General features: G+C 32.2%; 106 protein-coding genes and 1 pseudogene (2 of these 107 cut by a window edge). 32 read left to right on the top strand and 75 right to left on the bottom strand.

Translation table 11 applies throughout. The annotated features are described in order from the left end of the window. Positions 1–212, bottom strand: partial view of an ornithine--oxo-acid transaminase gene (gene rocD / locus ACVC5O_RS09880; protein WP_452221316.1) — the start only. 1,069 nt of this gene lie to the left of the window's left edge; only the first 212 of its 1,281 coding nucleotides appear in the window; the start codon lies at positions 210–212; its stop codon lies off the left edge, out of view. A gap of 230 nt (positions 213–442) precedes the next feature. On the opposite strand from rocD, the gene rlmD reads away from it, so the two are divergent. Genes rlmD through ACVC5O_RS09860 form a run of 4 tightly spaced genes read left to right on the top strand, consistent with a single transcriptional unit; the run spans position 443 to position 3,626 of the window. After that, a complete protein-coding gene (rlmD, locus tag ACVC5O_RS09875) occupies positions 443–1,855 on the top strand; it encodes a 23S rRNA (uracil(1939)-C(5))-methyltransferase RlmD (protein ID WP_452221315.1) in 1,413 nt (470 codons plus the stop codon). A 4-nt stretch (positions 1,856–1,859) separates the two neighbouring features. Continuing rightward, entirely contained in the window at positions 1,860–2,411 is a 552-nt protein-coding gene (locus tag ACVC5O_RS09870; RefSeq protein WP_452221314.1) for a DUF6452 family protein, read from the top strand. Then, entirely contained in the window at positions 2,377–3,099 is a 723-nt protein-coding gene (locus ACVC5O_RS09865) for a DUF6048 family protein (RefSeq protein WP_452221313.1), read from the top strand. The genes ACVC5O_RS09870 and ACVC5O_RS09865 overlap by 35 nt, the downstream gene beginning before the upstream one ends. Further along, on the top strand, positions 3,099–3,626 hold the full coding sequence (locus ACVC5O_RS09860; RefSeq protein WP_452221312.1) for a DinB family protein: 528 nt from the start codon (positions 3,099–3,101) through the stop codon (positions 3,624–3,626). The genes ACVC5O_RS09865 and ACVC5O_RS09860 overlap by 1 nt, the downstream gene beginning before the upstream one ends. Here ACVC5O_RS09860 and ACVC5O_RS09855 read toward each other — a convergent pair. Genes ACVC5O_RS09855 through ACVC5O_RS09845 form a run of 3 tightly spaced genes read right to left on the bottom strand, consistent with a single transcriptional unit; the run spans position 3,623 to position 7,147 of the window. Then, complete coding sequence (locus ACVC5O_RS09855; protein WP_452221311.1) at positions 3,623–4,363, bottom strand: hypothetical protein; 741 nt, start codon at positions 4,361–4,363, stop codon at positions 3,623–3,625. The genes ACVC5O_RS09860 and ACVC5O_RS09855 overlap by 4 nt on opposite strands. Beyond that, entirely contained in the window at positions 4,350–5,969 is a 1,620-nt protein-coding gene (locus tag ACVC5O_RS09850) for a sulfatase-like hydrolase/transferase (RefSeq protein ID WP_452221310.1), read from the bottom strand. Before ACVC5O_RS09850 ends, ACVC5O_RS09855 begins: the two co-directional genes overlap by 14 nt. Before the next feature lie 14 nt (positions 5,970–5,983). Beyond that, positions 5,984–7,147, bottom strand: coding sequence for a THUMP domain-containing class I SAM-dependent RNA methyltransferase (locus tag ACVC5O_RS09845; protein WP_452221309.1), 1,164 nt, complete (start codon positions 7,145–7,147; stop codon positions 5,984–5,986). Positions 7,148–7,348: 201 nt separating this feature from the next. On the opposite strand from ACVC5O_RS09845, the gene ACVC5O_RS09840 reads away from it, so the two are divergent. The 4 genes from ACVC5O_RS09840 to ACVC5O_RS09825 are packed head-to-tail and all read left to right on the top strand — an operon-like array spanning position 7,349 to position 9,753. After that, on the top strand, positions 7,349–8,080 hold the full coding sequence (locus tag ACVC5O_RS09840) for a methyltransferase domain-containing protein (protein WP_452221308.1): 732 nt from the start codon (positions 7,349–7,351) through the stop codon (positions 8,078–8,080). Beyond that, positions 8,080–8,757 (top strand): ZIP family metal transporter, encoded by a 678-nt coding sequence (locus tag ACVC5O_RS09835; protein WP_452221307.1) that lies wholly within the window; start codon positions 8,080–8,082, stop codon positions 8,755–8,757. Before ACVC5O_RS09840 ends, ACVC5O_RS09835 begins: the two co-directional genes overlap by 1 nt. Positions 8,758–8,760: 3 nt before the next feature. Beyond that, positions 8,761–9,189, top strand: coding sequence for a DUF4268 domain-containing protein (locus tag ACVC5O_RS09830; RefSeq protein WP_452221306.1), 429 nt, complete (start codon positions 8,761–8,763; stop codon positions 9,187–9,189). Positions 9,190–9,201: 12 nt separating this feature from the next. Further along, the gene (locus ACVC5O_RS09825) at positions 9,202–9,753 is read left to right on the top strand and encodes a DUF1697 domain-containing protein (protein ID WP_452221305.1); all 552 of its coding nucleotides are present in this window, start codon (positions 9,202–9,204) and stop codon (positions 9,751–9,753) included. 57 nt (positions 9,754–9,810) lie between these two features. Here the strand turns inward: ACVC5O_RS09825 and ACVC5O_RS09820 are convergent, their stop codons facing one another. The 3 genes from ACVC5O_RS09820 to ACVC5O_RS09810 all read right to left on the bottom strand — a co-directional run bounded on the left by ACVC5O_RS09820 (position 9,811) and on the right by ACVC5O_RS09810 (position 11,968). After that, entirely contained in the window at positions 9,811–10,470 is a 660-nt protein-coding gene (locus ACVC5O_RS09820; RefSeq protein WP_452221304.1) for a hypothetical protein, read from the bottom strand. Between the two features lie 188 nt (positions 10,471–10,658). Then, the gene (trhA, locus tag ACVC5O_RS09815) at positions 10,659–11,285 is read right to left on the bottom strand and encodes a PAQR family membrane homeostasis protein TrhA (RefSeq protein WP_452221303.1); all 627 of its coding nucleotides are present in this window, start codon (positions 11,283–11,285) and stop codon (positions 10,659–10,661) included. Beyond that, positions 11,285–11,968 carry a DUF4294 domain-containing protein gene (locus ACVC5O_RS09810; RefSeq protein WP_452221302.1) on the bottom strand — a complete coding sequence of 228 codons (684 nt, stop codon included), beginning with the start codon at positions 11,966–11,968 and terminating at the stop codon, positions 11,285–11,287. Before ACVC5O_RS09810 ends, trhA begins: the two co-directional genes overlap by 1 nt. Positions 11,969–12,119: 151 nt before the next feature. Here ACVC5O_RS09810 and ACVC5O_RS09805 point away from each other — a divergent pair, with 151 nt between their 5' ends. From ACVC5O_RS09805 to ACVC5O_RS09795, 3 genes are all read left to right on the top strand, one after another. Then, positions 12,120–13,208, top strand: coding sequence for a M42 family metallopeptidase (locus tag ACVC5O_RS09805; RefSeq protein WP_452221301.1), 1,089 nt, complete (start codon positions 12,120–12,122; stop codon positions 13,206–13,208). 50 nt (positions 13,209–13,258) lie between these two features. Further along, positions 13,259–13,816, top strand: coding sequence for an NUDIX hydrolase (locus ACVC5O_RS09800; protein ID WP_452221300.1), 558 nt, complete (start codon positions 13,259–13,261; stop codon positions 13,814–13,816). A 223-nt stretch (positions 13,817–14,039) separates the two neighbouring features. Then, positions 14,040–14,723 carry a PrsW family intramembrane metalloprotease gene (locus ACVC5O_RS09795; RefSeq protein WP_452221299.1) on the top strand — a complete coding sequence of 228 codons (684 nt, stop codon included), beginning with the start codon at positions 14,040–14,042 and terminating at the stop codon, positions 14,721–14,723. Here ACVC5O_RS09795 and ACVC5O_RS09790 read toward each other — a convergent pair. After that, entirely contained in the window at positions 14,716–16,194 is a 1,479-nt protein-coding gene (locus tag ACVC5O_RS09790) for a T9SS type A sorting domain-containing protein (RefSeq protein ID WP_452221298.1), read from the bottom strand. The genes ACVC5O_RS09795 and ACVC5O_RS09790 overlap by 8 nt on opposite strands. 205 nt (positions 16,195–16,399) lie before the next feature. Here ACVC5O_RS09790 and ACVC5O_RS09785 point away from each other — a divergent pair, with 205 nt between their 5' ends. The 3 genes from ACVC5O_RS09785 (at position 16,400) to ACVC5O_RS09775 (ending at position 20,074) form a co-directional block, all read left to right on the top strand. After that, entirely contained in the window at positions 16,400–16,885 is a 486-nt protein-coding gene (locus ACVC5O_RS09785; protein ID WP_452221297.1) for an acetyl-CoA carboxylase biotin carboxyl carrier protein subunit, read from the top strand. A gap of 97 nt (positions 16,886–16,982) precedes the next feature. Beyond that, positions 16,983–18,422, top strand: a complete 1,440-nt coding sequence (gene accC / locus ACVC5O_RS09780; RefSeq protein WP_452221296.1) for an acetyl-CoA carboxylase biotin carboxylase subunit — start codon at positions 16,983–16,985, stop codon at positions 18,420–18,422. Positions 18,423–18,532: 110 nt separating this feature from the next. Next, positions 18,533–20,074: an acyl-CoA carboxylase subunit beta gene (locus ACVC5O_RS09775; protein ID WP_452221295.1), complete on the top strand. Its 1,542-nt coding sequence runs from the start codon at positions 18,533–18,535 to the stop codon at positions 20,072–20,074. 26 nt (positions 20,075–20,100) lie between these two features. Here ACVC5O_RS09775 and ACVC5O_RS09770 read toward each other — a convergent pair whose 3' ends face one another. Further along, a complete protein-coding gene (locus ACVC5O_RS09770) occupies positions 20,101–21,867 on the bottom strand; it encodes an ABC transporter ATP-binding protein (protein WP_452221294.1) in 1,767 nt (588 codons plus the stop codon). 21 nt (positions 21,868–21,888) lie between these two features. Continuing rightward, a complete protein-coding gene (locus ACVC5O_RS09765; protein WP_452221293.1) occupies positions 21,889–22,332 on the bottom strand; it encodes a DinB family protein in 444 nt (147 codons plus the stop codon). Positions 22,333–22,398: 66 nt separating this feature from the next. Between ACVC5O_RS09765 and ACVC5O_RS09760 the strand changes: the two genes are divergently transcribed. Continuing rightward, positions 22,399–23,604, top strand: a complete 1,206-nt coding sequence (locus tag ACVC5O_RS09760; RefSeq protein ID WP_452221332.1) for a multidrug effflux MFS transporter — start codon at positions 22,399–22,401, stop codon at positions 23,602–23,604. Between the two features lie 1,512 nt (positions 23,605–25,116). Here ACVC5O_RS09760 and ACVC5O_RS09755 read toward each other — a convergent pair. Further along, positions 25,117–25,524, bottom strand: coding sequence for a DUF2452 domain-containing protein (locus tag ACVC5O_RS09755; protein ID WP_452221292.1), 408 nt, complete (start codon positions 25,522–25,524; stop codon positions 25,117–25,119). A gap of 105 nt (positions 25,525–25,629) precedes the next feature. Here ACVC5O_RS09755 and ACVC5O_RS09750 point away from each other — a divergent pair, with 105 nt between their 5' ends. Then, complete coding sequence (locus ACVC5O_RS09750) at positions 25,630–25,809, top strand: hypothetical protein (protein WP_452221291.1); 180 nt, start codon at positions 25,630–25,632, stop codon at positions 25,807–25,809. Positions 25,810–26,110: 301 nt separating this feature from the next. On the opposite strand, the gene ACVC5O_RS09745 is transcribed toward ACVC5O_RS09750, so the two are convergent. From ACVC5O_RS09745 to ACVC5O_RS09735, 3 genes are all read right to left on the bottom strand, one after another. After that, positions 26,111–26,980: a viperin family antiviral radical SAM protein gene (locus tag ACVC5O_RS09745; protein ID WP_452221290.1), complete on the bottom strand. Its 870-nt coding sequence runs from the start codon at positions 26,978–26,980 to the stop codon at positions 26,111–26,113. A 10-nt stretch (positions 26,981–26,990) separates the two neighbouring features. Further along, the gene (locus ACVC5O_RS09740; RefSeq protein ID WP_452221289.1) at positions 26,991–27,278 is read right to left on the bottom strand and encodes a hypothetical protein; all 288 of its coding nucleotides are present in this window, start codon (positions 27,276–27,278) and stop codon (positions 26,991–26,993) included. 62 nt (positions 27,279–27,340) lie between these two features. After that, complete coding sequence (locus ACVC5O_RS09735; RefSeq protein ID WP_452221288.1) at positions 27,341–27,481, bottom strand: hypothetical protein; 141 nt, start codon at positions 27,479–27,481, stop codon at positions 27,341–27,343. A 218-nt stretch (positions 27,482–27,699) separates the two neighbouring features. Here ACVC5O_RS09735 and ACVC5O_RS09730 point away from each other — a divergent pair, with 218 nt between their 5' ends. Beyond that, a complete protein-coding gene (locus tag ACVC5O_RS09730; protein WP_452221287.1) occupies positions 27,700–28,740 on the top strand; it encodes a hypothetical protein in 1,041 nt (346 codons plus the stop codon). Next, a complete protein-coding gene (locus ACVC5O_RS09725) occupies positions 28,741–29,511 on the top strand; it encodes a LytR/AlgR family response regulator transcription factor (protein ID WP_452221286.1) in 771 nt (256 codons plus the stop codon). A gap of 8 nt (positions 29,512–29,519) precedes the next feature. On the opposite strand, the gene ACVC5O_RS09720 is transcribed toward ACVC5O_RS09725, so the two are convergent. The 12 genes from ACVC5O_RS09720 to ACVC5O_RS09665 all read right to left on the bottom strand — a co-directional run bounded on the left by ACVC5O_RS09720 (position 29,520) and on the right by ACVC5O_RS09665 (position 48,205). Continuing rightward, the gene (locus ACVC5O_RS09720) at positions 29,520–32,645 is read right to left on the bottom strand and encodes a type I restriction endonuclease subunit R (protein ID WP_452221285.1); all 3,126 of its coding nucleotides are present in this window, start codon (positions 32,643–32,645) and stop codon (positions 29,520–29,522) included. A 20-nt stretch (positions 32,646–32,665) separates the two neighbouring features. After that, on the bottom strand, positions 32,666–33,976 hold the full coding sequence (locus ACVC5O_RS09715; RefSeq protein ID WP_452221284.1) for a 5-methylcytosine restriction system specificity protein McrC: 1,311 nt from the start codon (positions 33,974–33,976) through the stop codon (positions 32,666–32,668). Next, positions 33,966–35,774, bottom strand: coding sequence for an McrB family protein (locus ACVC5O_RS09710; RefSeq protein WP_452221283.1), 1,809 nt, complete (start codon positions 35,772–35,774; stop codon positions 33,966–33,968). The genes ACVC5O_RS09715 and ACVC5O_RS09710 overlap by 11 nt, the downstream gene beginning before the upstream one ends. A gap of 17 nt (positions 35,775–35,791) precedes the next feature. After that, a complete protein-coding gene (locus ACVC5O_RS09705; protein WP_452221282.1) occupies positions 35,792–36,985 on the bottom strand; it encodes a restriction endonuclease subunit S in 1,194 nt (397 codons plus the stop codon). Next, complete coding sequence (locus ACVC5O_RS09700; RefSeq protein ID WP_452221281.1) at positions 36,982–38,658, bottom strand: N-6 DNA methylase; 1,677 nt, start codon at positions 38,656–38,658, stop codon at positions 36,982–36,984. Before ACVC5O_RS09700 ends, ACVC5O_RS09705 begins: the two co-directional genes overlap by 4 nt. Positions 38,659–38,831: 173 nt before the next feature. Beyond that, complete coding sequence (locus tag ACVC5O_RS09695) at positions 38,832–40,058, bottom strand: class I SAM-dependent rRNA methyltransferase (RefSeq protein ID WP_452221280.1); 1,227 nt, start codon at positions 40,056–40,058, stop codon at positions 38,832–38,834. 914 nt (positions 40,059–40,972) lie between these two features. Then, positions 40,973–41,977 carry an NADPH-dependent aldehyde reductase Ahr gene (ahr, locus tag ACVC5O_RS09690; protein WP_452221279.1) on the bottom strand — a complete coding sequence of 335 codons (1,005 nt, stop codon included), beginning with the start codon at positions 41,975–41,977 and terminating at the stop codon, positions 40,973–40,975. Positions 41,978–42,227: 250 nt separating this feature from the next. Next, positions 42,228–42,962: an acyl-CoA desaturase gene (locus ACVC5O_RS09685; RefSeq protein ID WP_452221278.1), complete on the bottom strand. Its 735-nt coding sequence runs from the start codon at positions 42,960–42,962 to the stop codon at positions 42,228–42,230. A gap of 58 nt (positions 42,963–43,020) precedes the next feature. Then, on the bottom strand, positions 43,021–43,593 hold the full coding sequence (locus ACVC5O_RS09680; RefSeq protein WP_452221277.1) for a Crp/Fnr family transcriptional regulator: 573 nt from the start codon (positions 43,591–43,593) through the stop codon (positions 43,021–43,023). Positions 43,594–43,633: 40 nt separating this feature from the next. Next, the gene (locus ACVC5O_RS09675; RefSeq protein WP_452221276.1) at positions 43,634–44,398 is read right to left on the bottom strand and encodes an NYN domain-containing protein; all 765 of its coding nucleotides are present in this window, start codon (positions 44,396–44,398) and stop codon (positions 43,634–43,636) included. 286 nt (positions 44,399–44,684) lie between these two features. After that, positions 44,685–46,634, bottom strand: coding sequence for an acetate--CoA ligase (acs, locus tag ACVC5O_RS09670; RefSeq protein ID WP_452221331.1), 1,950 nt, complete (start codon positions 46,632–46,634; stop codon positions 44,685–44,687). Between the two features lie 197 nt (positions 46,635–46,831). Next, a complete protein-coding gene (locus ACVC5O_RS09665) occupies positions 46,832–48,205 on the bottom strand; it encodes an alanine/glycine:cation symporter family protein (RefSeq protein ID WP_452221275.1) in 1,374 nt (457 codons plus the stop codon). Positions 48,206–48,285: 80 nt separating this feature from the next. On the opposite strand from ACVC5O_RS09665, the gene ACVC5O_RS09660 reads away from it, so the two are divergent. Both ACVC5O_RS09660 and ACVC5O_RS09655 read left to right on the top strand, forming a co-directional pair. Continuing rightward, positions 48,286–49,212, top strand: a complete 927-nt coding sequence (locus ACVC5O_RS09660) for a DUF4421 family protein (RefSeq protein WP_452221274.1) — start codon at positions 48,286–48,288, stop codon at positions 49,210–49,212. 63 nt (positions 49,213–49,275) lie between these two features. Beyond that, positions 49,276–50,520, top strand: a complete 1,245-nt coding sequence (locus tag ACVC5O_RS09655; RefSeq protein WP_452221273.1) for a hypothetical protein — start codon at positions 49,276–49,278, stop codon at positions 50,518–50,520. A gap of 2 nt (positions 50,521–50,522) precedes the next feature. Here the strand turns inward: ACVC5O_RS09655 and ACVC5O_RS09650 are convergent, their stop codons facing one another. After that, positions 50,523–51,473, bottom strand: coding sequence for a phosphoribosylaminoimidazolesuccinocarboxamide synthase (locus tag ACVC5O_RS09650; protein WP_452221272.1), 951 nt, complete (start codon positions 51,471–51,473; stop codon positions 50,523–50,525). Between the two features lie 95 nt (positions 51,474–51,568). Further along, a complete protein-coding gene (locus tag ACVC5O_RS09645; RefSeq protein ID WP_452221271.1) occupies positions 51,569–52,522 on the bottom strand; it encodes a PhoH family protein in 954 nt (317 codons plus the stop codon). 123 nt (positions 52,523–52,645) lie between these two features. Here ACVC5O_RS09645 and ACVC5O_RS09640 point away from each other — a divergent pair, with 123 nt between their 5' ends. The 5 genes from ACVC5O_RS09640 (at position 52,646) to ACVC5O_RS09620 (ending at position 58,164) form a co-directional block, all read left to right on the top strand. Continuing rightward, on the top strand, positions 52,646–53,476 hold the full coding sequence (locus tag ACVC5O_RS09640) for an SAM hydrolase/SAM-dependent halogenase family protein (protein WP_452221270.1): 831 nt from the start codon (positions 52,646–52,648) through the stop codon (positions 53,474–53,476). A gap of 109 nt (positions 53,477–53,585) precedes the next feature. Beyond that, positions 53,586–53,882, top strand: coding sequence for a putative quinol monooxygenase (locus ACVC5O_RS09635; RefSeq protein WP_452221269.1), 297 nt, complete (start codon positions 53,586–53,588; stop codon positions 53,880–53,882). A gap of 72 nt (positions 53,883–53,954) precedes the next feature. Beyond that, positions 53,955–56,333: a gliding motility-associated ABC transporter substrate-binding protein GldG gene (gldG, locus tag ACVC5O_RS09630; protein WP_452221268.1), complete on the top strand. Its 2,379-nt coding sequence runs from the start codon at positions 53,955–53,957 to the stop codon at positions 56,331–56,333. Between the two features lie 98 nt (positions 56,334–56,431). Next, the gene (gene dnaN, locus ACVC5O_RS09625) at positions 56,432–57,550 is read left to right on the top strand and encodes a DNA polymerase III subunit beta (RefSeq protein ID WP_452221267.1); all 1,119 of its coding nucleotides are present in this window, start codon (positions 56,432–56,434) and stop codon (positions 57,548–57,550) included. 233 nt (positions 57,551–57,783) lie between these two features. Then, positions 57,784–58,164: a hypothetical protein gene (locus ACVC5O_RS09620; RefSeq protein WP_452221266.1), complete on the top strand. Its 381-nt coding sequence runs from the start codon at positions 57,784–57,786 to the stop codon at positions 58,162–58,164. A gap of 110 nt (positions 58,165–58,274) precedes the next feature. On the opposite strand, the gene ACVC5O_RS09615 is transcribed toward ACVC5O_RS09620, so the two are convergent. From ACVC5O_RS09615 to ACVC5O_RS09600, 4 genes are all read right to left on the bottom strand, one after another. Beyond that, a complete protein-coding gene (locus ACVC5O_RS09615; RefSeq protein ID WP_452221265.1) occupies positions 58,275–58,613 on the bottom strand; it encodes a DUF4870 domain-containing protein in 339 nt (112 codons plus the stop codon). A gap of 80 nt (positions 58,614–58,693) precedes the next feature. Then, the gene (locus ACVC5O_RS09610; RefSeq protein WP_452221264.1) at positions 58,694–59,110 is read right to left on the bottom strand and encodes a DUF6691 family protein; all 417 of its coding nucleotides are present in this window, start codon (positions 59,108–59,110) and stop codon (positions 58,694–58,696) included. A gap of 87 nt (positions 59,111–59,197) precedes the next feature. Next, positions 59,198–59,752, bottom strand: a complete 555-nt coding sequence (locus ACVC5O_RS09605; RefSeq protein WP_452221263.1) for a YeeE/YedE family protein — start codon at positions 59,750–59,752, stop codon at positions 59,198–59,200. Between the two features lie 70 nt (positions 59,753–59,822). Then, positions 59,823–59,969 carry a hypothetical protein gene (locus ACVC5O_RS09600; protein ID WP_452221262.1) on the bottom strand — a complete coding sequence of 49 codons (147 nt, stop codon included), beginning with the start codon at positions 59,967–59,969 and terminating at the stop codon, positions 59,823–59,825. A gap of 115 nt (positions 59,970–60,084) precedes the next feature. Between ACVC5O_RS09600 and ACVC5O_RS09595 the strand changes: the two genes are divergently transcribed. Next, complete coding sequence (locus ACVC5O_RS09595) at positions 60,085–61,083, top strand: metal-dependent hydrolase (protein ID WP_452221261.1); 999 nt, start codon at positions 60,085–60,087, stop codon at positions 61,081–61,083. A gap of 2 nt (positions 61,084–61,085) precedes the next feature. Here ACVC5O_RS09595 and ACVC5O_RS09590 read toward each other — a convergent pair whose 3' ends face one another. The 7 genes from ACVC5O_RS09590 to ACVC5O_RS09560 all read right to left on the bottom strand — a co-directional run bounded on the left by ACVC5O_RS09590 (position 61,086) and on the right by ACVC5O_RS09560 (position 66,065). Then, the gene (locus ACVC5O_RS09590) at positions 61,086–61,667 is read right to left on the bottom strand and encodes a methyltransferase domain-containing protein (protein ID WP_452221330.1); all 582 of its coding nucleotides are present in this window, start codon (positions 61,665–61,667) and stop codon (positions 61,086–61,088) included. A gap of 4 nt (positions 61,668–61,671) precedes the next feature. Further along, complete coding sequence (trxA, locus tag ACVC5O_RS09585) at positions 61,672–61,965, bottom strand: thioredoxin (RefSeq protein WP_452221260.1); 294 nt, start codon at positions 61,963–61,965, stop codon at positions 61,672–61,674. Between the two features lie 15 nt (positions 61,966–61,980). Next, the gene (locus ACVC5O_RS09580; protein WP_452221259.1) at positions 61,981–62,583 is read right to left on the bottom strand and encodes a Tll0287-like domain-containing protein; all 603 of its coding nucleotides are present in this window, start codon (positions 62,581–62,583) and stop codon (positions 61,981–61,983) included. Positions 62,584–62,585: 2 nt separating this feature from the next. Next, a complete protein-coding gene (locus ACVC5O_RS09575) occupies positions 62,586–62,855 on the bottom strand; it encodes a heavy-metal-associated domain-containing protein (RefSeq protein WP_452221258.1) in 270 nt (89 codons plus the stop codon). A gap of 119 nt (positions 62,856–62,974) precedes the next feature. Continuing rightward, complete coding sequence (locus ACVC5O_RS09570) at positions 62,975–64,390, bottom strand: MBL fold metallo-hydrolase (protein ID WP_452221257.1); 1,416 nt, start codon at positions 64,388–64,390, stop codon at positions 62,975–62,977. Positions 64,391–64,566: 176 nt separating this feature from the next. After that, positions 64,567–65,364, bottom strand: a complete 798-nt coding sequence (locus ACVC5O_RS09565) for a sulfite exporter TauE/SafE family protein (protein WP_452221256.1) — start codon at positions 65,362–65,364, stop codon at positions 64,567–64,569. A gap of 68 nt (positions 65,365–65,432) precedes the next feature. Further along, positions 65,433–66,065, bottom strand: a complete 633-nt coding sequence (locus ACVC5O_RS09560; protein ID WP_452221255.1) for a Crp/Fnr family transcriptional regulator — start codon at positions 66,063–66,065, stop codon at positions 65,433–65,435. 158 nt (positions 66,066–66,223) lie between these two features. Between ACVC5O_RS09560 and ACVC5O_RS09555 the strand changes: the two genes are divergently transcribed. The 6 genes from ACVC5O_RS09555 (at position 66,224) to ACVC5O_RS09530 (ending at position 72,721) form a co-directional block, all read left to right on the top strand. Further along, positions 66,224–66,655, top strand: a complete 432-nt coding sequence (locus tag ACVC5O_RS09555) for a response regulator (protein ID WP_452221254.1) — start codon at positions 66,224–66,226, stop codon at positions 66,653–66,655. Positions 66,656–66,669: 14 nt separating this feature from the next. Next, the gene (locus ACVC5O_RS09550; RefSeq protein ID WP_452221253.1) at positions 66,670–67,077 is read left to right on the top strand and encodes a response regulator; all 408 of its coding nucleotides are present in this window, start codon (positions 66,670–66,672) and stop codon (positions 67,075–67,077) included. A gap of 22 nt (positions 67,078–67,099) precedes the next feature. Continuing rightward, positions 67,100–69,823, top strand: a complete 2,724-nt coding sequence (locus tag ACVC5O_RS09545; protein WP_452221252.1) for a TonB-dependent receptor — start codon at positions 67,100–67,102, stop codon at positions 69,821–69,823. Further along, positions 69,820–71,649, top strand: coding sequence for a YfiR/HmsC family protein (locus ACVC5O_RS09540; protein WP_452221251.1), 1,830 nt, complete (start codon positions 69,820–69,822; stop codon positions 71,647–71,649). The genes ACVC5O_RS09545 and ACVC5O_RS09540 overlap by 4 nt, the downstream gene beginning before the upstream one ends. After that, complete coding sequence (locus ACVC5O_RS09535) at positions 71,649–72,320, top strand: HAD family hydrolase (RefSeq protein ID WP_452221250.1); 672 nt, start codon at positions 71,649–71,651, stop codon at positions 72,318–72,320. The genes ACVC5O_RS09540 and ACVC5O_RS09535 overlap by 1 nt, the downstream gene beginning before the upstream one ends. A 77-nt stretch (positions 72,321–72,397) precedes the next feature. Beyond that, positions 72,398–72,721, top strand: coding sequence for a hypothetical protein (locus ACVC5O_RS09530; RefSeq protein ID WP_452221249.1), 324 nt, complete (start codon positions 72,398–72,400; stop codon positions 72,719–72,721). Between the two features lie 58 nt (positions 72,722–72,779). Here the strand turns inward: ACVC5O_RS09530 and ACVC5O_RS09525 are convergent, their stop codons facing one another. The 36 genes and pseudogenes from ACVC5O_RS09525 to nhaA form a co-directional block, all read right to left on the bottom strand. After that, complete coding sequence (locus tag ACVC5O_RS09525; protein WP_452221248.1) at positions 72,780–74,624, bottom strand: T9SS type A sorting domain-containing protein; 1,845 nt, start codon at positions 74,622–74,624, stop codon at positions 72,780–72,782. 297 nt (positions 74,625–74,921) lie between these two features. Then, positions 74,922–75,806: a glycoside hydrolase family 17 protein gene (locus ACVC5O_RS09520; RefSeq protein WP_452221247.1), complete on the bottom strand. Its 885-nt coding sequence runs from the start codon at positions 75,804–75,806 to the stop codon at positions 74,922–74,924. 4 nt (positions 75,807–75,810) lie between these two features. Then, positions 75,811–77,160 (bottom strand): annotated as a pseudogene (locus ACVC5O_RS09515) (MFS transporter). Between the two features lie 88 nt (positions 77,161–77,248). Beyond that, a complete protein-coding gene (locus ACVC5O_RS09510; RefSeq protein ID WP_452221246.1) occupies positions 77,249–78,751 on the bottom strand; it encodes a glycoside hydrolase family 30 protein in 1,503 nt (500 codons plus the stop codon). Further along, positions 78,748–79,770, bottom strand: a complete 1,023-nt coding sequence (locus ACVC5O_RS09505) for a glycoside hydrolase family 2 TIM barrel-domain containing protein (RefSeq protein ID WP_452221245.1) — start codon at positions 79,768–79,770, stop codon at positions 78,748–78,750. Before ACVC5O_RS09505 ends, ACVC5O_RS09510 begins: the two co-directional genes overlap by 4 nt. Positions 79,771–79,775: 5 nt before the next feature. Beyond that, on the bottom strand, positions 79,776–81,071 hold the full coding sequence (locus ACVC5O_RS09500) for a glycosyl hydrolase family 17 (protein ID WP_452221244.1): 1,296 nt from the start codon (positions 81,069–81,071) through the stop codon (positions 79,776–79,778). Position 81,072: 1 nt separating this feature from the next. Beyond that, on the bottom strand, positions 81,073–84,537 hold the full coding sequence (locus ACVC5O_RS09495) for a hypothetical protein (protein ID WP_452221329.1): 3,465 nt from the start codon (positions 84,535–84,537) through the stop codon (positions 81,073–81,075). Positions 84,538–84,723: 186 nt separating this feature from the next. Continuing rightward, positions 84,724–85,320, bottom strand: coding sequence for a glycoside hydrolase family 16 protein (locus ACVC5O_RS09490; RefSeq protein ID WP_452221243.1), 597 nt, complete (start codon positions 85,318–85,320; stop codon positions 84,724–84,726). Next, positions 85,256–86,461 carry a PKD domain-containing protein gene (locus ACVC5O_RS09485; RefSeq protein WP_452221242.1) on the bottom strand — a complete coding sequence of 402 codons (1,206 nt, stop codon included), beginning with the start codon at positions 86,459–86,461 and terminating at the stop codon, positions 85,256–85,258. Before ACVC5O_RS09485 ends, ACVC5O_RS09490 begins: the two co-directional genes overlap by 65 nt. Positions 86,462–86,510: 49 nt before the next feature. Then, positions 86,511–88,502: a carbohydrate binding domain-containing protein gene (locus ACVC5O_RS09480; protein WP_452221241.1), complete on the bottom strand. Its 1,992-nt coding sequence runs from the start codon at positions 88,500–88,502 to the stop codon at positions 86,511–86,513. Between the two features lie 17 nt (positions 88,503–88,519). Beyond that, on the bottom strand, positions 88,520–89,986 hold the full coding sequence (locus ACVC5O_RS09475; RefSeq protein ID WP_452221240.1) for a RagB/SusD family nutrient uptake outer membrane protein: 1,467 nt from the start codon (positions 89,984–89,986) through the stop codon (positions 88,520–88,522). A gap of 10 nt (positions 89,987–89,996) precedes the next feature. After that, entirely contained in the window at positions 89,997–93,041 is a 3,045-nt protein-coding gene (locus ACVC5O_RS09470; RefSeq protein ID WP_452221239.1) for a SusC/RagA family TonB-linked outer membrane protein, read from the bottom strand. 238 nt (positions 93,042–93,279) lie between these two features. After that, on the bottom strand, positions 93,280–95,040 hold the full coding sequence (locus ACVC5O_RS09465) for a triple tyrosine motif-containing protein (protein WP_452221238.1): 1,761 nt from the start codon (positions 95,038–95,040) through the stop codon (positions 93,280–93,282). 18 nt (positions 95,041–95,058) lie between these two features. Then, entirely contained in the window at positions 95,059–96,087 is a 1,029-nt protein-coding gene (locus tag ACVC5O_RS09460; RefSeq protein WP_452221237.1) for a hypothetical protein, read from the bottom strand. Positions 96,088–96,484: 397 nt separating this feature from the next. Beyond that, positions 96,485–96,886 carry a hypothetical protein gene (locus ACVC5O_RS09455; protein WP_452221236.1) on the bottom strand — a complete coding sequence of 134 codons (402 nt, stop codon included), beginning with the start codon at positions 96,884–96,886 and terminating at the stop codon, positions 96,485–96,487. A gap of 11 nt (positions 96,887–96,897) precedes the next feature. Beyond that, positions 96,898–97,317 carry a GreA/GreB family elongation factor gene (locus ACVC5O_RS09450; protein WP_452221235.1) on the bottom strand — a complete coding sequence of 140 codons (420 nt, stop codon included), beginning with the start codon at positions 97,315–97,317 and terminating at the stop codon, positions 96,898–96,900. An 18-nt stretch (positions 97,318–97,335) separates the two neighbouring features. Continuing rightward, positions 97,336–98,640, bottom strand: a complete 1,305-nt coding sequence (locus tag ACVC5O_RS09445; RefSeq protein ID WP_452221234.1) for a Glu/Leu/Phe/Val family dehydrogenase — start codon at positions 98,638–98,640, stop codon at positions 97,336–97,338. Between the two features lie 375 nt (positions 98,641–99,015). Next, positions 99,016–99,180 carry a hypothetical protein gene (locus tag ACVC5O_RS09440; RefSeq protein ID WP_452221233.1) on the bottom strand — a complete coding sequence of 55 codons (165 nt, stop codon included), beginning with the start codon at positions 99,178–99,180 and terminating at the stop codon, positions 99,016–99,018. A 185-nt stretch (positions 99,181–99,365) separates the two neighbouring features. Then, positions 99,366–100,694 carry a sigma-54-dependent transcriptional regulator gene (locus ACVC5O_RS09435; protein ID WP_452221232.1) on the bottom strand — a complete coding sequence of 443 codons (1,329 nt, stop codon included), beginning with the start codon at positions 100,692–100,694 and terminating at the stop codon, positions 99,366–99,368. A 2-nt stretch (positions 100,695–100,696) separates the two neighbouring features. Then, positions 100,697–101,776, bottom strand: coding sequence for a sensor histidine kinase (locus tag ACVC5O_RS09430; RefSeq protein ID WP_452221231.1), 1,080 nt, complete (start codon positions 101,774–101,776; stop codon positions 100,697–100,699). A gap of 80 nt (positions 101,777–101,856) precedes the next feature. Next, positions 101,857–102,681 carry a universal stress protein gene (locus ACVC5O_RS09425; RefSeq protein ID WP_452221230.1) on the bottom strand — a complete coding sequence of 275 codons (825 nt, stop codon included), beginning with the start codon at positions 102,679–102,681 and terminating at the stop codon, positions 101,857–101,859. A 95-nt stretch (positions 102,682–102,776) separates the two neighbouring features. Beyond that, positions 102,777–103,880: a mechanosensitive ion channel family protein gene (locus ACVC5O_RS09420; RefSeq protein WP_452221229.1), complete on the bottom strand. Its 1,104-nt coding sequence runs from the start codon at positions 103,878–103,880 to the stop codon at positions 102,777–102,779. 84 nt (positions 103,881–103,964) lie between these two features. Next, complete coding sequence (locus ACVC5O_RS09415; RefSeq protein ID WP_452221228.1) at positions 103,965–105,047, bottom strand: transporter substrate-binding domain-containing protein; 1,083 nt, start codon at positions 105,045–105,047, stop codon at positions 103,965–103,967. Positions 105,048–105,165: 118 nt separating this feature from the next. After that, the gene (locus ACVC5O_RS09410) at positions 105,166–105,744 is read right to left on the bottom strand and encodes an MliC family protein (RefSeq protein ID WP_452221227.1); all 579 of its coding nucleotides are present in this window, start codon (positions 105,742–105,744) and stop codon (positions 105,166–105,168) included. Between the two features lie 136 nt (positions 105,745–105,880). Further along, positions 105,881–106,783: a DUF5996 family protein gene (locus ACVC5O_RS09405; RefSeq protein ID WP_452221226.1), complete on the bottom strand. Its 903-nt coding sequence runs from the start codon at positions 106,781–106,783 to the stop codon at positions 105,881–105,883. Between the two features lie 49 nt (positions 106,784–106,832). Further along, positions 106,833–107,150 carry a GNAT family N-acetyltransferase gene (locus ACVC5O_RS09400; protein ID WP_452221225.1) on the bottom strand — a complete coding sequence of 106 codons (318 nt, stop codon included), beginning with the start codon at positions 107,148–107,150 and terminating at the stop codon, positions 106,833–106,835. Positions 107,151–107,249: 99 nt separating this feature from the next. Then, positions 107,250–107,768 carry a YceI family protein gene (locus ACVC5O_RS09395; protein ID WP_452221224.1) on the bottom strand — a complete coding sequence of 173 codons (519 nt, stop codon included), beginning with the start codon at positions 107,766–107,768 and terminating at the stop codon, positions 107,250–107,252. A gap of 32 nt (positions 107,769–107,800) precedes the next feature. Beyond that, a complete protein-coding gene (locus ACVC5O_RS09390) occupies positions 107,801–108,235 on the bottom strand; it encodes a DoxX family protein (protein WP_452221223.1) in 435 nt (144 codons plus the stop codon). A gap of 42 nt (positions 108,236–108,277) precedes the next feature. After that, complete coding sequence (locus ACVC5O_RS09385) at positions 108,278–108,991, bottom strand: pirin family protein (RefSeq protein ID WP_452221328.1); 714 nt, start codon at positions 108,989–108,991, stop codon at positions 108,278–108,280. Positions 108,992–109,259: 268 nt separating this feature from the next. Beyond that, positions 109,260–110,135 (bottom strand): AraC family transcriptional regulator, encoded by an 876-nt coding sequence (locus ACVC5O_RS09380; protein ID WP_452221222.1) that lies wholly within the window; start codon positions 110,133–110,135, stop codon positions 109,260–109,262. Between the two features lie 39 nt (positions 110,136–110,174). Continuing rightward, on the bottom strand, positions 110,175–110,786 hold the full coding sequence (locus ACVC5O_RS09375; protein ID WP_452221221.1) for a MarC family protein: 612 nt from the start codon (positions 110,784–110,786) through the stop codon (positions 110,175–110,177). A 167-nt stretch (positions 110,787–110,953) separates the two neighbouring features. Next, positions 110,954–111,421 (bottom strand): Dps family protein, encoded by a 468-nt coding sequence (locus ACVC5O_RS09370; RefSeq protein WP_452221220.1) that lies wholly within the window; start codon positions 111,419–111,421, stop codon positions 110,954–110,956. A 221-nt stretch (positions 111,422–111,642) separates the two neighbouring features. Then, positions 111,643–112,146: a GreA/GreB family elongation factor gene (locus tag ACVC5O_RS09365; RefSeq protein WP_452221219.1), complete on the bottom strand. Its 504-nt coding sequence runs from the start codon at positions 112,144–112,146 to the stop codon at positions 111,643–111,645. A 684-nt stretch (positions 112,147–112,830) separates the two neighbouring features. Then, entirely contained in the window at positions 112,831–113,229 is a 399-nt protein-coding gene (locus ACVC5O_RS09360; protein ID WP_452221218.1) for a GlcG/HbpS family heme-binding protein, read from the bottom strand. A gap of 212 nt (positions 113,230–113,441) precedes the next feature. Beyond that, positions 113,442–114,278 carry a helix-turn-helix domain-containing protein gene (locus tag ACVC5O_RS09355; RefSeq protein ID WP_452221217.1) on the bottom strand — a complete coding sequence of 279 codons (837 nt, stop codon included), beginning with the start codon at positions 114,276–114,278 and terminating at the stop codon, positions 113,442–113,444. Continuing rightward, a protein-coding gene (nhaA, locus tag ACVC5O_RS09350) for a Na+/H+ antiporter NhaA (RefSeq protein ID WP_452221216.1) crosses the window boundary here: on the bottom strand, positions 114,279–115,343 show its 3' portion. 234 nt of this gene lie beyond the right edge of the window; 1,065 of the gene's 1,299 nt are visible here — the last part of the coding sequence; its start codon lies beyond the right edge, outside the window; it ends in the stop codon at positions 114,279–114,281.

The raw sequence follows: 115,343 nt of genomic DNA, 5'->3' as shown, positions 1-115,343 counted from the left end.
ACCATAGCTCCAACTATTTTTGGGTGGCAATGTCCTTGGTTTACTGCAGAATAGGCAGATAAAAAGTCGTAATACTTTTTGCCTTCTACATCCCAAACATAAACACCATCACCTTTACTTAATACTACTGGAAGCGGATGGTAATTGTGCGCTCCATACTTGTTTTCTAAATCCATCGCTTGTTGCGATGTTAATTGGTCTAAAACAGCCATTTTTTAATGTGTTAATTAATGAATAAAATATCCATTCCTACTCTACCTTTTTCCTTTCGAAGTGTCGAAAATTCAGCGTGGGAAAGAAATCATCCCTAAGACTTGCAAATTAATAAATAAAACTGGTATTAAAAATTTTTTAATTTCATTTTAAACGAAATATATAATGAAGTAAAAAAATCGTAATTCTAAACTCGTAAATAGTAAATCCTTTGCTTACTTTTGCACCTATGTCAAGAAGAAAATCTAAAAAACAAGTATTTACAAACGTCGAGGTTATCGATGCTGGAGCAAAAGGAAAAACCATTGCAAAAGCACCAGACGGAAGAGTTATATTCTTACCAAATGCAGTACCTGGAGATATTGTAGATGTGCAAACATTTAAAAAACGAAAGGCCTATTTTGAAGGTAAAGCTACTGTATTCCATAAACTATCAGACAAGCGCACAACACCAGCTTGTGAGCATTTTGGAACTTGTGGTGGTTGTAAATGGCAAGACATGGCTTACGAGCATCAATTGCACTACAAACAAAAGGAAGTTACCAATAATTTAACCAGAATTGGACATATAAACTTACCAGAAGTCACTCCTATTTTAGGTGCTGCAGAGCAGTATTTTTATAGAAATAAAATGGAATTCTCTTTTAGCGATAGTCGTTGGCTTACTTTAGAAGAGGTGCAAAGTGATAAGGATTTAGGAGATAGAAACGCATTGGGTTTTCATATTCCTGGAATGTGGGACAAAATTTTAGACATAAATAAATGCCACTTACAACGTGATCCTTCTAACGCTATTAGAAATGCAATTAAAACCTTTGCAGTGACCAACAACTTGGAATTTTTTAACACACGTAATCAAACAGGTTTGCTGCGTACGCTAATGATTCGTACGTCTTCCACAGGTGATGTAATGGTTGTTGTTCAGTTTTTTAAAGAGGATAAAGAAAAACGCGAATTATTACTTAATTATATTGCTGAAAACTTCCCAGAAATAACTTCATTACAATATATAATTAACCAAAAAGCAAACGATACTATTTACGATCAAGACGTTATTTGTTTTAAAGGAAACGATCATATATTTGAAGAAATGGAAGGTCTTAAATTTAAAATTAATGCCAAATCGTTTTACCAAACAAACTCAGCTCAGGCTTACGAATTGTATAAGCTTACCAGAAATTTTGCAGATTTAAAAGGAGACGAATTGGTTTACGATTTATACACAGGTACAGGAACAATTGCTCAATTTGTTGCCAAACAAGCAAAAAAAGTCGTTGGAGTTGAAGCTGTACCAGATGCTATATCTGCTGCTAAAGAAAACGCACAATTTAACGGCATTAAAAACGTTGAGTTTTATGTTGGAGACATGAAAACTGTTTTTAACCAAGAGTTTATTAATACGCATGGCCAACCAGATGTGATTATTACAGATCCACCACGCGATGGTATGCATAAAGATGTTGTTAATCAAATATTAAACATTGCGCCAAACAAAATAGTTTATGTAAGTTGCAATAGCGCAACACAAGCTAGAGATTTGGCTTTACTAGATGCTACTTATAGAGTGACTAAAACGCAGGCTGTAGATATGTTTCCGCAAACACATCATGTCGAAAATATTGTGCTTTTAGAAAAAAGATAATACCATGAAAAAAATACTATTACTCCTCCTACTTTCTCTCTCTTTCATTACTTGCGAAAGGGATGATATTTGTTCGGATAATGAAGCCACTACTCCTAGACTTGTGGTCGATTTTTTAGATGTATTAAGTCCAGAAGATTTTAAAAACGTTGTGGGTTTAAGAGTACAAGGCATAGGAAATGATAACGTTTTAGAAGGTTTTAATGTCGTAAACAAAAACCAAGTACTATTGCCTTTAAAAACAACTGGCGATGTTAATGCTAATAACGAGTTAACGACCTCTTATAGTATGTATAGAGGGTTTGCCATTGACGATAATGACACTCCAGATGACACATCAGACGATTTTAATACTGGTAATGAAGACCTTATAAATATTACTTACACAACCCAAGAAATTTATGTCTCTAGAGCTTGTGGATTTAAAACCGTATTTAATATTATCTCTTTTGAAGTTGTACCAGACGCAGACAATTGGATAACTATAGTTGAAAATGCTAACAATAACCAAACAATTACTAATGAAGCAATTACACATTATAACATACAGCACTAGTTTATTATTTGCATTGTGTTTTTGTTTTGGATTACAAGCTCAAGACACTAACGAAGTTGTTAAAGACTCTATAAATATTGAACAAAAATATGGTTTACGACTTGGTCTAGATTTAAGTAAATTAGTACGATCGTTTATAGAAGAAGACTATAAAGCATTTGAAATAAATGGTGATTATAGAGTAACCGAAAACTGGTATATCGCTGGTGAATTAGGTACAGAAGAAAAAATTGTAGATAATGAGTATATTAAAACGACTACTAAAGGAAGCTATTTAAAAGCAGGTTTAGACTACAACATGTACACCAATTGGCTAGACATGGAAAACATGATTTACAGTGGCTTTAGAGTAGGCACTTCCTCATTTAGCCAAACCTTAAACAACTACTCAGTGTACTCGCAAAATCAATATTGGCAACCACAATTTACTGCTAATAATAATGAAGAGTTTAAAGGTTTAACAGCTATTTGGATAGAATTACAATTAGGCATAAAAGCCGAAGTATTAAACAATCTATTTATTGGAGCCAATGTGCAATTAAAAGGTATGATTTCGCAAGATCAACCAGCAGGTTTCGAAAATCTATATGTTCCAGGCTTTAATAGAACTTACGATAGTGGCCGATTTGGTGTTGGTTATGCCTATAATATTTCGTATCTTATTCCTATATTTAAAAAGAAAAAATAATGCACAAAGATGATATTGCAGTAAAGTTAGAAAAAGCACATAACAATTTACTACAATTTCTCTCTAACCAAGACGAAGAGCTTTGGGAAACTGGTCCTGAAGGAAAATGGACAACAGGACAGCAAGCACTACACATTTTGCAAAGCTTAAAGCCAATGAATACTGCGTTAAGCATGCCTAAATTCTTGTTACGTTACAAATTTGGTAAAACAAACAGAAGCGTCAGGAATTTTACTACTGTTGTAAAACGTTATAACGAAAAGTTAGATGAAACAAAAGACACTACTTTTGGACCTTCTAAAAATATGAAAGTCCCTAAGTTAAAAGACAAAAAATATCTTATGGATAGATTGCAAACAGAAAACAAAAAGTTGCAATATAAAACCCTAAAAAAGTGGAGCGATAAAGATTTAGATACTTACGTGCTTCCGCATCCATTAATGGGAAAAATGCCTGTAAGAGAATTATTAATGTGGACGATTTACCATATAGAGCATCACACAAAGAGTTTAGAAACAAATTACTAACGATTTCCTTTAATAGCATTAAATTGAGATAATACAATTTTTACAGAGCTATCATTTAATACTGTTCTTACTTCTTTATATTGAGAATTATAAGCGTTAGAGATTGCCCAAATATATTTTGTTTTGTCAGGAAAATGTTGAGCGATTATATCGTAATCCTTTATACTTGTTGATATTCCAAGATTTGAATGAAGCTTTATTATAGACTCTATTTCATTAATAATACTAGTTAATTCCTTTTCTGTTTTAAGATATAGCTTTGGAGGCAAATAATAACTTGTTTTATAACCAAATTCTCTAAATTTTAAGAGCGCGTTTGGGTTTCTAGACTCAATTAACACCTTGTTTTTAGAGTAGTTTCTGCTTTCTAACAACACATTTAGTTTTTCTAAAATAGCATCTTGTGTTGTTTCATTTAAGTTTTTAATGTCTAACCATAAAAAGGGATATTTACCAACTTCAATACATTCTAAATACGTTTTAAAATTTAAATTAATAGAGGTTGCTGGTGGATGGTTAACCTCAAAAGTATGTGTTGTAATATCAAAAACTAAATCTAATTCCACACCATTAAAATAGTTGAGTGCAGACTTAAGTTTTTCGGTACTATTTACTCTATGTGCAAATATTTTATCGTAATGACCTAAAAATTCAATGCGTCTTGGACTGTAGTTATACAAATAGCCTATTAATAGAATTAGTCCAACACTAAAAAATATTTTTTTACCTCTTGTCATAATCCTCTCCTTGTTTAATTAGTCTTGGTTTTTCAACAAACTGCGCATTAAAAATACTTTTTGAGGCCTCAAAACCTTCAAATTTAATTGTACTTAACTCACTAAAACTATATGGGAAATCTTCTAATATGTACTTTCTATTGGTATAATTTTGCATACTATCTGTATCGTTTTCCTTTTTATAAGTTTTAGATAACCAAACAACAAATGGCACGTCGTACATTGGAGCAGTAGCGTGATATTCGCTGTGACCTGCAAAATCAATAGTATCGTAAACTTCGTCTCCATGATCCGAAAAATAAACCACATAACTATTAGTGTCCAACGCTTTTATTTTTTTAATGATTTCGCTAACTATAAAATCGTTATAACGTATGGCATTATCATACGTATTGATAATATTTGATTGATGAGTTGTTTTAGAAGTAATTTTTCCTTTAAAATGAGCATAATTTTCTGGATAATGATTGTCGTAAACACTATGAGTTCCTGCCAAATGAATAAAAATAATTCTTTTAGATTCAGCATCTTTTAAAATACTATCTAGTTGTGGCAAAAGCTTCTCATCTAAAGTAGCGTCATTAGTGTTTTCTGTAGTCATAAAATACTCGTAATCTGCAGCAGTTCCTATTTGCGTAGAAACCGCTTCGTGCATTCCAATTGGCCGTTGATTAGATAGCCAATAGGTTGTAAATTCTGCTTGGTTTGCTAATTGTATAATCGAAGTATTGTCCTTTTTATTAGGTTCTGAAAACTCCGAGAACGTCAATATTTTATCCAATGCCAATATAGTATGTGTATTTGTTGTTATCACATCTTTAAAAATTAGCAATTCGTCTTTTAATTTACTCAATTCCGGATTTGTTTCGCGCTCATAACCATACAATTGCATGTGCCATTTAGAGGTTGATTCTCCAATAATTACAACATGTGTTTGAGGTGCTTCTGCTTGGTTTTCAACTTGTACATATTTACTTTCAGGCTTCGATAAACTCTCCTTTAAAAGTGTTTTTGTCACTCTATAATCCTTATAAGAATTATAAGTCGTTGTTAATAAATTATAAGCTTGAAATCGCAATTCTATTTGATAAATTGAAAATGCAATTACCACCAGAGGAATAGCATTGAGTACTACTGGTTTTAATAAAAAATCGTTCGCTATAACAGCGTTTACCCAATTTTTAAAATTCGTGTTTAATATATAAAATACATAAGGTAAAGCGACTAAACCTACTAATAATAGCACTTTAGAATCTAAAAATTGAGATAAAAAATCGCGAGCCTCTACGCCATTAGTTTCAAAAATCACATACAAAGCTGAAGCACTTAATTTAACATTGTAGTGGTAATAAAAACTGAGCTTTATTACAATCAAAACAGATAACAAAAAGTAAAAACAATAAAAAACAACTGCTCTAACTTTTTTAGAATGAAATAAAAATAAAAAGAAATAGCCAATACTGGTTAAGAGTCCAAAAGCTATAACTTCCCTAAGATAATCACTATTGTGAGGTATTAAAATCCAGCCAATACTTAATAAAATAAGCAACGGAAACGCTAAAAGCAAACCTAAATTTACTAAGGATTTTAAGCGTTTGGTTTTCATTTTAAATGTAACTCCTAATTAGTGTAATTATTTTTCTTTGCTTTTTTGCTGCCTTCGTACATTTCGTATTTTACTAAGCGCGATTCTAATTTAGCATTAAATAATTTAATTTTACGCGACGGTCTTAAACCAACGTGTTTTAAAGCATCTAAATTTGAAGTAATTAGCCAAGCATGAGTTCCTGGATAGCCATGTTTTAACGTGCTTCCAATATCTGCATAAAATTGCTCCATATCTATATCTAATCGCTCTCCATAAGGTGGATTAAACACCATGTGCAAAAAGTTTTCTCCTGCTTTTTGGGTTTTAAAAAAATCTTCGTGCCTAATATTTACAAATTCATCTAAATGCGCATTTTTTAAATTTTCTTTTGCTTTTGTAACTGCGCTTGGCGACTTGTCAAACCCTAAAATTTTATGATGGAAATCTCTGGTTTTGGTTAATAGAGACTCTTCAATTTTTTCAAATAGCTCTACGTCCCAATCACTCCAACGCTCAAAAGCAAATTCTTTACGCATTAAATTTGGTGGTATGTTGCAGGCTATCATTGCAGCTTCTGCTAAAATAGTTCCACTTCCACACATTGGATCCATAAAATCGGACTGTCCATCCCAACCAGAAAGCATTATTAATCCTGCTGCTAAAACTTCGTTTATTGGCGCAATATTAGTAGCTGTTTTGTAACCACGCTTGTGTAGCGAATCTCCAGAACTGTCTAACGATACATTACAGGTATTTCGGTCTATATGAATATTAATTTTTAAGTCTGGGAATTTTAAATCTACATCTGGTCGTACTTGCTCTGTGTCTCTAAATTTATCGACTATGGCATCTTTAGTTTTTTGTGCTATATATAAGGAATGTGTAAATACTTCGGAATTTACTGTGGCATCTATAGCTAGCGATCCAGAGGCTTTCATGTACTGAGACCAGTCCATTTTATAAATATTTTTGTATAAATCCTCTTCGGTTTTTATTCTAAAACTATGTATTGGTTTTAGGATTTTTACAGCTGTTCGCAACGCTAAATTTGCTTTGTACATAAACCCTTTATCGCCTTCAAAGCTCACATTACGCACACCTACTTTTACGTGCATTGCGCCTAGCTGTGTTAATTCTTTTGCTAGTAACTCTTCAAAACCAAAAATGGTTTTGGCTATCATTTTGTAATTATTCATACTATTTTTCAACTAATACATTACAAAAATAATCTATTTTTGCGGTAAACACGACCTTAATCGATAATTGAGTTAAGGATTGTAGCATTGTTGGAGCTCCTTGCAAAGAGCGACTGCGAAAAGCCTGACCTTTTGTTGCCTAAACAACAAAAGGGAACTCTATAAAAACTAACAAAGTGCCTGCTTTATCAGGACTAAATTATGAATAACAATACAGAAAAATGGTACACATCGTGGTTTGATACGCCATTTTATCACATTTTATACAAGGATAGAGATTATGAGGAGGCGGAAACGTTTATGCATAATTTAACGCAGTATTTAAATTTGCCAGATAATGGTAAAATTTTAGATTTGGCTTGTGGTAAAGGCAGACATTCTATTTACTTAAATAGTATTGGTTACAATGTAACTGGTGTGGATTTATCTGAAAACAGTATTGCACATGCCAAGCAATTTGAGAACGAAAATTTGCGTTTTAAAGTCCACGATATGTGCACACCTTTTGGTGAAGAATTTGATGCTGTTTTTAACTTATTTACCAGTTTTGGATATTTTGAAAATGAAGCCGATAACTTAAAAACAATTAAAGCGATAAAGGCTAATTTAAATGAATATGGCTTTGGTGTTATTGACTTTATGAATGCAGATTATGTGATAGATAATTTAGTTGAAGAAGACTCTAAAACGGTTGAAGGCATTACCTTTAGGCAAAAAAGAAAAGTTGAAAACGGTTATATTATTAAAGATATTAGTTTTACTATTAATGGCGAAGACTTTGCGTTTCAGGAACGTGTAAGAGCCTTAACTTTAAGTGATTTTGAAAGCCTTTTTGAACAGGCTGGCGTGTATTTATTGGATGCTTTTGGTGACTATAAATTAAATAAATTTCACAAAAAAACATCGCAACGATTAATTATGATTTTTAAATAATGCAAAACTTTATTTTACCTATACTTTCTGTAGTTATCGGCTTTTTAATCGTTTTGATTTTAAAACCTAAACAGAATAAAAACTTAAAATTACTATTAGCATTTAGTGGTGCTTTTTTGCTCTCTATTACTGTGTTTAGTTTTTTACCAGAAGTGTTTACAAGCAACACCAACCCTAAAACTATTGGATTGTTTATTATGGTTGGTATTTTGTTGCAAATACTGTTGGAGTTTTTCTCAAAAGGAGCAGAACATGGTCACGTACATTTAGACAAAAGCAACACTAATTTTCCTTGGTTATTGTTTATTAGTTTAAGTATTCATAGCGTTTTAGAGGGTATTCCTATTGATGCGCACGATCATTTAATTTATGGCATAATTATCCATAAACTACCAGTTGCTATAATTTTGGCTACTTTTTTCTTGGCTTCTAAACTGAGTAAAACTAAGGTAATGCTGTTTTTAATTCTATTTGCTTTAATGACGCCTTTAGGTGTGTTGCTCTCTAAAGAAGTCCCCTTTTTACAAGAGTATTACAACGAAATTTCTGCGATTGTAATTGGTATATTTTTACATATATCTACTACTATTTTATTTGAAAGTAATGAAGGCCATAAGTTTAATTTAACCAAATTATTAACCATTATCGCAGCAATTGCAATTGCTTATTTTATATAAAACATGTTTAGCAAAGAGGAATCTAAACAAATACGAGAATTATTTTGGACTAGCTTTGGAAAATCTTTTCCTAATAATTGGATATTGTATAATACTAAGATTAAAGGGTTTAGTTTTAAATTTTATTTTGATACTAAACGCGCTTTTGTCACTTTAGATTTGGAAGACGATTTAGAGAATCGCATAAAATACTGGGATAAATTACAAAGCTTAAAACAAATTTTACTTACTGAGTATTTACCTGAAGCTATTTTTGAAGAAGAGTACGTTTTAGATAATGGTAAAGAACTCTCTCGTATTTATGTCCCTTTTACACAAAAAGCCTCTATACACAATAAAAACTCTTGGCAAGACGTGATGTTGTTTTTTAATGAAACTATGCCAAAATTTGAAGCGTTTTTTAAGGATTATGAAGATTTTTTGATAGATTAAACTTTTGCATTTATGAATACTACCTACGTACTATTTTTAAGAGGAATAAATGTTGGAGCTCACCACAAAGTACCAATGGCTATTTTAAAAAAAGAATTAGAAAGTCTAGAATTAAAAGATGTAATCACAATTTTAAACTCAGGAAATGTAATATTTAAAACTTCAGAAACTAACACTACAGAACTTGAATCATTAATAGCTAATCACTTAGAGACTGTTTTTGGGTTTGCAATTCCTGTGCTTGTTAGAACTGCTAAAGCTATTGTAAATCTCCTTCAAAATTCACCTTTTAAAGATTATGAAATTACTAAAGATACTAGGTTTTATGTGTCGTTTTTAGCAGGCCCTACAAACACTCAAGTTAAAACAACTCTACAACTACCTTGGAAAAGTAAAGATTCTTCTTTTAAACTAGTGGAAAACAGAATTAATACTATAGCCTGGATTTTAGACGTTTCTAAATACAAAACACCAAAAGCAATGCAATTTTTAGAACAGCATTTTGGCAAAAACATAACAACAAGAAACTGGAATACGCTTCTTAAAATAGAAAAAAAACTATAAATATATAAATGCGATACACCCTTAAGTCTATCGCATTTTTATTGCATTTATAACTAATTAAGCAGGTTTATTGTAGTTGTAATTTACTACAGTAAACTTATAATCGTAGTCATAATGATCGGTTTCTACGCATAGCACTTTTGTAAACCATTCGCTAGTTTCTTGCGAGGAATAAGCATATTGAAAAGTCACTACTGGTACGTCTAAAACTGGCATTATAGATATTAAACCTACAGTAATCCCAAAAGCATTAGTTATATGGGTTTTTCGGGTTTGCGCTTGTACTTCTCCCATTTGTGTGGTTAAGTAACTTAACATAGGCTCAAGGTCTCCACCAAGTCCGCCTAAAATAACTTTAAAAAACTCTTTAGTAATGCTTACAGCAGTTCCGGAACCATTTTTTTCGTGTTCGTCCACAGATGTTTCTCCCATACCATCAACATGGTTCATAGCTTTAGTCATTGCAGTTCGGTCTAACAAATACAGACCATTTACAACTGTTTGTCCACTAGTATCTAAAACGGCCTTTTTAATTTTAGAAGACATTAAAAGTGCATCTTCATACGCTTTTTTAACAGCTGCAACTGTATTAGCATCCCAAGTTTTATCAATGTAAGCAAATAAGAAATTTGATCCAGCAGGATGTAGCCAAGAGCCTTTTTCTGTAACTAGAACTTTATACGATAATGGCTCGACTTGTTGTGTTTGATTGTTCATAATTTTTGATTTTTTAGATTAATTAATTGCGATTATAAAATCAAAAAAAAAATAAATAGTAGCTACTCAATCGAAATATTATGTTTTTTGATTCTGTTACAAATTTAAAATGAATGCACCATGTATATATAGGTAGAAATACGGAAATAAAAAATCACGTATATAATTGTAATTCAGTAAATTAAATACTAAATTACATAAAATAAAACCATAAAAAAGTGGAAAATGGCACCTGCTAAAACAAATAAATGCCAAATAACATGGTTGTAAGGTATTTTCTCAACTACGTAAAAAACAATACCTAAAGTATAAGCCAAACCTCCTGCAAACAGTAATAAAATACCATTAGAGTCCATACGCTCGGATAGAGTAGAAAAATCAAAAACAATTAGCCAACCCATTACTAAGTATAATAATGTGGAAAATGTTTCGAACTTACCTGTAAAGAAAAGCTTTAGGAATACGCCAAAGGCTGCAATGCTCCACACCACATAAAATAAAGTCCAGCCTAAACTATCTGGTAATAGGATTAACAGTACTGGTGTGTAGGTACCTGCAATGAGCAAGTAAATACTTATATGATCTAAGATTCTAAAATAATGTTTCTTTTTTTCGTTAGAAACCGAATGGTAAATTGTAGAGGCTATGAAGAGAACTACAATTGAAAGTCCGTAAACAATTACACTAAACAGACTAAATTCAGTTTTATTTGTTTCAAAAACAATTAATAAAACTAAGCCTACCACTCCAAAAAGCGCTCCTAAACCATGCGACCAAGCGTTTAGTTTTTCTTCAAAAGGAGACTGTATTCGCATTAATTTGCATTTACTGTTTTACTCGTTTTCCATTTTTTAGTCAACTCGTAAAAATCAAAAGGAATTGCAGCTGGCTGTTTCACTAATCTTCCACTTTGAAAATTACGTTGTAAAATGTCTTCAATTAAATAATCTTCTTCTACAGCTTCAGGATTAAATTTGCGCTTTAACGAAATATCGAATAAACTTGCGGTATTATTAAACCAAAAAGCTCGCCAACCATTACGCAACTCTTTAATTAAATCAAAGGTAGTTTTGCCTGTTTGCCTATGGATAAGTTTTATAAGTATTTGACCTTCGGTACGTGTTAGTTTTTTTAATTCTGCCGAGAATTCTTCTTCTATATATTTATGTACTTTTTTTGCGTACTGTTTCTTTTTTCTTCTACTTTCTAATGTGTTTAAACGCGCTGTTAAAGCTTCTAATCTTTCCGAAGCTAACTTAGCATAAGGGTACACTTTTAAAGTTTTTCGTCTTAATATTAAATAGCGTCTGCGGTCTTCTTTATTAGCAAAAGTTAGCTTTTTAAGTAACATCACTTCATCTAAATCTATAGCTAGTTTTGGTATGGAATCACCTTCAATAATCATATACTCTATTAATGTAGAGTCTTGCTCAATCTCATCTTCTTGAGCGAGTATAAAACAAGGGATTAGTAATAGTATGTAGGTTAAAATTTTCATTAATAAAGTTTATGCTAAAACCGTACCAAACAAGATTATAATCAATTTTAAAATCTTCAGTTTAATAAGATGAAGTAAAATTAATAATTTACGCACTGTAAACTCTTAATTTACTATTAATATTATTATTTTAGACAAAAAAATAATTCAAATGGCAAAAAAGAGCATACTTAACAAAAAATCTTTAGATTTTTTAGAAAAATATTTAAATAACGCCTCTCCTACTGGCTACGAATGGGAAGGCCAAAAAATTTGGATGGACTATCTAAAACCTTATGTAGATGAGTTTATTACAGATACTTATGGTACTGCAGTTGGTGTTATAAATCCAAAAGCAAAATACAAAGTGGTTATTGAAGGTCATGCCGATGAAATTTCGTGGTACGTAAACTATATTAGCGATAATGGGTTAATTTACGTGATTAGAAATGGAGGAAGTGATCACCAAATTGCACCAAGTAAAATTGTAAATATCCACACTAAAAATGGCATTGTAAAAGGTGTTTTTGGATGGCCAGCAATACATACCAGAAATAAAGCTAACGAAAAAGCGCCTAAACCAGATAATATTTTTATTGATACAGGTTGTGCTACTAAAGAAGAAGTAGAAAAACTAGGAGTGCATGTTGGTTGCGTCATTACTTATCCAGACGAGTTTCATATTTTAAACAAAGACAAGTTTGTGTGTCGTGCTTTAGATAACAGAATGGGAGGATTTATGATAGCAGAAGTGGCACGTTTACTTAAAGAAAATAAAAAAACTTTACCTTTTGGATTGTATATCACTAACTCTGTTCAAGAGGAAATTGGTTTGCGTGGCGCAGAAATGATTACACAAACCATTAAGCCAAACGTTGCCATTGTTACTGATGTTACGCATGATACCACTACTCCAATGATTGAGCAGAAAAAAGCTGGTGCTTTAGAAATTGGCAAAGGTCCTGTAGTTGCTTATGCGCCTGCAGTACAGCAAAAACTAAGAGATTTAATTACAGATACTGCTGAAGCTAAAAAGATCCCTTTCCAACGTTCTGCATTATCTAGAGCAACAGGAACAGATACTGATGCCTTTGCGTATAGTAATGGTGGAGTTGCTTCTGCACTAATCTCATTGCCTTTACGTTACATGCATACAACTGTAGAAATGGTACATAGAGATGATGTTGAAAATGTAATTAAAATGATTTATGAAACGCTTCTTAAAATTGAAGATGGTGATACGTTTAGTTATTTTGAATAAGTTTTTAAACATAATTTAATAAAATACAAGCCTCTTTTGAGGCTTTTTTAATGATGACTGAAGAACGAATAGATATTGTAACAAAAACAGGAGAACCAACAGGAACATCTGCTTTAAAAAGTGAAATCCACACCAAAGGCTATTACCACAACACAGCGCATGTTTGGTTTTACACAAACAAAGGTGAAGTACTTTTACAACAACGTGCAGCTTCTAAAGTAATTTGTCCATTACTTTGGGACGTTAGTGTAGCAGGACATATTGATGCTGGCGAAACTTTAAAATCTGGTGCAGTAAGGGAAATCAAAGAAGAGATTGGTTTAACTATTTCTGAAGATAATCTTATAAAAATTGGTATTTTCGAGTGCTTTCAGTCGTATCCTAACGGCATTATAGACAATGAATTTCACCACACTTTTATAGCTGAATTGAAAGTTGACATCAATCAACTCATACCTCAAAAAGAAGAAGTTGAAGCTTTAAAATTAGTTTCAACTGAAGCATTTATAAAGCTTTTAGAATCCTCAGAAACAAATGGTCATTTTGTAGCAAGCAATAGGAAGTATTATGAGTTTGTGATTAATAGTATTCAAAAACAATTGAAATAATAACCATAGTGGTTCTCAATACAAAATTGTAAAAACAATTTCACTCAAACTGACAAGCTTTATAAAATTTAAGTAGCAGCTGTCATTCTGAGCTTTTTCAATAAAAAAAGCGTGAGAATCTAATTTTTAAATTAAAAACTGGAGTAATGAGATTCCTACGTCATTCGTTCCTCATTTCTCTGGATGACAACATTGTTTAAATTTATTTTTCTAAATTCGTGGCATGGAATTATTAATCTATGCGCTTGCTCCTATCGCTGTTATTATCCTTTACATTTATATAAAAGATAAATACGAAAAGGAACCCAAAAAACTACTACTAATCGCTTTTATTTTAGGTGCTGTAGTTAGTATTTTAATCACCACTTTACTATACGTGTTTTTTGAATATACTGTGCCACTAACCAACGGAAAAAGTGTTTATCAGCAATTTATACAAGCCTTTTTTGTTGTTGGGTTTTCCGAGGAGTTAAGTAAGTACTTAATTGTTTTACTATTTGCTCAAAGACATAAAGAATTTAACGAGCCTTTTGATGGCATTGTTTACGCAGTGCTAGTTTCTATGGGTTTTGCAGCAACAGAGAATATAATGTATGTGCTAGAAAGTGGCGCAGCTACAGCCTTATTAAGAGCTTTTACAGCTGTTCCTGCGCATGCTACTTTTGGTATTTTAATGGGTTATTTTATGGGAAAAGCAAAGTTTTCAAACAATAGAATAGTAGTAAACCTAACAGGTTTACTACTCGCTATTATTTTTCATGGTGCTTACGATTTCTTTTTATTTATACAGTTCGTTCCTGGTATTTGGGTTGGAGCCTTTGTCTCCTTATTTATAGGTATAATCCTCTCCAGAAAAGCTATAAAAAGACATCAAAACAATTCTTATTTTAAAGATGTGATTACTTGATAAAACGTAACGTTTGAGTGCCATTAGCACTCAAAAATTTCACAAAATATAAGCCACTAGATAACGTAGAAACGTCTATACGATTATCCACATTTAGCTTAGATTGTGCAATAGATTGTCCATTAGTATTAAATATTTCATATACTATTTCGCTTTCAATATTAGAAAACACTTCTACAATTTGCGCTTCTAAATTAGTAATTAATTTAATTTCAGAATTAGAAATAGTGCTTGTGTTTGTGGTAGATAATGTAAAACTATTTAATTCAGCCACATAACTATCTATAGATATACCATCTTCTGTTCCACTCCAATCACTACCAAAAAGCAATCTTGTACCTGTTGGACTAATAGTAACATGTGGTTCGCCCCAATAATCAATATCGTCTTCGTCACTTCTATGGTGAGCCACTCTATACACATCTGCATCAGTCTCATTCACTTTAGCAATAAACAATTCCTGATCTAAAATTTGTACGCCATCTCTTTGATAACCTAAACTAGACACTGCAACCCAACCACCTTCATTATTTTTATGTGCTAAGGCAGACATGTGTGTTCCTGATTTTGGGTATCCATAATCAGAGGTTGGCGTTACAGAAAAACAATTCCCATTTGTTGCATTATGCGCAACTAATGTGCCTTGGCAATCTCCATTTGGTCCTTGCTCAAAAGCAATTGCAAAAATGGCATCATCTCCATTACTTAATTTACCAATACACTTATGTTCTGCAACATTATCCATATTTAAAGCACGTACAAAATCTCCATTAGCATCATACACATTACCACGATGATGAAATAGATTACCACTAGGAAAAGGCATTGGAGCAGTATAGTTAATGTTTGCAATATTAAATTGCGTTAACGTACTTGTAGATATTCTATAATAATAAGCAGCAGTATTACCACACCTAAATGTAAACACATCATTATCCCAAGACATCATTTGGATATCGTTTCCACCAGTAAGTCCATCAGACGTAGGACAACTACTAACAGTTCTAATATTAACAATTACAGTTTTAACCTGTGTTTGCACATTATAACTGTACAAATTATCGTTGTTGTTATCCAAATAAAACAACACATTTGGATCTGTAAACGACCAAAACACTCCTTCTAAGTCGTCTGGATTAATATCAGTTAAATTTCTAATAAAAGTGTAATTCTGTCCATTTAGTAGTTGGTGTACTCCACCTCCATAAACAATTAAAAGACTTTCGTCTGCATTCCAAGATTGTATAGTATTATACATTGGTACAATAAAATTTCCTGGTGTCGCTTCAGTGATACGTCGTATTTGTGTACTCGGAAAAGAAGGGTCTGTTACCGATTGTAAATAACTTGGTTTTGCCAAAGGCTGCATTGGATGTTGAACCAAGTCGTTAGCAATATATCCTTGCGATAAATCTTGTGAAAAACTTTGTTGTATAATTAAGTAGGCAAAAATTAAGATACTCTTTTTCATCGTCTTTGTTTTATTGATTTGGAGGGAAATGCAAATATACTATTTTCACTCACACATTATATACGCTTTAAAACTTTATTTAGATTACAAATAATAGGTAAAAGAAAAAAAACGTAGTTACTATAAACTTAGATTAAAATAATTTAATAGGTTAAATGGTTTTCTATTTTATACATATATTTACTCGTATTTTAAAACAATAAAAATGAATAAAATATTTAAGGTGAAAGTCAATAATTCTAACGAGTTTGACTTAACTACAAAAGAAGTTTTAGATCTAGATGCTATTTCAGTTTCTGATTCTAAATTTCATGTTTTACAGAATAACTCTTCTTTTAAAGCAGAGATAACGGAAGTAAATCTCAATAAAAAAACATATCAAGTAAAAGTTAACAATAACAAATACAACATTCTCATTAATAACGAATTAGATATTCTAATTAAAAATATGGGATTTGAAATTGGCGCTGCTAAAATTGTAAATAGTATTAACGCGCCAATGCCTGGATTAATATTAGAAATCAATGTTAAAATTGGACAAGAAGTCAAAGAAAATGATGCGCTTTTAATTCTTGAAGCCATGAAAATGGAAAACGTACTAAGCTCGCCAAGAGCTGGAGTTATTAAATCTATTGGTGTATCAAAAGGTGACGCAGTAGATAAAAATGATTTACTAATTGAATTTGAATAAAAATACAACGATGCTTAAAGACTTTATAAGTTTTGTAGCTGTAAAAAAACTATAAAAAAGATTCTCTTTTTTAAGGGAACGATAAACACATTTATCGATGAAAAAAATACTAGTAGCAAATAGAGGAGAAATCGCCATACGTGTTATGCGATCTGCAAAAAAAATGGGAATAAAAACTGTGGCTGTGTACTCTACAATAGATAGGCAATCACCACATGTTAAATTTGCAGACGAAGCCGTTTTAATTGGCGAAGCACCTTCTAACCAATCTTATTTATTAGGAGATAAAATTATAGAAGTCGCAAAACAACTTCATGTAGATGCTATACATCCTGGTTATGGGTTTTTAAGCGAAAACGCAGCGTTTGCAGAGCTTTGCGAAGCCAATAATATCATTTTTATTGGTCCAAAATCTAAGGCCATAAAAATAATGGGAAGTAAATTAGCAGCAAAAGACGCCGTTAAAAATTACGATATTCCAATGGTACCAGGAACAGAAGAAGCCATTACAGATATAGCTGAAGCAAAAAAAATCGCCAAAACTATTGGGTTTCCAATACTAGTAAAAGCTTCTGCTGGAGGAGGCGGAAAAGGAATGCGAATTGTAGAAAAAGAATCGGAATTTGAGTCACAAATGGATCGTGCCATTAGCGAAGCCATAAATGCTTTTGGAGATGGTTCTGTATTTATCGAAAAATATGTGACCTCGCCAAGACATATTGAAATTCAAGTTATGGCAGATACGCATGGCAATGTAATTCATTTATTTGAACGCGAATGTAGCATCCAACGTCGTCACCAAAAAGTTGTGGAAGAAGCACCTTCAACTGTATTAACACCCAAATTAAGAGCAGAAATGGGAGAAGCCGCTGTTAGAGTTGCTAAAGCTTGCGATTATGTTGGAGCTGGTACTGTTGAATTTTTATTAGACGATGAGCATAATTTCTATTTTCTAGAAATGAATACGCGTTTACAAGTAGAACATCCTGTTTCAGAAATTATAACACAAACCGATTTAGTTGAGTTACAAATACGAGTGGCTAGAGGCGAAAAACTCCCTTTAAAACAAGACGATTTAAAAATTTCTGGTCATGCACTTGAGTTACGAGTGTATGCAGAAGATCCGCTAAACGATTTTTTACCTAGTGTTGGCACACTAGAAACTTACAAATTACCAGAAGGGAAAGGCATTCGTGTAGATAATGGGTTTGAAGAAGGTATGGAAATCCCAATCTATTACGATCCAATGATTTCTAAATTAATTACTTATGGAGACACACGAGAGGAAGCTATTTCATTACTGCTAAAAGCGATAAGCGATTATCAAATTGAAGGCATCCAAACCACGCTTCCTTTTGGAGCTTTTGTTTGTGAGCATGATGCGTTTAAAAGCGGTCATTACGATACGCACTTTGTAAAACGCTACTTCTCGCCAGAACACTTATTAGAACAACAAAAAACCGAAGCTAAAATCGCAGCATTAGTGGCTGTAAAACACTATTTAGAAGAGCAAAAACTTCTTAAAACACCAAATTAAGTAAGCAATACTCAGCCTTCAGAAAAGTGAAATTTCAATTTAAAACAAACAAAAGAATAACAATTTACAGCTTTGCACCTTTTGTGCCATAGCGAAAAAAAGCAACTAAAATGGAATCCAAAATAAAAACTCTTAACGAAAAGCTAGCACAATCCCATTTAGGAGGAGGACAAGCAAGGATAGACAAACAACACGAAAAGAAAAAACTAACAGCAAGAGAACGTGTATTATACTTGCTAGACGAAGGTTCTTTTGAAGAAATTGGTGCTTTAGTTACGCACAGAACTAAAGATTTTGGTATGGAGAAGCAAGTGTATTATGGCGATGGAGTGGTAACAGGTTATGGCACAGTAAACGGAAAACTGGTTTATGTGTTTGCACAAGATTTTACTGTATTTGGAGGTTCATTATCAGAAACTCATGCCGAAAAAATATGTAAAGTCATGGACTTAGCACTTAAAGTTGGAGCTCCTATTATTGGGCTAAATGATTCTGGAGGTGCACGTATTCAAGAAGGTGTACGTTCGCTTGGTGGCTATGCAGATATATTTTATAAAAACGTGCAGTCTTCAGGAGTAATTCCACAAATTTCAGCAATTATGGGACCTTGTGCTGGAGGTGCAGTATATTCGCCAGCAATGACCGATTTTACACTTATGGTAGAACAAACCAGTTATATGTTTGTTACTGGACCAAACGTAGTAAAAACAGTGACTAACGAAGAGGTAACAAGCGAAGAACTAGGTGGTGCAAGTACACATGCTACCAAATCTGGAGTAGCACATAAAACATCCTCTAACGATGTAGAATGCTTAGAAGATATAAAAACGTTATTAAGTTACCTACCACAAAATAATACCGAAACTCCTCCTCTACTGCCTTTTAATTTACAGGATGAAATACGAGATAATTTAACTAATATTATTCCAAATAATGCCAACAAACCTTATGATATGCATGCTGTAATTGCTGGTATAATCGATGAGGATTCATTTTACGAAATCCATAAAGATTATGCCGAAAACATTATTGTTGGTTTTGCACGTTTAGGTGGTCGTAGTATTGGTATTGTCGCCAATCAGCCATTATTTTTAGCAGGTGTTTTAGATGTTAATAGCTCAAAAAAAGCAGCACGATTTGTTCGTTTTTGCGACGCTTTTAATATTCCGTTGCTTACTTTAGAAGATGTACCAGGATTCTTACCAGGAACAGACCAAGAGTGGAATGGTATCATTGTGCATGGCGCAAAATTGTTATACGCTTTTAGCGAAGCTACAGTACCAAGAATTACTGTTATTACACGTAAAGCTTATGGAGGCGCTTACGATGTAATGAACTCAAAACACATTGGTAGCGATATGAATTTTGCTTGGCCAAGTGCAGAAATTGCAGTTATGGGAGCAAAAGGTGCTGCCGAAATCATTTTTAAAAAAGAAATAAAATCTGCCGACAACCCTGAAGAAAAATGGAAAGAAAAAGAGGCAGAATACGCAAAGTTATTTGCCAATCCTTATAGTGCTGCAGAACGTGGTTTTATAGATGAAGTGATTTTACCTAAAAACACAAGACGTAAACTAATTAAAGCATTCGCTATGTTAGAAAAGAAAGACGTAGAAAGACCAAAGCGAAAGCATGGAAATATTCCTCTGTAAGACACAAAACTGAATTAAAAAACGCTCTATATTTTCGCCTGATACGTATATAAATCGTAATAACGTCCTTCGGAAGCTATAAGATCGTCATGATTACCACGCTCAGCAATTTTACCTGCTTCGATAACTAAAATTTGATCGGCTTTACGTATTGTACTCAATCTGTGAGCAATAACAATAGTGGTTCTGTTTTTAGTGAGTTCGGCTAAAGATTTCTGTATTAATGCTTCACTTTCGGTGTCTAAATTTGAAGTCGCTTCGTCTAAAATAATAATTTTTGGGTCTGCCAAAATTGCTCTTGCTATGGCTATTCGCTGACGTTGTCCTCCGGAAAGCTTCACGCCTCGCTCGCCTATTAAGGTGTCTAAACCATTATCAAAACGGTCTGTAAACTCATTAACATAAGCGGCTTTAATTGCTGCTTGTAATTGCGCTTCAGTAGCATTTGGTCTTGGAAACAATATGTTTTCACGTATAGTGCCTTCAAATAAAAACTCATCTTGCAACACTACACCTAAGTGTTGTCTGAAGCTTTTTAGTTTCACTTTAGATAAATCTTCACCATCAATAGTAATTTGACCAGATTTAGGATTTAAAAACGTAGCCGATAATCCTGCTATAGTCGATTTCCCTGAACCTGAACTCCCAACCAAAGCGATCACAGAACCAGAAGCTGCTTTAAAGTTAATATTATGCAATACAGGTTTCCCTTCTTCGTAAGCAAAAGACACATCGTTAAACTCTATTTCACCTTTAAAGTTTTCTAAAGCAATGGTTCGGTTTTCGTCATCTTCTTCCGCAGCTAAATTCATAAGTTCTTCCGTACGATCTAAACCTGCTAAAGCTTCGGTTAACTGACTTCCAATATTACTCATTTGCACAATTGGAGCGACCATAAATGCTAAGAGAAACGTAAATTGCAAGAAATCACCAGGAGTTATTTCTCCTTTAATCATATAATGGCCACCAATTCCCATAATCCCAACAGTTGCTAAACCAATTAAGAATGTCGAAGAACTCGTCATTAAAGCCGTTGCTGTTAAGCTCTTTTTTACGTTTATAAAAATATCGTTTACGCCTTTTTCGAACACTTTGGCTTCCTGGTCTTCGGCATTAAAGGCTTTTATTACGCGAACACCAGATAAGGTTTCGGTTAAACGTCCTTTTACTTCTGCGCTAATTTTTCCTCTGGCTCTAAAAATAGGACGAATATATTTGAAGGATTTTAAGGCTATAATTCCAAATATGGATAATGGAATAAACGTAGAGAGCGTCATCCAAACATTCATTCTTAGTAATATAACTAGTGTTACAATGGCTGTAAAAGAGCCACCAACGAGTTGTACTAGTCCTGTTCCAATTAAATTTCGAACACCTTCAACATCTCTCATAATTCGAGACACTAAAGCGCCTGATTTTGTGTTATCAAAAAAACTAATAGGTAACGACAATACCTTTTTTTGTACTTGTGCTCTTAACTCACTTATTAAATATTGCGCTTGGATACTGAGTACTTTGGTGAGTAAAAAGGACGTTATTGCTTGCACTAAAATGGCAGCAATTACAATTATAATTAGAGTGTATAATAACTTGTAATCTTTATTTGGTACAACCTCATCTAACAACACTTTGCTTTGTAATGGCAATACAAAACCTGCTAAACTACGAATTACGATAAGGATTAAGCCTAAAAACACCAATTTACGTCTAGGCCAAATTATAGTTTTAAACGCTTGTTTTAAGGTAACTTTGGGTTTGGTTTTATTTTTAGGAGCGTCTTTAAAATGCTGCATGTACTTTTTTGTGCAAAGATACTATTCTACTAAGCGTCTGTGGTAATTTATTTGACCTAAATGATAACTTAAATGCATCGTTAAATGTATTAAGAAAAATTGCGTAGTCATAGTTTCCTCAAAAACGCGACGTCTGTATTCTTGTTGTAAGTCATCAGCAGTTAGTTGCTTTAAAGTCTCTTCGACAACATTTTTAACAGCATCAATTTCACTAATTAAATCTACTTTCGACACATTGTTTTGCGAGAATTCTAAATCGCGTTGTCTTACATAGCCTGTATTGCCTAATTCTGCTCCTATAAAATGATTTAGATTGCCTACAATGTGCAAACATAAGTTGCCTGCACAATTAGAAATTGTATCTGTAGTTAACCATAAATGAGATTCGTTTTTATAAAGATTAATTTCTGTTTTTAGCTTCTCTAAATCTCTTTTAAAAAGTGCTATTAATGTTTCTGTAAGCATTATTAAATTTTGTTAGTTTTAGTAATTAAGACTAAAAATAGGTAATAATTGAATTACTTTTGCGCGATGCTAAACAAACCCACTTTTAAAATCGAATTTATTGCACTAATGGCCTCTTTGATGTCTATTGTAGCCTTATCTATCGATGCGTTACTGCCTGCTTTACCAGAAATTGGAGCGGCTTTAAATGTTACTGAGTCTAGCGATAATCAGCTTTTAATTACTATGATTTTTTTGGGTTTAGGTTTTGGACAATTGGTGTTTGGACCTTTGTCTGATAGTTTTGGACGCAAGCCAATGGTGTATTTTGGATTTATAGTCTTTGTGATTGCCAGTATTGTTTGTGTGACTACAAAACGTTTTGAGGTTATGATTATTGGTAGAATCTTCCAAGGCATTGGTCTTTCTTCACCAAGAACCATAGCTATTGCTATGACGCGAGATACGTATAGTAGTGATTTTATGTCTAAAGTGCTTTCTATAATAGTGATGTTTTTTATACTTGTACCCATTATTGCACCAACTTTTGGACAGCTTTTATTAGATTATTTTAATTGGCAAGCCATTTTTAATGCCAACTTAATTATTGGATTACTTATTGTGCTGTGGTTTTGGCAACGTCAACCCGAAACTTTAAAGCCAGAACATCGCAAAAAGTTTACACCTTCCATTTTTATAACAGGCACAATAGAATTTATAAAACACAAAGACGCTATTGCTTATACATTAGTATCTGGTTTTATTACAGGCTCTTTTATGGTGTATTTAAGTACGTCTCAGCAAATTTTCCAAGAGCAATATCTATTGGGCGAATGGTTTCCTTATATTTTTGCAAGTACTGCGTTTTCGGTTGGATTTGCGACCTTTACCAATAGCAGACTGGTGATTAGGTTTGGATCTTTTAATATCGCATATACTGCAACTATTGCTTATGTTATTGTTTCGGTGTTGTATGTGGTGCTTTTTTATTCTGGTAACAACCCTAGTATTGGTGTTTTAATCACCTTCTTTTTATTACAATTTTTTGCAATTGGTTTCTTATTTGGGAATTTACGGTCGTTAGCTATGGAACCTTTAGGTCATATTGCTGGTATTGGTGCTGCTATAAATGGATTTGTCTCTACAGTAATGGCTGTTCCTATTGCTAATTATATTGGTAGTTTTGTTACAACTTCTGTGTTGCCTTTATTTATAGGCTTTAGTGTTTTTGGACTGTTATCGTTGGTGATTTTTTTGCTTTTGAAGCGTCGAATGAGGGTTTTAAGAACTTAGTTTTTTTATGAAATAGGTTCTCGATACACTTCTCCCAAGGTCGAACCACTCGAACTGACGTGATGTGCTTACTCATATATTAAAAACCAATATTTCACACTTTGCTTCCCTTTCGTCACTTCGAGTGATTTGTGAGTGTACGAACAAATTGTATCGAGAAGCCAATTAAAACTCAAAAAATGCATACTCATACCTGTTCTCGATACAGTTCTCCCAAGGTCGAACCACTCGAACTGACGCAATGTGCTTACTCATAAATTAAAAACCAATATTTCACACTTTGCTTCCGTTTCGTCACTTCGAGTGATTTGTGAGTGTACGAACAAATTGTATCGAGAAGCCATGAGCTAAAGAGTTCTCGATACACTTCTCCTAAAGTCGAAACACTCGAACTGACGCAATGTGATTACTCAAAGCGTATAACGTAGCAAATCATACTGCTTCCACAACGTCACTTCGAGTGCTGCTGAGGCATGAAGCAGTGTATCGAGAAGCCAATTAAAACTATAACTACAGTGCTTACTTGTGACTGTTCTCGATACACTTCTCCCAAGGTCGAACCACTCGAACTGACGTGATGTGCTTACTCAAAGCGTATAACGTAGCAAATCACACTACTTCCACAACGTCACTTCGAGTGCTGCTGAGGCACGAAGCAGTGTATCGAGAAGCTTTAAAACTCAAACAATGCATACTCATACCTGTTCTCGATACACTTCTCCTAAAGTCGAACCACTCGAACTGACGTGATGTGTTTACTCAAAGCGTATAACTTAGAAAACGTACAACATCCACAACGTCACTTCAAGTGCTGCTGAGGCACGAAGCAGTGTATCGAGAAGCCAATTAAAACTATAACTACAGTACTTACTTGTGTCTGTTCTCGATACAGTTCTCCCAAGGTCGAACCACTCGAACTGACGTGATGTGCTTACTCAAAGCGTATAACTTAGAAAACGTACAACATCCACAACGTCACTTCGAGTGCTGCTGAGGCATGAAGCAGTGTATCGAGAAGCCAATTAAAACTCAAACAATGCATACTCATACCTGTTCTCGATACAGTTCTCCTAAAGTCGAACCACTCGAACTGACGTGATGTGCTTACTCAAAGCGTATAACTTAGAAAACGTACAACATCCACAACGTCACTTGGAGTGCTGCTGAGGCATGAAGCAGTGTATCGAGAAGCTTTAAAACTCAAACAATGCATACTCATACCTGTTCTCGATACACTTCTCCCAAGGTCGAACCACTCGAACTGACGTGATGTGCTTACTCAAAGCGTATAACTTAGAAAACGTACAACATCCACAACGTCACTTCGAGTGATTTGTGAGTGTACGAACAAATTGTATCGAGAAGCCAATTAAAACTATAAAAATAAGTAGCACATGTTTCATAATAACAGAAGGTTTATGCACTAAGTTACACAAAAAACAAATGGAATTGCGACTACAGAAACACAGGACTCTAAAATACTTCGCTGTTTTAAAAAGAAAAATAGAAAACTTACTCCTCTACCTTTTTCCAGATGTATTCGCTATTTAGTAAAAAACTACCAATACAATCAAAATTACAATCGGAAGGCGGAATAATAGACAAAAACGCCTTTTCGTTTTTATCGCGATACAGATGATACGTCTCGCCAACAATAGGCTCAAACGAGTAACGTGCATTATATACCAATGTATTGTATTCTAACTCCTCAACCATTTTTTCGTACGCTGCTTTAAGCTCTAAATATTTTGCTTGGATTTGCTTATTGGCTTTATTGATGTTTCTGTTTTTCCAAGTAGAATTATCGGTTACTTTAATTGCAGGAGCACCAACATTTGTGGCATAGGGTTTTAAAGCCGCATCGTAACGTTGCGAGTGTTCATTAAATACAATTTGATCTGGCTTTTTTGCTTTAGACATGGCTGTCGTTCTTTTTTACAAAGTTAAGGCTCCTTATTTGCCAATAAAAGCGTTAAACCATAATTTTTTATTAAATTAGTACACTAACACCACACAATTATTACTATGCTTAAAAAAATTGGCGCTTTAAATGTATTTGTACTTACACTTTGCGCACTTATTATTATAGTTGCCGAATATTTGTTTTTAAGAGGAGATGAGCTTCATGCTATTTTTATTGGCCTTTGGGCACCAACACTTCTTGGAATTGTAATTTTTATAAAACAAATTTACAATGGACGCTAATAATATTGTACTCTGGTTTTCGGTGTTTGTGGCTATTTGCGTTGTGGTTTGGGCTGTGCTGTTAATTCGTGCTTATGATAGGATTGGGAAGTGATTAGTTATAAGTTTATTAATACTACTTAAATAAATATATTACTTCCAAACATAGAAAACAAAGTGCTGCAATACGTAAAACAAAAATCTTTGCCAAAAAACGAAAAAAGGATTTGAGCGTTTATCTTGCTGTTGGTACTATTTGAGATCGGTTTAACTATCATTAAAATAGTATTGTAAGAATCAATGCTTTCATGTTTTCCAATATTTAAATATTATTCCATTCATAAATACCACCTCTAGTTAGAAATTTATCTATATCATATTGCATTGTTTTTAAAGCTTCCATTATTCCCACTTCTAAAATTGGTTTACTATAATTATGTTTTCCTTGTGCATTATCAAAAAAACGTCCTGCAGGATCTACCATTACATAACTTCCTTTAATTGCATTATTAGGTTCTGGAACAATGGTTTTAATAGTACTATGTGTATTTAAAAATTGATTAAACTCTTCATCTGTAATTTTAAAGTCATCAATCTTAATATCATTTTGACCTACAATAGGCAAAACTTGAAGTACTTTCCAACGTTTTGGTTTTGCGTATTCAATTAACTCAATTAGGTTGTCTTTGTAATTTACTTTGTTAACTACTGTATTTATTTTCAAGCCATAATTATGCTCATGAATTTTATCTATCAAGTTATAATAATAGCCTTTACTTAATGGTCTTTTTCCAGTAATTGCTCTACCTATTTTAATATTATTTTCATTTTCTAGACTATCAATACTTACTGCAATCCAGTCTAAATAGTTTTTGTTTTCTTTTAAAAAGGAATCAGTTAACTTACTACCATTAGTTACAATCATGGTAGTCATTCCTAACTCTTTTGCAGTTTTAATAAGGTTTGGCAACCATTTACAAAGTAAAGGTTCTCCTCCTGCAAATGTTATTTTTTTAAATCCAGCAGCTGCAATTTTTTTAACAACTTCTAAAGCTTTGCTTTCTGGTAAATGTCCTTTTGGTAAAATGGCTTGTTTTACATCTTGAAATGTTGCAAAGCAAAATTTACAACGCATGTTGCATGGTTCCCATAAGTGGAAATTTATGCTTGGGATTATTTTATTTGGTTTCATAAAAGTATTATTAATTATATATTCCTGTATCACCAAACTTGGCAAAAACAGTAATTAAAATGTTTTTTCTTGTTATCACAGTTAGACTTTTTAAACCTAGACAATCTCTAGCTAACAAATAGCCTTGATCTATTACTAGTAATATGATTTCTTTATTCAATGTAAACGCAACTTTGTTTTTGTTTATCTTTTTAATATTCCCTTTAATAAGACATAATGAAACTAAAAAAGGATCAATCTGTCGTCGTAATAATCGTTCTTTAAAATGTGGACTTTGTTGGTAATTTAATATGTTCATAATTTTTGATTTTAATTTTATATCATCCTTAAATTATAAGGATGATATTTGGTTAATTTTTACTACTTAGAATTTTTTGCAGCTGCTCTATCAGCTCTTGCAGCGAAACTTCCTTTTTTTACTCCTCCAGTTTTTGAAGCTTTAGCAGTAGCGCTTTTAATTCTTGCTGCTGCTTTTTTTGTCATTGGTTTTGATTTACTCATAATTATAATTGTATTAATGGTTTGAATTAAGAAGACTATCTTCTCATATTCATTATTTATGCTCCAAATTTATTTATGAAAGAGATTAAATTTCCTTATTTGTGATAGAGCGCTTATATTTGGGATATCAACCTAATTATTTGTGATATTAAAAAGAGGGTTGAAAAAATTCATATATTTTTTTCTGATTTACAACTCTAAAGTCAATACTATTATTAATGGATATATATTCAAAATACGCTGAATTAGTTACAGAAAACGAATTTCTAACACAGACACTATTTATACTTATTTGCATACTACTATTGGTTATAATTAGAAATTGGTATAACCTTTACAAAAAGCGTTCTTTTAGAAAAAAAAATAAACAGTTAAAAAATCAATTAGAGGCTACACAAATTGCTATTACAAACTATGATGACAAATTAAAAACAATCACTAAACTAGAAGAAAAGCTTTCTAATAAACACACAGAAATCTTTCAACTACAACAAGAGATCGAAGATTACAAACAGAAGTTTTATTCAACATTAAGTGAAAAAGACAAAGTAATAGCAAAACAAAAAGAAGCCAATAACAATCAAAAAAAAGCTTATGAACGCTATGTTAGTTTTAAAATTGTAGAAGCTAACAATACTAGGCTTGGTGCTCATTTTATAAAAAATGTAATAACTCAGATTTATGAAGATTTAGAAGAAGCCGAAGACAGCTACAAATCATTTTTTGGGATACCTTATAAAAATAGTAATGCAAAAAGTAAGCTACCATCTTTAAAAGCTTTAAAAAGTATTTTTAAACTTTTAGATTATAACGTCTCTGCACTTCATAAAGAAAAAACAAGTATTGATGTCGAATTAGCGCACATAGAAATGTTTTTGGATTTAATTAAATACCTAAAGCCAAACACCAAAATTGAATTAAAAAACATGCTAACTAAAGCTCAAAGAAACCAAATAGAAATAAAACCCACTTTATTTTTCCCGTTTGTTGAAAATGCTTTAAAACATGGAAGCCTAAACGAAGAAGCTTCTTTTATAAGTATTGTACTAAAAGAAAACAAAAACAAGCAATTAAGCTATTGTTTAGTAAACAGTGCAGAACAACAGCTAGAGCAAGAACATAAAATAACGAAAAGCTCAAGTTTTGGACTTAATGCTTTACAACAACTACTAACTGCTTACTATCCAAATAGCAAATTAGAACACAAAACATTACCAAACAATCAATACTTGTCCGAACTAACCTTAAGCCTAAATTAAATGATACGCTATATACTTGTCGATGACGAACCTAAAATTTTAAAAAGAGTACAAGCAAAAATAGACGCACTTCCAAAAGACTACGAGTTAAAACATATAGCAAGTTACGATAGCTCTAAAAAGGCTCATGAACAAATAAATGAAGACGATTACGATTTACTAATTGTAGATTTTGAAATGCCTATTTATAATGGCATTGAGCTAGCACAAAAAATTGGTGCGAATAAAAAAATAATATTCTTAACGTCGACTACCAATAATGAAAAAAAGGTAATTAATAGTTTGGATATTTCTGGTTTTTTAAGCAAGCCTTTTGAGGTTGAAGAGTTTGAGGACATCCTTAAAAATAAGGTGATTGGAAAAGTAAACAGTAAAAATACATACCAAAAAGGAGATTTGGTTATGCTGTCCATATTAAAAAACAAAAATATAGGTATCTATCCGGAAAACATTTATTTTATTAGCTCTGCATTAATAAGTACTGGTTATAAACTAGTAAATGGCAAGCCTGTTAAAGTGGAAAAACCTGAAGGTAATTTTGTTCATTTTTATGGAAAAAACAGTGAAGTATCTTTTGAGTCTATAAGAAAAACGATTAGTAGTTTAGAAACTGAACTTGCTGATTTTGGTTTTAAAAAAATTAACCAAAGCACTTTAATAAATACTAATTATATTAGAAATATAGATAATCGAAATTTAGAATTATACCATTGTAAAGAACCTTTTGAAATTAGTGTAAAAGAAAAAACAACATTTTTAAAAAACCTCTAACCTTAAAATTACTCCTTCGCAAAAAAAGCAGCCAAGTTCTCACTCTGCGCCAATACCTTATCAGCTTCCATTTTTGCAACATCTGGTGGATAACCATAACGCATTAAAATCTTTTTAACCGTTAGTCTTAATTTTGCTCTTACATCGTCACGCTTACTCCAATCTACAGTTGCATTGTTTCTAACAACCTCAACAATGGTATGAATTAAGTCTTTCATTTTATCATCATCTAAAAAACTTGTGGATTCATTTTGAGATAACACACTATAAAATGCATACTCTTCTGGTGTTAAACCCAAATCGATACTTTTTTTGTCTTCTAATCGCATGTCTTTTGCAATTTCTGACAACTCTGCTAATACTTGCGCAGAATCTATTTGATTGTTATGATACCTTTTTACAACAGACTCTAACATTTCTGAAAAGCGTTTCCCTTGTGCTATGTTCTTTGTTTTTCGCACACGAACCTCATCTGCCAACAACTTTTTAAGTAACTCAAAAGCCACATTTTTTTGTTGCATATTTTTAACTTCCAACAAAAACTCGTCAGACAAAATACCTACAGAAGGTTCTTTTATGCCTGCTGCTTCAAAAACATCTATAACGCCTTCACTAGATAAAGCATCGTCTACAATTTGCTTAATTGCCGATTCTACTTCGTAATCGGACTTAATCGTATTTCCCGTAAACTTATTTAATCTTGCTTTTACAGCTTGAAAAAAGGCTATCTCATCTTTAATTTTATCTGCTTGCGGACTAGGAATAGACATGGCAAACAACTTAGATAATATGGTTACTTCTTTTATAAATCTATTTTTTAAGTCTTCTGTTTGCAACACAAAATTTTGTGCTCCTAATAAAATCTGAAGCTTACTATTAGTCTCTGCATTAAAATAAGATTTGTAATCATAGCCATGAAAAATCTGTTCTACCACTTCAAACTTTTCTAACATACCAGCAATTGCTTCTTTAATATCAACAATTGGTGCGCCTTCTCCTCCACTTTGTAAATACGTAACCATAGCGTTACGCAAGTCTTGACCTATACCAATATAATCTACAATTAAACCTCCTGGTTTATCTTTATATACGCGATTTACACGTGCAATAGCTTGCATTAAATTTGCACCTTGCATTTTTTTATCAATATACATAGTATGCAAATTTGGTGCATCAAAACCTGTAAGCCACATATCTCTAACAATTACCATTTGTAAAGTATCGTTAGGATCTTTTATACGTGCTGCTAATAGTTTACGTTGTGATTTTGTAGTGTGATGTGGTTGCAAAATCGCTTCGTCATCACTTGTGCTTGTCATAATCACTTTTATAGCACCTTTGTCTAAGTCCTCATGATGCCAATCTGGACGTAATGCTATAATCTCGTTATAGAGTTTTGCACAAATCTTACGACTCATACTCACTATCATTGCTTTGCCTTCAAAGACTTTTTGTCTTGCTTCAAAATGCGACACTAAATCTGTTGCGATATCTCTTAGTCTATCTTCTTTACCAACAATTTTCTCAATTGCTGCACTTTTAGTTTTTGCTTTTTCTATTTGCTCTTCGGTTGCATCTTCTATTGCATCTATTTGGCTGTCTATAGATTTGGTAACTTCTTCGTTGAGTTTAATTTTTACTAAACGCGACTCGTAGCTTATTGGTACTGTTGCTCCATCATCAACCGCTTGTTTAATATCGTACACATCAATGTACTCTCCAAAAACTGCAGGAGTAGATTTATCTTCCTTTTCAATTGGTGTTCCTGTAAAACCTATATAAGACGCTTTTGGCAACGCATCTCGTAAATACTTAGCGTTTCCGTATCTAATTTCCGAACCATCGTCTATGTCTACCACACGTGCTTTAAAACCATACTGGCTTCTGTGTGCTTCGTCTGCAACCACAATAATATTGGTTCTTTCCGACAACGTATCAAATACATTACCTTCTTCTGGTGAAAACTTTTGAATGGTTGTAAAAATAACACCTCCTCCAGAAACATTTAATAATTCTTTTATGTGATTTCTGTTTTGAGCTTGAACTGGTGTTTGTCTTAATAACTCTTTGCAATTCCCAAACGTACCAAACAATTGGTCGTCTAAATCGTTTCTGTCTGTTAGTACCACAATAGTTGGGTTTTCCATTTGTGGATGCGTGACTATTTGACCAGAATAAAACACCATAGATAATGATTTACCAGAACCTTGCGTATGCCAAACCACACCAACTTTTCTGTCTCCTTCTTTAGCGTCTGTTGCTCTTATGGTTTGTGTTACTGCTTTTTGTACTGCGTAATATTGATGATAAGCTGCTACTTTTTTAATTTTTACTTGAAAAATTAAACCAGTCTTCTCATCCTTTTTTTCTTCTTGCTCAAAAACCGTACAATAGCGAATTAACTCTACCAACGTTTTTTTGTTAAGCATATATTCGGTTAATATTTGTAGTTCTGTTCTTGGGTCGTTGGCTATTTTTTTTGGTGCTTTCCATGATAAGAACCTTGAAAATGGAGCCGAAACACTAGAGGTTCCTGCTTCTATACCATCGCTAATTACACAAATACTATTGTAATAAAAGATGCTTGGTACTGCTGATTTATAATTTTGTATTTGTTGATACGCTTTTCTAACCGTTGCATTCTCGTCTGTGGCATTTTTAAGTTCTACAAATACTAATGGCAAACCGTTAACATAAATAACAACATCAAAACGTTTCTCATTATTATTTTCTTTAACTACTAATTGATTCACTACCCAAAACTGGTTATTCTCTGGTTTTACAACATCTAACAATTTTACATTAATCCCTTTGGTTCTTCCTTCTTTGTTGTATTCAACTGTTACACCATTGGTTAGCAAGGTATGGAAACGCTCGTTGTTTTCCATTAAGTCTTGCGTGCCAAGATTTACAATTTTTTGATAGGCTTCTACTCTTGCAGATTCTGGAACGTCTGGATTTAAATGACGTAATGCATTTTTTAATTGTTGTTCTAACAAAACAGACTCAAAACCTTCCCGTTGTGGGTTTTCACTATAAGGTGCAATGGCTGGACCATAATGATATGTGTAACCTTGACCAACTAATTGGTTTATGGATGCTTGTTCTATGCTATCTTCTGAGAGTTTAGTCATTTCTTTGTTATCTTAATATACTATGATAAATCCTTTTGAAACCTTGACAAAAAGGCTTCTTTTTGCACTATTAATTCTTCTAATGATTCTGTTAATTGAATACCATCTACTTTAAACCAAGACTCATTAAATGATTCTCCAAATAAAGCTCCTGAAAAATTATCTTGTAATTGCTGTTGGCTAAAACTTTCCTTTAATGGATATATAAGTCCTAATCCTACAACTTTTTTATTTTGAGATTGCATAAATGAACCATAGGTGTGTATTTGAAAAAAGTCTGATCTATCATAATCTCGATAATCTGTTGTCATTCTTTTATACTTGGCATCTAGCACTACAACCTTATTATTCTTTTCTATAATAATATCTGGTATTAAGCCTCTAACATAATCTTGTTGTTTGTAAGTTTTATATTTTTGAGAATACACTTTCCACCCATCTATACTATACCTTTTCTTTAAAATAGTCATTAAATAGTTTTCCCAAATTTCTGCCATGTCTAAAAACAATGCATCATTTGATGCTTTAGATTGCTCTTGAGAAATACTATTATTTTTACGCTGAATGATTTGCCAAGAAAAATCTACAACATACTTATAATTCGCATACATAGAACCATACTTAATATTACGGTATTGGTTAGCTGTTAAAGTATTACTATTAAAACCAGATGCCGAATTAATAACTTCTTTCACACTATCTGTTAGCATATTTTGAGTTAAAAAATAATTTTTACACAGTATTTTATATGCTTTGTAAAGTATAGCTATTATTATTGGGTCTACTTGCTTTTCTATAAGATTGGAAACAATTTGACTTTCGTTGTAAAGAGGTAAAACACTTCTTCTTATATCAAAACGTCCTTTTACAGTTAGGCTTTTATATTCTTTTTTTATTTTGTTTTTAGGCAAACCGTGCACATTGGCTTTCCTTAATTGCTTTACCCAAATAAAACTTATTAGTTTTTTAATAAGTTCGTTTTGCACATTGCTTTCTAACTTGCTGCTTGAATGGCTTTGTGCTAATTTTATATTAAATATTTCTTCTAGTAAATGCATTACTGTAGCATTACCAAAACGTGGTATTACCTCAAAGCAGTAATCTTGATTATTGTAATTAAAATATAACTTACCAATATATCTACCTGTAAACCATTTGTTAGATTTATAATCGTAAGTTAAAAGTGGTAACTCATCTTCTTTTACAGTATTACTTATTCTAAAAACATTTGTTTTGGTGAAACAACTATTTATATGCACAGCCATATTTGCCTCTATTTCAACAAGAGAGCAATCTTTAACTGGTTTTATATAAATAATATTATTTCCCATTAGAAAATATCGAGTATGCTCTGTTTGTATATTCTTTTACACTTCCTTTATCTGTGTTACCTAAAAAGGCAACTAGCATTGGTTCTATAGATATAGACCATAAAATATCTTTTGCTTCCTTAAATAATTTCTTTTTTGAACGTCCTTTACCTGTTAAATTATAATGCTCTTTATAAATTTTAGAAAGCTCTGCAAAAAAAGTATGACCTATTTGGTAGGCTTCGCCTAATTCTTCAATATCATTACTTATGTAATTATTTAAGGCTGTACACGCATTTACAAAATCGTTTTTAAGTACTTCAAAATGTTTATCGTTAAAGTAACTACCTAACATTTCTAATAAAACAGCATCGTTATAGCCTTTAAATTTCCAAACAAATCGTCTGCGTAAAGCAAAATCCATACGTTCTACTGAAAAATCTATTTCGTTCATTGTACCTATGATGTACAAATTATCAGGCATATTTAATTCTATACCTTTTATTGCTGTTTTAATAGGCTCATTTCTATATTCCATAGCAGAGAACAACTCACCAAAAACACGAGATAAATCCACCCGATTTATTTCATCTAAAATAAGAACGTGAGGTAATTTAACTAATCCTTTTTCATCTGTAGTTTTAGTTTCATTATTTGCCTTTTCTATGATATCAAACAACTGGCCTTTTACAGCAATGGTTTCTGAACCATTAGCTGAAGCTTTTAATTGATATCCTGCAATAAAATCTTCGTAAGATGTGTTTGGGTTAAATTGAAGCTTGTGTATTCTATCATCAATATTTTCTAAACCATTATCAAAATAGACTTTTAGGTTTTCCTTTTTGTGTAAAAAATGGTTGGTAATAAAAGATTCTGCTAATGCTTTGGCTGAATGTGTTTTTCCTGTTCCTGGTGGACCATAATACACTAATGCCTTTTTAAATTGCAAGGTCATAATATCTTCTGAAACATTATGTAAGCCTTTGTTCCAAATGCTCCATAACTGTGGCGCATAAAAGCTATTGCTTATACCCGATTTTTCTAACTCTTTTTTAATTAGAAATATTTCGTCATCAATGGTTATATCTTCTTTTTTTGCTTCATCATTATCTTTTATAAGTGCATAAAAATTAGATTTTATAGAAGCTTTATCTTGTTTAGAAGCAATAGGCTCATAATACTCAGGTTTTGCTAAATGCATGATTAAATTTTGCATTGCAAAAGCTCTGTTTTCTAATAACTTATATTCTTTTTCAGGTATCTCAAACGTATTTTCTTCAAACACATTATTAGCATTGCCAATTATATATTTGTTTACATCATCAACATTTTTTACTTCTCCTTTTTTTACTTCTTTTTTAATTAAAATACAGAGTATTAATAAAAAATTAATCTCCATTGGTTTGTTGGTTTTGTGGTACTGCCCAGCAGAACCTACACCATGTAACGGAAAATAGTTTTCTTTTTTATGAGTATTAAAGCGTGCTATATTTTCTTCCTCTGCTAAAATCCAATAAGGTGTATCTCTTTTGGTTTCAAACTTCATGTCGTTGGCAGGCAAATACCATAACCAATTTAAATGTGCAAAACATAAGCGCTCTTTATAATTAGCAAGTTCAAATTGAGTTTTTATTTTATCCCAATAGGTTTTCTCATTTCCTTCTATTGCTGAATCAAGGAAATATTCTTTTACTTTAAATAGGTTTGAAAGACTAAAAATATCTTCTTCATTGGTTAAAATAGAATTATCATTTAATAAACAATCCTTTATGAAGTTATTGTATAATTGATAAACGTGTTGTTTGTTTTCTTGACTCATGTGTTACTCAATTAATTTTACTTTTTAAACCCATTAACCCTAATCTCACCACGCATTAACTTGGGTAATAAACTGTCTCTAGTTTTAGTTAAAGTTTGGATTTGTTTTGAGTTACTTAAAATTTTATCAAAAGTAGGATTGATAAAATTATTGAATCGATTTAATACTTTCTCCTCAGGAATTATACAATCTATATTCCTAAATGAAGTTTTGCTTATCTCTAAAAAAGTAGAACCATTACCTGCATTTTCAACAACCCTCATAAATTTAGATAACCATAAATACATATATTCATTAGATAAATATTGATTTGGTAAAAGAGCAATAAAACCTTGATTTATTGCTAACTCAATATTTGTAAAACTTAAATAACCAATAGGTGCTCTTGAAGATAAAAGCAATGTCTTTTTAGGTAGTAAACCCGAACTTATTTTTTTTAAACCTTCTTTAGTTATTTTTTTTTCTGTTGAAAGTAAAAACATACCTCTTGAATTACTTAAATCTTTCGGACTTGTCCAATGTATATCACCATCCCAAAAATTGAGATTTTTAGTGCTTGGTGTAGTTCCACCACAAATTTTAGTTACTTCTCCCAACTTCCCAACACGCCAACCATCAGGCAATTCATCATCAATTTGGTATTTACCAAACCACTCCTTAAAAATAGTTTGTGCGGTTTGCTCTAAAGTTTGGTTTTGTGCACGTAGGTTTTCTATTTTATCATCAAAAGCGGTTAATACTTTGGCGATGGCTTTTTGTTCTGCTACTTTATTAGGAATTAAAACAGGTATTATATTAAGTTCTTTACCACTAATAGAGGTAAAAACAGTACCCGAAGAATAATCTTGTAATCTTCTATTGATATGATTCAATAAAAAATATAAATAATCCTGATTACCATTTTTCATATACATACCAGCATTACCTCTACCAATACAAGATTTATGCTTTGTAAAATTCACTCTCCCAACTGGAGCTCTAACACTAAATAGAATAGAGTTTTCAGATACAACTTTAGTGACTTTTGATGTATATGTTTTTATACTAACATATTTGTCATTAAACTCAGTTACTCCTTGATAAAAGGGCAATCCGTTTCCATCCTTATTATAAAATTCGCTTTTAGGAGATTGTCCCATTGTTATATCAACAACTTCTCCTAAACTAGTCTCAATCCAACCATCAGGTAACTTTTCATCTACACTACTCATAATTTAAACCCAATATTAGCCAGTTGTGTTTTAATCTCTTGGTTTAACACTTCCTCTTCTTGCATTTGCGCTTTTAAGGTTGTAGTTAAGGCTTCCATTTTTTCTGAGAATGGTATACCATCATCCTCTTCGTCTGGTATGCCAACGTAACGTCCTGGTGTGAGTACGTGGTTGTGTTTGCGTATGTCTTCTAGGGTTGCAGATTTGCAGTAGCCTTTTACATCTCGATACAATTTGCTCGTTCCTCCCAAATCACTCGATGTGACGTTTTGGGATTGAGATTCTTCGCTTTCGCTCTGAATGACAGACGTGTCGCTCTGAATGACAGAGGCGTTGCTCTGAATGACAGACGTGTCGCTCTGTATGACAGCACGCCAATCGTGATAGGTTTTTGTTATTTTTTGGATATCGCCTAAGTCATTTTCGTGGAAGTTTCCTTTTTTGTTATCGTCGTCAGAATCTGAAAAATCACGATGTACTCTGTCTTTTAAATAACCCATTTCTGAAGCATCAATAAATAAGACTTCGTTGGTTTTGGTTCTTCCTCTTCGTAAATACCAAATACAAGCAGGTATGCCTGTGTTGTAAAACAGCTGTTTTGGCAAGGCTACAATACACTCTACCAAGCCAGCTTCTACTAAGTTTTTACGTATGTCGCCTTCGCTAGAGGTGTTAGAACTTAAAGAGCCATTGGCTAAAACAGTTGCCATAACACCACGTGGTGATAAATGGTATAACATGTGTTGCATCCACCCAAAATTGGCATTACCATTGGGTGGTGTGCCATATTGCCAACGTGCATCGTCTTGTAAAATATCAATTCCCCATTCTTTTTGGTTAAATGGTGGATTGGCAATTACAAAATCTGCTTTTAAATCTGGGTGTGCATCTTTTAAAAAAGACCCTTCTGTGTTCCAAGCTACAAATTTGGAGTTGATGTTACGTATGGCAAGGTTCATTCTAGAAAGTTTCCATGTAGTTTGGTTACTTTCTTGACCGTAAACTGTAATGTCTTTTATGTTACCAGAGTGTGCTGTTACAAATTTTTCACTCATAATAAACATACCACCAGAACCCGAAGCAGGATCGTAAATACGCCCTTTATAAGGTTCTATCATTTCTACCATTAGCTTTACAATGGCTTTTGGTGTGTAAAATTGTCCTCCTTTTTTACCTTCTGCATTGGCAAACTCACCTAAAAAGTATTCGTACACACGTCCAAAAAGATCTTTAGAGTTTTCGTTTTCGGCTTGTAGTTCTGTGTTAGATATTAAGTCGATGAGTTCGCCTAAAGCGGTTTTATCTAAATTGGCTTTACCATATACTTGTGGTAAAACGTTTTTTAATTCTTTGTTTTCTTTTTCTACTGCTTCCATGGCTTCGTCAATTGATTGACCAATGGTAGGCAACTTTGCTTGCGCGTGTATGTGGCTCCATCGTGCTAATTTAGGAACAAAGAAAGTGTTTTCGGCAATGTATTCGTCTCTATCTTCTGCATCTGAATATTCATCTGCTACCAATTTTTGGTACAACTCATCAAAAGATTCTGAAATGTATTTTAAAAAGATAAGTCCGAGTACCACGTGTTTATACTCTGCTGCATCAATGTTTTTACGTAATTTATCTGCGGCTTTAAACAGGTCTTGCTCAAAGGTGTTTTTAGTCTTTGCCATGTAGGTTTTTTACAGTTGATTGTTCGTTACAAATAGTTAAATTTACTTATGATTAGTTTTTTAAGGGAGACTTTAAATATAAAACCTTTTTAAAAACTATTAAAAGTAAAATGTAAGAAATATTATAATTAAAAAAAAAGATAGTTTCACAGCGTTCGCAATGCCATAAAGTATTAATCCAACCTATAATAACCACATTTTAAATAGGCACCTTCTGGGAAACCAATAGGATGGTCTGTGTCGTGTTGCGTGGTTTTAATGGTTTTAAAGCGTCTGTCACTTGCTGTTAAGGTGTTGGTATTAATATCGTAAAACGCTTGTGCTGTAACTCTGCTAGAACACGATGCTAAGACTAATAATCCGTTTTTAGCTGTAAGTTGCTCGCCTAACTGTGCTAATTGTGCGTACTTTTTTTTAGCTAATTCTATTTCGGTTTGTTGCTTGGCAAAACTTGGTGGATCGATTACCACAACATCGAACGTGGTATTGTTTTTTATTAATTGTTTTAAGGCTTTAAAAGCATCGTCTGCAATAGTTTTATGTGTGCCAGAATACGTGTTTAATTTGCCATTTTGTTTGGCAATGTCTAAGGCTTGTGCGCTTATATCTAAACTGGTAACTTCTGTGGCTCCATTGGCTAATGCATGTACCGAAAATCCGCCAGCATACGAAAACACATCTAAAACTGTTTTGCCTTTACTCCACAAACCTACTTGTCGCCTATTCTCGCGATGGTCTAAAAAGTAACCTGTTTTATGTCCTTTTATAACGTTTGCCGAAAAGTTGACTCCATGTTCCACAAATTGAACAACCTCGTTTTCTAAAGTGCCAAAAACGACGTCGCCATCGTTTAATTGATGGGTTTTAGATTGCTGCAATCCACGACTTAAACGCATAACCACTGTTTTACATTTTGAAACTTCGATTAGCGCTTCTAGAATGGGTTTTAAATAAGATAACCAGATTTCGGAATATAATTTTACGACTAAAACGTCTGCATACACATCTGCTATAAAAGAAGGAAAACCATCGTTTTCACCAAAAAGGAGTCGGTAACTATTGGTGTTTGTTTGTAGTAATGGAAAGCGTTTAGCGTAGGCAGTTTTTATTTTCTGTTTAAAAAACGCTGCATCTACTACTACTGAAGCTGTAGCGTTATAAATAATTTTTATTCGGATTGGCGAATTGGCATCGTACAATCCAATGCCAATCATAGCATTTTTTCGCTTGCCGAAAATAATGGCCAAATCTCCTGTTTGCGCATCGTTATTAATTTTTACTATACTATCTGAAAACACCCAAGGATGACCTTGTTGCACATAATGTTCGCCTTTTGCAGTTAGTTTTACTGCAAGGCGTTTTGGTTGGTGAGTTGATGATATGGTTTCGGAAAGCATCATGCTGCGAAATTAGTATTTTTATAACACTTTAAAACAAAAAAATAATTTGCTTCTCGATACACTGCTTCGTACCTCAGCAGCACTCGAAGTGACGTTGCGGAAGCAAATTGTGATATATTGGTTTTTAAATTTATGAGTAAGCACATCGCGTCAGTTCGAGTGGTTCGACTTTAGGAGAAGTGTATCGAGAACTCTTTAGCTCATGGCTTCTCGATACTATTTGTTCATGCTTCACAAATCACTCGAAGTGACGTTGCGGAAGCAAAGTGTGATATATTGGTTTTTTAATTTTTGAGTAAGCACATCGCGTCAGTTCGAGTGGTTCGACCTTGGGTGAAGTGTATCGAGAACTTCTGTTTATGGCTTCTCGATACTATTTGTTCATGCTTCACAAATCACTCGAAGTGACGAAACGGAAGCAAAGTGTGATATATTGGTTTTTAAATTTATGAGTTAGCACATCACGTCAGTTCGAGTGGTTCGATTTTAGGAGAACTGTATCGAGAACTTCTGTTTATGGCTTCTCGATACTATTTGTTCATGCTTCACAAATCACTCGAAGTGACGAAACTGAAGCAAAGTGTGAAATATTGGTTTTTAAATTTATGAGTTAGCACATCACGTCAGTTCGAGTGGTTCGATTTTAGGAGAACTGTATCGAGAACTTCTGTTTATGGCTTCTCGATACTATTTGTTCGTACTTCACAAATCACTCGAAGTGACGAAACGGAAGCAAAGTGTGATATATTGGTTTTTCAATTTTTGAGTAAACACATCACGTCAGTTCGAGTGGTTCGACCTTGGGAGAACTGTATCGAGAACTCTTTAGCTTATCGCTTCTCGATACTATTTGTTCATGCTTCACAAATCACTCGAAGTGACGTTGTGGAAGCTGTGTGTTTTGAAATTAATAATTACGCTTTTAACACAATTCTAAATCGTGCTTTACCATCGTGCATGTGTTGTATGGCATCGTTTACAGCGTTTAGTTGAAACTCTTCTACTGTTGGATAAATATCATGACGTACACAAAATTCTAACATTTTACGCGTTAAGGCAATACTACCTAACGGACTTCCTCCAACCGATTTTTCTCCTGCAATCATACTAAATGCTGGGATTTCCATTGGTTCTAAAACGGCTCCTACAGTGTGTAGTTTTCCTTGTGGAGCTAAGGTGGTTAAAAAGGCATTCCAATCTAATTTAACATTGGTAGTGTTTAATATAAAATCTAAGGTACCTTCAATGGCTTTTAATGCATCATTATTAGTAGAATCCACAACATTATGTGCTCCCATTTTTTTAAGTGCTTCGGTTTTGTCTTTACTAGAGGTAAATGCTGTGACCTCACAGCCCCAAGCTTTTAAGAATTTTAATGCCATATGACCTAGTCCTCCAATACCAATAACACCTACTTTATCTGTGGGTTGCACTCCAGAGAGTACAATGGGATTAAAAACTGTAATTCCACCACAAAATAACGGTCCAGCTTTAGCCATATCAATACCTTTTGGTAATTTTGTTACCCAAGACCAATGTCCTCTTACTTTATTGGCAAAACCTCCATGACGACCAACTATTGTGCCTTCTGCATCGCCACATAAATGTTGTTTACCATCCATACATTGGTTACAATGCATACAGGATGCGCTGTACCATCCCATTCCTACTTTATCGCCTACTTTTAAGCCTTTTACTTCTTTACCTAAGTCTGTGACTTCGCCTACGATTTCGTGACCAGGAACTAATGGGAATTGAGAATTTCCCCAATCGTTATTAATCATACTTAAATCGCTGTGGCACAAGCCACAATACTCAACTTTTATATCTACTTGCTCGTTGCCAATTTCTGGTAATTCGTATTGAAATTGTTCTAATTCTGCTCCTGCTTCCTTTGCTGCGTATGCGTTTACTGTCATCGTTTTATTTATGTTTTTTTGTGTGTTTAAAGATACGGATTGTGATTGCCAAACTCTGCTAAAGGCTTGTTAAGATTGCTAAAAAAAACCACCTTTTTTGGTGGCTTTTGCATTAGTGATTGCAGCGGCATCCTTTTGCTTTTTCGCAAAAGATATAGTGGAAAGCACGACACTTTGGAGCCTTTGCGGAAAAGTGTAATGCCCAAATACTTAAATTTATTTTTTAAATTATTACGCTTTTAAATTGGCTTTAGCTTGCTGTTTTTTTAAGTTTAATAATATGAAGCTTATCTAACACAAACATGATGCAATAGGTAATATCTACCTCGAACCAACGTACTCCAAAATTGGCGCGACCACTATGCGAATGGTGATTATTGTGGTAACCTTCGCCTAGCATTAAAAAATCGAATGGGAGTAAGTTTTTTGAGGTGTCGCTAACTTTAAAATTTCGGTAGCCATAAATATGTGCAAACCAGTTAATGATTACACCATGTATTGGTGCCATAAAAAAGGCTACTGGCAATAGTAACCATTGCCACCAAGCGGTCGCAAATGCAATAAAAAACAAGGTATATAATGCTGCCCAAGCTAGTCTGGAAATTCTGGAGCTTGCTATGGCATCGAAGGTTTTCCATTGTGGTACGTTTTTGGTAAACTTACTGGCTACTGCTATTCGTTTTTTGTTTATATCTTGATAGATGTTTTTTGTGCGCCACATCATAGTAAATACATTGGTATCGTATTTTGGTGAGTGTGGATCGTTTTCGGTATCTGCATACGCATGGTGCATTCTGTGCATAACGCCATAACCATAAGCGCTTAAGTAATTTGAGCCTTGAAATATCCAAGTTAATACAAAACATACGCGCTCTGTAAATTTAGACATTGTAAAGGTTTGGTGTGCTGCGTAACGATGTAAAAAGAAGGTTTGGAAGAATAAACCTGTGTACCAAAGGATTATAATTAATAGTAGTATTTTCATAGTCTTTGCTTTAATTACAAAGGTCTGAATACGGTTTGGTTATTAAAATGAACCTGAGTTAAGAAATGCGTTTTCTAATCCTACTTAATGCTTGTGCTGTTACACCAATATATGAGGCGATGTATTTTAACGGAATTTCCTTTATTAAGTTTGGTCGTTCTGTAAATAGCTTTAGGTAACGCTCTTCTGCATTATGGTTTAAAAGGGATTGCTCGCGTTTAGACTTTATAAGAAATAAACGTTCTGTAGAGAGACGACCAATAACGTTACCTACAAAACTTTTTTGGTACACCTCTTGCAAATCTGTATAAGAAATGCTCCAGATTGTCATATTAGTAAGTGCTTCGATTTGATATAATGAAGGTGTTTTGGTTAAAAAAGAATCGTAGGCACTTATAAATTCGTTTTCGAAACAAAAGCCAAACGTAATGTCTTTTTCGTTGTCCTCCTTTGGAATAAGAAAGCGTGCAATACCAGATTGTATAAAAGAGATGTAATTTTCTACTTCGCCTACCTTAATGAGCTTATCCTTTTTTTTAAATTCTCTTTGTATGAGTTTAGACGAAAACAACTCCCAATCTGCATCGTTAACTGAAATTGTTTCTTCAATGTAATCTCTAATGTTTTTCATAAAATAAAAGCCAACAGCATATTAAAATTACAGACCTGTATTAGCGTTTTTTAGAGGTTTTCTTTTTAGGCTCTTTAATTTTAACAAATACGAGTTTAAAACGACCATTGTTACTGTCTCTTTTTTCTATTTCGAATTTTTTAATAGAATCGATTAAAGGAGTTAATTTATCGAAACCGAAGTTTCTAGAATCGAAATTAGGTTGCTTTTTTTGTAGTAAACTCCCAACGTCACCAAGGAATGCCCAACCATCATCATCGGCCAAATCGGAAATGGTATTGGATATAAACTGAATGTCTTTTTGGGTAATTTTATCGATACTATTTTTAGATTCTGTAGTGGTTTCCGAACTTGTGCTGTCTTCCTTTTTAGAATCTTTTTTTAGAATTTCTATGTAAATAAACTTGTCGCAAGCCACTATAAAAGGGTTTGGTGTTTTCTTTTCGCCAATGCCATACACCTTCATGCCTGCTTCGCGTAAACGGGTTGCTAAGCGTGTAAAATCACTATCGCTAGACACTATACAAAAGCCATCTGCTTTGCCAGAATATAAAATATCCATAGCATCGATAATCATAGCAGAATCGGTTGCATTTTTACCAACTGTGTAGGCATATTGCTGAATTGGCGTAATTGCATTTTCTAATAAAACGTTTTTCCATTTATTTAAATGTGGCTTAGTCCAATCGCCATAAATACGTTTAATGGTAGGATTACCATATTTGGCAATTTCCTCCATCATTTCCTTTACGTAAGCCGATGGTATATTATCTCCATCTATTAACACTGCTAGTCTAAGATCCATTATGCGCGTTTATTTTTTTTGGCAATTTTTTGTGCTTTCTTTTCTTTGGGTGTTAAAAGTGCTTCTTTTTTAACATTCTTTTTAGCGTCTTTAGATTTTGCCATGTTGTGATTATTTATTTTGATAAAGGTACGCTATTAAACGTATAATGCATAAAAAGTACCTTTATAAAACTCATAGTGTATTAAAAATATCAAATGTTGCACATTCTGAAAGTTTGCTTAAAAATAAACACAAGGTGATTAGTATTAACAGTAATTAATTAGAAGTCCTATTTTTGTAGGAATCACAATGCATTATCCATAATATCTTGCACACATTCTGGATTTAATAGTGTGCTGATATCTCCTAAATTACTGGTGTCTTTTTCGGCAATTTTACGAAGTATGCGACGCATAATTTTTCCGCTACGTGTTTTTGGTAAACCTTCTGTAAATTGAATTTTATTTAGTTTGGCTATGGGTCCAATTTTATCTGAAATTAATTGATTAATTTCTTTACGAAGATTATCGTGATTTCTACTTTCTCCAGCATCTTTTAAAGTGATGTAACCATACAAAGCGCTTCCTTTTATATCGTGTGGAAAGCCTACAATTGCAGATTCTGCAATTGCTGGATGCTCGTTAATAGCATCTTCAATTGGAGCTGTACCCAAATTATGACCAGAAACGATAATGACATCGTCCACTCTACCAGTAATACGATAATAACCTACTTCGTCTCGCAAAGCACCATCACCTGTAAAATACATGTTTTTAAAAGTAGAAAAATAAGTCTCTTTATAACGTTGGTGATTTCCCCAAATAGTACGCGCTATACTTGGCCAAGGGAATTTTATACATAGCCTTCCTTCTACTTGATTGCCTTTTAATTCGTCTCCATTTTCATCCATTAAAGCTGGCTGAACACCAATAAATGGTAAAGTCGCATAAGTTGGTTTTGTTGGAGTAACGTAAGGGATTGGAGTAATCATAATGCCTCCTGTTTCGGTTTGCCACCAGGAGTCTATTATTGGACTTTTACCTTTTCCTATATTATCGTTATACCAATGCCAAGCTTCTTCATTAATAGGTTCGCCGACGCTTCCTAAAACTTTAAGTGAGGACAAATCATATTTTTCCACTAACTCCACACCTTGTTTTGCTAACGCGCGAATAGCTGTTGGAGCTGTATAAAATTGATTGACTTTATGTTTTTCAACTATATCCCAAAAACGTCCAAAATCTGGATAACTTGGTACACCTTCGAACATTACAGTTGTTGCGCCATTTGCTAATGGACCATACACAATATAACTGTGACCTGTTATCCAACCAATATCTGCTGTACACCAATACACATCGTTTTCTTTATACTGAAACGCATTTTTAAACGTATATGCAGAATATACCATATAACCAGCTGTAGTGTGTACCATGCCTTTTGGCTTGCCTGTAGAACCTGAAGTGTATAAAATGAAAAGAGGATCTTCGGCATCCATTACTTCTGCTTTGCATTGGTTTGAAGCTGTATCTAATAAAGGTTGTAACCATTTGTCTCTTCCTTCTTTCATTTTTACTTCGGAATTAATTCGCTTTGCGACTAAAACCGTTTTTACATCTGGACAGCTTTCTAGAGCCTCGTCCACAATACCTTTTAAATCAATAGTTTTTGCACCACGATACGAACCATCTGCAGTAATTACCATTTTACAATCACAATCGTTAATTCTTGTCGATAACGCTTTCGCTGAAAACCCAGCAAAAACCACCGAATGTATGGCTCCAATTCGAGCACATGCTAATACCGAAATTGCTAATTCCGGAATCATAGGTACATAAATACAAACTCTGTCTCCTTTTTTTACGCCTTGCGCTTTTAATACATTAGCAAATTGGTTAACACGATGATGCAATTGTTTGTATGTAATGTGCTCTGCTCCTTCTTTTGGGTCGTTTGGCTCGAAAAGAATAGCTGTTTTATCACCTCGTGTTGCTAAATGCCTGTCTATGCAGTTTTCGGTTATATTTAATTTTGCACCTTGAAACCACTTTACTTCTGGCTTGTTGAAATCCCAATCGAGAACGTTATCCCATTTTTTTCGCCATAGGAAATGCTCTTCGGCGATTTCTTCCCAGAAACTTTCTGGCTCTCTAATAGATTTTCTATAGACTTGGTAGTATTCTTCTAGGTGTTTTATGTGGTAGTTGCTCATAATATCAGTTTGCAGTTTCAGTGTTCGGTGTTCAGTGTTCAGTGTTCGGTGTTCAGTGTTCAGTGTTCGGTGTTCAGTGTTCAGTGTTCGGTGTTCAGTGTTCAGTGTTCGGTGTTCAGTGTTCAGTGTTCAGTGTTCGGTGTTCGGTGTTCAGTGTTAGTAAATTTTCTAAATTTAAAAAATATCTAATAAAGTAAAAAGTAATAGTTTTCGTCTTTATTCTAACTGAAAATTAATATTTAACTCTTTAACTTTTTAAAATATGCTTTTGCTTCTTTTAAAACTTTAGGAGCCAATAATAAAGTTGCTGTCATAGTAGGAATTGCCATAAGTGCAAATACACCATCTATTAGATTAATCATTAATGCCAACGAGGTTGTTGCTCCCAAAATAATACTTAAAATATAGAAATAATTATAGTAATGTTTGTGTTTATCTCCAATTAAAAATGATAAACATTTTCCGCCATAATAGGCATAAGAAAACAAGGAAGACACGCTAAACACCACTATACATAATAGCAATAAATATCTACCATAAATAGGCATTGCGCTACCAAAAGCATTGGCTGTTAAAGTGACACCATTGGCATCTGTAGTTTGCCAAACTCCTGTTACTAAAATTGCTAAAGCGGTTAATGTACACACTATTAAAGTGTCTATTGCAGGACCTAACATAGCCACTAAACCTTCGCGAATAGGCTCATTTGTTTTTGCTGCTCCATGTGCTAAAGGTGCTGTTCCAATTCCTGCTTCGTTACTAAATGCACCACGACGAACACCAAGAACAATTAGTCCTCCAACAAGACCTCCTAAAAAAGAATCTCCTGTGTAGTTATTAGCAACAAAGGCATCTGTAAAAATAAGCTTAAAATAGGTTGGCACTGCTTCCGCATTAGCAAATAATATGATAAGTATTAACACAAAATAGAGCAACACCATACTTGGTACTAGTTTAGAGGCTACTTTGCTAATTCTATTTAATCCACCTAAAATTACTATAGATGTTATGCTAACTAAAACAATTCCTATAATTAAATTTGATGTAAAATTAACTACTACTCCATTAGGTTTTAAAACAATATCGTTAATGGCTTGCGTAAGCTGATTGACATTAAACACTGGTAAAGCGCCAATTAGTCCGCATAAACTAAAAAATACGGCTAACGGTTTCCAATGTTGGCCTAAACCTTCAGTAATAAAATACATTGGACCTCCTTGTGTTTTACCTTCGCTGTCTTTACCTCTGTACATAATGGCTAAACTAGAGGTGAAAAATTTTGTTGACATACCAATAATAGCGCTTATCCACATCCAAAACACTGCTCCTGGTCCACCAATTGAAATGGCGACTGCAACTCCAGCAATATTTCCCATTCCAATGGTTGAAGACAATGCTGTTGTTAAGGCCTGAAAATGGCTGATTTCGCCATCATCCTCTTTATTATCGTACTTACCTCGTAATACTTGTATGGCATGACCTAAATAACGAAAGGGTAAAAACCTAGAGTATAGTATTAAAAACAATCCTCCTCCAATGAGCAGAATTAATAATGGTAAACCCCAAACAAAAGAAGCAAAACTTTCAACAAATCCATTTATTTTATCATACATATAAATACAAGCTTTTAGACTCTAAATATAACTATTATCTTTACAGCATATCTATTAATTTAGAGCTGAAACAAAGGCCAATGAGAATTACTATTCTATTATTTACTTTATTATGTATTACAGCAATACATTCGCAAGAGCCTATATCATTTTCTGATAAATTAATTTTAAAATCAAATATTAACAGTCAATCGGAATCTTTGTTAGTTTACGATAATAATGAAGAGTCCATAATCGTAGATGCTAATAATAACTACAGAGTTGAGCTTGCTGCTAATTATAAGTTTTTCGGTTTAAAATTTGGATTCTCACCAAGTAGAAGAGACTCTAACATCAATTCTAAATTTAAGACTATCCAATTAAACCTATTTATAAACCAATGGATTCAAAGTTTTGAATACCGAAAAACACAAGGATTTTACCAAGAAGAAGTTACAACTATTGCTGCTCAATTTCCTAATTTAAAATCAACAAATTGGAGAGGTTCTACATCTTATGTTTTAAACCAAAACTTTTCGTTAAAACATTTATTACATCTTAATGCTTGGCAACAAAGGAGTTCTGGTAGTTTTGTGCCTAGCTTAGATTATGGGTTTAACCGTTTAAGTAATACTACTTTTGGAGAAAAAACTATAGAAAACAATTTTGATATTGCTCTCTCACCAGCTTACTATTATACTTGGTGTTTTAAAGAGCATTGGTTTGCCTCTGGCTCGCTATCACCAACTATTGGTTTACGATTTTCTAAAGATAAATCTGCAAACCAATCCAATAACAACACCTATTTAACTAGAGGATTAGATTTGAGTTTACAATTTGGCTACACCTCAAATACCATAAGTGCTGGAGCACGATTTAATTTCGACTCAAATGCAACAGATAAAAGCAAACAAATTAGCGTGGTAAACGATAAAAGTTATGCTAGTTTGTATGTTGGCTATCGCTTAAATGCACCTCGTTTTTTAAGACGTAGTGCAGAATTTATTGAAAACAAAGTAGGTTTATAAAACGGTTTGTTTTTAAAATGGAATACTATTTGTTAAAAATAAAACAATTTTAACCTAACTAACATGAATATACGCTTACTCACTATAATTATAATTTTGCTTGTTTCTAATCTCTATGCACAAGATGTGTTTGTACCTTATCGTGTTGGAGATCAATTTGGAGTTGCCAATTATGAAGGAAAATTAGTAGTAAACCCTCAATTTGATATTTTGCAGTTGGCAACCACATTCAGCTTTAATAAAGATAAAAATTACAGCTATTTAGTTGGTTATAAGATTATAAACGACTCTACCAATTTGTCTTCATTTATAACTAATGATAAGATTATTTTAAAAGATAAAACTTATAATGATTACTATTTTGATAATGAAGTTATTCATGCCATGAAATATACTTACTCCAATAAAAAGGACAAATGGGGAAGTCATTACATACAAACCAGCACATTATATACAGACGAAGGCAAACCTGTTTTTGATGGAGAATTTAAAGATTTTAATACCACAACAATTATAAATGATGATGATACTAGTAATGAGTTTTTAATTACTGCCATGAATTCTAAAAATGAATTTACTCTCTCTCTTTATAATAAAACATTAAAAAAAGTGACGACAACGTATTTTACAAATACCACTTACTTAAAATACCATGAAAATGTAGATTACAACGAAAAAGCGTTTACCTATAAAGATGAAAAAGGCCAAGGACATAAACTGTATTTTTCTTATAATGATAAAAAGGAAGTCGTTTTAAAATCTGATAAATTAGTCACTTTAAAAGAACGAAAAGACTACTACAGCGACGATTATAATGATGTGATGGAAGTCCCAAATTTTGATGACGATAAGAACAATGAAGTTGCTTTAAATTTAAACGACAGTATTGCCTTAAAAATAACCAAAATAGACATTAAACGCTTTGGTTACGTATTGGCAAAAAAAGTACAACGCCTAGAATATGGTGTTAAAAAGCTAAACCAATCGTTTTCGTATGTGTTTATAGAAAACGGCAAACTTGGTGTAAAAAAAGGTAGAGATAATACTGTTACCATTCCTGCAATTTATGACCAAATTTATTATGGTGCTTTTAATGGTTACATATTAAAAAAGGACAATAAGTATGGCCTTTATGCTTTTGCCTTTAAAAACCCTGTTTTAATTGAAGCAAAATTTACAATGTTACCTTATTTAGAACGTAAAAATTATAAAAAAGAAGGGTTTCATCTTATTAAATTATTTGATGATAACGGGAAATTATTTTGCTATGCCAACCAAGATGGCACCTTGTATTATTCTGAAAAATAAGTCTATTTTAAATACTCTAAAACATTTGTTTCAATACGTTTGTGGATATTTGACACCTCTGCTTTAACAAATGGTTCTCCCATAATATTCTCGTACAGTTCTATATAACGCTCAGAAACTGTTGTAATGTACTCATCACTCATTTCTGGAACAGTTTGACCTTCGAGTCCTTGAAAATTGTTAGCAATTAACCATTGTCTCACAAACTCTTTAGACAATTGTTTTTGTGTTTCGCCTTTATCTTGTCGATCCTGATAGCCTTCAGCATAAAAATAGCGCGAAGAATCTGGAGTATGGATTTCATCTATTAAAACAATTTTTCCGTCTTTAGTTTTACCAAATTCATATTTAGTATCTACTAAAATTAATCCACGAGAAGCTGCTATTTCTGTTCCGCGTTTAAAGAGTTTTTGTGTGTAATCTTCTAAAACTAGATAATCTTCTTCGCTAACAATTCCTTTTTTCAGGATGTCTTCTCTAGAGATATCTTCGTCGTGATCTCCCATTTCTGCTTTGGTAGCAGGTGTAATTATTGGGTTTGGAAACTTGTCGTTTTCTTTCATCCCTTCAGGCATTGCAACACCACAGAGTGTACGTTTTCCAGCATTATATTCTCTTGCTGCATGACCAGAAAGGTAACCTCTTATTACCATTTCTACTTTAAAAGGTTCACATAAATGACCAACTGCTACGTTTGGATCTGGAGTTGCAGTTAACCAATTAGGCACTATATCTTCAGTAGCTTTCATCATACTCGTAGCTATCTGGTTTAAGATTTGACCTTTATATGGTATTCCCTTTGGCATTACCACATCAAAAGCACTTAGTCTATCTGTTGCAATCATTACCAACTGTTCATCGTTTATATTGTAAACGGCTCTTACTTTTCCTTTATAAACACTTTTTTGGTTTGGAAAGTTGAAATTGGTGTCTGTTATTGTGTTACTACTCATTAGATAATTTAGTAATTATTTTATTTACTTTTTGATGCAGCTTATTCTTATCTCACTACTCACTACTCACTACTCACTACTCACTACTCACTAACCTACTCTCTATTTTCAATACTTCTATACGCAGCAATAATTTTTTTAACCAGTTTATGCCTAATGACATCTTTATCGTCTAAGAAAATCATACCAACACCTTCTGTATTTTTTAAAATTAATAAGGCTTCTTTTAAACCAGAAATGGTACGACGAGGTAAATCTATTTGTCCTGGATCTCCTGTTAATAAAAACTTAGCGTTTTTTCCCATTCTGGTTAAAAACATTTTCATTTGTGCGTGAGTGGTGTTTTGACCTTCGTCTAAAATAACAAACGCATTATCTAACGTACGACCACGCATAAAAGCTAGAGGTGCAATTTGTATGGTTCCGTTTTCTATGTATTGTGAAAGTTTTTCTGGAGCAATCATATCGCGTAATGCATCATATAAAGGTTGCATGTATGGATCTAATTTTTCTTTTAAATCGCCAGGCAAAAAACCTAAATTCTCGCCAGCCTCCACAGCAGGACGCGTTAAAATTATACGCTTAACTTCTTTATTTTTTAGTGCTTGTACTGCTAGAGCAACTCCTGTATAAGTTTTCCCTGTTCCTGCTGGTCCAATGGCAAACACCATATCGTTTTTACGCATAAGCTCTACAAACTTACGTTGGTTTGCTGTTTGTGCTTTTATGAGTTTACCGTTAACGCCATGTACTATAACCTCTCCACTTTCTTTACTTGTAGAATAATCGGCTTTACTTTGGCTAGTTAATACACGCTCAATACCATTTTCGTCTAGCTTATTATATTTTCCAAAATGTTCCATTAGCATGTGTAATCTGCGATCAAATTCTTCTAATAAATCTTCGTCGCCATAGGCTTTAATTTTGTTGCCTCTGGCTACTATTTTAAGTTTGGGAAAGTGTTTTTTAAGGAGTTCAATATTAGCATTTTGTGCTCCAAAAAATTCTTTTGGAGTGATTTCTTCAAGTTCTAGGATTAATTCGTTCAAAAGCGCTTCATTTTAATTATAGTAATTAGGTCTAATTTATTAGTTTTGTTTTCACAAATGCTAACTAAACAAACTTACGCAATTTTAAGCTGAGTTGGGTTAAAAAAATATCAACAATAATTTATGGCAATAATCACTTTAACGACTGACTTTGGTGAGAAAGATCACTTTGCTGGCGCAACTAAAGGCGCTATTTACAGTGAATTGCCTGACGTTAAAATTGTTGATATCTCACATTCTGTATCGCCATTTAATATTCCAGAAGCGGCATATATTATCCAAAATGGCTATAGTAGTTTTCCTAAAGGAACCATTCATATTATTGGAATAGATTCTGAATTAAGTAAAGAAAATAAACATATTGCAGTAAAGTTAGACGACCATTATTTTATTTGTGCTAATAATGGAATTATGAGCATGATTTGTGCTGAAATCGTTCCAGAAAAAATTGTAGAAATCAACATACACGATAGAATTGAAACTAATTTCCCTGTCTTAGATGTGTTTGTAAAAGTTGCAGCACACCTTGCACGTGGTGGCACTTTAGAGGTTATTGGAAAACCTATAACCAATATTAAGCCACTAAAAAACATTGTGCCTTATGTAAATGAAGAAAAAACCCAAATTATTGGTAGTATTATTTATGTGGATAACTTTGGAAATGTAGTAACCAATATTAGAAAAAAGTTTTTTGAAGACCTACAAAAAGGGCGTGCTTTCGAAATTTCTGCACGCAACCATAAGTTTAAAAAGATCTATACCAAATATAGTGATATTGTAAATTTTGATACTCCAGAAGGTAATAGAAATGACGAAGGTCGTGGTTTAGTGGTGTTTAACTCTTGTAATTGTTTAGAAATAGCCATTTATAAAGGGAATACCAACAATCTTGGAGGTGCTAACGAGTTAATGGGATTAAAACTTAGAGACACTGTTACTGTTAATTTTGTGTAATAGTGAATAGTGAATTACGATTGACGAATGACGAATGATGAATTACGAATGATGAATGATTAATAGTGAATAGTGAATAGTGAATAGTGAAAAATTAAAATAATACAGGATGTTTGTACGTATTGTAAAAATGAGTTTTGCTGAAGAGCACATTGATACCTTTTTAACTAATTTTGAAACTGTAAAACAGCGTATTCGTAATTTTGAAGGTTGCCAGTTTCTTGAATTGTATAGAGACAAACACAATACAAACCAATTTTTTACGTATAGCTATTGGAACAGTGAAACCGATTTAAATGCTTACAGACATTCCGAATTATTTAAAGGCGTTTGGGCAAACACAAAGCCATTGTTTAATGCAAAACCTGAAGCTTGGAGTGTGGATAAAGTTGCTTCGCTACAGTAAGCAAATTACACTAATTTGGTTATAAACTTTTAACATTAAATACTTAAATAAATACTTTTTAAATTTATATAAATGCTAGCCATCCTAAAAAAAGAAATCACCTTATTTTTTGCCTCACCAATTGGCTACTTAGTCATTGCTATATTTTTATTATTAAATGGTTTGTTTTTATGGCTTTTTAAAGGCGATTTTAATATACTAAATAATGGTTTTGCAGATTTATCGTCGTTCTTTTTATTAGCGCCTTGGATTTTAATTTTCCTTATTCCTGCTGTTACTATGCGTAGTTTTAGTGATGAGAAAAAGCAAGGTACTTTAGAGCTTTTACTTACTAAACCCATTAGCAAACTACAACTGGTCTTAGGTAAATATTTTGGTGCTTTTATATTAATAATTTTAGCGCTCATACCAACTTTGCTTTATGTTTATACTGTAAACCAATTAGGTAATCCACAAGGTAACTTAGACGTTGGCAGTACACTTGGATCCTACTTTGGATTGCTCTTTTTAGTAGCTGCTTATACTGCAATTGGTGTGTTTTCTTCTACATTGTCCGACAATCAAATAGTCGCTTTTATTAGTGCTGTTTTCCTTAGTTTTTTGTTTTATATTGGTTTTGAAGGTCTCGCAGATTTTACAGCTCCTCTTGTGGAGCAATTGGGCATGAATTCGCATTATAAAAGTATGAGTCGTGGTGTTTTAGATACACGAGATATTATCTACTTTTTAAGTATTACAGCGCTTTTTATTACACTTACAACGTTTAAAATAAATAATGAAACTAAGCAATGGAAGCTCATAATTGGTGTCGTTTTAGGTGTTTTGGTTCTTAATTTTATAGCCAATTCATTATACAAACGTTTTGACTTAACATCAGACCGTCGTTATACCATTAATGCTTCCGCAGAAAACATTATAAAAAGTGTAAAATCTCCTTTACTAGTTGATGTGTTTTTGGAAGGCGACGATTTTCCTGCAGAATTCCGTCGGTTAAAAAATGAAACCAAACAACTGCTCGAAGAATTTTCAGCAATAAATAGTAACATCAAATTCAATTTTGTAAATCCAATTGAAAATGAAAAACTAAGAACACAAAACATTAAAAATTTAAGTAATCGTGGTTTAACACCAATGCAAATGACTGTAAATGAAAGCGGAAAATCATCACAAGCAGTTATTTTCCCTTGGGCGTTGGCTAGTTATAACAACCAAACCGTAAAAATCCCATTAATTAGGAATAAAATTGGAGCCACGCAACAAGAGCTAGTTACCACTTCTGTACAACACTTAGAATATGCCTTTGCAGATGGGTTTAGCAAATTAGTGAATCCTAAACGTAGAAAAATTGCCATTTTAAAAGGTAACGACCAATTAGACGATAAGTATATAGTCGATTTTGTAAAAACACTAAAAGACTACTATTTTATTGTGCCTTTTACTTTAGATAGCGTTGCAAATAATCCCACAAAAACAGCAAAAGCCTTACAGGATTTCGATTTAATAATTTCGGCAAAACCAACAAAAGCCTTTACTGAAAACGAAAAATTTACTTTAGACCAATTTACAATGAATGGTGGAAAAAGCCTGTGGTTGCTAGATAAAGTTGCTATTGAAAAAGATAGTTTAATGAATAACGAAGGTAAAAATGTTGCAATTGCAAGAGATTTAAATTTAACCGATTTTTTCTTTAAATATGGTGTACGAATAAATCCTGTATTAGTTAACGACCTCTACTCTGCTCCAATTGCTTTAGCTACAGGAGATGGTAGCCAAGCACAATTTACACAATTACCTTGGTTTTATTCACCATTGGTAAATACAGAAAATACGCATCCAATAACTAATAATCTAAATTTAGTGAAATTTGATTTTGCTAACCAAATAGACACCCTTAAAAACGCTGTTAACAAAACAGTGCTACTGCAAAGTTCAATCCTCTCGCGAGTAGATGGTACACCACAAATTGTGGATTTAGAAATGACTCAAATTGAGCCAGACCCAAGAAACTACACCAAAGGCAATCAAAATTTAGCAGTTTTGTTAGAAGGTGAATTTACATCGGTTTATAACAATAGGATCAAACCCTTTAAACTAGAAAACACAAAAGATAAAAGTCGTTTAACTAAAATGATTGTAATTGCAGATGGAGATGTAATAAAAAACGAAATTGGCAGAAATGGACCACAAGAATTAGGATTTGACAAATGGAATGGACAAACCTATGGTAATAAAGAATTTTTGCTAAATGCAGTAAATTACCTCTTAGACGACGATGGACTTATAAACATTAGAAGCAAAGACATTGCAGTTGCCTTTTTAGATCCTGAAAAAGTAAACGCTCAAAAAACAAAGTGGCAACTTATAAATATTGCAATTCCTTTAGTTTTATTAGGTTTGTTTGGTGTTTTCTTTAATTATTTCAGAAAGAAAAAGTACGCCAAACCACTTTAATTATAGTTTTATTTGAAGGAAAACGTTGTTAATAAGTTTGTTTCTTAGATTAAGTAGGATAAGATATATTTGTAATAGAAATTAATTGAACCAAAAAGATGAAATTTATAGTATCAAGCACATATTTACTTAAACAGTTACAGGTATTAGGAGGCGTAATTAACAGCTCCAATACATTGCCAATTTTAGATAATTTTTTATTCGAAATTAGCAACTCTAAATTAACAGTATCTGCTAGTGATTTAGAAACTACTATGTCTGCAACATTAGATATTGAAAGTGATGAAGACGGAAGCGTAGCCATACCTGCACGTTTATTATTAGATACCTTAAAAACATTCCCAGAGCAGCCTTTAACGTTTATAGTTGAAGATAATAATACAGTAGAAATTAGCTCAAACCATGGTAAATATGCAGTCGCTTATGCAGATGGTAAGGAGTTTCCTAAAGCTGTAGAACTGGAAGACCCAAGCGCAACAACAATTTCTGGAGATATTTTAGCTACTGCAATTAGCAAAACTATTTTTGCTGCAGGAAACGATGATTTACGTCCAGTAATGAGTGGTGTGTTTTTTCAGTTTTCGCAAGATAATTTAACATTTGTTGCTACAGATGCGCACAAGCTTGTAAAATATACTCGCGAAGATGTAAGCGCTAGCCAAGTGGCTGAGTTTATTATGCCTAAAAAACCTTTAACCTTATTAAAAGGAATTTTAGCAGCAAGCGACGAGGATGTTACTATAGAATACAATGACTCTAACGCAAAATTCACTTTTGAGAATACAGTATTAATTTGTCGTTTAATAGATGGTAAATATCCTAATTACGAAGCTGTAATACCAAAGGAGAACCCAAATAAATTAACTATAGACAGAACACAGTTTTTAAATTCTGTGCGTCGTGTTAGTATATTCTCTAATAAAACGACACATCAAATTCGTTTAAAAATTGCTGGAGCAGAATTAAATATCTCTGCAGAAGATATTGATTACTCTAATAAAGCTGAAGAGCGTTTAACTTGTGATTATCAAGGCGACGATATGCAAATTGGGTTTAATTCTCGTTTTTTAACAGAGATGTTAAACAACTTAACCTCTAGCGAAGTACAATTAGAAATGAGTATGCCAAACAGAGCAGGAATTTTAACACCAATAGATGGTTTAGATGAAGGTGAACATGTGACAATGCTTGTTATGCCTGTAATGCTTAATGGTTAATACACTTTAATTTAAGACTCAAAAAAAATTCTATTATAAATCCTAAATTGTAATAAAAGAGCAACTCAATGAGTTGCTTTTTTATTTATATTCTGTAATTAACATAAACTTATTACTTCCTTTATATTGAGTTTGTAGAATTTTACTACTTTTGAAATATAAATAAGTGTTTTTAATGTGTCCCTTAATAATTATAAAGCCTTAAAATCACTTAAATAATTAATCCATAGGTCATGAAAAACGCAATTAAAATTTTATTTTTAGTTATTATTTTTTCGTCACAATTTGCTTGTAACAATGATGACGATTCCGCAAATACTGCAGAAACTTCAATTGTTGGAGAATGGTTACGTAGTGATTATAATGTAGATACCAATTTTGAATATAAACTTCATTTTTTAGGAGACAATACCAACGGAATGATTACTGAAGAACAAAGTACTGAAGATGGAATTATATCCAATGCCATTCCTTTTAATTGGAGTTTAAATACTTCTATTTTAACTATTACAAAAGATAACAATGAAGAGATAACAACAACTTACCAATTCTCTCAAGATGGCAATGTATTACTATTAACAAATTTTTCGGACTTAGAATTTATAAGACAATAAATTTAATTTACTCTTAAAACCAAAAAACGCAACTCATTGAGTTGCGTTTTTTTCTTTACCTCTAAAGTTTTTGTAATTAAACAAAAACCTTCCTTTTTACAGGAGATTCACTAACTAATAAAATTAAAAGATAAAGGGTATTTTGGTGTTTCACCATTATTAACTTTTATTGCATTAATAATTGGAAAAATTAATCCAACAACTGCTAATACCAGAAAACCTAATAAACCTAATCCGAATAATAGAATTAAAGGAACACACAGTATGCAATACACTAATAAACTAAGTTGAAAATTAACAATACTCTTGCCATGAGCATCCATTTGGTAAATTCTATCCTTTTGACTTATCCAAAGTACTAACGGAAGTAATAAACTCCCAAAACCTACAAATAGATATATTAACTGACTTAAATGGGTTAATACTAATAAATTTTTGTCTTGTTTCATAACATTTTGATTTTGATGATTGATACTTATAAGACGTCCAATCTTAAAAAATGTTACAGAAAAAAGTGGTAAAATTCTTTTTAATGAGGTAATTTATTCTTTAAAATTCCATAGACAAAAGTACCTAGTAATGCTCCAAAAATTAAAAGTAGAATACTCACAAAACCTGTACCTAATAACACAAACATTGGACCAGGACAAGCACCAGCTAATGCCCAACCCAAACCAAAAATAACACCTCCAATAAGATAACGAGGAAACCCTTTCTCCTTTGGTTTAATTGTAATTGCAGAGCCTTTAAATGTTTTAGCTTCGGTATATTTTAAATATTTAACAATTATAATTCCTAATACTATAGCAGATCCAATTATACCATACATGTGAAAGCTTTTAAATTGAAACATTTCGTAAATTCTAAACCATGAAGCAACTTCCGATTTAATAAAAAGAACACCTAAAAGGAATCCAATGGCTAAAAATGATATTATATTTTTCATTTGTAAATTATATTTTTTTGAAGATTAAATTCTTCTAGAAATTAACCTATATTTTAAAATTTAGATATAACTGAAACTTATTTCAGTTTAAAAAAGTATTGGAAATATTATGTGAATCATTACTAAACCTCCAATAAAGAAGCCAACAACAGCAATTAAAGATGGTATTTGTAGGTTACTTATCCCAGAAATTGCATGTCCGGAAGTACAACCACCAGCATAACGAGCTCCAAAACCTACCAAAAAACCACCAATTAATAGTACTAAAAATCCTTTAAGTGTTAGTAAACTTTCTACACTAAAAAGTTCTGTAGGTAAAAATGAGGAGTTTGTACTTGTAATGCCTAATTCTTGTAGTTTTACCACAACATCTTCATGCACTTGTGGAGCTTGAGGAGAAAGCCAGTTTAAAGCTACATAACCTCCTAAAATCACACCAATTACAACCCATAAATTCCATTGGTCTTTGCGCCAATCGAATTTAAAAAAATCGGCGAATTTACCTGCACCACCAATACTACATAAGGTTCGCAGATTGGATGACATGCCAAACTTTTTACCCATTTTTATAAGGGTAAACATAATTAACGCTATTAATGGTCCTGCAACGTACCAAGGCCAAGTCTCATAAATAAAATTCATTCTTAATAATTTTAAGATGTAAAGATACTTAGCTTATTGGCTTATTAGTGTAACCTAGGTTACAAATGTGTTATAATTCGGTATTATCGTCTTTTTTTTTGCCACTCATCATAAAATTAATAAGTATTCCAACTAACGTAATGCAAACTAGAGCAAAAATTGCTATCATTATTACGCCATTATTCCAATTATACAAGTACATATTTTGTAGTAACATAGTTTTCAGATTAGGTTATTGCGCAAAAATATGATTTTTAAATACTTAAAAAAATGACATTTATCAGTAAAAAACCAGTTCTTTTAACGCACTCTAATTACTTTTGTAAAACACTATGGATTCACTCACACAAATAGTATTAGGTGCAGCTGTTGGAGAAGCTGTTTTAGGTAAAAAAATTGGCAATAAAGCAATGCTTTATGGTGCAATTGCTGGCACAATACCAGATTTAGATATATTTGTTTCTTACATTACAGATACAGCTACTGCCTTGTCAATTCATCGTGGATTTACACACTCTATTGTGTTTGCTGTACTTTTTTCTCCTCTATTTGGTTGGCTAGTCACTAGATATGAATCCTATAAAAATATTAAAAGTTGGTCTTGGCTTTTTTTCTGGTCGTTTTTTACACATTCGCTTTTAGATGCGCATACCACTTGGGGAACTCAACTATTTTGGCCATTTGATTTACGATTAGCATTTAAAACCATTTTTGTTATAGATCCTTTATATACATTGCCTTTATTAGTGTGTTTAATAGTTACGATGCTGCAAAAAAGAACATCAAAAAAACGAAAATTTTATAATAAATTGGGACTTATAGTAAGCTCTTGTTATTTATTATTCACATTTATTTTAAAAGGGTTAGCTTATAATCAATTTCAAACTGCATTAAAAATCCAAAATATAGAGTATTTACAATTAGATACCAGACCTTCGCCTTTAAACACCATACTTTGGAGTGCTAATATAGAAACTGAAGACGCTTACTTATTAAGTAATTATTCGTTTTTTGATTCGCAAGCCATCACTTTTGAAACGTACCCAAAAAATCATAATTTATTAGGTAGTTTAGCTGAAGAGGCTACAGTAAAACGCATGATTAAAATTTCTGAAGGTTGGTATATTATTTCCAAAAAAGAAGACAAGCTATATTTTAACGATTTACGTTTTGGGTTATTAAGTTTAGCACCAAAATCTGAACATTTTGTGTTTAAATACGACATAAAAGTTGATGACACAGGAACAGTGGTATTTACAGAAGCTCCTAAAAACAAAAGAGATGCAAAGCAATTACTTTCAGAATTGTGGATACGTATTAAAGGAAATTAAATTTAATTTTTAGACACCTTAAAAAACAACTCTTTTCCTATTCTTGAAGGGTGAGAATTAGTAGCTTGTTCCATAATATTAATTTTAAAAAACGGTTGAAATAGCTTTAAATATTCCTGTTTGTTGCCTCCAAATGGTGGTTTATCTGTGTTTAATGGAACATTAAAAAGTAAGCCAATAACCTTCCCCTTTTTTCTTAATATTTTAGAAGCCTGCTTTACATAATCTGATCTTAAATCAGGATTAATCGCACAAAAAAAGGTTTGCTCAATAATTAAATCGAAACTCATTTCTAGATTAAAAAAGTCTTTTTGGATAAGTTGTGCTGAAGGAAATGTAGGCACTCTACTTTTTATGTTTTGAAGCGCTGTTTTAGATAAATCTACTACAAATACATTTTTAAAACCGTTTAAATGAAGGTATTCTGCCTCGTAACTATTGCCACCTCCAGGAATTAATATTTTTAAATTTTTATTTGATAGCTGATCGAAATAGGATTTTAAAGGAGGAGAAACTACTCCTAAATCCCATCCAATATCTTTAGACTGATACCTATTGTCCCAAAATGTTTCGTTTAAGTCTATCATTTTAATGTGAGTTAATAATTGTAATTAATTCGTCTTGTTGTAACACACCAGATTGTCTCCAAACTTGTTTGCCGTTTTTAAATAATAGCATTGTTGGTACACCTTTAACTTTATATTTTAATGCTAAAGCTTGGTTTTTATCAACATCAATCTTATAAATTGCAATATTGTCTCCTAAAGCATCTTTTACAGCATCTAAAATTGGTGCTAAGGTTTTACATGGTCCACACCAAGTTGCAAAAAAGTCTATTAAAACTGGTTTTTCTTGTTGTATTAACTCTAAAAATTTACTCATTTAAAATATTTTTTATTAGTCCTTAAAAGTGATATTCCAAAGGCCTCTAACTTCGTTTATAGAATAACCTGTGGCTTTATCATTTGGATATAAGTCCTTTAATTTATTAAGTGTTAGTGTATTAATTTGCGTATTGGGTTTGCCATGACATTGCAAACACATAGCATTTGTTGTAATAGGATAATATACCTGTACTTTATGGTTTAATTGGTTTACAATTGGCTTAATTTCTTCATTATTTTTTGTAGCGTTTTTAAACATGTTAATATATCCTAACTCTTTGGCATTTGCTTGGTTTTTAGGATTTCTGGGTTTGTCCGAAACTCGTTTTATGGTTGCATTATACCTTACAGCCATGCTGTCTGTTAATGGATATGCTCTTTGGCTACAAAATGACAAAGCACCTAAAGTTCCTTTTTTATTAATGGCTTCCATTAGATTTTTACCCAAAACTGCTTGAGTTGCAAAGGCATATTCCAATCCTTGTTCTGTAATTGCCAAACTAACTAAAACACTTTCTTTTTTACTCTTTTCTGTTGTTATCGGGTTTGCTTTTTTTGAGTTATTACAATTAAAAAAAAGCAATAAAATAAAAACTAATTTAAAAAAATGTTTCATATTTATTTTACAAATTTACCTGTTGCACAACTTACAAAAGATTTAGCTTTAGAAGTAAAATTATTTTCATCTTCTATAGAAGGATATCCTAATTTTTTAAGCTTGTCTTTAACATAAAACAGATCTTCTTCATTAATATAATTAAAGGATACTATATCATTCTGTACATCTATATTCAGGTTTGAAATGTTTTTTATTTCAGATAGTTTTGAAGTTATTGTGTTTGCACAACCACCACATTTTAAATTTTGTACTTTAATTGTTGTTTTCATAATATATTAATTTATTATAAAATTAACTAATAAAATTATACTTCTAAGTGACTATTGTTACATAGAAAAAGCGCATATTATAAAACTATAATATGCGCTTTTACATAGTATTTATATTATTATTTTAGAGTTGTCGGACAAACAAAGTCTGTTCTTGGTATAGCTGTTTTTTTAATAGCAGCATATCCACCTGCAACATCTATTAAATTGTGGATGCCTCTACTTTTTAAAATCGAAGCTGCAATAACAGATCTATAACCACCAGCACAATGCACATAAAAAGGTTTATCATCTGGAAACTCACTTAAATGGCTATTAATAGCATCTAATGGAGTGTGTTTTGCGCCATCAACATGCTCTGCAGTAAATTCGCCATCTTTTCTAACATCAAAAATTACGTCTTTATTAGCTTCATATTGTTTCTCAAATTCTTCTGCAGAAATTGATGTTAAAGTATCATAGTCCATATTGGCTTGCTTCCAAGCATCAAAACTACCCTCTAAATATCCAATAACATTATCAAAACCTACACGAGATAAACGAGTTATTACCTCTTCTTCTCTACCCTTAGGAGTTACTAATAAAATTGGCATACTAACATCTGCAATTAGAGCACCAACCCAAGGTGCAAATGCGCCATCAATACCTATAAAAATTGATCGTGGAATATGACCTTTAATGTAATCTGCTTGATGACGTACATCTAAAACAATAGCTTCGGTTTCATTTGCTGCAGCTTCAAAAGTTTTAGGAGATAATGGGTTTTGAGATTTGGTCATTACCTTATCAAAGCTTTCATAACCTTCGATATTCATCAATACATTTTGAGGAAAGTAAGCAGGAGGTGCAGATAAACCGTCTAATAATTCGTCAATAAATTCGTCTTTAGTCATGTCTTCACGTAAAGCATAATTAACTTTTTTCTGATTTCCTAAAGTATCTGTAGTCTCTTTACTCATGTTTTTACCACATGCAGATCCTGCTCCATGATTAGGATACACAATCAAATCATCACTAAGAGGCATGATTTTATTTCTAAGCGAATCGTATAAATAACCAGCTAATTTTTCTTGTGTTAAGTCCGATGCTATTTTTTGTGCTAAATCTGGTCGTCCAACATCTCCAATAAATAAGGTATCTCCAGTGACAATTCCGTGTTCCTTATTGTTTTCGTCTATTAGTAAATAAGTTGTACTTTCCATAGTATGACCTGGAGTATGTATAACTTTTATTTTGTAGTCTCCAATTTCAAAAATCTGACCATCTTTAGCAATTAGTGCCTCGTAGGATGGTTTGGCAGTTGGTCCAAACACAATTTGCGCTCCTGTTTTTGCTTGTAAATCTAAATGACCTGACACAAAATCGGCATGAAAATGCGTTTCGAAAATGTATTTTACTTTAGCATTATCTTTTTTTGCTCTATCAATATAAGGTTGTACTTCTCTTAATGGATCTATTATAGCAGCTTCGCCTTTACTTTCTATGTAATATGCAGCATGTGCTAAACAGCCTGTATAAATTTGTTCTATTTTCATTTTAAATTCTATTTTATATTTTGGTAAAATGTGTTCGCCTTTTGGCTCGGTTCATTTTAAATTCTATTTTATATTTTGGTAAAATGTGTTCGCCTTTTGGCTTAGTGCTCTTTAATTTTACTATTCAAAAATAGCTTTTATTATTGAGTTATGATGTAACATAAGTTACAGTATTACTAGGTTAACTCTTTTATAATAATATAAATTGCCATGATTAAAACAAACCAACCAAATCCTTTTTTTAGTTTTTTTCCTTCAATAAAATTAGATAAATAAATTCCTAAAAATATCCCAATAACAGAGATTGATGTAAAACTTAGCAAAAATATCCAATCTATTTCTAAATTTTCAACATCACCAATAAAACCTATTAATGATTTAATTGCTATTATTAATAAGGAAGTGGCTACTGCTTTTTTCATTGGTAATTTAGCTAATAAAACCAATGCTGGAATAATTAAAAAACCTCCTCCTGCTCCAACTATACCTGTTAAAACACCAACTACAAAGCCTTCAATAATAATTAATGGATAATTATATACAATTGTGGTTTCCTCACTAGAATCTTTGCGATTATTTCTAATCATAGAAATGGATGCTATTAACATTACTAGAGCAAAAAACAGCATAATCGCTATATTTTTAGAGATTATAAAACTTCCAACAGTAAATAACTCTTCAGGTAGTGCTGGCACTAAAAATTTACGTGTTAAATACACAGCAATAAATGCAGGAATTGCAAATACAATGGCTGTTTTAAAATCGACTAAACCTTTTTGAATGTTTCTAATTGCACCTACCAAAGCAGAGATTCCTACAACAAATAAAGAGTAGGCGGTTGCTGTTACAGGATTTATAAACATTAAATACACTAAAATGGGAACTGTGAGAATAGAACCTCCTCCACCAATAAGTCCTAAAACGACACCTATAAGTAAGGCTCCAATATAACCAAATACCTGTTGTAAATCCATTACTGCATATTATTAATTACCAAAACTAACTTAAGTTTTAAGTAGTTTGAGTAACCAAAGTTACATAACTATAAATCAATAACTTTAATACTATTTCGCTGAAGCTTAATCTTACCATCTATCTCTAAAGTTTTTAAAAGTCTAGATATAACCACTCTAGAGGTATGTAAATCGCTAGCAATTTGTTGGTGTGTGACTTGTATAACATCGTTATGGTTTACCATCGCTTTGTCTTTTAGATACTTAAATAGCCGTTTATCCATTTTTAAAAAGGCAATGGTATCTATAGCTTCTAGTAATTCGGACATGCGATTGTGGTAGCTTTGTAACACAAATTGTTGCCAGGTTTTATATTTGGCTAGCCACTCTTCCATTTTAGTAACAGGAATCATAATTAGTTTAGTATCTGTTTCTGCTACAGCTCTAATTTCACTTTTAGAGTTTCCTAAACAACACGATAGCGTCATGGCACAAGTATCGCCTTGTTCTATAAAATATAAAATTAACTCATCGCCATCTTTGTCTTCTCTTAAAATTTTAATGGCTCCACTTACTAAAAGTGGCATTGATTTTATATAGTCGTCTATTTCAATTAAAGTCGTGCCTTTCTCAATATCTTTATAACTACCAACATTATTAATTTCCTGAAGTAATTCTTCTTCAAATAAATAACCATAGTGTTGGTTTAGTGCGTCTTTCATGTATATATGTTTTAATAAAAAAAATTATTAGGCAATCAAAATAAACACAATACAGAAATAAAAACTACACTTAATCGTGTTTTTTTGCGCTTTGTCTAATTTAACATTCACAGCTTTTCAAATTATTGAATAGGTTTTAATATTTATAATTTTGTCTCATGAAATCTAATTATTCCATTAACTGTACCCTCTTAATCGATGACGACAAAGTTATCAACTTTTACAATGAAAAAATTGTAAATAGGCATGAAGATTTTGGTCAGGTAGTTTCTGTAAATAGTGGCAAAAACGCTTTGGACTATTTAAAGGATGCTATGAATGGTCTAATTGTAAAGCCAGATTTAATTTTTTTAGATATAAATATGCCTGCCATGAATGGTTGGGAATTTATTGAAGAATTTAAAAAACTAGATCCCGATTTTACAAACTCAATTAAGGTTATATTTTTAACCACTTCTAATAATCCTGATGATTTTAGAAGATCTAAAACAATTGAGACGATTGCTGACTTTATTAATAAACCTCTGTCTTCTAATATTTTGGATAAAGTTAAACACAATCACTACACGCTAAAACATAGCAGTAGATAAGAAAATAAACAAAAATGGATTACAAGCTGAACAGTATCCTTTTGATAGATGACAGCAAAGCAACAAATTTTTTAAATAAAACCATTGCAAAGAAATTCCAGCCAGATTTAAATATTCTAGTTGCAGAAAATGGTGAAGACGCTTTACAACTATTAAATCAAGACCATATTCATCCAGAAATAATTTTTCTGGATATTAATATGCCTGTTCTTAATGGTTGGGAGTTTTTAGAAAAATTTAAAAAAACTAAAACATACTCTCCTTTAATTGTAATTATGCTTGGAGAACAATTAGAACCTAAACATTATACTTTTTTAAAAGAAAACTATAAAGTTTCAATGTTTGCTAAAAAAATTATTAAAAAAGAAGATTTCGAAAATTTTAAGGCATTTTATTTTAATACCAATAAACAATTAAACTAAAATTTTCCCCAAAAAATATAGCATGTTAAATAGTAAAATAAAGCGCACTCAAAAAAAACAATTATTATCCATAATTTTTTTAGTGTTTAGTAGTCTAGTTTTTTCGCAATCACGCGCTAAAATTATTGGAACAGTAACAGATCAATTTGGTAGTTTACCTGGTGCAAAAGTTAGTATAGAAGGCTCCAATATTAATACTACTACAGATGTAAATGGAAATTACAAATTAGAGTTAGAAGAAGGCGATTACGTTATTAGCGTTGGTTTTGTAATGTATAAAACGGCAGCAAAAGCAATTACTGTAAAAGTTGGTGAAGAAAAGAACTTAGATTTTATTTTAGAAACTGGTTTTTCTATAAACCAACCTATTTCTTTAGGATCTAGAGTACAACCTAGTTCTTTATTAAAAACTACTGCTCCAGTAGATATTATTTCTCCACAAGATATAACCAATGCTACACATATAGAATTAAGTCATATTTTACACTATTTAGTCCCTTCATTTCATTCTACAAACCAAACTATTGCAGATGGAACAGACCATATAGATCCTGCAACATTAAGAGGTTTAGGTCCAGACCAAATATTAGTTTTAATAAACGGAAAACGAAGACATAACAGTTCTCTATTAAATGTAAATGGAACTGTTGGTAGAGGCACTGTTGGTACAGATTTTAATGCCATACCAGTAGCCTCAATAGAACGTATTGAAATTTTAAGAGATGGCGCAACTTCTCAATATGGATCAGATGCTATTGCAGGAGTAATAAATATTATTTTAAAACAACAAACACAGTCTATAGATTTAAAAGCAAGAGCTTCTAAAAACACAGAAGGAGATGGTTTAACACGTTATTTTGCAGCAAATTTTGGGTTTAAAATTGGAACAAAAGGGTTTATAAATATTACAGGAGAGTATAGAGATAGGGATGCCACAAATAGAGCTGGTGATTATACTGGCTCTGTATATTCTAATGATCCAGAAGAAGATGCAATATTAATTGCTGAAAATGATTTTTTTAACCAAACTGGTTATACTAATAAACGTGTAATGGAAATTGGAAATGCAGCAACTCAAAATCTTGCGCTATCATTTAATGGCGAATTTAATATTTCGGATAATGCAACCCTATACTTATTTGGTGGGAAAAACTACAGAGAAGGGAAAGCTAAAGGATTTTATCGATTTCCAAAACAAATAGATCGTGTTGTACCAGAGTTATACCCAAATGGCTTTTCTCCAGAAATACTTACAGATATACAAGACGAAGCTATTGTATTTGGATTTAAAGGCAAAAAAAACGAATGGGATTTAGATTTTAGTCACTCTATTGGAATAAACACTTTAGATTATACTGTAAACAACTCCAACAACGCCTCTTTAGGTATTGCCTCTCCACGTACATTTTATTCAGGAGGATTTGGGTATAGACAAAACACATCTAACATAGATATTTCTAGAGCTTACAATTGGTTACATGGAGTTAATATTGCATTTGGAGCCGAATTACGTGTAGAAAATTATAAAATTATTGCTGGTGAAGAAGCCTCTTATATAAATGGCGATAATACATATGTAGATAGTAGTGGAGAAACACAAGAAAGCATACCAGGAGCACAAGTATTTCCTGGAATAGAACCAGAAAATGAATTAAGTAGATTTAGAACTAATAGTTCTGGATATTTAGATTTAGAAATTAATACTTCTGAAAAAATGTTGATAAAAGCGGCTGCTCGTTACGAAGCTTACAACGATTTTGGAGGACAATTTATCTGGAAACTTTCTGGTAGATATAGATTAAAAGAACAATTAAGTTTTAGAGCAGGATTATCCACAGGATTTAGAGCACCTTCTCTACACCAAGTTTATTTTCAGAATATAAGTACACAATTTATTAATGGGGAAATTGTACAAGTTGGTACATTTAATAACGAAAGTGCTGTTACAAATGAAGCCTTTAAAATTGGAGATTTAAAACCAGAACTGTCTAAACACTTAAGCGCAGGTTTTACAGGAAAGTTTAATGATGAATTAAGTTTTAGTTTTGATTATTACAATATTAACATTGAAGACAGAATTGTACTGTCTGGTAGGTTCGATGAAGGTTACGAAACTACTTTAGAGCCTTTTAACGTTGGTGCTGCTCAATTTTTTACTAATGCTATAGACTCTAAAACTACTGGATTTGATGCAGCAATACATTATAAAAAAGCTATTGCAAATGGAGCATTTAATGCCACATTAGGTGCTAACTTTACGAAAACAAAAGTAGAAGGCAAAATTAAAGTACCAGAGGCTTTAGTGGGACAAGAAGAAGTGCTTTTTAATCGCGAAGATATTGCAAGAGTAGAATCTGCACAACCAAAGAGTAAAATTAACGCCATACTCTCGTACGAGTTTAACAAATACCGAATTCAATTAGGTAATACCTATTTTGGTGAAGTAGAATTTATACACCCAAACGACGACAATCCAAATAATTGGGTTGTAAATAACTTTAATGGCATTGTTGAAACTAGAGATCAAACTTTTGCCTCTAAATTATTAACAGATTTAGCACTATCATACAAGTTAGGGAAGCTTACCGATTTAACTATTGGAGGAAATAATATTTTTAATGTCTATCCAGACAGACATAAACACTCTGCAAATACAGATAACGGAAACTTTATGTATAGCAGAAGAGTGCAACAATTTGGTGTTAATGGTTCTAATTACTACATTAGGCTATTATTAAAATTATGATAATAATAAAAAATAACTCCTACTTTTCTATTTTAAAAAGAAAAGCCTCTTACCTACTTCTTATATTATTTTTGTTAGTTTCAGCTATCGCTCAAGCTCAAAACACAGATAATGAGCAAGTAAAACGTCTGCAACGTGCTATTTACATATTTAATTTTGCTCAACAAGTGAGTTGGGACAATTTAGAAAATGTAGAACATTTTAAAATTGGAGTCCTCGGTAACGACAGAACAATTATAGATTTAAACGCGTTAGCTGCTAAAAGAAAAATATATAATAAACCTGTAGAAACAGTTTCTTTTAGCAGTGTAAAAGATATTAAAGACGTCCATGTTTTATATGTTAATAATCGTTTTAATTTCGACATAAATTATCTACTTAGTAAAATTGAAAACAAAAACATACTATTAATTACAGAAGATTATAAGTACAATGCTTCCATGATTAATATTGTAAATGTTAATGATTCTTTTGAATACGAAATAAACAAGAATTTAATAAAAAATGAAGGTTTACAGATTGCTCCAAGCCTAGAAACTAATGCAGTATCTTCTGCCGAAAAATGGAAACTATTATATAATGAAACCTCTAAAAACCTTAAAGAAGTTAAAACTAGTCAAACCAAACAACAAAAGCAATTAGAGCGTAAAGCAATAGAAATTAAAGCAAAAGAAACAATTATAAAAAACCAAAACACCACTTTAGATACCATAAAAAATCAAATAAACAATAAAGACAATTGGATTAAACAATTGCAAAAAAACAATGCGTTTAAAGACAAAAAAATTGAAGAAAAAATAGCTATCGAAAAACACTTAGAGCAACTTATAGAGTTGCAATTAGACTCCATTAAGTCGCAAAATCTTACTATAGCTAATAGCAAAAAAAACATCGATGCTCAAAACGAATTTTTGTCAAAACTGAATAATGAAATTGAAGCTAAACAGGATGTTTTAAGGGAAAACCAATCGCAGATCAATAAATTAAAATTCTTCAATTACTTACTTGGTGCCTTAGTAATTTTAACTGCAATCGCTGGTTTTTTAATCTATAGCAGTTATAGACAAAAGAAAAAATTAAATAATTTATTAAGAGAAAAGAACAAAGTAATTTATAGTCAAACCCAAAAGCTAACCTCTCAAAATAAAGAGTTGGAACAGTTTGCATATATAACAAGTCATGATTTAAAAGAACCCTTAAATACCATTTCTGGACTTATTGGTATGCTTCTAGAAGATTATGAAGACACCTTAGACGAGGATGGTAAAATGAGTTTAAATTTTATTAATGAGTCTAGTTTACGGATGAAGGAACTTATAGATTCTCTACTAGAGTATTCTAGATTAGGAAAATCTAAAGCCTATACAAAAGTTGACACATCAAATACTTTAAAACATGTAAAAACAGATTTAGCAGGCTTAATTAATGAGGCGCAAGCAAATATCCTAGTTGATGATTTACCTACTGTTACTGGTTCTGAACTGGAGTTGCGTTTATTATTTCAGAATTTAATAAGTAATAGCATTAAATTTGTAGCGCCAGGAACTACTCCAAAAATTGAAATCTCAAGTTCTAAAACTATTATAAACGAAATACCTTTTTGGCAATTTCAGGTTAAAGATAATGGTATTGGAATACCAGAATCACACCAAGATCGTATATTTGCCATTTTTCAGCGCCTACATTCCAGAGACGATTATGAAGGCACAGGAATAGGGTTAGCACATTGTAAAAAAATTGTAGAATCGCATGGAGGAACAATCTGGTTAAAGTCTAAAGTAAGCTTAGGTACAACGTTTTTCTTCACAATACCAATAGATGCATAATGGATTTAAAAGCAGTTTTATTTGATATGGATGGTGTAATTGTGGACACCGAACCACTACATCACAAGGCGTATTACATGATGTTTAATGATTTTAATATTGAAGTTTCAAACTCATTATACCAATCATTTACTGGACAATCCACAAAAAATATTTGCAAAAAACTAGTTTCGCATTTTAACTTAAACGACGAAGCTTTAGATTTAGAATTATGCAAAAGAAATCATTTTAATTCTCTTTTTGATAACGATCCAAGCCTAAAACTTATTGATGGTGTTTTAGACCTTATAAAAGACTATTATAATAATGGACTCACATTAGTTTTAGCTTCTTCTGCATCTATGGGAACTATAAACAAAGTGTTTACTCGCTTTAATTTAGATCAATTTTTTGTTAAAAAATTAAGTGGAGCAGATTTAAAAGCCTCTAAACCGCATCCAGAAATTTTTGAAAAAGCCGCTTTTTATTCAGGTTATAAAAAAACAGAATGTGTAGTTATTGAAGATTCTACTAATGGCATAAAAGCAGCTCATGATGCAGGAATTTACTGCATTGGCTATGATAGTATTAATTCTAAAAACCAAGATTACAGCTTAGCTAATTTAACAGTGTCTAGCTTTAAAACTATTGGTTTTAAAAAACTTAAAGAACACCTCTCAAATGTTAATTAACATATTTTCAACAGTTTAGCAACGTCTGCTATTTGAAACCAGCACGTATATAGAGTATAATTTAAAAAACAAACACAATGAAAACTCTATTAATTTTATTTAGCCTTGCTGGTATAATACTAGTATCAAACAATCAAGATAGTAAAACTCTACATGCTACTTTTAGTGGTGTTGAAGATGGCGTTTATTATTTTCAGGATGAAAACGACAGTAAGCATTTATTTCAGGAAGTGCATGAAGATGCTTTAAAGAAATATGATTTAAGTAGTGAAACCTTCAAAGGAAAAACATTTAAAATCACCTATACTGTAAAAACCGACCTTGGTGAAATAAATGAAGAAGATGAGCTTGGCGATGATATCGAAATTCATCATATTCTAGATTTGGAACTTTTAGAATAAAGAAAAAGAGGAGCTAAATTTTTAGCTCCTCTTTTTTATTAATTACTGTAAAGCAAATTTAATTTTTAATAAGCTTTATGCTTTTACTTCCGTTTGCAGAGTTAACTTTTGCAAAGTATAACCCAGAATTTAAAGAAGTTGCATCTATCGATACGTTATCTGTATTTGGAGATAAAGTAATTACTTGTTTTCCTAATACATCATAAACTTGCACAGTTTTAATTGTATTATTTCCTTTAATTGTCCAGTTATTATTAGTTGGATTTGGGTATGCTACAAATTCATTTTGAGAAAACTCATCAGTACTTAAAGCATTTCCTTTATAGAAATAAAAATTATCGATATATACTAAAGAAGGTGCAGAAGGATCAATTAATATTTGAGTAATTTTATCTAAAGTTACCGCTTGCGAACTTCTAGATGCAAAACCTGACATATCTATCTCAACACTTTGCCAAGACCCTGTAACTGTAGCACCTAAAGATTCTATATCTTCTTCAACAGGATTTAAAGTAGTATTTACTAATTTAATAGAAATTTCGTTAGTATCTGGAGTCCAATAATCGATATGCATGGTTTCCATTTGTGATAAATCTACACCATTTGCATAATTTGTAACCATACCTAAAAATTCACATCCTGTTAATTCCCAAGTGTCGTCTCCTGCAATTGGCACCACTGCAAATTGTCCTAATTGAGACCAAGTTGTTGGTAATTCAGATAAAGCAACATTAGTATAAGCTCCACTAAAAATAGACACTACATCACTTGCATTTCTGGCAGGTGGTGTTGGCGCAGCAACTGTAGGTGCTGTTGGTGGCGCAGCATAAAAATAAATATTATCTACAAAAGCAGTTCCTCCTCCTTTTACTAAAATAAGTTGCGCTAAGTTATCTGTATTAATACCTGTAAAGTTAGTTAAAGGAATATCGTATGCATTCCACTGTCCAGCTGTAGGAGCAGTAAACGTTAATTCGAATTCTGTATCGTCTCCTCCTTGAAAAGCTTCATCTGCTCCAAAATCGACTAATTTTACTTTAAAATCATTAGTATCTGGACTCCAAACATCTATATGTAAAGTAGTCATTGCAGTCGCATCTATTAAATTAGCTCCTGTAAATTCTATACCTGTAAAATCTAAGTTTACATACTTTTTAACATCGTTACCTGCAATAACTTCATCTGTTAACGTTGATCCACCAAATTGATTAAATCCATTTACAGTAACATCTGTATAGGCATTACTATAAATTGATATTACATCTGCAGCCAAAGCTGTAGGAGCTTCAGGAGCATCTGTTGGTTCTGTTGCAGCTGCAATTGCATTTGCGGTAAACGTAATATTATCTATATAATTAGTGTTTACTTGACTACGCTCTTGCCAATCCGGAAAAATAACAATTCTATTTACATTTACATTTTCTGGGTTTGTAATAAAAGGGGTTAAGTCGTAGATTAACATTTCCCAAGTATTTACTGCAGTATTAGATTGTGCTAATTGAAAAAGCGTACCGTTTGTTGCATTAACAAATTGTACTCGTGTTTCACTAATTTCAGACTTGTAAACCATTATCGTAAGTGTAGTTGTACTTGCATCTAACTCCCAAGTTCCAAAAACACCTGGTTGTTGACTTTGTAATCCTGCATAAATTTGCGAAGCACCTCCATTACTAACGTGTACATTAGTGTCCATTTGCAATACTGTTGCACTTGTATTAATTCCTGAAGTGTTTGGATTAGCAACTATGGCATCTGCATTATCTCCATCTGCATTTTCAAAAGTACTCCATTCGTTTGGGTCACTGCCATCTGTTCCTGGCTCAAAAGTGATGTTGTAAGTTGTTTGTTGTGCAAAACCAAAGGTTATTGCTAACAGAACAAATAAAAGTGTAATTTTTTTCATAATAATTTAGTTATAGTTATTTAATTCGCAGAAATACCTGCATTTAATTGTGTTATTCTCAAATTTATGACCAATTTATTAACATCTTCCAAAAAGCACCACTACAATAAATATACAATAGAAAAAAAAATAATTTTTTTTAAAGAGCTTCTGAAAACACTATAATTATTAGTAATTCACAGCGATAAGTAAAAATGCATAAAGAAGATTTTTAATATTTATATTTAAGAATATTTACAAATGTTGTAGTAATGTTGTGGTAGTGTTGTGTTTTATAAATAGTTGATTAATAGCTTTTTAATATTTAAGCACTTCATTTTTATCCCAAATTCCCCAAAATGCACCTACATCTCCTTCGGTTCCTACTTTCCAAGATTCGTCAAAGGAAGAGAAATAAAACATCTCAATCCCTTCTTCTTTAGACCATTTTTGAGCATTAATAAAGTATTTTAAAGCATTTTTTTCCGATGGAAATGCACCTTCTAAATTTGTACCTTTATTTGGCCAACCTGTTTCAGATATAATTACTCTCTTTCCATTCGCTGCTTTTATTGCTTGCTGGTACATATCTTTCATGTATAATAATGAATAGTCTTGGTCGCAACCTTCCCAAAATGGATAACAATTTGCTAAAATAATATCACAAGCTTCTGTTATTGCTGGTCGATCTGAGAATTCATAGTAGGCGTCAACATAGCCTACTGGTATAGTTTTGGTGTTGTGTTTTACTTTGTTTATAAATTGTATCAATTCTTCTTCTGTTAAATCGCCTCTGTACATTACCTCATTACCTACTGCTGCAATATCTACAAAGTTGTTATTAGCCAAGTTTATTAAGCTTATTATCTCTTTTTGGTTTACCTCATCATCGTCTCCCAACCAAGCGCCAACCATAGTTTTCATACCATATTCTTTTGCGATTTTTGGAATAAGTTCATTTCCTTCGGTTGTGGAAAATGACCGAACCCAATTTGTGTATGGCTTTATAATTTCTATGCGTTTTCGTATTTGCGCCTCAGATAAGATTACACCTGGCTGTTGACCTTCTAAATAAGGACTAAAACATAAACCATGAATACCGTTATGCAATCGCTCTTTAAAAGTTTCTTTTAAACTCTCTATAGTTGAATCGTCATAGTCAACACTAGCTAATGCTAAAAATTTTTCTTTTCTTAACGACATAGTTTTATAGTTTTGATTTCTTTTGATCTAATTCTGCGCGTATTTCTTTAGCACGTTCTTCAGTAATATCATAATCACTCATAACGTATATGGCTATTAAAGTTCCCAGAATTGGCAATCCAGAGAAAAATAATCTTAATCCAGTTAGTGCTTCTTCTGTTTGAGTAGCTGCACCAGATTCGAAACCAATGATTGAGAAAATAAGTCCTGTTAATCCACCTGCAATTCCAAAACCAAATTTTACCATCCACCAATAAATAGCTCCAAACACACCTTCTCGTCGTTTACCAGTATGTAATTCGTCTAAATCTATTACATCTGCTGTCATGCTCATCATTAAGGTAAATAAACCTCCTATACCAAAGGAAAAAAATGGAAGCGCAAATAAAAACATATAAGGTTTGCCTGGTATAAATAAAAACCAAAGCATAATATAACCTACAATTGAAATTGATTGTGACACTACAAATGCCTTCTTTTTTCCTAATATTTTCGACATTTTAGTCACTGCTGGTATTACTAAAAACGAAGTCACTAATGCGCCTACACTGCCAAAAAGAGTTGGCCACCACCAAGCGCCATCTGGACCTGTTACACCATCAAACAAATAATATACTATAATGAAATAAGTGAATGCTGCTACAGTATTAAATGCATTAAAAACCAAAAACGTTGCAACACACAACTTTCTAAATGCTTTCATTTTAAACGCTTCTCTAAAATTAACGACAAAAATAATACGCAACTTTATTAATATACTTGAGAAGGTTATACTCTCATAATCTTCATTTAAGGTGGATTTTCCTTTAATAAATATAGCTGGTATCATTGCTAAAATCATACAAACTATAGCTACCCAAATGGCTAATTCTCGTACTGCAACTTCACTGGAAGAAAACCAATCTTTATCATCCATTAATACCCAAAACCATGGTGCAATAACCCAAGCCCATTGGCCAATAAATTGAGCGACTCCCATTATATTTGTACGTTCGTGGAAATCTTCGCTCATTTCGTAGCCCATTGCTACGTAAGGCACACTAAAAATAGTTAAGCCTAAATAAAAGACTAAAGACCAAAAAAGGAAATAATAAAAATTATAATCGAGACTATTATCTTTAAATAATTGCCACATAATAATAAAAGATATTCCCATTATTATAGCACCTAAAAACACATATTGCCTGCGTCTTCCTCATTTAGATTTTGTGTTATCTGAAATAAAACCCATTATTGGATCTGTAATAGCATCAAAAAGTCTTGGTATTAAAGAAACAACGCCCCACATCCAACCAGGAAACCCTAAACTTTGTACAAGAACTACAATAAAAATACTTATGATTGCAGGAAACATTTGATTGGCAAGCATTCCAAATCCAAAGGCTATTTTTTGTCCCATTGGAACTGGATTTGCTATTGTATGTTTTGCGTTTGCCATAAGTTTAGTTTTCTAAAACAACGGTTTGTATTGCTTGCGGATTAATAGCGATATTTTTAGTTTTCTCACCTAAAACAAGTGATATATTTTTAGCCTCTAAACCTTCATTAAAAACCACAACAGCAATAGAGCCATCTGGATTTTTAGCTGCTGTAACCATTAATGATTTGTCAGAGTTTTTTACCTCAAACACTTTAGCTTTTGGTCTTATAAACCTACTAAAATGAGCTAAAGTGTAATAAATAGGTGTGAAATAAACTTCGTCATTATCTGGATCTACAATAACTGGAGCCACACACCAGTTTTTAAACCAGTTTGGTCCTCCTTGCTTATCTAAAACCATATTCCAATCTACCCAACCATCTACTCTATTATTGAGACAGCCTATAATATCTCTTGCGTAACGGTTTACTGGTGCATATTTTGGGTGCAAGTATTTTTTTTCTGGTTCTCTCCAATCAAATCCCCAATCTGTTGCTTCTTTTTTCCAATACCACGCATCGTCTTGCCATTTTGGTATTTCTGAATCTACACACCCTTCGGTTTCTATTAAATATTTGTTTGGTGCTTTTTTATGAGCATATTGTAATGCTTCTGAAAAATAATCATAAGTACTTTCGTACCAGTGGATTGCTGTTCCTGCAAAATATTTAGATGATGCTTCATCTTTAAACATAACATCTACCCATTCTTTTAAGCCTGCTCTATTTTGGTCGTATCCTAATATGTTAACTTTGCCTTTTCCATCTGCTTCCAATTTTGGTCCTAGATGATTTTTAACAAAATCGGTTTCTTCCTCTGGCGAAAAATGCATGCTTTCCCAATTGTTTCCATTTCCATGAGGTTCGTTAACTGGTGTTATTCCCCATATATCAATACCTTCAGCTTTATAAGCGTCTAAATATTTTGAAAAGAATAGCGCAAACGTGTCATAGTATTCAGGTAATAATTTTCCGCCAACGTAGGCTTTGTTGTCTTTCATCCAAGGTGGAGCTGTCCAAGGTGATGCAATAATCTCAAAACCATCTTTAGAAATAGACATGGCATCCTTAATCATTGGAATAAGATCGTCTCTATCTTCATCAATCGTAAAATGCTCTAATTGCAAATCGCCTTCAACTGAAGCATAAGTGTAATTATTTAAAGAGAAATCGCAAGAACTAATATGAGTTCTGGTTAATGAATAGCGCGCACCTTCTTCTCCAAAATAGGCTTCGAGGATTTTATTTCTATTTGGTGTGCTTAATTTATTGAGTAAATAAGCAGACGATTCTGTAAATGAACCACCAAAGCCTGTTATGGTTTGCAACTCTTTAGTTGGGAAGAGTTGTATTTTAATTATATCGTTTTCGTTAATCTCTAAAAAAGTAGTTATTGGTGTGAGTTTATTGCCAGAAGCAGACGTTTCGAAAACATCTACTTTCAATTCTTTTTTATTCGATTCGCAGCTCATAAATAAAACTATTGTTAATAATACTAAGACGATATGTTGTTTTAGTAGCTTCATTGTTTCTTGTTTTTTTGTACTGAATTGTATTTTTGTTTAATGACATTAAATGTCTGTTTCTTCTTTCTGTCTATATCTACAATGCCCCAATATTCTTCATTTGGTGCACCATCATAAGGAACTCCTGTGCTGTTTGGTGCTATTCCGCCTTCATCTTGCATATTGGGATTCCCTGCTTTCCACCAACCATCTAAAAATGAAAACAATGTTACTCCAGAACATATATTTTGATTAGCAAACACTTGGTCTAAAATGTTTTGGTTTGCATCTGCTTGTGCTTTTTGGTTTTCTCCTTGCTCATAACCTTGTTTTGTAATTTTCATAAAACTATCTGCACCAGCTTCAGATAAATACATTGGTTTATTGCTCACCTTTTCCCATGCTTTAAAAACAGTTTCTGGTTGGTCCCATCTGTACACATTTAAACCCCAAACATCTATATTATTTGTCATAGATAATGCTAAAGCATCTGGCAAATCACCATGTGCAGTTGTTGTAGGATGATTGGGATCCTGTTTATGTGCTAAAGCTGCAGCAGCATTCATTGCTTTATACCAGTTTTTAATGTCTCCATTAAACCATTCTGGGTGGTAATTATATTCGTTGCCAAATTCCCACATAAGTATGGCTTTGTGGGTTTTATAGGTGTTTATGTAGTTTATAAATGTTCCTGATTGGATATCGTTTTTTCCGCCTTGATTGTAACCAAAACCAATAATCACTTTTATTCCTGCCTCATCAATTTGATTTAAAACGGAAACATTATCTATAGGCTCATACACTCTAATGGTATTAATGCCTGCTTCTTTCATTAATGCTAAATCTTGCGTTAGATTCTGGAAACTGCGATGGTTTTCGCTTCCTTTTGGTACAGGATGGTAGCATATACCTTTAATTAAATATGCGTTGTTATTTACAAGTATTTCTCTATCTACAACAGAAACTACCTGAGACGCTTCTTGTGCTTTGCAAGACACTAAAAGCGATAAAAAGAGTATAATTATAAATTTATTTAGCATAATTTTTAATGATGAATTTCTTCTGGTTTTAATAATTGTGGAATGCGTACCTCGTTTAAAAGGTCGTTTTTACTTCCATTATATGTTTTAGTGATTTTGTTTCCGTTTCTAGTTAAGCCATTAAAAACACCTTTGTCCACTAAGTACCAAAGTGCATATTTTGCTTGTCCGTTTAAAGTGAATAGTCCAAAATTATTTTCGGAACCATGTTGATTTTGTGGATCTTTCCAATGCTCATCAAAGGCTTCGAAATAAAAACAAGACAGACCAGCTTGGTTAGTCCACTCTCTCATGTGTTTATAATATAGGCCTTGCTTAAACTCATCGGTTGCTTTGGAACCTTCATTTCCATATAAATCATTGGTATAACTTGCCCAACCAGTTTCGCCAATATGTATAGGTTTTTTTATGTTTAGACTTGCCACATACTTTTTAACCGAAGCATATTGGCTTATTGCATAGTCTTTTGCTCTTAGCATGGCTGCCTCATTTTTTTCCTCGTTGGACCATTGAGTTTCATTATCTTTAATTCCCCAAAACACAGGATTATAGTGCGTATCGTGCATTGGGTAAGTGTGCATAGAAATATAATCGACTGCTTTAACTAAGGCTTCTAAATCTTGATTGTGATAAGCAGCATCTCCTCCGCCCCAAGACGCAAAATTGTCTGAACTTGTTATCCAAACCTGTTTTGGAAGTTTTGATTCTGTTTTTAACTTTTGCAAATGGTTTACCCATTTTAAAATTACACTAGGTTGCACAAAATAACTGCTTGCCCAATGCACCATAGCTTCATTTCCTACAGCTATAATTTTTACAATATCTGGGTATTTATTTGCTAAATCGACTGCTTTATTAATCTCACTGGTATTGTTTTCAATATCTTCCTCGTTGTGATTAGGATGTTCTGTCCATGCGTTTTCGCAATCTATCCAAGCTCCAAGCATTACATACATTTCGAAGTTTGCATCTTCCCTTTTAAGTTCTCTAATAGCTTTTAAAACATTAGGTGCTTGTTCTAATTGTAAATTATAAGTTCTAAGTAGTTTTACTCCCATTGCATTAAGAATTTTCATATCATTCTTAATTTGTACTATCGTTGGCTGTATGACTCTACTTTTGGCGCGATAACCACCATAAGAAATGGCCAAATACTTAGGGTTTCCTAAAATTTCTTTTGCAGTTATGTTTGTTTGTGTTTCCAAATTTGTGATCTTAGTTTCTTTTTTGGTAGCAGTATTACATGAAATAATTAAAACTATTCCTGATAAAAAAATTAATGCTTTTACAACTTTAATCATTTTACAAAGCTCTATTTATCAATACTTTAATATGTTTTATTTCTCCTGTACGTTCAAATACTTTTTTACTAGTTGATTTATCTAAATTTAATCCGTCAAACGCAATAGAGGTATTGTTGTTGAATTCAACTTTTATGCTATTTGTATTAGCTAATTGATAACTAATTGGCACTTGACAATAGGTAAAGCAAATCGAAAATTTTTCTAGTTGAATTGTTCCTGGTTCATTATTAACTTTTGTGTAATTAAACGTTTGTGGTGTATTTAAAAACTCTTCATTTCTTAACAAGCTAGGATTAAACTGAAGCGTTCCGTTTTTAACAAACACGCCTAACTCACCAAACCTACATAATACATCTTCTTTAACCTGACCTGTCATACCAGGTTGTTGTGCGCCTTTACCTGCTGGTGTATGTGAATAAGGATCTGTTGGGAATGCACCATATAATTTAGGTGATTTATGTACTCCTATGCCTTCGTTTATTTCGTAATAATGATCTAATAAACCTCCAATTGTTTCTGCATCTTCATTAGTATTTATTGCCTTTATACAGGTTTCTTGTACAGCTAATAATAGTTTAGAAACCATGTGCCAGTAAATAGAGCCTAAGCCTTCATAACCAAAAAATGTTCCTGAACGACCAGTAAACGCCTTATGATTAAACATTTGCTCATAGGTATTAAGCAGTAGTGCCTTGTCTTTTTGCACTAAATCCTGATACTGTTCTGGTAAGTCTTGCAGTGCTTGATTTAAATTGTTTGCGTTATTAAAGTTTCCGTTAAAATGAAAATTTCCTAAAACATCTTTATTTACAATTGCTTTATTATCTTCTTTTAAAAGTTGTTGAAGTAACTGAGAGGATTCAACAGCCGCTTTAGGGACATCATTTTTAGTAGTAAAGCGTGGTAATTCTTTATTTGGATATAAAATGTAACTGTATTGATCTGGTCTAAACATTGCACTAGATTTTAGTGCGTTTAGAATTGAAAGTGAGTCTTTACAAGAAAGATATTGTGAACTTAAAACAGCCACTTGACCTTCTAACATTTCTGATAAATACGAGATTGAAATTTCTTCGTTATTCACCACAGTCATTAGGTTGTAGGAGTGATAAAGCTTATCTTGTCTTTGATTAGCTTTAATTGAATGTTCTAAATAAACTTTTGAAATTTTTAAAAATGCTAACAAATCTGCTCTTGAAAGCGTGCCTTTATTACTAGAAAATCCATTAGTATAAATAGCTGTTCTGTAATCGCTTCCTGCTTGGCCTAAGTTGTCTGTAATTGTTTTTCTGCTTTTATCAGAAATCTTACTATCCAATAGTGAAGCGTGTGCATTAAAAGTTTCCACAACCTTTTTAAATAAAGCGTAAACTTCTATTGAAACGCTATACTCTTTTTCTGAAGTATTTTTAATAACCCCTTCAAAAAAGTTTAAAAAACGTCTTAAATAATACAATGTTACCATTGATACTCCATTACCAACAAGTGCGTTATTAGCATCATTCCATTCTGGTCTTTGTGTATTTAACCAAATACCAGCTTCTGGAATAAAATTAGATAGTTTGGCTAAAACTGTAACTAATAGTTTTTCGATTAAATTTACTTTATAGATAAAGAAATTCTCGTCTCTTAATAATGCGCCATCAACGCCTAATTCTTTTCGTTTTTGATTGATTTTTGCATCTAAAGCTTCGTCAAACTCAATGGTATCTTTTGGATTTTTTAAAATGGCCTTGTAACTCTTTATTTTATATGGCACATTTGCGTACACAAACACCTCTTGATTAAAATAGTTTGCAAGTTTATTTGGGTAATGGTCTTCTATAAATTCTAAAAATTTAAGTAAATAAATAATTTGGTGATCGCCCCAATATCCTATGTAAGACCAAGGATCGTCAGGCTCAATGGTTTCCCAATCAAAACCTCCTTTAGTTACTCTATATGGATTATAACCATCGAAAGTTGATGCATTTAAAAATTTATGGATCATACTTTCAATAAACTCAGGATAAGAATGTGCTAAGGCTTCCCAATTCTGGAATATATCGCGCCAGTTTCCTTCGTAATCTAATATTTTAGAGCCATCGACTTCGCTCCTAGTGTTTATAGAAAACTTATTCCAAGGTCTGCTTGGATCGCCATGTCTTCGGCTAAATTTTAATGGTAAATACTCAAAACAAAGACGTTTAAAGTTTTTGTCTTCGTCATTTATTGCTAAATCTTTTATGTATTTTAAATCGAAACTTCTAGGTAAATTAGCTAATAATTCTGCCTTTTTCTTACTTACTTTTTTGTTAGCATTGGCAATGTATTTTACAAAATCGGTTTTTTCGATGTTGTAATTATTGTCAAAAACACCACCTCTCATAATATTGAACAGTGTATTTGCAAAATGCCTAGTATTTCTTAACTTATTATTACTTAATTGAATAGCGTCTGATGCTCCTGCTAATTGTAATAAATGTGTAGTACCAGCTTCAATATCGTTTTGAATTTTAGTTGCTAAATTGTTGTCGTTTTTTATTTTTTCTGAAATCGCGCAAATGTCGCTCCTATTTTGATTTACATTAGCAATAAACATCCAATTATGTTCTTGGTTTGCTTTTAAAGTAAAGTTAGCATTAACAAAATAGGCGCCTTTTTCTGCTTTTATATCTGTTTCTTGATGTATTTCTTCTCCTCTCCTAAAGGCATTTAGTTGTAAAGAAGACACTAAATATTTAGGATTTTTAATTCCTAAAGACCACACTGTATTAGCTTTGAGAGCTTCGCTAGGTTCTGCTTTATCTACAATAATTGCACTTAAAGCAAAAATACCCAAACCAGTATCTATTTCTAATTCATTCTTTTTATAAGCATCTACCAAATTACTAGATGCGTTTTGTAAATCTGATCCTACTCCATAAGGCAAAATATTTTGTAAACCGTCTAAAAGACTAACTGTAACATTAGATAAGTTAGTATTTACTAAAGTGGATTTTTTTACAAATCCAAATTGATTACTAGAGTTCCATTGGTATCGAAATGTTAGATTTAAGTCTTCGTTTATTTCTTCGAACACCACTTTATTTCCATATCTATTTTTATAAAGATTTCTTTTAATTGAATAAATTCCTTCATACTTATCTGAGAAAGGTTCCCATAAAAACGTTTTATCCTCTTTATTGACTAGAAGTATTGTTTTACTTCCTGTAATTTCAGAAGATTCTGTAATTTTATCGTCTGTATAATAAGGAAATAATGCATTTTCAGCATCTTTTCTACCAGCAGACAACGCTCCATTACTAGAAATAAACATCCAATGGTTAGAATTACTAACAAGGCTCATAAAAAAAGGCCTCATAGAGTTGCTATTTGAGATTTTATAATAGTGTTCACCTTCAAAAGTAACGAGCTCTCCTTTAACTTCTGGAGTGTTAAAAGCAGCTTTTTTATTGCCAATAAATATGGAGGATGTATTCATTTTAGCATGATGTTCTTTAGTGGTTTCTAAAGTTGTATGATCTGTTGTGTTCTGTAAGTCGTTATTCAATAACATAAATGGTGTAACTGTATTTTTAATAGTATTTAATTATTTTTAATTAAAAGGTCGAGTAAGTTGCTCGACCTTTTAATTTCAAAAAAAACTACTAATCTCTTTTTTTTAACTTTATTGGTAAACTCTTATATAGTCTATCTCTAGAGTAGATTCTGTAAATCCAGCATCTATTGCTCCACCAAAATTTCCTCCCATTGCGACATTAGCAATTAAGAAAAAATCGCTATTAAACGCTGTGTTAGCATTATTAGCAAAAGTGTGTACTGTATTTCCGTTGGCTTTAAAAGTTATAGTCGTTGGAGTCCATTCCATTTCGTAGAGTATAAATTCTGTTGAAACATTTGGTACTTGAATAGAGTTCCCATCGGCATTACCACCAAAATTCCCTGGATAGTGTAATGTTCCATATATTTCGTCTTGATTATTACCTACGTGTTCAACAATATCTATCTCTCCACATGCAGGCCAAGTATTAGTTGCATAATCTTCACCTAACATCCATATTGCAGGCCAAGTTCCTCCACCTGTTGGAAGTTTAGCACTTATCTCTACACGTCCATAAGTAAATTCGAATAAATTTTCAGATTTTAATCGTGCAGATGTATAATCGCTACCTTCGTAAGCTTCCGCTTTAGCAGTAATTTTAAGTTTTCCATCTTCTACTATAACATTTTTCTGCTCTGTCTGTATAATATTGTGCTTCTCCATTTCCCCAACCATTATTTCCAGTTCCTATTTCATAAGACCAATTTTCTCCACATGGTGCTCCATCTGTATCAAATTCGTCTGACCACACAAGAATATCATTATTACCTAAGCCAGTTTCTCCTGTTTCACCAGAACAATCTCCAGCTAATCCATTTGGATTTGTAGTAGTAAACATTTGATACCAAGCTAAAACAGGATTCACATTATCATAAAATCTTACATAAAGAAAATCCTCTTCAATGGTTAAGATTTCATAAGAAGATACTCCTGTATAATAACCCATAAAGGCATCATTAGTAAAATTCATTACTGTACCTCTTGGTTCTGGAAAATCTGGATCTTGTATTTGAGACCAATCGGTTTCACTTGGAGCAAAAGACACGTCACTAACACCTGAAGTGTCAAAGGCGAAACAAGTATCTTCAAACTGACCAAACTCTTGTCCAACTACTGCTCCATGCGCCCAATTAAAAAATGTTTGACCATTATTGTTTTGGATATAAGACAATTCGTTATCTGCACTTAAGGTAAAAGACACTGTGAATTCACAAAAACAGTCCGAAGCGTCTTCTCCACATTTACCGAATGCGTTTGTAGAATTGTATTGAGGGAACCAATGTCCATTTAAACCACCATCGTCTGCAAGATCTTGCTCTAAAGTTGGTCCAACACCTAAATGTCCATTTTGATCTAATTTAGGGTACCATATTTTACTAGAACCTAATCCACCAGATAGTAATTCTTTAGCTTCTTGATCGTCGAAAGCACTAAATACAGTAACACTAACTGCAGTAGATGTTGTTAAACCTCCTGTACCAGATGCAATTGCAGTTACTGTATAAGAATTAACACCAGATTGAGTAAAACGATGTGTTACCTCTCCAGAAGGAGCAACTTCAACAGCTGAATTATCTCCAAAATTAAACCTATAAGTAATTGCATTATCTGCTGAAGCTGTAAAGGTTACAAAACCAGAACCATCTCCATTTGGATTCATATCGTCCACACCTTGAATTTCAAAATCAAGCATTAGATTTGAAGGAATTGTGATGTCTCCAAAATCTTTATCTTCTTCTTGACAAGCAAGCATAAAGGCTACAATGCTTAAAAGTGTAACACTAATTTTTAATATTTTTTTCATATAGTCTTTTTTTTTAAAATTAACTTTAAAACAGTATTTCTAATTAAAGTTAATTAAGTGATAAGGTCACATTATCTATATTAACCATACCTGTTTCTGCTCCATTATCAAAAAGTACACGTGCATCTGTAGCTCCAAAATCTGTTGCTGTTAATGTAAGTGTATAAGTTTGCATAGTAGTGGTAATATTAACTGTTTCGCTAGTGTTTGCAAATGAGCCTCCACTAAGTCCAATTCCTGCAATTATAGATCTATTAACATTAGACCAAGCATCAAATGTTAATGTATAGGTATTCCCTTGTATAATTTCTAGTTTTTGGCTCATGTTTACATCGTAAGCATTTCCTGCAACAGCAACATCTACAGAATAATAGGTATTACCTGCATCTGTAACCACAGGAGCAGGTGCATTATCATCTACTCCAACAATCCATGAATCACTTCCGTTTTCGAAATCGCCATTAGTTAATAAACTTCCTGTACCTTCTATTAACGATACGTTATCTATGTTTACCATACCAGTTTCTGCTCCATTATCAAAAAGCACACGAGCATCTGCTGCTCCAAAGTCTGTTGCAATTAATGTAAGACTGTAAGTTTGCATTGTGGTTGTAATATTAACTGTTTCGCTAGTGTTTGCAAAAGAGCCTCCACTTAACCCAATACCTGCAATTATCGATCTATTACCATCTGACCAAGCATTAAAAGTAAGTGTATAGGTATTGCCTTGAATGATTTCAATTTTTTGACTCATATTAACATCGTAAGCATTACCTGCTGTTGCAACATCAACTGAATAATATGTATTTCCGCCAACTGTTACTACTGGAGCTGGAGCATTATCATCTACACCAACAATCCAAGAGTCGCTTCCGTTTTCGAAATCACCATTGGTTAATAAACCATCGTCAAAATTTGTAGTTGTTGTTGCTTCTTTATAGAAATAAAAATTATCTACATAAACAACACCTGCAACTTCATCAGAGTCTATTAACAACTGTGTTATTTGATTTTTGTTTGCTAGGTTACCAGCGTCAAAACTTGACATATCAAGCTCTATACTTTGCCAAGATCCTGAAACTGTTGTTCCTAAAGATGTTTCAGCTTCACCTCCATCTATTGTATTTACAATTTTAACAGACAAACCGTTTGTTGTTCCAGAAGGCACCCAATAATCTATGTGCATTTTTTCCATTGTAGATAAATCAACACCTGTATCGTAATTAGTTACTATACCTAAAAAGTCTAAACTTGATAGTTGCCATACATTATTTCCATCTATAGTTGTTGCTGCAAACGTTGTTGCAGACCATGATGTTGGCAATTCATTTAAAGTTACATCTGTGTAAGCATCGCTAAAAATTGAAACAACATCTCCACTGTCTCTTGAAGGAGGTGTTGGAGCAGCTACTAAAGGTTGAAGAATTTCTGTAACAACAAATTCTTCAGAATACGTAGCGGTTTCAATTGCTGCACTAAATGCAGTTACTGTTATTGTGTAAGTACCAGCTTCTTGATACACAAACGAAATTGATTCGTCTATATTTGCCATTACTGGTGAAGCACCTGCTTCTCCAAAATCTACCTCGTAAGACATAGCAAAATCTGCAGTTGCCATTACGTTTACTTGTTTAGAAATACTTGCATCATTCTCAATAGTTACCATTAAGTTTTGTGGTGCTTGAAAAGACACTACTAAATCTTGCGATACTGTAGTTGTTTTACCATTAATTCCAGTAGCAGTTACTGCAATTTGGTAAGTCCCTTCTTCGTAAATTCTCTGAGTACTTTCGCCAGGTTGCAATTCGCCAGAGTTTTCTCCAGAACCATCACCATAATTAACGAAAAATGTTGCAGCACCTTCTCCTAAAGGTGTAATGGTTACTAAACCTGAGTTATCTTGAGCTATTGTTGTTAATGCAGAAACATTTGTTGGTGCTGGCACAGCATTTACAAAGTCTGTATTATCATCGTCTTGTGTACATGCAAAGTAAGTTGCAGTAATTAAGAATAGGCAAAGAATGTGTTTTAATGTTTTCATTTTCTTTTTTTTAATTTTTAGTATCCTGGGTTTTGAGACCAGCGATTACCTGTTAATGCAATTTCTATTGAAGGGATAGGGAATATTTCGTGTTTATTAGTTACAAAACCCTCTATTTCGCTAGCGGCTCTTCCTGTACGAACTAAATCGAAAAAGTGATGGCCTTCGCCAACTAATTCTACTCTACGCTCGTGGTAAATAGCTTGCGTTAATGCAGCACCAGAAGCGACTACATTATTGTCCATATTACCAAAAGCACGAGCTCTTACTCTATTTAAGTAGGTCTGCGCTTTTGTATCGCTAATGTTTCCTCTATTAAATGCTTCTGCAGCCATTAAAAGTACATCTGCAAAACGTATAGCTCTATAATTATTTGGGTTTGTTAAGTTGGCATCACCAATATTAGAATCGTCTTGTCTTGGAATATATTTTCTGTTAAAATATCCTGTGTGTTCATTACCTGTACTAAAAGTCGCTCCTGTATTGGCTGCCCAAGCATCGATATCTAAAATTGCTGTTTCTAAGCGTAAGTCGCCCTCTTCAAATTCATCTACAACTTCTTGAGTTGGTACGTTAAAGCTAAATCCTGAGTCAAATAGTGGACCAGAATAGTTTCTTATACCATTAAAACCAACAGCTACATTACCTTCACTACACTGCAAACAATCGAAACTTGCTCCTTCTAAATCTGTATATTGAACTTCGAAAACAGACTCTACTGTGTTTTCGTTATCGTTTTCGAAAAGTGTTGAATAATCGGTTATTAAATCGTAAGGTCCGTTTAGAATTAGTGGTTCCAAAACATTTGCAGCTTCTAAAAATTTATCTTGATACAAATACACTTTCCCTAATAAGGCTTGTGCTGCTCCTTTAGTTATTCTACCAACTTGTGCTTGTGAAACTGGTAGGTTATCTACAGCATACATTAAATCGATTTCTATTTGTGCGTAAACTTCTGCATTAGGTGTTCTGTCCACATCAAACTGATCTCCAAATAAAATACGTTGGTCAATAACTAAAGGAACATCACCAAACCATTTGACTAATTCAAAATAGTAGTAAGCTCTTAAAAATTTGGTTTGTGCTAACACATTTTCTTTATCTGGAAAATCTGTTTTATCTTGAAATTCTAATATAAAATTAGCTCTATTAACTCCTGCAAACATCCAACCCCAAATACTACGTAATTGCTCGTTATTTGGTGTATGAATCATGTCGTCTATTTGCTGAATACCAATTACATCTGTAGGGTTTTCGCCTCCAGCCAATGTATTGTCTGAAGCTATTTCGCCTAACATTACATTTAAGTAAGTAGATTGTAGCATGTCGTAAGCTGCAATTAAGGCATTTTGGTAATCTTCTTCTGTATTAAAAAAGTTTTCTGAGCTTGAATCCTGAGAACTCACGTTAACAAAATCGTCACTACATGAGTAACTGATTACAATTAAACTAACTATTAAGCCTATATATTTTAATTTTTTCATAGTTATACTATTAAAATTTTACGTTTGTTCCTAATAAAAATGTTCTTGGATTTGGATAAAATCCTGGATCTATTCCACCTCCAATTGGTGCACCATTAGATGTTGTAGCATCAAAACCTCTATATTTAGTTAATGTAAACACATTACTTACTGAAACGTATAGTCTTACATCTGTAAAGCCTATTTTACTTAAAGCATTTTCTGAAAACGTGTAACCTAACTGCATGTTTTGAGCTCTTAAGAAAGAACCATCTTCTACAAAATAATCTGAAAAAATAGTGTTTGCAGTTGCTCCATTAGTGACTCTTGGATTAGTATTGCTAGTTCCTGGACCTGTCCAACGGTCTAAGGCATATACTGTTTTGTTTGTTATAGCGTCGTTTCTATCATAGTTTCTAACGATATCGTTTCCAATTGAAGCAAAGAAATACGACTGAAAATCGAAATTTTTATAATTAAAAGTTAGATTAAGACCCATTGTTACATCTGGTATTGGATCTCCAAGGTATGTTCTATCGTCTTCATTTAATTCACCATCATTATTTGTATCAACAAAGCGTAAATCTCCTGGCTGTGCTGTAGCGCCTAGTGCGATTTGAGAAGGATGCGCATCTACATCTGCTTGAGTTTGAAAAATACCATTTGTTTGATAACCATAAAAGACACCAATTGGTTGACCAACTTCCATTCGCGCAGGAGGTTGTTGACCAATACCAAATCTTCCTCCAACTTCGTAACCAATACCATTATTGACTTCTATAACGTTATTTTTTAATGTTGTGAAGTTATAACTAATATCAAAATTAAAATTTTCGGTAATATCTTCTTTATAACCTATTTTAAATTCAAGTCCACTATTTTCAATTGTTCCTGCATTTGCAATAGGATTTGAAGAACCTGGACCTGTAGATCCTAATATTGTTGACGATTCGACAACTAATAAAAGATTTTCTGTTCTGCGATTAAAATAATCAACAGTAACATCTATTTTTCTATCAAAAAGTGCAGCTTCAAATCCAACATCAAAAGCTTTTTGCTCTTCCCATTTAATTTCTGGGTTAGAAATACCTCCAATTGCAGTTCCAAACTGTAATTCATTATCAAAAACGTAAACACCTTCACCATTTAATAACGATTCAAATCTAAATCCTGGAATTCTATCGTTTCCTAAAATACCATAAGAACTTCTAAACTTTAAAAAATTAATGGTATTACTATCGTTTAAAAAATCTTCATCTGATGCAACCCAACCAATGGATGCAGATGGGAATATTCCAAATTTGTTTTCTGGACCAAAAGATGTTGAACCATCTCGTCTAACCATTGCAGAAAATAAATATTTACCCTCATAATTATATTGTACTCTACCAAAATATGATAATAGTCTAGAATCAAATACGCGATTACTTCTATTAATAAAATTATCTGTAACAGTTTGAGAGTTGCCTAAATTGGCGTTAGAGAAATTTGTTGCTGCAACATCCACACCTGTTTTTCCGTATTGGTCACTAGTGGTTTTAAATACAGAAGTTCCTATCATAACTTTTAAGCTATGGACATCATTAAATGTTTTGTCATAATTAATAAAAGCATCAAAAGTATAATCTCTAAAAAAGCTTGTTCCTTCTGTAACGACACTAACGTCTCTATCAAAAACAGTGTTTGGTCCTATATTACCAAAATCTGCTACTGGAAAAAAGCTTTTAGCTCTAACCTCTGCATAGTTCCATTGATAATTAGTTTCAACAGTAAAGTTGTTTAAAAATTTATAATTTAATCCAAACACTCCACTTAGCTTATCGACTTTAACTCTATTGTTTGTGCTTTCAATTTGTGCTAAAGGATTAATTACTTCTATTGGATAATTAATAGCTCTTGTAAAACTACCATCTTCTTGGTAAGGTGTTAATGTTGGGTCTATATTGATAGCGTTAAATAACACAGAACCCAACCCGTTTTCCGGTAATGATTTACGTGTGGTACCAGTATAAATTAAATTGGCTTTAAATTTTAAGTTTTCTAAAATATCTCTTGTATAATTAATCCTAGAGGTATAACGTGTGAAGTTAGATTTTCCACCACCTACTATTCCGTCTTGTGTTAATAAAGAAGCTCCAAAAGAATACGTTGATTTTTCTGTTCCTCCACTTGCAGTAATGTTGTTGCTAAATATTGGTGCATTTTCAAAAACCTGTTCTTGCCAATCTGTACCTGCTCCCAAATTCCCTACATTATTAAAAGGTAATGGTTGAGCAGTTGCAGCAGCAGCTTCGTTGGCTAATAAAGCATATTGTGTTGCATTTAATAATGGGAGTTTACGTGTTGTTTGTTGGAAACCTCCATAAGCATCGTAAGCAAATTTTAATGGCTGGTTTTTTCGTCCGCTTTTAGTTGTAATTAAAATTACACCATTTGCTGCTCTTACACCATAAATACCTGCTGTGGCATCTTTTAAAATTGTAAAACTTTCTATATCTCCTGGATTTACTACACTTAAATCTTCTATTACATTACCATCTACTAATATTAGTGGTTTGTTATCTCCATTTGTAGAAATACCTCTAATTCTAATATCTGAGGCTGCACCTGGAGAACCAGATTGTGAGGTAACATTAACTCCTGCTACTTGACCTTGTAAGGCCTGTTCTATACGTGTTGGCTTTAAGGCCTCAATAGTTTCGCTACTCACTGTAGATACTGCACCTGTAACTTCTTTCTTTTTTTGAGTTCCGTACCCAATAACAACTACCTCGTCTAATTGTGCTACATCAGGAACAAGCGATACGTTTAAAGTTTCACTATTAACAGTAACCTCTTGCGATAAATAACCAAGATAACTAAACTCTACAACTGCTCCACTATTGACGTTTTTTATAGTATATAACCCATCAAAATCTGTTGCTGTTCCTTTATTAGTATTTTTTATTAATACATTAACTCCTGGAAGAGGCTCGTTAGTCTCTTTATCTGTAACGACTCCAGAAATAGTTTGGTTTTGTCCGTAAGAGAGTACAGACATTAAAACGGTTAGTAAGCTTAAAAGTTTAATTTTCATAAGTTGTCTCATTATCATATTGTCAAATATAACTGAGAATATTGCGAAATCCTTAAATTATACCTTTACAAAAAACATACAACGCATAAAAATTACTTCGGTTTTAAATTATTCTTAATCAAACCAATGTTTTTGGGAGATTATGGCAAATTGTTTTTTTGCAATACTTTAAGATATAATGCTCAATTTAAGCCTTTGTATAGGTATTGTATAGTTAAATTCTATGTGTGTAGTGTTTTTATACTTCTAAAATATAGCTTGTTAAGCTGTCTTCATGGCGTAATTCCATTTTTTTACGCAAACGATATCGTTTTACCTCTACACTACGAGGTGAGATATTTAAAAGAGGTGCAATTTCTTTAGACGATAGATTTAACCTAAGGTATGCACACAATTTTAAATCGTTTGGAGTTAAGCTTGGGTGCTTCGATTTTATGCGTTTTAAAAAGTCTTTATCAGCATTATTAAATGCTTCTTGAAAAAATTTCCAATCGTCTGTATTGTTTAGGTTTTTATCTATAATTTTTATTACAGATTTAATATTTACTTCATTTTTAGACGTTTCAGATAAATCTTTTTTTATGGTATTTAAAAATTCATTTTTCTTAATTAAACTCATTGTAGAGATGGCCAATTCTCTATTTTTACTCTCTATGTCTTGTTTTAATTTTTCGTTATTAAAACTCATTAATTGCTGCTTATTCTCTAACTCTCTTAACTCTAACTCGCGTTTGGTCTTTAAAAGCAAAGCTTCTCGCTGTTTCTTGTAATATTTTTTATAAAATGTATGTGTTAAAAATGAAAATAAAACAAACCCAACAATGTAAAGCGCAATCATTAGATTAGACAAATACCAAGGTCTTAATATTGTAAAATTATACGATGCAATATTATTTGTAACCGCATCTCCTACTCTGGCTTTAACACTAAATGTATAATCACCATAAGGTAAATTTTCGAATGTATGCGTTGAGTTTGTAGTCCATTTACTCCAAGTGTTATTAAAACCACTAAGTTGATATTGGTACTCTGGCTCTAAATACTTGTCGTATTCAGGGACACTAAACGAAAACAAGATTGTATTTTGTTGGTTATGAAATTCACTTTTTTTGGTCGTATTTACCAAAGTAAATTCTCCATCTTTTGTGCTGTTTTTTATGGAGTTTATCTCTATTAAATAAGTGCTGTTTTTTAACTTATTAAGGTTTACTACTGCGTAACCTTTTGATGTACCAAACAAATACTCATTATTTGTAATTGGAGTAATGTTTTCGAAGCCTGTGATATTGTTTCTTAGGTTATTTGGTAATGAAATTGAATTAAAAATAGGTTTTGTGCTTAATCCTCCAGAAGTAATATATGTGATGTTTTTATCTGAAAATCCCCAAAGTTTATCTTTTTTATCATCAAAAATTAATTTTCCAGAACTATAATTTTCAGCGTTAAACAACTGGCTTAAAACAGAATCTTTTATAAATTCTTCACTTTTAGTATTATAATTAAAAACTCCATTTTTATAAGTATATAATATATTGTCCTTATATTTAATTAAGCTAGAATATAAGCCTTTGCTAATTGTTGTTTCTTTTTTGACAGAAGTAATTGTTTTAAAATCAGTATCAATTTTAAGATTAAAAACCCCTTTATATTCATGGCTTACAAAGATTTGATTTTTGTTTAAAAACTCGAAATAACGCGACGAGTTATTAAAGCCTTCCAATTTATTTTTAAATTGCCAACTTCCATTTTTATTCTCTAAAATATTTAATCCATTATAGTTTCCTTGTATTAAATGGTTTGGTTTATTCGGAATTTTTTTAATATTCCAAGTTCCTTGAACCTTAGAAATAAGGGAAGCCTTAGAGCCATTAATAATAAAAGTTCCACTATTATGACCACAAAAAAGCGTCTCGTCAATTTTTACCAAACACCATACTTGTCCATTTGTACCTTTAACAAATTTAAACTCATCTTTACTGTTATACTTTTTATAAAACAATCCTTGATTAGTACCTAATTACAACATGTCCTTATGTATTGCAGAAGCATAAGTAGTTCCTATTTTACCTTTATGGTCCTCAAATATTCGAAATGGAGAATTAATATTTATGCAATTGATGCCATTATCTAATGCTAACCAAATATTATCTTCAATATCTTGAAAAGCAGACAACACTGTATTGTTTATTAAGCCTGAATTTTGATTAATTTGGTATAAAACTTCTCCGTTTTTATTTATATGAATCATTCCGTTAGATATAGTACCCAATAAAAAACTTTTATCTTTTAACTGAATGCTACTATAAATCGTTTTATTCTCTAATAGTTTAGCTGAAGGTATTTCCCAAGATTTTAAATTCCCGTTATTCAATTTAAAAAAACCACTAGTATTGGTTAAAACCAGTAAATCGTTTTCGTCTGAAAAAACACCTGAAATTGGCGTGGTTTTAAAAACCTCGCTATTAGAAAGCAACTCCGCCTCTCCATTGTTAATAATAAAGAGTCCTTCGTTAATTTTTTGAAAATAAATTTGATCACCTATTTGGTGCATTTTAGTGATCGTAGAATCAGATTCAATAATTTTAAAAGTATCGTTAATAGTATTGTAAATATAAATACTGTCTAAAGATTGAAAAAGCACCCATTCTCTAAAATTTAAAATGGTCCAAAACTGCTCATCTTCTTTTATCTTATCTATTATTTTATTAGCTAAAGAGGTGTATTTAAGGGTAGAAAAAGCATCGCGCTCCCAATACCCAAAATCCATATAGCAACCTGTATAAATTCTATTTTTTACAGTGTGTACAGAACGTAAGATGGTTTGGTTTGGAGAGGGATATAATTGCCATGTTGCACCAGTAAACTCTAATAGGCCTTTATTGTTAGCAACATACATGTATTTATTTTCAGATTGCGAAATATTCCAATTCTGATTTTCCGCATTATAAACATTTGGTGTATAGCTTACTATTGGAGGTAATTCTTGTGCAAAAATAGCACTACACAACCCAAACAAAAGTAGTAATTTAAAACAAAAAAGTTTCATATAAAAACGCTATTAAAGCAAGTATAATATGCAATATACGATATTTTATATGTTTAAATAATTTATTTTTTAAACTATACACTTTCATTTTTTAAGAATACGAAAGCCATGTTATGAGCATACAAGCAATAGTACTTAAATTACTTTACTATTGAGGAGGATAAATTTTATTATATTAATTAAATATTGGAGCAGGAATACACCATGACAGTAAAGCCATAATAGCAATACCAATAATAACAGCTATAATATAAAATTTACGATTGCTCATTAAAATATTATTTTTTGGTGATAATTATTTTTAAAGTAACCGTGGAGAAAGATCTCTCCACGGTTTTATAAACACAGTCATGTGAGGGATTTGCTATTAATCAATCTACCTGTGTTTAGTATAAGTTTAAAATTTAGGCGCTACCTTTTCGTAAAGACTGTCCTTTAATTTTTGATATTTTTCTAAATGGTATTGATAGCTTGTTCTTAAGCGCTCATATTCTTCTAAATAAGCCATATCACACTGTATATCATCACATTCTGCAGCTTTATTGTAGGTGTTGGAATAGTTTAATACAGTATCATAAAATTGTTTATTGGCTTCTTTACGTTTAGAAAACACCTTTAAAATTTGTTCTGGCACTTCTTTGTTTTGAATAGAATGCGCATAAAGATTTAGTAAATTATCAATTTCTTTGTCTATATATTCAAGTTGATTAACCCAACCTTTTAACTCTATCGAATTGTATTTATGTACAACATCTACATCACTATCGTGACCAAATGTTTCTGTGTTTTGTGTGTTCATAACTTTAAATTTTATATTGTTAAATCTATATTACTAAATACAGCATCTTGACTTACGTTGGTTATTGTAAGATCTTGTTTTCCTTTTGGAAAATCCCACGTAATAACATCATCTTTTGAGTAGCCTATTAAAGCAGAACCCATTGGTGTTAAAATCGAAATCTTATTTTGTTTTAAGTCTTTATCTGTTGGTTTTACAACTTGTATGGTGTTTTCCCAACCATTAGCCGTAGCCACAGTAACTTTACTGTTTAATCTAATAACATCTTTTGGCATATCTTCTTCATCAACAATTAAAGCGGTTTTTAATTCTTCGTTTAAAAGTTGTAAAGGTTTATGTACTTCGTGACTTTCTGAGTAGCCAGACATATTGAGAATACGTTTTAAATACACATATTCTTTTTTTTCTAATATTAAACTTCCGTATTTCATTTGCTTAATGTTTTATTATCAAGGAAAAATACCTCTTTGTATATATGCTTTTTCTATTCGTTCTATAGCAATACAAAATGCTGCAGTACGCATATCAATGTTTTCCTTTTTTGAGTAGTCAAATACTTTATTAAAAGACTCTCTCATTTTTTTATCTAATTTGGCCATTACTTCGTCTAATTGCCAGATTTCTCCATTTCGGTTTTGCAACCACTCAAAATAACTTCCTACAACACCACCAGAATTACATAATATATCTGGTATTATAGTTACACCATTTTCTAGCAAAATTTTCTCACCTTCTACATTTGTTGGTCCATTTGCTCCTTCTGCAATAAGAGTTGCTTTTATATTAGGTGCGTTTTCTTTAGTTATTTGGTTGCCTAATGCTGCAGGAATACAGATATCACATTCTAAAGCAAAAAATTGGTTTTTTTCTACAGCTGTCGCTTCCGGAAAATCAACTATACTCCCATCGTTAATGTTTATGTATTTAAACAAATCCTCTACACCAATACCCTTTTGATTTTGGATACTTCCAAAAGCATCTTGTACTCCAACTAAAATAGCGCCATCTTTCTCTAAAAAATGTGCTGCCCAATAGCCAACATTACCAAAGCCTTGTACAATATATTTTTTACCTTTTAGGCTCACATTATTTTTTTCTGCCCAAAATTTAATAGACAAATACACACCATAACCTGTCGCTCTGTCTCTACCTTCTAATCCTCCACTACCATCTGGCTTACCAGTGACAACATGTTGGTTTGCAGTTCGTTCTGCAGGAGGACGCGTACTCATATAAGTATCTGCAATCCAAGCCATAGTTTGGCTATTTGTATTTACATCTGGAGCAGGAATATCGTGTTCTGGTCCAATATTATCTGCCAAAGCAAATGTAAAACGCCTTGTAATGCGCTCTAACTCTGACTGCGAGTATTTAGAAGGGTCAATTTTAATTCCTCCTTTTCCGCCTCCATAAGGTAAACCTGCTAAGGATGTTTTCCAGGTCATCCACATTGCTAAAGCTCTTGCAGCATCGATATCTACGGTTGGATGGTAACGTAAACCTCCTTTATAAGGACCTAAGGCATTATTATGTTGTACTCTGTAGCCTGTAAAAATTTCAACATCTCCATTATCCATTTTTACAGGAAAGTTTACAATAATTTCATTATTTGTAATGCTTAATATCTTCTTAATATTTGGATGTAAATTAATTTGGTTTGCAGCACTATTAAACTGCTCCATAACATTATCCATCATGCCTCTTACTGGCGCTTTCTTAGCTTTACTTTTTATTTCTGGTGTTACTATTGCCATATATGTTGTTTTAAAATTATAATTCGTTTTTGCTAAATTTTCCTTTGTTAGAAAATTTATAAGGACTTGTTCTAATGGTATCAAACCTTAGTTTTCCCCTTGTATCTTTTTGACTTGCTTGCCTGTTAAAAATTGAATTAAAATTCATAATATGTGTTTTTATAATTAAATTTATAAGTGCTTTTTTACTCTTATTAATTTGATTTAGTTTTTATTTTATTACCTAAAATATCTGTTAGTAATAGATCTTTCGTTATACCTATCTATTAGATATTGATGTCTTGTTGTTTTTAAATTAGACATTTTTATTTTTGAAAATTGCTTTTTTATTGCTGAAATTATATCTTTAAAATTCATGATTTTTACATTTAATAATTAAACTAATTCTAGTACTCGTTTTGGTTTTTGGATTGGCTTTACTAAGTGGTTATTTATTGTATTCTCATCAAATTCACTACAAGACCATACCATGTCCTTTTGGTTTGTTAACACACAAGAGTCTTTGTGTATGCAACTCGGACAAATATTAAAGTTATTCATATTAAAAATATTATTGTTAGTCATTTACTTAATGGCAATGGCTGTGCCAAAACAGAACAAAATACAAACACAAAACCTCAAAACCCTTTATTTTAAAGGGTTTTGAGGTTTTTAATGTTTATAATACAAAATTACGAGTGGTACAAAATTACCCAGACGAGTAATTTTGGTACAGCTAAAAAAACTTAGTCAGAAAGTTTATTACGCAACGTTTTGCGGTCTATTTGAAGAATTTCTGCTGCTTTTGTTTTATTATTTCCTGTTGCTCGTAATACTTTTTCAATATATTGTCTTTCAATTACTTTTAGTGGCTGCAATCCTTCCGAAGAAAAATGTAAACTGTGTTTTAAATGATCTGGTAAATGCGTTACATCAATACTTTTATCGCACATTATTACTGCACGCTGTATAATATTTTCTAATTCTCTTATGTTTCCTGGCCAATCGTATCGTTCTAAAATCTCTAAAGCTTCAGGAGTAATAGTTACAAATCGGTCTTTATATTCAACTCCATATTTAAACAAAAACTTATCGACTAATAGTTTAATATCGTCCTTTCGTTCTCGTAAAGGTGCTACTTCAATTTCTACAACAGTTAATCTATAAAACAAATCTTCTCTAAAGGTTTGTTTTTGTATCATATCTCGCAAATCACTATTGGTTGCTGCAATAATTCGCACATCAATTTTTTCGGCTTTTGTAGCTCCAACTTTTACCACTTCTTTTTCTTGTAAAACTCGTAACAATCTAGATTGTACTGCAAGTGAAGCATTACCAATTTCATCTAAAAAAATAGTACCTCCATTTGCAGCCTGAAAAAAGCCATCTCTATTTGTTTCGGCTCCTGTAAATGCGCCTTTTAAATATCCAAAAAGCTCTGCTTCTAAAAGGTTTTCTGGAATTCCTCCGCAGTTTACTGCAATAAATGGCGCTCTAGAAAACTTACCTTGGTAGTGAATTGCACGTGCTACTAACTCTTTACCTGTACCACTTTCGCCTTTAATAAATATAGTTGCTTTGTTGTTTTTTACACGTTCAATAACCTGAATGACCTCATTTATTTTTTCTGAATTTCCAATAATTTCGCCATAGGCTTTATTGTTGTTTTCGGAAACACTTTTAGTGTGCTCCACATTATTGGTGGAAACAACCAAGGATTTATCTAATGCTGCTTTTAATTCGCTTTTTGTAAATGGTTTGGTTAAATAATCTACCACACCAGATTTTATTGCGGCTAATGAACCTTGTACTGAAGGATAACCAGTTACCACTAATTTTGGTAATTTAGGGTAATGCTCTGACACAAATTTTATAAGCTCAAAACCATCGACCTCTGGCATTTTTAAATCTGTTATTAACAAATCTATTTTAGTGTCTCTTAAAATAGTTACTGCCTCTTTTACAGAAACTGCCTTATAAGTATGGTAATTCCAAGATTGCAAATGACGTTGCAAAAGCTCTAGAATATTAATATCGTCGTCAACAATAAGTATGTTTTCCTTTTGTAACTTCATGGTTAATTTTTTGGAAGTTTTACAGTAAAAGTAGCGCCTTTTACTTTATTATTTTGAGCAGTAATGGTACCATTATGACTAGCAACAATGCCATGTACTACACTTAAACCAAGACCAGAACCATCTCCTGTTGGTTTTGTAGAAAAGAAGGGTTGAAAAAGTTTTTCTAGTGCTTCTTTTGGGATTCCTTTACCTTCGTCTATTACCTTTAAAACAATGTGGTTTTTGGTTTGTAAGGCTTCTATTGTAATTAAGCCGTTTGCTGAAGAAAAGTAGATGGCATTTATTATTAAGTTAAAAATAATTTGTGTGAGTTGAATTTTGTCTGCACGAAGCATTAGCGACTCGTCTTCTATTTTAACTATATATTTTACGTTCGCTTTTTTAAACGAAGCATCTAACAATTTAATTGCATTTTTTATACTTGGTACAATATTTACCTCTTTCATTTCCTGAGGCATTTCGCAAGCAAAAAACATTAATTTTTTAACTACTTCTCTAGAGAATATAGCATTTTTAATAATTTTATCTAAATCTGCAGCTACTTGTTTATTGGATTTAAAATCATCTTTTAATAACTCTGCAAAACCAAGAATATTTGCTAGTGGTGTATTAAGCTCGTGAGCAATACCTGCAGTAATTTCGCCAAGGATACCTAAGCGATCAGCACGTTCCATTTGGCGTTTTAAAGAGGTTTCGTTGTTTTGAATTTCTATACGCTCTAAATAATTTCCAAGTTTTAAGGCTACATTATCTATAAGTGGCTGCTCTTCAGTAAGAAAATTAGAGGTATTGTCTTTTTGAGATACTGTTATGTTACCACAAATTTTATTAAAAATTGTAATATTAGAAGTAATAGAATTGTCTTTATTAATAAGTCCTGTAGTATATGTTTCGTCAGGTATTTGAATAGATACTTCGGTAATATTTGGTATATGAAATCCTTTTTTTAAACTTATTGCTATAGCTCGTAATACTCCTAAAATTTCATTAGCATCTGCATTTACAATAATAGAAGACACCTCATAAAGGCAAGTAAGCTCTTTAATACGTTCTTTTAGTGCAGATTCTGAAGTATTCATAATAAAATAAACGTTTATAAAAACAGCACTAGTCTTTAGGTAAAATTAGTGCTATTTTTAACTGGTATTTAGTGTTAAATTTAACTCTGTAATTTAAAGGTCATCACAGGACGTTTTGAGTGGTTTGCAAGATCCTCAGACACGCTTCCTTTTATAAAGTGGTTTAACCCTTTTCTTGCTTTTGTAATTACTGCAATGGCATCTGCATTAATTTCGTCTGCATATTGTATAATACCATCCTCAATAGTATAACCAGCAATAAACTCTACATTACCAGAGCCTCCAGCCATTTCAAATTCTCTTTTGTTTTTATTAAATTTTTTAGAACTTGTAAAGCCTTTGTTTGGTCTGTTTACATAAACCGAATGTACAGTACTGCCTAATTTTGTAAATACATCTTGCGCTTTGTTATAGGTATTTACACTTTTTAAATCCATATCTGTCCCTAAAACAACATTATTAAGATTAAATCCATTTGGTTTTGTTTTAATTACTAAAACTGGCGTGCTACTATTTCGCACCATTTTCTCGGCATTAGAACCTGCAAAAATACCGTCTTGAGGTGTTAATCCTTGAGAACCCATAATAATTAAATCTGCATTTACCTCTTTTGCAAAAGCATCGACCTCTCTATAAACTTTGTGGTGTTTTATTACAGGTTGCACATTTACGTCTTCTAAATATGCTTTCTCTAAAAAAGACTCAAATTTCTTTTTTGCAAGGGCTAGCATAAATAACATTTCGTTTTCGTTTTCTTTTGGTGATTGCGAAAATAAAGAGTCTGATAATTCTAACATGTGTAAAACATGGAGTGTAGCATTATTTTTTTTTGCTATTAAGGCTCCAGTTTCTAAGGCAAATTCTGATTGTTTTGAAAAGTCAACAGGTATGATAATGTTTTTCATTTTAAAAATTATTTAAGGTTAAATTTAATGATTTTTTATGGTATTAAATCTTGATTTATGTACTTATTTAGTTTGTAGAATATAATTTAAGACTGCTATTTATTTTCTACTATTTTATCCTCTTCATTTCTCATTACAACAGTTCTGGATGGAAATGGAATTACAATACCTTCTTTATCAAAACGTTTTTTTATACTTTCTAACACATCTATTTTGAGCTGAAAGCTATCGCTATAGCTTCGTTCCCAAGTCCATGCTCTAACTACCATTGCAGATTCGTCTAAGGCTATAACTGCAGTTTTAACTATTGGTTTTCCTTCTTTTATTTCTTCTTCTGAACGATTGTCTAAAATAAGCGGATGTTTTTCGCATTCTTCTTGCATTATTTTTTTTGCCAAATCTATATCGCTATCGTATGAAATTCTTATGTGTATGCGTTCGCTACATTTAAGTTCTCCCATATCATAATTTATTAGTTTTTCTTTATTTATTATTGAATTTGGGATTACAATCATCTTATTTTCGAAATTACGTATTACAGTATGACGAAGCGTTATATCGCTAACTCTACCAACCATTGTATCTGTAACTTTAATGAGATCGCCAATTTTAAAAGGTTTAAATATAATAATGAATACACCTCCTATAACATTAGACAAGGCTTCTTGGGAAGCAAAACCAGCAATAAGAGTTAATACTCCTGCTCCACCAATAGCGGTTTTTGCAACCCCTTTTAAAGACGGAAAAGCTAATAGACAAAGTACAATACCTGAAAAATATATACCAACCAAAACTATATATCTTAAAAACTGAAAAGTTGTTGGATCTTGTTCTGTTTCTATTTTTTTTTGAATATCGTGCTTAAACCAAATGTTGGATGTGGTTGCAATAATTAGTGTTAATGATAAAACAACACCTACATATAATACGGTTTTAAAATCATCTGCCAAAGTGTTTTGCTGATTTTCATCCACAACAAGGTAGCTTAGCGCTATGACGCCTAAAACAATCCATAAGGTGTTGAGAATGCGCTTTAATAATTGGATAGATTTTATAGGCTCTGTAGGGAATTTTCTTTGTCGTTCTTTTATAAGCCAATTGTGTAACTTATTTGTTAAGTATCTTAAAAGCAGTACTGCTATTAAAACTATAACAGCAAAAATAAGATCGTGTTTATGTAGTTGTAAATATTCTACCATAATAATTATTATGTTAAGGACTCCTTTAGAAAAGAGATTTTTAATGCGTTAGTTTGTTTTATAACAATTAAATTTTAATAAAACCTATTCATCTTTTTGAATATAGGAGTGTATAATTTTTTCTATACTCTGACTCTCGGCTAATTCTAAAAGTTTTAAATTGACTTGTGAAATTAGTTTCGATTTGTTTGGAAAAACAAAACCATAGCCTTGTTTATAATATTCTGCTTTACTAATGTAAAGATTCTCTTTATGATTTTCTTTTAAGTAATATAATAATTGTGGACGATCGAAAACAACTGCATCAACTTTTTTGTTCTCTAAAGTTGTAATAGCTTGGTCTAAGGTATTAACTGCTATGACTTTAGTTTTTGTTTTATTTAAAAATGCTTCTGAAGACGAACCAGCAACAGTTGCCGTTTTTCTTCCAGAAAGTTGCTCAATATTTGAAATGGTTGAAGCCTCAATATTAGAAATCGTTAATGTACTTGCAATACCTGCAACCATCGTTGTTGCAAATATTATTGAAATTACCATCCACGTACCTGCAATTATTCTACCTAATAAAGTTATAGGAGCTGTATCTCCATAGCCAGTTGTACTCATAGTTACAATGGCTAACCACATACCTGTTCCAATCCCTTTTACAGGGTTTTCTGAAAATTGTTCTGGCGATTTTTTACGCTCTGCTAGCCACAACAATGCACCTACAAATGCAAGTATAATTAAAAACACTCCTACAGCCATTAACAGTTTAATACTAAAAAGCGGTTTAATTTTTTGCCAAATACTTTGATCGTTAATACGTGAGATTATAGAGATACTAGAGTTGTAAAATGGTTGCGAAAACTGCATTGTTTCCATACGTTTAGCAGTAATACTTATTGGACCAACTACTAAATCAATTTTATTTTGATTTAATGCGTGCAACGCATCATCAACATTACCAAAAGCAGTGTACTTATAATTCCAGTTTTTTTCTTTTGCAATAGTCTCCCAAATCTCAACTGCGATTCCAGTTTTGGTTTCTGTAAACACAAAAGGCTCACTACCAGCAATGCCTACGTTTAATATTTTAGTAGATGTATCTAATACTTTTTCTTGTGAAATTAAAGGATTAACCCAATACACAACTATTAGAAATAAAAAGAGTGGTTTTATAGTCATTTACTCTGGTTAAATTACTTTATTGTTAAAAAAAGCAATATAATTAATTTAATACGAAAACGGTTTGAATTTGTATCCAAACCGTTAACATTTTTATCTTAAAATAGGTGAGATTTAATTAGTTTTTAAAAACCGTTTTACCGTTTTTTATTAGTTGGTAATTATCTCCTTTTCCTCTTAATTCGTAATCTTCGTTTTTGTACCAAATACCAGAGGCTGCTTTTTCGGCAACTAAATCAATTTGTTCGCCTCCATTTAAATAGACTTTAACAGTACCCTGAGTATTATTAAACGTCATATCTAAGGTTTGACCTTCTTTATTTTTAATATTACTTTTTACTATATCATCTTTATGCTCAAAAATAACTTCTCCATTTTTTGATAATTGAATATCATTACCCTTTCCTCTTAATTCGTAGTTTTCATTTTTATACCAAATACCTGAAGCTGGTTTTTCTGAATTTAATTCAATAGATTCTCCATTAAGGTTTAGCACTGCAGTCCCTTTTGTATTATTAAATACCATTTCTAGAGTCTTCCCTTCTGTGTTAGACACTGTTGTTTTTATTATATTATCTTTAGGCATCTCAACAGTTTCGGTTATTGAAGTGTCTGTATTGCTTTGCTTTGGTGTGTCTTTACATGCAATTAAAAATAATGCTGAAAGTATTACGATTGGTAAAATTGTTTTTGTCATGTTTTTAATTTTTCTAATTATTTATATGAAATATATTGAACAATAAGAATGCCAATTGCTACCACTAATATTATAAGAATTTGTTAATTATTCTGCTTAAAAAACAGTTTATTCAAAACACCAAAAACTCATTGAGTTAGACCTTTAAATCTTCAATATTCCAACCAGCTAATTTTGCACCAGCTTGGTAACTGCTCTCCAAAAAGTCCATTATATCTTGTTTTGGATTATCGCTATTTAAAATATCCTTGTAAAGTAAAAGCGCCATCGGACTTCCGTTAGAATCCTGCCATTTAGCACTTTTTGGATGCAATGGTTCTTTGTCAATCCCTTTTGGCGATGGATAGGTATAAGAATAAAACGCAGGTTCCTTAATGGTATCATCACCAAACCAAAGCCCAAAGCTTATAACCTCATGTGAGTATGCTTCTTTTTCAACCTGAGAGACATCTCCCATATCTGGTGCTCTTGCACCAGAAAAACGTGTAACCACCAAATCGAGATGATGCCAGTACATATGAACAGGACAGGTTTTGCTATATGATTTGCCACTAAACTCTTTAAAAATCATATCTACTTGCAGCATTATATTCCACGCTTTATGCACTGCCATTTTATTGTAAGTGTGGTATTGCTTACACTCACTAAACGGAATACTATCGGATAAATCGTAAGGTATTGCCAAAATATCGAATTTAATATTCAGCTCGTTTAAAATAGTTTTTAAATTTTGGTAGAAATCAGCCACTGAAAGTCCATCTTGCAAATTAAAAGAACGTGTTTCTCCTTTACTAGTCCATACAATAAGTTTATGATCTATAAAATCGAAAGCCACTTCAAACGTAAAATCTTTATTAGGAATTGCGCCTGTAGCAATACCAGTTTTGGTAACGTACAATGTGATGTGCCACCAATGATTATCTTTTGGCATTAACGACATACGTAATTTACCTACAATTTGTAAATAGCGATGTAGTGTTTCCTTTGTGTCTAGCCAATCTTCTAATGGAAGTGCTGGAAATATATTGCTGTTATTCATAAAATGTCTGATTTTTTTTTAAATTAAAAACGATGAATGTATGACGACCTTAAAGTTTATCATAACCTTTAAATTTTGGGCTAACAATACGTTTCCACTCTGGATGTTTTTTAATATACGCAAAAACATAAGGACAAAATGGCAATAATGCTATATTGTTGTCCTCTAGATAATGCAATGTCTTTTCTACAACTGCTGCTGCTGCTCCTTTTCCTGATAATTCTGGATCGGTTTCGGTATGCACTAAAGCAATCTGACTACCATATTCTTTATAATCTATAAATGCAAAGTGTCCATCAATTTCTATTTCAAAACGTTTTTTGTCTTCATTTTTCACTAATGGAATGTCTATATATTCTGATTTCATCTCTTATGGTTTTAATTGAATTTGTACTAATCTTATAAAAAAAAGGGACTGATTTAAAGTTAAAAAATCAATCCCAATTAATACATTATAAGTTGTTAATTATTGCTTAATAAACTGTACATCTACAACCAATTTTACTTTATCTGAAACGACGATGCTTCCAGCTTCTGTAACTGCACTCCAAGTTAAATTGAAGTCTTTTCTGTTTATCTGACCTGTAATTTCGAAACCAGCTTTTGTTTGTCCGTAAGGATCTACTGCTACACCATTAAAGTCGGCATCTAAAGTCACTTCTTTTGTAACGTCCCTTATAGTTAAATCGCCAATTAGGTGTTCGCCATCAAATGATTTTGAAACAAATTTTAGTTCCGGAAATTTTTCAGAATTGAAAAAGTCATCCGATTTTAAATGTGTGTCTCTGTCGCTGTTTTTTGTATTTATAGATGCTGTTTTTGCACTAAATTCAAATTTTGCATTCGTAAAATCATCTCCATGTGTTTTAGCTGATGCTGAAAAATCTTCAAAATGACCTGTTACAGTTGAAATCATCATGTGTTTTACCTTAAAAGCAATTTCTGAATGTGCGTTGTCTATTAACCAATTTGTGTTTGTTTCCATTGTTATAATTTTTAGTGTTGAATTTATTTATTTTAACTATTTCTGTTTTTCGATATTAAATAATCTAAAGAGTATTTACCTGCTCCTATTAGTGCAATGGTTAGATAGATGACTGCATAAAGCAATGCGAATTCTTGCTTCCCAAATCCATCGTTGATATGCACAACAAAAGCAGCAACAAGCATTGTGATTAATAAAGGAATAGCAGCAAAACGCGTTCCTAGACCTATAATTAATAGAATTGAGCACAATACTTCAGAAAATATTGTAAGTGCTAAAGATAATGTTGCACCAACTCCCATAGGATCTGGAAATTGTATAGGCTCGCTACCAAATAAAGTTTCCATTTTTCCCCAACCATGCGTTAGCATAAAAACACCAATTACAACTCGTAATATTAAAAGTGCAACGCTCACATTGTTTGGATATGCACCAGGACTAAATAGGTTTTTTGTTATTTGTTTCATTGTTTATTAGTTTTATAATTATTGCTTGTTTTTAAATTCCTACTAAAGCGTCATTGGTACTTCCATTAAAAGTACACGAGCATCTTCTGAAGCTGTTACGTTTACTTTGTCTGTGTCCCAAATTCCTATTCCATCTCTTTTTGATAATTTTTCGCCATCGATTTCTACGTCTCCTTCAAGGATAAAAGCATAGACTCCGTTGCCTTCTTTTTTCAGTTTATAAGTCTCTGAATTTCCTTTGGTAAAATTGCCTATATGAAACCAAGCATCTTGGTTAACCCAAACGCCTTGATCGTCTTTATTAGGCGAAAGCACTTGATAAAATGCATTGTCTTTTGCAATTTCCCTAATTGAAACTTGATCGTAACGTGGCTCTAAATTTTTCTCTTTTGGGAATACCCAAATCTGAAGAAATTTCACTTCCTTGTCTTTATTTTTATTGTATTCGGAGTGTGTTATACCTGTTCCAGCACTTAATACTTGTACATCACCTTCTTTAATAACTGCGACATTTCCCATACTATCCTTGTGCTCTAAATCGCCTTCTAATGGAATTGAGATAATCTCCATGTTTTGATGTGGATGTGTGCCAAATCCCATTCCTGGTGCAACTATATCGTCGTTTAAAACACGTAGTACGCCAAAATTCATTCGGTCTGGATTGTGATAATTTGCGAAGCTAAAAGTATGGTGTGAGTTTAGCCAACCATGATTTGCTACACCTCTTGTGTCTGCTTTGTGAATTATTGTATTCATAGTTTTTATAGTTTTATTTGGTAAATGATTGAATCCTACTTGTTCCATTAATGTGTCGTAAGTAGATTTTACAGGTTCGTTAGTTTCCGCTTTTAGTATTTGTGGTGCTATTGCACCAGCAACACCTGTTAAAAATGCGTTTTTAATAAATTTTTTGCGATCCATTTTCTTTACACTTTAATTACAATGCAAAGATGGGACGATTTAGAAGTGTGTGGAATATTAAAAAAAGGGATTAACTTATGAAAATCCGATATTTGTATAAAAATCAGGCATTAACCTCATTTTTTTTGAAGTTTGAAGGCGAAACTTGTGTGTGCTTTTTAAAAAATGCACTAAAATTGGCTGGTTCATTAAAACCTAAATCAAAACCGATTTCTTTTGCAGATAACTCTGTAAAATAGAGCAATCGTTTTGCTTCGGTTATTATTCTTGCTTGAATATATTCTTTTGCTGTTTTTCCAATTTTAGATTTGATGACTCTGTTTAAATGATCTGGTGTGATATGAAGTACATCTGCATAATAGGTAGTAGAATGCTCTGTTTTATACTTACTATTTACAGCTTTTTTAAAGTCTCTAATAAGATTGTCTCCTGAGGTATCAACATCAGATTCTATTGGGTTGATAGAACAAATATTATTACATTCTATAAGTAACAACTTTAAAAATGCACCAATAGACAGGTGTTTCATATTTGAATCGCCATGAAATAAATCAAAAATTTGATTGGTATAAGCTACAATGGTTTCAAATTGTTGTTGATTTGGCATTAAAGGCGGACTTTGACCATAATTCTGAAACAGGTTTAAACTATCTATAAACGATAATGGGATGGAGTTTTGAACTAGAAACTGATTAGAAAAAGTCATTGCAAAACCATAGGATTTATCTTGTTCAACAACCTGATGTACTTGGCCTGGAGCCACAAAATAGATTTGTTGTTTTGCTAACTTATAGGTATTAAAATCGATTTTATGCTCTCCATTTGCTTCTCTAACAATTAAAACAGTGTAATAGTTATGTCTGTGAGGCTCATCTACTTCACCATTTCGTTTGGTGTAAATGGCTTCCATTTTAGATATGCCGAAATGGACATTATCTTCAGTTGCATTTACTTTTTGATATGTTTTAACATTATCCATTATATAAACTTCGTATTTTCTATTTACCGACGTTAATAGCTACACTAAATTAAATGCTACTTTAAGCCCATCAATAATATTAGCCACAGCAACAGCAGAAAGGATTAAACCCATTACTCTACTGATAACGCTGGCTCCAGCGTCTCCAATAATTTTATGTACTTTACTGGCTAATAGTAACAATATTAGGACAACAATTAGAACACCCATTAAAACTAAACTTAGCTGAAATTGCTCCCAAATACTATATACAGAGTTTTTAGTTAGTAATACAACTCCAAGCATTGCTCCTGGTCCAGCTATGGAAGGCATAGCCATTGGAAAAATAGCTGTTTCAACAGTGTTTTTTATTGTTTTTATTTCCGACTCTGGCTTACTATCACCAAAAATCATACTTAGTGCAAAAAGAAAGAGTACAATGCCTCCAGCAATTTGAAAAGATGCCAAAGAAATATTAATAGCATTGAGAATTAATTCTCCAACAGCAATAAAAAACACAAGAATTAATGCCGAAATAAAAACAGATTTAAAAGCAATATGCCTTTTCTCCTTCTCATTAAAATCCTTTGTTACTGCAATAAATACTGGTACAGACCCAATTGGATCTATAACAGCAAACAGAAATATAAAAGCAGCTGTAAGTTCATGCATAGTTAATGGTTGTTCGTCTATTTGTTTACTTTATCTCCTTTTTTTCTTGAATGTATTAAAAAAAACGCAATCAAAAACATTAAGAGTTTATTTTTTAATGTTTTTTGACTGCGCTCAATATAAAATTCTAAGTTATTTATAGACTTTTTACAAATCCACTTAGAAGATTATTTTAAATAAGAATTAAGCATCCAAAGAGTCTTTTCTGTTTCAGAAATATAATCACTCATTAGGCTCACAGTACCTTCATCATCTGCATCTCCTGCTAAAGAAAGGATTTGACGTTCTCTTGTGATTAAAGTCGAGAAGTTTTTTACAATAATTTCCACACATTTATTTCCATCCGAAATACTTTTTGCCTCTTTAATTTCAGTAGTTTCAAGATAATCTGTGTAAGTGTGTAGTGGTTCTCCTTCGAGTGTTAAAATACGCTCTGCGATTTCATCGATTTTTACAAAGGCATCGTTGTATAATTCTTCAAATTTTGTGTGCAATTCAAAAAATTCTTTACCTTTAATATTCCAATGAAAACTTCTTAAATTTTGATAAAAAATTTCGTAATCTGCTAGTAAAATATTAAGTTCTACAACTAATTTCTCGGCTTTGTTTCTATCTATTCCTACTAAATTTTTCATGTGTATTTATGTTTTTTAATCTCTTCAAAGATAGCCAAATTTTGTCATTTTATTAATGAGACTTATTGGTTATTTCTGTAAATTAAGTAATCTTTAACATCTTGTTTGTCTTAGATTGTTTTAGCAAAAAAAATACACTAAAACGTCTCTTACAGTTATTCTTAAATAAGTAAAGGAGGCATAAAAAATAACAATTTGTTAATGGAACTTCTATGAGTGTTCTAGTTGTAGTTTATCTCTAAAATTTTAAAAATACGATCCTCTTTTGCCAACTTTAAAATGGCTTTATCTCCAACTGTTTTATTTATTAATAGTTTTGCTAATGGTGAAACAAAAGATATTTTACCTTTAGAAATATTGGCTTCATCAACGCCTACAATTTGATAGTTTTGCGTTTTTTTTGTACTACCAATTTTTAGTGTTACTGTTGCACCAAAACGTACTTCGTCTTGCGGTTGTGCATCTAATTGAATAATTTTTGCTGTAGAAATTCTATGATTTAGCAACTGTAGTTTCGCGTTTATAAAATTAATGGCTATTCGCCTATCTTTTTCGTTAGCTATATCTAGATGTTCAATTTTATTTAAAAACTCCTGTTTTTCGGTTAAAAGTGCATCCATACCATTTTGTGTGACATAATTGGTTATACCTACTGGCAAATCTGCTCTTGGTGGTACTATAGGAATTTCTTCTTGGTCGTCTTCTTTTACAAATCCTCTACTCATAATTAATTCTATTATTTTTTAATAAAACTATGACTAAAATTAAATAGGCTGCAAACGTCCATTTACAGCCTATTACTAATCTATTAAAAATGAATTTAAGCTACTCTTGCTTTACGTTTTTTCATTTTTTTCTCTTCTAATTTTTTTAGAATTTTTTCTTGTCGTTTTTGGTTTAGTTCTGCTTTTGTAAGCTTCTTTCTTAACTTAGCCATGATAGTATTATTTTAGATTATTAAAAAAAACAAACATTGCTTTAACTCCTTGTAATCCATCTATTATTTTAATTGCGAGTATAGATTCTCAATATGTTTTGAATTGAAAAATCTTAAGTAAATAATAATGTAAATGAGTTGTTCAGGCACACTCGTCATGCCTGATTAATTCAGAAAGATAAGTTTTCTTTTTTGAAGAATATCAAAATAAAAAAAAGCAAAACACATGTTATAAACAAGCGTCTTTAAGGTATTTTGTAGTTGATTTTTTTTAAATTGATTCATTGTTTTATAATACTTTATATAAAAGATAAATATAACAAATATCTTTCAATTTACCTAATAAAACCCTTAGGTTTAATACTATTAAATGTAGTTGTTTTTTACAGTTTAAAAACCTTACTATTAAGTATTAAAAAAGAGAACTTCAATTTTATTAAAGTCCTCTTTTTTGCTATTAATTAACTATAATTTAAATTGCTTTTGCTCCTGCTTCTGCAACTGTATGATCGTTTTCTACAGAGCTTCCACTTACTCCAATAGCTCCAATGATTTCGCCTGCTGCGTTTTTAATTGGTACACCACCTGGAAATGAAATTAATCCGTTGTTTGAATGTTCGATATTATACAAAGGTTGTCCTGGTTGTGATAATTCACCAATAATCCCTGTATTCATATCAAAAAAACGAGCTGTTTTTGCTTTTTTAATTGAAATGTCTAAAGATCCTAACCATGCACCATCCATACGACCAAATGCGACTAAGTTTGCACCTGCATCTACAACTGCTATATTCATTTTTGTATCTATTGCTGTAGATTTTTGTTTTGCTGCTGCAATTGCTTTTTCTGCTTGTGCTAATGTAATATTCATATTATTTTGTTTTAGTATTATTATTATTCTCATGCAAAGATACATTGAGAGTTAAGGTATCTTGTTACTAAAACAGTTCAGTAGCTTATGAAAAAAGGTCAATTTACAAAATTCAGTCGTAGTCGCAGTTTTTAGTTGTATTGCTTATTGATGTTTGTACACTTGTAAAGACTGAATTTTTGTAATAACAAAAGTCAGGTAAAAATCAATTTTTAGGAAGGTATTTCGCTAGGATTAAACCCAAATTTGTTTTTGAATGCAATACTGAAGTTTGACAAATTGTTGTAACCAAAATCTAAGTAAATGTCCGAAGGTCTTAAATCGCTTTGCTCTAATGTTTCTTTTGCTTTTAGAAGTCGTTTGTCCTGAAGCCATTTGCCAGGTGAAACTTTGTATTCTTTTATAAAGCTTCGCTTAAAAGTAGATAAACTCATGTGGCATAAAAAAGCAATTTCTTCTAACTTTAAATTAGAATATACATTGCTTTCTATCACTTTTTTAAAAGATGAAACTTCTTTTGAAATTAAAGATTGTAAGTAGTATTCAAATTGGGTTCCGTATTTATTAATAAGGTATAGTAATAACTCTTCGAATTTTACCGACAATAAATTATCTTTAAAAATTGCAGGCGCATCTGTAATTGTAGATAGAGTATTTAAATAGGATAAAATATAATCATCATTTTCAATAACAAAATAGGCATCATCATTATTAGATTGAATATTGCTAGTATGCTTTTTTAAAAAGTCCGAAAGTTTAGAGTCTGAAAAAAATAATAACTTACAATAATAATTAGCGTCTGTATCTAATAATTCTGTCCAAAGCCAATTTCCCTTTTTAAGTAACAAGGATTGATTTTTGTTTACAGCAACTGAAGCATCAGCAAAATGAACCTGCTTTTTGCCAACTTGCAGAAAGCTAAACATGTGCATACTGAGGTTCACTTTGCTTTTTACAACATTGTTTAACATTTTAAAGTCATACACAAAAACATCCTGCTCTTTTTTTGAGTCTTTATAGAAAATCTCTGGTATGTTTTCTATTGCCATTTAAACCTTATTAGTACTTGTTCTTAAAATTAAATACCCAATAATTGCAGAAATAAACGACCCAATTAGAATGCCTATTTTGGCAGAATCTATATATTCTGGTGTAGATGCAAATGCTAAACTTGCAATAAATATTGCCATTGTAAATCCAATTCCTGCTAAAAATGCAACACCAATTATTTGTTTAACACTTATATCGCTTGGTACTTCAATCCATTTAAGTTTTTTTGCAAATAGAACAAGAGAGGTAATCCCAATACCTTTTCCTAACACTAAACAAATTATAATGTTAGTTACTAAAGCTGTATCTAAATACGCAGAACTATCAATAACCACTCCTGCATTTGCTAAAGCAAATATTGGAATAATAAAATAAGCCACCCAACCATGTAGATTATGTTCTAAATGCTGCAAAGGCGATTGAAATTTATTGGACCAATCCTCCAAATCATCCATAGCTTCAACTTGTTCTATTGATAAAATTGGTTTTTTTAAAACACTAGCCTGTTTAATATCCTCGTAAATACTTTCTAGTTGTGAGATAAATGTTGAGGTGTCTATTTTTTGTTGAATAGGCACAGAAAAAGCCAGCAAAATACCTGCAACCGTTGGATGAATACCTGATTTTAAGAATAAAAACCAAATGATTATACCAAAGAAAAACATTAAAAATTTTGAATAGAACCCTTTGTAAGACAGAAAGTACAGCACTGCTAACATTGCTAAAGCAATAAATAACAAGGTCATATTAATAGAACCGCTATAAAACAAAGCTATAACTAAAACTGCTCCAATATCATCTACAATAGCAAAAGCAGTTAAAAATATTTTTAAACTTAATGGCACACGCTTTCCAAGAACATTTAACACTGCTAATGAAAAAGCAATATCCGTTGCCATTGGAATTCCCCATCCTTTAGTAGTATCTGGGTTTTGATTTAAAACTAAAAAGAAAATTACTGGAATTAACATACCTCCTAAAGCACCTACTAATGGAAAGGCTATTTTTTTCATAGAATTGAGTTCGCCTATCATCAATTCTCTTTTAATCTCTAAACCAATAAG

The organism is Lacinutrix salivirga (genome assembly GCF_053604675.1).
Note: the sequence above shows the minus strand (reverse complement) of the source record. Positions and strands in the feature narration are given on the sequence as shown.

Bases quoted from the DNA above. Each gene is read 5' to 3' on its own strand.
- rlmD (WP_452221315.1), top strand. From the start codon at position 443: ATGTCAAGAAGAAAATCTAAAAAACAAGTATTTACAAACGTCGAGGTT.
- ACVC5O_RS09870 (WP_452221314.1), top strand. From the start codon at position 1,860: ATGAAAAAAATACTATTACTCCTCCTACTTTCTCTCTCTTTCATTACT.
- ACVC5O_RS09865 (WP_452221313.1), top strand. From the start codon at position 2,377: ATGAAGCAATTACACATTATAACATACAGCACTAGTTTATTATTTGCA.
- ACVC5O_RS09860 (WP_452221312.1), top strand. From the start codon at position 3,099: ATGCACAAAGATGATATTGCAGTAAAGTTAGAAAAAGCACATAACAAT.
- ACVC5O_RS09855 (WP_452221311.1), bottom strand. From the start codon at position 4,363: ATGACAAGAGGTAAAAAAATATTTTTTAGTGTTGGACTAATTCTATTA.
- ACVC5O_RS09850 (WP_452221310.1), bottom strand. From the start codon at position 5,969: ATGAAAACCAAACGCTTAAAATCCTTAGTAAATTTAGGTTTGCTTTTA.
- ACVC5O_RS09845 (WP_452221309.1), bottom strand. From the start codon at position 7,147: ATGAATAATTACAAAATGATAGCCAAAACCATTTTTGGTTTTGAAGAG.
- ACVC5O_RS09840 (WP_452221308.1), top strand. From the start codon at position 7,349: ATGAATAACAATACAGAAAAATGGTACACATCGTGGTTTGATACGCCA.
- ACVC5O_RS09835 (WP_452221307.1), top strand. From the start codon at position 8,080: ATGCAAAACTTTATTTTACCTATACTTTCTGTAGTTATCGGCTTTTTA.
- ACVC5O_RS09830 (WP_452221306.1), top strand. From the start codon at position 8,761: ATGTTTAGCAAAGAGGAATCTAAACAAATACGAGAATTATTTTGGACT.
- ACVC5O_RS09825 (WP_452221305.1), top strand. From the start codon at position 9,202: ATGAATACTACCTACGTACTATTTTTAAGAGGAATAAATGTTGGAGCT.
- ACVC5O_RS09820 (WP_452221304.1), bottom strand. From the start codon at position 10,470: ATGAACAATCAAACACAACAAGTCGAGCCATTATCGTATAAAGTTCTA.
- trhA (WP_452221303.1), bottom strand. From the start codon at position 11,285: ATGCGAATACAGTCTCCTTTTGAAGAAAAACTAAACGCTTGGTCGCAT.
- ACVC5O_RS09810 (WP_452221302.1), bottom strand. From the start codon at position 11,968: ATGAAAATTTTAACCTACATACTATTACTAATCCCTTGTTTTATACTC.
- ACVC5O_RS09805 (WP_452221301.1), top strand. From the start codon at position 12,120: ATGGCAAAAAAGAGCATACTTAACAAAAAATCTTTAGATTTTTTAGAA.
- ACVC5O_RS09800 (WP_452221300.1), top strand. From the start codon at position 13,259: ATGATGACTGAAGAACGAATAGATATTGTAACAAAAACAGGAGAACCA.
- ACVC5O_RS09795 (WP_452221299.1), top strand. From the start codon at position 14,040: ATGGAATTATTAATCTATGCGCTTGCTCCTATCGCTGTTATTATCCTT.
- ACVC5O_RS09790 (WP_452221298.1), bottom strand. From the start codon at position 16,194: ATGAAAAAGAGTATCTTAATTTTTGCCTACTTAATTATACAACAAAGT.
- ACVC5O_RS09785 (WP_452221297.1), top strand. From the start codon at position 16,400: ATGAATAAAATATTTAAGGTGAAAGTCAATAATTCTAACGAGTTTGAC.
- accC (WP_452221296.1), top strand. From the start codon at position 16,983: ATGAAAAAAATACTAGTAGCAAATAGAGGAGAAATCGCCATACGTGTT.
- ACVC5O_RS09775 (WP_452221295.1), top strand. From the start codon at position 18,533: ATGGAATCCAAAATAAAAACTCTTAACGAAAAGCTAGCACAATCCCAT.
- ACVC5O_RS09770 (WP_452221294.1), bottom strand. From the start codon at position 21,867: ATGCAGCATTTTAAAGACGCTCCTAAAAATAAAACCAAACCCAAAGTT.
- ACVC5O_RS09765 (WP_452221293.1), bottom strand. From the start codon at position 22,332: ATGCTTACAGAAACATTAATAGCACTTTTTAAAAGAGATTTAGAGAAG.
- ACVC5O_RS09760 (WP_452221332.1), top strand. From the start codon at position 22,399: ATGCTAAACAAACCCACTTTTAAAATCGAATTTATTGCACTAATGGCC.
- ACVC5O_RS09755 (WP_452221292.1), bottom strand. From the start codon at position 25,524: ATGTCTAAAGCAAAAAAGCCAGATCAAATTGTATTTAATGAACACTCG.
- ACVC5O_RS09750 (WP_452221291.1), top strand. From the start codon at position 25,630: ATGCTTAAAAAAATTGGCGCTTTAAATGTATTTGTACTTACACTTTGC.
- ACVC5O_RS09745 (WP_452221290.1), bottom strand. From the start codon at position 26,980: ATGAAACCAAATAAAATAATCCCAAGCATAAATTTCCACTTATGGGAA.
- ACVC5O_RS09740 (WP_452221289.1), bottom strand. From the start codon at position 27,278: ATGAACATATTAAATTACCAACAAAGTCCACATTTTAAAGAACGATTA.
- ACVC5O_RS09735 (WP_452221288.1), bottom strand. From the start codon at position 27,481: ATGAGTAAATCAAAACCAATGACAAAAAAAGCAGCAGCAAGAATTAAA.
- ACVC5O_RS09730 (WP_452221287.1), top strand. From the start codon at position 27,700: ATGGATATATATTCAAAATACGCTGAATTAGTTACAGAAAACGAATTT.
- ACVC5O_RS09725 (WP_452221286.1), top strand. From the start codon at position 28,741: ATGATACGCTATATACTTGTCGATGACGAACCTAAAATTTTAAAAAGA.
- ACVC5O_RS09720 (WP_452221285.1), bottom strand. From the start codon at position 32,645: ATGACTAAACTCTCAGAAGATAGCATAGAACAAGCATCCATAAACCAA.
- ACVC5O_RS09715 (WP_452221284.1), bottom strand. From the start codon at position 33,976: ATGGGAAATAATATTATTTATATAAAACCAGTTAAAGATTGCTCTCTT.
- ACVC5O_RS09710 (WP_452221283.1), bottom strand. From the start codon at position 35,774: ATGAGTCAAGAAAACAAACAACACGTTTATCAATTATACAATAACTTC.
- ACVC5O_RS09705 (WP_452221282.1), bottom strand. From the start codon at position 36,985: ATGAGTAGTGTAGATGAAAAGTTACCTGATGGTTGGATTGAGACTAGT.
- ACVC5O_RS09700 (WP_452221281.1), bottom strand. From the start codon at position 38,658: ATGGCAAAGACTAAAAACACCTTTGAGCAAGACCTGTTTAAAGCCGCA.
- ACVC5O_RS09695 (WP_452221280.1), bottom strand. From the start codon at position 40,058: ATGATGCTTTCCGAAACCATATCATCAACTCACCAACCAAAACGCCTT.
- ahr (WP_452221279.1), bottom strand. From the start codon at position 41,977: ATGACAGTAAACGCATACGCAGCAAAGGAAGCAGGAGCAGAATTAGAA.
- ACVC5O_RS09685 (WP_452221278.1), bottom strand. From the start codon at position 42,962: ATGAAAATACTACTATTAATTATAATCCTTTGGTACACAGGTTTATTC.
- ACVC5O_RS09680 (WP_452221277.1), bottom strand. From the start codon at position 43,593: ATGAAAAACATTAGAGATTACATTGAAGAAACAATTTCAGTTAACGAT.
- ACVC5O_RS09675 (WP_452221276.1), bottom strand. From the start codon at position 44,398: ATGGATCTTAGACTAGCAGTGTTAATAGATGGAGATAATATACCATCG.
- ACVC5O_RS09665 (WP_452221275.1), bottom strand. From the start codon at position 48,205: ATGTATGATAAAATAAATGGATTTGTTGAAAGTTTTGCTTCTTTTGTT.
- ACVC5O_RS09660 (WP_452221274.1), top strand. From the start codon at position 48,286: ATGAGAATTACTATTCTATTATTTACTTTATTATGTATTACAGCAATA.
- ACVC5O_RS09655 (WP_452221273.1), top strand. From the start codon at position 49,276: ATGAATATACGCTTACTCACTATAATTATAATTTTGCTTGTTTCTAAT.
- ACVC5O_RS09650 (WP_452221272.1), bottom strand. From the start codon at position 51,473: ATGAGTAGTAACACAATAACAGACACCAATTTCAACTTTCCAAACCAA.
- ACVC5O_RS09640 (WP_452221270.1), top strand. From the start codon at position 52,646: ATGGCAATAATCACTTTAACGACTGACTTTGGTGAGAAAGATCACTTT.
- ACVC5O_RS09635 (WP_452221269.1), top strand. From the start codon at position 53,586: ATGTTTGTACGTATTGTAAAAATGAGTTTTGCTGAAGAGCACATTGAT.
- gldG (WP_452221268.1), top strand. From the start codon at position 53,955: ATGCTAGCCATCCTAAAAAAAGAAATCACCTTATTTTTTGCCTCACCA.
- dnaN (WP_452221267.1), top strand. From the start codon at position 56,432: ATGAAATTTATAGTATCAAGCACATATTTACTTAAACAGTTACAGGTA.
- ACVC5O_RS09620 (WP_452221266.1), top strand. From the start codon at position 57,784: ATGAAAAACGCAATTAAAATTTTATTTTTAGTTATTATTTTTTCGTCA.
- ACVC5O_RS09615 (WP_452221265.1), bottom strand. From the start codon at position 58,613: ATGAAACAAGACAAAAATTTATTAGTATTAACCCATTTAAGTCAGTTA.
- ACVC5O_RS09610 (WP_452221264.1), bottom strand. From the start codon at position 59,110: ATGAAAAATATAATATCATTTTTAGCCATTGGATTCCTTTTAGGTGTT.
- ACVC5O_RS09605 (WP_452221263.1), bottom strand. From the start codon at position 59,752: ATGAATTTTATTTATGAGACTTGGCCTTGGTACGTTGCAGGACCATTA.
- ACVC5O_RS09600 (WP_452221262.1), bottom strand. From the start codon at position 59,969: ATGTTACTACAAAATATGTACTTGTATAATTGGAATAATGGCGTAATA.
- ACVC5O_RS09595 (WP_452221261.1), top strand. From the start codon at position 60,085: ATGGATTCACTCACACAAATAGTATTAGGTGCAGCTGTTGGAGAAGCT.
- trxA (WP_452221260.1), bottom strand. From the start codon at position 61,965: ATGAGTAAATTTTTAGAGTTAATACAACAAGAAAAACCAGTTTTAATA.
- ACVC5O_RS09580 (WP_452221259.1), bottom strand. From the start codon at position 62,583: ATGAAACATTTTTTTAAATTAGTTTTTATTTTATTGCTTTTTTTTAAT.
- ACVC5O_RS09575 (WP_452221258.1), bottom strand. From the start codon at position 62,855: ATGAAAACAACAATTAAAGTACAAAATTTAAAATGTGGTGGTTGTGCA.
- ACVC5O_RS09570 (WP_452221257.1), bottom strand. From the start codon at position 64,390: ATGAAAATAGAACAAATTTATACAGGCTGTTTAGCACATGCTGCATAT.
- ACVC5O_RS09565 (WP_452221256.1), bottom strand. From the start codon at position 65,364: ATGGATTTACAACAGGTATTTGGTTATATTGGAGCCTTACTTATAGGT.
- ACVC5O_RS09560 (WP_452221255.1), bottom strand. From the start codon at position 66,065: ATGAAAGACGCACTAAACCAACACTATGGTTATTTATTTGAAGAAGAA.
- ACVC5O_RS09555 (WP_452221254.1), top strand. From the start codon at position 66,224: ATGAAATCTAATTATTCCATTAACTGTACCCTCTTAATCGATGACGAC.
- ACVC5O_RS09550 (WP_452221253.1), top strand. From the start codon at position 66,670: ATGGATTACAAGCTGAACAGTATCCTTTTGATAGATGACAGCAAAGCA.
- ACVC5O_RS09545 (WP_452221252.1), top strand. From the start codon at position 67,100: ATGTTAAATAGTAAAATAAAGCGCACTCAAAAAAAACAATTATTATCC.
- ACVC5O_RS09540 (WP_452221251.1), top strand. From the start codon at position 69,820: ATGATAATAATAAAAAATAACTCCTACTTTTCTATTTTAAAAAGAAAA.
- ACVC5O_RS09535 (WP_452221250.1), top strand. From the start codon at position 71,649: ATGGATTTAAAAGCAGTTTTATTTGATATGGATGGTGTAATTGTGGAC.
- ACVC5O_RS09530 (WP_452221249.1), top strand. From the start codon at position 72,398: ATGAAAACTCTATTAATTTTATTTAGCCTTGCTGGTATAATACTAGTA.
- ACVC5O_RS09525 (WP_452221248.1), bottom strand. From the start codon at position 74,624: ATGAAAAAAATTACACTTTTATTTGTTCTGTTAGCAATAACCTTTGGT.
- ACVC5O_RS09520 (WP_452221247.1), bottom strand. From the start codon at position 75,806: ATGTCGTTAAGAAAAGAAAAATTTTTAGCATTAGCTAGTGTTGACTAT.
- ACVC5O_RS09510 (WP_452221246.1), bottom strand. From the start codon at position 78,751: ATGAAGCTACTAAAACAACATATCGTCTTAGTATTATTAACAATAGTT.
- ACVC5O_RS09505 (WP_452221245.1), bottom strand. From the start codon at position 79,770: ATGCTAAATAAATTTATAATTATACTCTTTTTATCGCTTTTAGTGTCT.
- ACVC5O_RS09500 (WP_452221244.1), bottom strand. From the start codon at position 81,071: ATGATTAAAGTTGTAAAAGCATTAATTTTTTTATCAGGAATAGTTTTA.
- ACVC5O_RS09495 (WP_452221329.1), bottom strand. From the start codon at position 84,537: ATGAATACATCCTCCATATTTATTGGCAATAAAAAAGCTGCTTTTAAC.
- ACVC5O_RS09490 (WP_452221243.1), bottom strand. From the start codon at position 85,320: ATGGAGAAGCACAATATTATACAGACAGAGCAGAAAAATGTTATAGTA.
- ACVC5O_RS09485 (WP_452221242.1), bottom strand. From the start codon at position 86,461: ATGAAAAAAATATTAAAAATTAGTGTTACACTTTTAAGCATTGTAGCC.
- ACVC5O_RS09480 (WP_452221241.1), bottom strand. From the start codon at position 88,502: ATGAAAACATTAAAACACATTCTTTGCCTATTCTTAATTACTGCAACT.
- ACVC5O_RS09475 (WP_452221240.1), bottom strand. From the start codon at position 89,986: ATGAAAAAATTAAAATATATAGGCTTAATAGTTAGTTTAATTGTAATC.
- ACVC5O_RS09470 (WP_452221239.1), bottom strand. From the start codon at position 93,041: ATGAAAATTAAACTTTTAAGCTTACTAACCGTTTTAATGTCTGTACTC.
- ACVC5O_RS09460 (WP_452221237.1), bottom strand. From the start codon at position 96,087: ATGAAACTTTTTTGTTTTAAATTACTACTTTTGTTTGGGTTGTGTAGT.
- ACVC5O_RS09455 (WP_452221236.1), bottom strand. From the start codon at position 96,886: ATGAACACACAAAACACAGAAACATTTGGTCACGATAGTGATGTAGAT.
- ACVC5O_RS09450 (WP_452221235.1), bottom strand. From the start codon at position 97,317: ATGAAATACGGAAGTTTAATATTAGAAAAAAAAGAATATGTGTATTTA.
- ACVC5O_RS09445 (WP_452221234.1), bottom strand. From the start codon at position 98,640: ATGGCAATAGTAACACCAGAAATAAAAAGTAAAGCTAAGAAAGCGCCA.
- ACVC5O_RS09440 (WP_452221233.1), bottom strand. From the start codon at position 99,180: ATGAATAACTTTAATATTTGTCCGAGTTGCATACACAAAGACTCTTGT.
- ACVC5O_RS09435 (WP_452221232.1), bottom strand. From the start codon at position 100,694: ATGAAGTTACAAAAGGAAAACATACTTATTGTTGACGACGATATTAAT.
- ACVC5O_RS09430 (WP_452221231.1), bottom strand. From the start codon at position 101,776: ATGAATACTTCAGAATCTGCACTAAAAGAACGTATTAAAGAGCTTACT.
- ACVC5O_RS09425 (WP_452221230.1), bottom strand. From the start codon at position 102,681: ATGAAAAACATTATCATACCTGTTGACTTTTCAAAACAATCAGAATTT.
- ACVC5O_RS09420 (WP_452221229.1), bottom strand. From the start codon at position 103,880: ATGGTAGAATATTTACAACTACATAAACACGATCTTATTTTTGCTGTT.
- ACVC5O_RS09415 (WP_452221228.1), bottom strand. From the start codon at position 105,047: ATGACTATAAAACCACTCTTTTTATTTCTAATAGTTGTGTATTGGGTT.
- ACVC5O_RS09410 (WP_452221227.1), bottom strand. From the start codon at position 105,744: ATGACAAAAACAATTTTACCAATCGTAATACTTTCAGCATTATTTTTA.
- ACVC5O_RS09405 (WP_452221226.1), bottom strand. From the start codon at position 106,783: ATGAATAACAGCAATATATTTCCAGCACTTCCATTAGAAGATTGGCTA.
- ACVC5O_RS09400 (WP_452221225.1), bottom strand. From the start codon at position 107,150: ATGAAATCAGAATATATAGACATTCCATTAGTGAAAAATGAAGACAAA.
- ACVC5O_RS09395 (WP_452221224.1), bottom strand. From the start codon at position 107,768: ATGGAAACAAACACAAATTGGTTAATAGACAACGCACATTCAGAAATT.
- ACVC5O_RS09390 (WP_452221223.1), bottom strand. From the start codon at position 108,235: ATGAAACAAATAACAAAAAACCTATTTAGTCCTGGTGCATATCCAAAC.
- ACVC5O_RS09385 (WP_452221328.1), bottom strand. From the start codon at position 108,991: ATGAATACAATAATTCACAAAGCAGACACAAGAGGTGTAGCAAATCAT.
- ACVC5O_RS09380 (WP_452221222.1), bottom strand. From the start codon at position 110,135: ATGGATAATGTTAAAACATATCAAAAAGTAAATGCAACTGAAGATAAT.
- ACVC5O_RS09375 (WP_452221221.1), bottom strand. From the start codon at position 110,786: ATGCATGAACTTACAGCTGCTTTTATATTTCTGTTTGCTGTTATAGAT.
- ACVC5O_RS09370 (WP_452221220.1), bottom strand. From the start codon at position 111,421: ATGAAAAATTTAGTAGGAATAGATAGAAACAAAGCCGAGAAATTAGTT.
- ACVC5O_RS09365 (WP_452221219.1), bottom strand. From the start codon at position 112,146: ATGAGTAGAGGATTTGTAAAAGAAGACGACCAAGAAGAAATTCCTATA.
- ACVC5O_RS09360 (WP_452221218.1), bottom strand. From the start codon at position 113,229: ATGAATATTACATTAGCACAAGCAGAAAAAGCAATTGCAGCAGCAAAA.
- ACVC5O_RS09355 (WP_452221217.1), bottom strand. From the start codon at position 114,278: ATGGCAATAGAAAACATACCAGAGATTTTCTATAAAGACTCAAAAAAA.